The 109,664-nt window shown below is 70.2% G+C and carries 98 protein-coding genes, 1 tRNA gene and 1 pseudogene; 30 read left to right on the plus strand and 70 right to left on the minus strand.

Annotation, left to right across the window (positions count from 1 at the left end; genetic code table 11):
• Positions 1–201: 201 nt before the first annotated feature.
• The 3 genes from JFB92_RS08475 to JFB92_RS08485 are packed head-to-tail and all read left to right on the plus strand — an operon-like array spanning position 202 to position 2,478.
• Positions 202–1,575 carry a S1C family serine protease gene (locus JFB92_RS08475; RefSeq protein ID WP_199036993.1) on the plus strand — a complete coding sequence of 458 codons (1,374 nt, stop codon included), beginning with the start codon at positions 202–204 and terminating at the stop codon, positions 1,573–1,575.
• A gap of 30 nt (positions 1,576–1,605) precedes the next feature.
• Positions 1,606–2,082 (plus strand): twin-arginine translocase TatA/TatE family subunit, encoded by a 477-nt coding sequence (locus JFB92_RS08480; RefSeq protein WP_199036995.1) that lies wholly within the window; start codon positions 1,606–1,608, stop codon positions 2,080–2,082.
• A 39-nt stretch (positions 2,083–2,121) separates the two neighbouring features.
• On the plus strand, positions 2,122–2,478 hold the full coding sequence (locus JFB92_RS08485; RefSeq protein WP_199036997.1) for a VOC family protein: 357 nt from the start codon (positions 2,122–2,124) through the stop codon (positions 2,476–2,478).
• A 54-nt stretch (positions 2,479–2,532) separates the two neighbouring features.
• On the opposite strand, the gene JFB92_RS08490 is transcribed toward JFB92_RS08485, so the two are convergent.
• The 4 genes and pseudogenes from JFB92_RS08490 to JFB92_RS08505 form a co-directional block, all read right to left on the minus strand.
• Positions 2,533–3,000 (minus strand): DUF4190 domain-containing protein, encoded by a 468-nt coding sequence (locus JFB92_RS08490; RefSeq protein ID WP_199036999.1) that lies wholly within the window; start codon positions 2,998–3,000, stop codon positions 2,533–2,535.
• Positions 3,001–3,108: 108 nt separating this feature from the next.
• Positions 3,109–4,185 (minus strand): annotated as a pseudogene (locus tag JFB92_RS08495) (amidohydrolase family protein); the annotation flags it as partial.
• A gap of 5 nt (positions 4,186–4,190) precedes the next feature.
• On the minus strand, positions 4,191–5,744 hold the full coding sequence (gene ffh / locus JFB92_RS08500; RefSeq protein WP_199037008.1) for a signal recognition particle protein: 1,554 nt from the start codon (positions 5,742–5,744) through the stop codon (positions 4,191–4,193).
• Positions 5,745–5,881: 137 nt separating this feature from the next.
• Complete coding sequence (locus tag JFB92_RS08505; protein ID WP_199037010.1) at positions 5,882–7,195, minus strand: ammonium transporter; 1,314 nt, start codon at positions 7,193–7,195, stop codon at positions 5,882–5,884.
• Positions 7,196–7,676: 481 nt separating this feature from the next.
• On the opposite strand from JFB92_RS08505, the gene JFB92_RS08510 reads away from it, so the two are divergent.
• The 8 genes from JFB92_RS08510 (at position 7,677) to JFB92_RS08545 (ending at position 16,289) form a co-directional block, all read left to right on the plus strand.
• Positions 7,677–8,630 carry a carbohydrate ABC transporter permease gene (locus JFB92_RS08510; protein WP_199037012.1) on the plus strand — a complete coding sequence of 318 codons (954 nt, stop codon included), beginning with the start codon at positions 7,677–7,679 and terminating at the stop codon, positions 8,628–8,630.
• 9 nt (positions 8,631–8,639) lie between these two features.
• On the plus strand, positions 8,640–9,458 hold the full coding sequence (locus JFB92_RS08515) for a carbohydrate ABC transporter permease (RefSeq protein WP_199037014.1): 819 nt from the start codon (positions 8,640–8,642) through the stop codon (positions 9,456–9,458).
• A gap of 40 nt (positions 9,459–9,498) precedes the next feature.
• Positions 9,499–10,818, plus strand: a complete 1,320-nt coding sequence (locus JFB92_RS08520; protein WP_199037015.1) for an ABC transporter substrate-binding protein — start codon at positions 9,499–9,501, stop codon at positions 10,816–10,818.
• A 35-nt stretch (positions 10,819–10,853) separates the two neighbouring features.
• Positions 10,854–11,891 (plus strand): LacI family DNA-binding transcriptional regulator, encoded by a 1,038-nt coding sequence (locus JFB92_RS08525; protein ID WP_199037017.1) that lies wholly within the window; start codon positions 10,854–10,856, stop codon positions 11,889–11,891.
• A gap of 100 nt (positions 11,892–11,991) precedes the next feature.
• Positions 11,992–14,067, plus strand: coding sequence for an alpha-galactosidase (locus tag JFB92_RS08530; RefSeq protein ID WP_199037019.1), 2,076 nt, complete (start codon positions 11,992–11,994; stop codon positions 14,065–14,067).
• 157 nt (positions 14,068–14,224) lie between these two features.
• A complete protein-coding gene (locus JFB92_RS08535; RefSeq protein ID WP_199037021.1) occupies positions 14,225–14,845 on the plus strand; it encodes a Uma2 family endonuclease in 621 nt (206 codons plus the stop codon).
• A gap of 188 nt (positions 14,846–15,033) precedes the next feature.
• Entirely contained in the window at positions 15,034–15,417 is a 384-nt protein-coding gene (gene mscL, locus JFB92_RS08540) for a large conductance mechanosensitive channel protein MscL (RefSeq protein WP_199037023.1), read from the plus strand.
• Positions 15,418–15,533: 116 nt separating this feature from the next.
• Positions 15,534–16,289: a VOC family protein gene (locus JFB92_RS08545; RefSeq protein WP_199037025.1), complete on the plus strand. Its 756-nt coding sequence runs from the start codon at positions 15,534–15,536 to the stop codon at positions 16,287–16,289.
• Here the strand turns inward: JFB92_RS08545 and JFB92_RS08550 are convergent.
• Together JFB92_RS08550 and JFB92_RS08555 are read right to left on the minus strand one after the other, a co-directional pair.
• Entirely contained in the window at positions 16,243–18,012 is a 1,770-nt protein-coding gene (locus JFB92_RS08550) for an ABC transporter permease subunit (RefSeq protein WP_199037027.1), read from the minus strand. The two genes, JFB92_RS08545 and JFB92_RS08550, sit on opposite strands and share 47 nt — an antisense overlap.
• Position 18,013: 1 nt before the next feature.
• Positions 18,014–19,492, minus strand: a complete 1,479-nt coding sequence (locus tag JFB92_RS08555) for an ABC transporter substrate-binding protein (protein WP_199037029.1) — start codon at positions 19,490–19,492, stop codon at positions 18,014–18,016.
• Positions 19,493–19,557: 65 nt separating this feature from the next.
• Here JFB92_RS08555 and JFB92_RS08560 point away from each other — a divergent pair, with 65 nt between their 5' ends.
• The gene (locus JFB92_RS08560) at positions 19,558–20,148 is read left to right on the plus strand and encodes a GNAT family N-acetyltransferase (RefSeq protein ID WP_199037031.1); all 591 of its coding nucleotides are present in this window, start codon (positions 19,558–19,560) and stop codon (positions 20,146–20,148) included.
• 119 nt (positions 20,149–20,267) lie between these two features.
• Here JFB92_RS08560 and JFB92_RS08565 read toward each other — a convergent pair whose 3' ends face one another.
• The 4 genes from JFB92_RS08565 to JFB92_RS08580 form a co-directional block, all read right to left on the minus strand.
• On the minus strand, positions 20,268–21,317 hold the full coding sequence (locus tag JFB92_RS08565) for a glycerophosphodiester phosphodiesterase family protein (RefSeq protein ID WP_199037033.1): 1,050 nt from the start codon (positions 21,315–21,317) through the stop codon (positions 20,268–20,270).
• 180 nt (positions 21,318–21,497) lie between these two features.
• Positions 21,498–22,826, minus strand: a complete 1,329-nt coding sequence (locus tag JFB92_RS08570; RefSeq protein ID WP_199037035.1) for an ABC transporter substrate-binding protein — start codon at positions 22,824–22,826, stop codon at positions 21,498–21,500.
• Positions 22,823–22,993, minus strand: coding sequence for a hypothetical protein (locus JFB92_RS08575; RefSeq protein WP_199037037.1), 171 nt, complete (start codon positions 22,991–22,993; stop codon positions 22,823–22,825). The genes JFB92_RS08570 and JFB92_RS08575 overlap by 4 nt, the downstream gene beginning before the upstream one ends.
• Before the next feature lie 167 nt (positions 22,994–23,160).
• Positions 23,161–24,948 carry an ABC transporter ATP-binding protein gene (locus tag JFB92_RS08580; protein WP_199037039.1) on the minus strand — a complete coding sequence of 596 codons (1,788 nt, stop codon included), beginning with the start codon at positions 24,946–24,948 and terminating at the stop codon, positions 23,161–23,163.
• A 235-nt stretch (positions 24,949–25,183) separates the two neighbouring features.
• On the opposite strand from JFB92_RS08580, the gene JFB92_RS08585 reads away from it, so the two are divergent.
• The gene (locus tag JFB92_RS08585; protein ID WP_199037041.1) at positions 25,184–26,209 is read left to right on the plus strand and encodes a LacI family DNA-binding transcriptional regulator; all 1,026 of its coding nucleotides are present in this window, start codon (positions 25,184–25,186) and stop codon (positions 26,207–26,209) included.
• Between the two features lie 3 nt (positions 26,210–26,212).
• Here JFB92_RS08585 and fxlM read toward each other — a convergent pair whose 3' ends face one another.
• Positions 26,213–27,448, minus strand: coding sequence for a methyltransferase, FxLD system (fxlM, locus tag JFB92_RS08590; protein WP_199037043.1), 1,236 nt, complete (start codon positions 27,446–27,448; stop codon positions 26,213–26,215).
• Between the two features lie 147 nt (positions 27,449–27,595).
• Between fxlM and JFB92_RS08595 the strand changes: the two genes are divergently transcribed.
• Positions 27,596–27,916: a hypothetical protein gene (locus JFB92_RS08595; RefSeq protein WP_199037045.1), complete on the plus strand. Its 321-nt coding sequence runs from the start codon at positions 27,596–27,598 to the stop codon at positions 27,914–27,916.
• A 60-nt stretch (positions 27,917–27,976) separates the two neighbouring features.
• On the opposite strand, the gene JFB92_RS08600 is transcribed toward JFB92_RS08595, so the two are convergent.
• Entirely contained in the window at positions 27,977–28,756 is a 780-nt protein-coding gene (locus tag JFB92_RS08600; RefSeq protein ID WP_199037047.1) for a class I SAM-dependent methyltransferase, read from the minus strand.
• A gap of 221 nt (positions 28,757–28,977) precedes the next feature.
• Here JFB92_RS08600 and JFB92_RS08605 point away from each other — a divergent pair, with 221 nt between their 5' ends.
• Positions 28,978–29,253 carry a hypothetical protein gene (locus JFB92_RS08605; protein WP_199037049.1) on the plus strand — a complete coding sequence of 92 codons (276 nt, stop codon included), beginning with the start codon at positions 28,978–28,980 and terminating at the stop codon, positions 29,251–29,253.
• A 68-nt stretch (positions 29,254–29,321) separates the two neighbouring features.
• Here the strand turns inward: JFB92_RS08605 and JFB92_RS08610 are convergent, their stop codons facing one another.
• Positions 29,322–30,191 carry an aminoglycoside phosphotransferase family protein gene (locus tag JFB92_RS08610; protein ID WP_199037051.1) on the minus strand — a complete coding sequence of 290 codons (870 nt, stop codon included), beginning with the start codon at positions 30,189–30,191 and terminating at the stop codon, positions 29,322–29,324.
• Between the two features lie 79 nt (positions 30,192–30,270).
• Complete coding sequence (locus JFB92_RS08615; RefSeq protein WP_199037053.1) at positions 30,271–31,164, minus strand: alpha/beta fold hydrolase; 894 nt, start codon at positions 31,162–31,164, stop codon at positions 30,271–30,273.
• Between the two features lie 78 nt (positions 31,165–31,242).
• Here JFB92_RS08615 and JFB92_RS08620 point away from each other — a divergent pair, with 78 nt between their 5' ends.
• Positions 31,243–31,911 carry a TetR/AcrR family transcriptional regulator gene (locus JFB92_RS08620; protein ID WP_199037055.1) on the plus strand — a complete coding sequence of 223 codons (669 nt, stop codon included), beginning with the start codon at positions 31,243–31,245 and terminating at the stop codon, positions 31,909–31,911.
• Between the two features lie 169 nt (positions 31,912–32,080).
• Here the strand turns inward: JFB92_RS08620 and JFB92_RS08625 are convergent, their stop codons facing one another.
• The 3 genes from JFB92_RS08625 to JFB92_RS08635 form a co-directional block, all read right to left on the minus strand.
• On the minus strand, positions 32,081–32,389 hold the full coding sequence (locus JFB92_RS08625; protein WP_199037057.1) for a trypco2 family protein: 309 nt from the start codon (positions 32,387–32,389) through the stop codon (positions 32,081–32,083).
• 51 nt (positions 32,390–32,440) lie between these two features.
• Entirely contained in the window at positions 32,441–33,250 is an 810-nt protein-coding gene (locus JFB92_RS08630; RefSeq protein ID WP_199037059.1) for a class I SAM-dependent methyltransferase, read from the minus strand.
• Positions 33,251–33,408: 158 nt separating this feature from the next.
• Positions 33,409–34,026, minus strand: a complete 618-nt coding sequence (locus JFB92_RS08635) for a LysE family translocator (protein ID WP_199037061.1) — start codon at positions 34,024–34,026, stop codon at positions 33,409–33,411.
• A gap of 215 nt (positions 34,027–34,241) precedes the next feature.
• On the opposite strand from JFB92_RS08635, the gene JFB92_RS08640 reads away from it, so the two are divergent.
• Positions 34,242–35,201 carry a DMT family transporter gene (locus JFB92_RS08640; RefSeq protein ID WP_233162697.1) on the plus strand — a complete coding sequence of 320 codons (960 nt, stop codon included), beginning with the start codon at positions 34,242–34,244 and terminating at the stop codon, positions 35,199–35,201.
• Here the strand turns inward: JFB92_RS08640 and JFB92_RS08645 are convergent.
• Positions 35,198–36,382, minus strand: a complete 1,185-nt coding sequence (locus JFB92_RS08645; RefSeq protein WP_199037063.1) for an MFS transporter — start codon at positions 36,380–36,382, stop codon at positions 35,198–35,200. The genes JFB92_RS08640 and JFB92_RS08645 overlap by 4 nt on opposite strands.
• Before the next feature lie 260 nt (positions 36,383–36,642).
• Between JFB92_RS08645 and JFB92_RS08650 the strand changes: the two genes are divergently transcribed.
• Positions 36,643–37,566, plus strand: coding sequence for a cation diffusion facilitator family transporter (locus JFB92_RS08650; RefSeq protein WP_199037065.1), 924 nt, complete (start codon positions 36,643–36,645; stop codon positions 37,564–37,566).
• Positions 37,567–37,602: 36 nt separating this feature from the next.
• Here the strand turns inward: JFB92_RS08650 and JFB92_RS08655 are convergent, their stop codons facing one another.
• Entirely contained in the window at positions 37,603–37,845 is a 243-nt protein-coding gene (locus tag JFB92_RS08655; RefSeq protein ID WP_199037067.1) for a helix-turn-helix domain-containing protein, read from the minus strand.
• Positions 37,846–38,041: 196 nt separating this feature from the next.
• Entirely contained in the window at positions 38,042–38,854 is an 813-nt protein-coding gene (locus JFB92_RS08660; RefSeq protein ID WP_199037069.1) for an FHA domain-containing protein, read from the minus strand.
• A gap of 109 nt (positions 38,855–38,963) precedes the next feature.
• On the opposite strand from JFB92_RS08660, the gene JFB92_RS08665 reads away from it, so the two are divergent.
• A complete protein-coding gene (locus tag JFB92_RS08665; RefSeq protein WP_199037071.1) occupies positions 38,964–39,323 on the plus strand; it encodes a hypothetical protein in 360 nt (119 codons plus the stop codon).
• Between the two features lie 13 nt (positions 39,324–39,336).
• On the opposite strand, the gene JFB92_RS08670 is transcribed toward JFB92_RS08665, so the two are convergent.
• From JFB92_RS08670 to JFB92_RS08685, 4 genes are all read right to left on the minus strand, one after another.
• Positions 39,337–41,127 carry a serine/threonine-protein kinase gene (locus JFB92_RS08670; RefSeq protein WP_199037073.1) on the minus strand — a complete coding sequence of 597 codons (1,791 nt, stop codon included), beginning with the start codon at positions 41,125–41,127 and terminating at the stop codon, positions 39,337–39,339.
• Positions 41,128–41,206: 79 nt separating this feature from the next.
• On the minus strand, positions 41,207–43,303 hold the full coding sequence (locus JFB92_RS08675; protein ID WP_199037075.1) for an iron ABC transporter permease: 2,097 nt from the start codon (positions 43,301–43,303) through the stop codon (positions 41,207–41,209).
• Positions 43,300–44,292 carry an ABC transporter substrate-binding protein gene (locus JFB92_RS08680; protein ID WP_199037077.1) on the minus strand — a complete coding sequence of 331 codons (993 nt, stop codon included), beginning with the start codon at positions 44,290–44,292 and terminating at the stop codon, positions 43,300–43,302. The genes JFB92_RS08675 and JFB92_RS08680 overlap by 4 nt, the downstream gene beginning before the upstream one ends.
• An 8-nt stretch (positions 44,293–44,300) precedes the next feature.
• Positions 44,301–45,131, minus strand: coding sequence for an ABC transporter ATP-binding protein (locus JFB92_RS08685; protein WP_199037079.1), 831 nt, complete (start codon positions 45,129–45,131; stop codon positions 44,301–44,303).
• Positions 45,132–45,361: 230 nt separating this feature from the next.
• Between JFB92_RS08685 and JFB92_RS08690 the strand changes: the two genes are divergently transcribed.
• On the plus strand, positions 45,362–45,919 hold the full coding sequence (locus tag JFB92_RS08690; protein WP_199037081.1) for a DUF7144 family membrane protein: 558 nt from the start codon (positions 45,362–45,364) through the stop codon (positions 45,917–45,919).
• A 78-nt stretch (positions 45,920–45,997) separates the two neighbouring features.
• Here JFB92_RS08690 and JFB92_RS08695 read toward each other — a convergent pair whose 3' ends face one another.
• From JFB92_RS08695 to JFB92_RS08790, 20 genes are all read right to left on the minus strand, one after another.
• Positions 45,998–48,580: a family 78 glycoside hydrolase catalytic domain gene (locus JFB92_RS08695; protein WP_199037083.1), complete on the minus strand. Its 2,583-nt coding sequence runs from the start codon at positions 48,578–48,580 to the stop codon at positions 45,998–46,000.
• Between the two features lie 18 nt (positions 48,581–48,598).
• On the minus strand, positions 48,599–49,426 hold the full coding sequence (locus JFB92_RS08700) for a carbohydrate ABC transporter permease (protein WP_199037085.1): 828 nt from the start codon (positions 49,424–49,426) through the stop codon (positions 48,599–48,601).
• Entirely contained in the window at positions 49,423–50,322 is a 900-nt protein-coding gene (locus tag JFB92_RS08705; protein ID WP_199037087.1) for a carbohydrate ABC transporter permease, read from the minus strand. The genes JFB92_RS08700 and JFB92_RS08705 overlap by 4 nt, the downstream gene beginning before the upstream one ends.
• 59 nt (positions 50,323–50,381) lie before the next feature.
• Entirely contained in the window at positions 50,382–51,713 is a 1,332-nt protein-coding gene (locus JFB92_RS08710) for an ABC transporter substrate-binding protein (RefSeq protein WP_199037089.1), read from the minus strand.
• 80 nt (positions 51,714–51,793) lie between these two features.
• Positions 51,794–52,867: a LacI family DNA-binding transcriptional regulator gene (locus tag JFB92_RS08715; protein WP_199037091.1), complete on the minus strand. Its 1,074-nt coding sequence runs from the start codon at positions 52,865–52,867 to the stop codon at positions 51,794–51,796.
• A 134-nt stretch (positions 52,868–53,001) separates the two neighbouring features.
• Positions 53,002–53,868: a GNAT family N-acetyltransferase gene (locus JFB92_RS08720; RefSeq protein ID WP_199037093.1), complete on the minus strand. Its 867-nt coding sequence runs from the start codon at positions 53,866–53,868 to the stop codon at positions 53,002–53,004.
• 197 nt (positions 53,869–54,065) lie between these two features.
• Positions 54,066–55,445, minus strand: coding sequence for an alkaline phosphatase family protein (locus JFB92_RS08725; RefSeq protein ID WP_199037095.1), 1,380 nt, complete (start codon positions 55,443–55,445; stop codon positions 54,066–54,068).
• On the minus strand, positions 55,446–56,561 hold the full coding sequence (gene eboE / locus JFB92_RS08730; RefSeq protein ID WP_199037097.1) for a metabolite traffic protein EboE: 1,116 nt from the start codon (positions 56,559–56,561) through the stop codon (positions 55,446–55,448).
• A complete protein-coding gene (locus JFB92_RS08735) occupies positions 56,561–57,409 on the minus strand; it encodes a TatD family hydrolase (protein ID WP_199037099.1) in 849 nt (282 codons plus the stop codon). Before JFB92_RS08735 ends, eboE begins: the two co-directional genes overlap by 1 nt.
• Entirely contained in the window at positions 57,379–58,737 is a 1,359-nt protein-coding gene (locus JFB92_RS08740) for a TIM barrel protein (RefSeq protein WP_199037101.1), read from the minus strand. Before JFB92_RS08740 ends, JFB92_RS08735 begins: the two co-directional genes overlap by 31 nt.
• Positions 58,734–59,594, minus strand: coding sequence for an SCO3242 family prenyltransferase (locus JFB92_RS08745; protein WP_199037103.1), 861 nt, complete (start codon positions 59,592–59,594; stop codon positions 58,734–58,736). Before JFB92_RS08745 ends, JFB92_RS08740 begins: the two co-directional genes overlap by 4 nt.
• Positions 59,581–60,723, minus strand: a complete 1,143-nt coding sequence (locus tag JFB92_RS08750; protein WP_199037104.1) for an inositol-3-phosphate synthase — start codon at positions 60,721–60,723, stop codon at positions 59,581–59,583. Before JFB92_RS08750 ends, JFB92_RS08745 begins: the two co-directional genes overlap by 14 nt.
• 78 nt (positions 60,724–60,801) lie before the next feature.
• Positions 60,802–61,806, minus strand: coding sequence for a sugar phosphate isomerase/epimerase family protein (locus tag JFB92_RS08755; RefSeq protein ID WP_199037106.1), 1,005 nt, complete (start codon positions 61,804–61,806; stop codon positions 60,802–60,804).
• Between the two features lie 25 nt (positions 61,807–61,831).
• On the minus strand, positions 61,832–65,383 hold the full coding sequence (locus JFB92_RS08760) for a ThuA domain-containing protein (protein WP_199037108.1): 3,552 nt from the start codon (positions 65,381–65,383) through the stop codon (positions 61,832–61,834).
• A complete protein-coding gene (locus JFB92_RS08765; protein WP_199037110.1) occupies positions 65,380–66,573 on the minus strand; it encodes a Gfo/Idh/MocA family protein in 1,194 nt (397 codons plus the stop codon). Before JFB92_RS08765 ends, JFB92_RS08760 begins: the two co-directional genes overlap by 4 nt.
• A complete protein-coding gene (locus tag JFB92_RS08770) occupies positions 66,566–67,327 on the minus strand; it encodes an ABC transporter ATP-binding protein (RefSeq protein WP_199037113.1) in 762 nt (253 codons plus the stop codon). Before JFB92_RS08770 ends, JFB92_RS08765 begins: the two co-directional genes overlap by 8 nt.
• Positions 67,324–68,115, minus strand: a complete 792-nt coding sequence (locus tag JFB92_RS08775) for an ABC transporter ATP-binding protein (RefSeq protein ID WP_199037115.1) — start codon at positions 68,113–68,115, stop codon at positions 67,324–67,326. The genes JFB92_RS08770 and JFB92_RS08775 overlap by 4 nt, the downstream gene beginning before the upstream one ends.
• Positions 68,116–68,150: 35 nt before the next feature.
• Positions 68,151–69,599 (minus strand): ABC transporter substrate-binding protein, encoded by a 1,449-nt coding sequence (locus JFB92_RS08780; protein WP_199037117.1) that lies wholly within the window; start codon positions 69,597–69,599, stop codon positions 68,151–68,153.
• Between the two features lie 31 nt (positions 69,600–69,630).
• The gene (locus tag JFB92_RS08785) at positions 69,631–70,692 is read right to left on the minus strand and encodes a branched-chain amino acid ABC transporter permease (RefSeq protein WP_199037119.1); all 1,062 of its coding nucleotides are present in this window, start codon (positions 70,690–70,692) and stop codon (positions 69,631–69,633) included.
• Positions 70,689–71,696, minus strand: a complete 1,008-nt coding sequence (locus JFB92_RS08790) for a branched-chain amino acid ABC transporter permease (protein ID WP_199037121.1) — start codon at positions 71,694–71,696, stop codon at positions 70,689–70,691. The genes JFB92_RS08785 and JFB92_RS08790 overlap by 4 nt, the downstream gene beginning before the upstream one ends.
• A 431-nt stretch (positions 71,697–72,127) precedes the next feature.
• Here JFB92_RS08790 and JFB92_RS08795 point away from each other — a divergent pair, with 431 nt between their 5' ends.
• From JFB92_RS08795 to JFB92_RS08810, 4 genes are all read left to right on the plus strand, one after another.
• Positions 72,128–73,300, plus strand: coding sequence for a XylR family transcriptional regulator (locus JFB92_RS08795; RefSeq protein ID WP_199037123.1), 1,173 nt, complete (start codon positions 72,128–72,130; stop codon positions 73,298–73,300).
• Between the two features lie 175 nt (positions 73,301–73,475).
• The gene (locus JFB92_RS08800; protein WP_199037125.1) at positions 73,476–74,588 is read left to right on the plus strand and encodes a Gfo/Idh/MocA family protein; all 1,113 of its coding nucleotides are present in this window, start codon (positions 73,476–73,478) and stop codon (positions 74,586–74,588) included.
• Positions 74,585–75,463 (plus strand): sugar phosphate isomerase/epimerase family protein, encoded by an 879-nt coding sequence (locus tag JFB92_RS08805; protein ID WP_199037127.1) that lies wholly within the window; start codon positions 74,585–74,587, stop codon positions 75,461–75,463. The genes JFB92_RS08800 and JFB92_RS08805 overlap by 4 nt, the downstream gene beginning before the upstream one ends.
• Positions 75,464–75,541: 78 nt before the next feature.
• Positions 75,542–80,038, plus strand: a complete 4,497-nt coding sequence (locus tag JFB92_RS08810) for a ThuA domain-containing protein (RefSeq protein WP_199037129.1) — start codon at positions 75,542–75,544, stop codon at positions 80,036–80,038.
• 115 nt (positions 80,039–80,153) lie between these two features.
• Here JFB92_RS08810 and JFB92_RS08815 read toward each other — a convergent pair whose 3' ends face one another.
• The 15 genes from JFB92_RS08815 to hemW all read right to left on the minus strand — a co-directional run bounded on the left by JFB92_RS08815 (position 80,154) and on the right by hemW (position 93,120).
• Positions 80,154–81,305, minus strand: a complete 1,152-nt coding sequence (locus tag JFB92_RS08815; protein ID WP_199037131.1) for an SGNH/GDSL hydrolase family protein — start codon at positions 81,303–81,305, stop codon at positions 80,154–80,156.
• A gap of 10 nt (positions 81,306–81,315) precedes the next feature.
• On the minus strand, positions 81,316–81,906 hold the full coding sequence (locus JFB92_RS26540; RefSeq protein ID WP_199037133.1) for a TetR-like C-terminal domain-containing protein: 591 nt from the start codon (positions 81,904–81,906) through the stop codon (positions 81,316–81,318).
• 261 nt (positions 81,907–82,167) lie between these two features.
• A tRNA-Met gene (locus JFB92_RS08825) sits at positions 82,168–82,244 on the minus strand.
• Positions 82,245–82,397: 153 nt separating this feature from the next.
• Positions 82,398–83,294 (minus strand): GTPase Era, encoded by an 897-nt coding sequence (gene era, locus JFB92_RS08830; RefSeq protein ID WP_199037135.1) that lies wholly within the window; start codon positions 83,292–83,294, stop codon positions 82,398–82,400.
• Positions 83,287–83,625 carry a cytidine deaminase-like protein gene (locus JFB92_RS08835; protein ID WP_199037137.1) on the minus strand — a complete coding sequence of 113 codons (339 nt, stop codon included), beginning with the start codon at positions 83,623–83,625 and terminating at the stop codon, positions 83,287–83,289. The genes era and JFB92_RS08835 overlap by 8 nt, the downstream gene beginning before the upstream one ends.
• Positions 83,618–84,928, minus strand: a complete 1,311-nt coding sequence (locus JFB92_RS08840) for a hemolysin family protein (RefSeq protein ID WP_199037139.1) — start codon at positions 84,926–84,928, stop codon at positions 83,618–83,620. Before JFB92_RS08840 ends, JFB92_RS08835 begins: the two co-directional genes overlap by 8 nt.
• 6 nt (positions 84,929–84,934) lie before the next feature.
• Positions 84,935–85,414: an rRNA maturation RNase YbeY gene (gene ybeY, locus JFB92_RS08845; RefSeq protein ID WP_199037140.1), complete on the minus strand. Its 480-nt coding sequence runs from the start codon at positions 85,412–85,414 to the stop codon at positions 84,935–84,937.
• A complete protein-coding gene (locus JFB92_RS08850; RefSeq protein ID WP_199037142.1) occupies positions 85,392–86,426 on the minus strand; it encodes a PhoH family protein in 1,035 nt (344 codons plus the stop codon). The genes ybeY and JFB92_RS08850 overlap by 23 nt, the downstream gene beginning before the upstream one ends.
• Before the next feature lie 140 nt (positions 86,427–86,566).
• Positions 86,567–86,920 carry a histidine triad nucleotide-binding protein gene (locus tag JFB92_RS08855; RefSeq protein ID WP_199037144.1) on the minus strand — a complete coding sequence of 118 codons (354 nt, stop codon included), beginning with the start codon at positions 86,918–86,920 and terminating at the stop codon, positions 86,567–86,569.
• A gap of 9 nt (positions 86,921–86,929) precedes the next feature.
• Positions 86,930–87,523, minus strand: coding sequence for a TIGR03086 family metal-binding protein (locus JFB92_RS08860; protein WP_199037146.1), 594 nt, complete (start codon positions 87,521–87,523; stop codon positions 86,930–86,932).
• 87 nt (positions 87,524–87,610) lie between these two features.
• The gene (locus JFB92_RS08865) at positions 87,611–88,330 is read right to left on the minus strand and encodes a 16S rRNA (uracil(1498)-N(3))-methyltransferase (protein ID WP_199037147.1); all 720 of its coding nucleotides are present in this window, start codon (positions 88,328–88,330) and stop codon (positions 87,611–87,613) included.
• Positions 88,331–88,498: 168 nt separating this feature from the next.
• Positions 88,499–89,635 (minus strand): molecular chaperone DnaJ, encoded by a 1,137-nt coding sequence (dnaJ, locus tag JFB92_RS08870; RefSeq protein WP_199037149.1) that lies wholly within the window; start codon positions 89,633–89,635, stop codon positions 88,499–88,501.
• A gap of 22 nt (positions 89,636–89,657) precedes the next feature.
• Positions 89,658–90,674 (minus strand): heat-inducible transcriptional repressor HrcA, encoded by a 1,017-nt coding sequence (hrcA, locus tag JFB92_RS08875; RefSeq protein ID WP_199037150.1) that lies wholly within the window; start codon positions 90,672–90,674, stop codon positions 89,658–89,660.
• A gap of 89 nt (positions 90,675–90,763) precedes the next feature.
• Positions 90,764–91,894 carry a CapA family protein gene (locus JFB92_RS08880; RefSeq protein ID WP_199037152.1) on the minus strand — a complete coding sequence of 377 codons (1,131 nt, stop codon included), beginning with the start codon at positions 91,892–91,894 and terminating at the stop codon, positions 90,764–90,766.
• A gap of 50 nt (positions 91,895–91,944) precedes the next feature.
• The gene (hemW, locus tag JFB92_RS08885) at positions 91,945–93,120 is read right to left on the minus strand and encodes a radical SAM family heme chaperone HemW (RefSeq protein WP_307789069.1); all 1,176 of its coding nucleotides are present in this window, start codon (positions 93,118–93,120) and stop codon (positions 91,945–91,947) included.
• 18 nt (positions 93,121–93,138) lie between these two features.
• On the opposite strand from hemW, the gene JFB92_RS08890 reads away from it, so the two are divergent.
• From JFB92_RS08890 to JFB92_RS08905, 4 genes are all read left to right on the plus strand, one after another.
• Positions 93,139–93,897 (plus strand): enoyl-CoA hydratase-related protein, encoded by a 759-nt coding sequence (locus tag JFB92_RS08890; protein ID WP_199037154.1) that lies wholly within the window; start codon positions 93,139–93,141, stop codon positions 93,895–93,897.
• A 27-nt stretch (positions 93,898–93,924) separates the two neighbouring features.
• Positions 93,925–94,770: a hypothetical protein gene (locus JFB92_RS08895; protein ID WP_199037156.1), complete on the plus strand. Its 846-nt coding sequence runs from the start codon at positions 93,925–93,927 to the stop codon at positions 94,768–94,770.
• A 157-nt stretch (positions 94,771–94,927) separates the two neighbouring features.
• The gene (locus JFB92_RS08900; RefSeq protein ID WP_199037158.1) at positions 94,928–96,583 is read left to right on the plus strand and encodes an alkaline phosphatase D family protein; all 1,656 of its coding nucleotides are present in this window, start codon (positions 94,928–94,930) and stop codon (positions 96,581–96,583) included.
• Between the two features lie 206 nt (positions 96,584–96,789).
• Entirely contained in the window at positions 96,790–97,440 is a 651-nt protein-coding gene (locus tag JFB92_RS08905; RefSeq protein WP_199037160.1) for a hypothetical protein, read from the plus strand.
• Positions 97,441–97,491: 51 nt separating this feature from the next.
• On the opposite strand, the gene lepA is transcribed toward JFB92_RS08905, so the two are convergent.
• Positions 97,492–99,324, minus strand: a complete 1,833-nt coding sequence (lepA, locus tag JFB92_RS08910; RefSeq protein WP_199037162.1) for a translation elongation factor 4 — start codon at positions 99,322–99,324, stop codon at positions 97,492–97,494.
• Positions 99,325–99,441: 117 nt separating this feature from the next.
• Positions 99,442–100,455: a hypothetical protein gene (locus JFB92_RS08915; RefSeq protein WP_199037164.1), complete on the minus strand. Its 1,014-nt coding sequence runs from the start codon at positions 100,453–100,455 to the stop codon at positions 99,442–99,444.
• Positions 100,456–100,549: 94 nt separating this feature from the next.
• Between JFB92_RS08915 and JFB92_RS08920 the strand changes: the two genes are divergently transcribed.
• Both JFB92_RS08920 and rpsT read left to right on the plus strand, forming a co-directional pair.
• Positions 100,550–101,161, plus strand: a complete 612-nt coding sequence (locus tag JFB92_RS08920; protein ID WP_199037171.1) for a TetR/AcrR family transcriptional regulator — start codon at positions 100,550–100,552, stop codon at positions 101,159–101,161.
• 153 nt (positions 101,162–101,314) lie between these two features.
• A complete protein-coding gene (gene rpsT / locus JFB92_RS08925) occupies positions 101,315–101,581 on the plus strand; it encodes a 30S ribosomal protein S20 (RefSeq protein ID WP_199037173.1) in 267 nt (88 codons plus the stop codon).
• A gap of 58 nt (positions 101,582–101,639) precedes the next feature.
• On the opposite strand, the gene JFB92_RS08930 is transcribed toward rpsT, so the two are convergent.
• The 9 genes from JFB92_RS08930 to nadD form a co-directional block, all read right to left on the minus strand.
• Positions 101,640–101,936, minus strand: coding sequence for a hypothetical protein (locus JFB92_RS08930; protein ID WP_199037175.1), 297 nt, complete (start codon positions 101,934–101,936; stop codon positions 101,640–101,642).
• On the minus strand, positions 101,929–102,963 hold the full coding sequence (gene holA / locus JFB92_RS08935; RefSeq protein WP_199037182.1) for a DNA polymerase III subunit delta: 1,035 nt from the start codon (positions 102,961–102,963) through the stop codon (positions 101,929–101,931). Before holA ends, JFB92_RS08930 begins: the two co-directional genes overlap by 8 nt.
• 67 nt (positions 102,964–103,030) lie before the next feature.
• Positions 103,031–105,334 carry a ComEC/Rec2 family competence protein gene (locus JFB92_RS08940; protein WP_199037190.1) on the minus strand — a complete coding sequence of 768 codons (2,304 nt, stop codon included), beginning with the start codon at positions 105,332–105,334 and terminating at the stop codon, positions 103,031–103,033.
• A complete protein-coding gene (locus JFB92_RS08945) occupies positions 105,331–106,086 on the minus strand; it encodes a ComEA family DNA-binding protein (RefSeq protein WP_199037192.1) in 756 nt (251 codons plus the stop codon). Before JFB92_RS08945 ends, JFB92_RS08940 begins: the two co-directional genes overlap by 4 nt.
• 129 nt (positions 106,087–106,215) lie before the next feature.
• Positions 106,216–107,067: a DegV family protein gene (locus JFB92_RS08950; protein WP_199037194.1), complete on the minus strand. Its 852-nt coding sequence runs from the start codon at positions 107,065–107,067 to the stop codon at positions 106,216–106,218.
• A gap of 13 nt (positions 107,068–107,080) precedes the next feature.
• On the minus strand, positions 107,081–107,566 hold the full coding sequence (locus JFB92_RS08955) for a hypothetical protein (RefSeq protein ID WP_199037196.1): 486 nt from the start codon (positions 107,564–107,566) through the stop codon (positions 107,081–107,083).
• A gap of 65 nt (positions 107,567–107,631) precedes the next feature.
• The gene (locus JFB92_RS08960) at positions 107,632–108,312 is read right to left on the minus strand and encodes a histidine phosphatase family protein (RefSeq protein WP_199037198.1); all 681 of its coding nucleotides are present in this window, start codon (positions 108,310–108,312) and stop codon (positions 107,632–107,634) included.
• Positions 108,309–108,713, minus strand: coding sequence for a ribosome silencing factor (gene rsfS, locus JFB92_RS08965; RefSeq protein WP_199037204.1), 405 nt, complete (start codon positions 108,711–108,713; stop codon positions 108,309–108,311). Before rsfS ends, JFB92_RS08960 begins: the two co-directional genes overlap by 4 nt.
• Before the next feature lie 116 nt (positions 108,714–108,829).
• The gene (gene nadD, locus JFB92_RS08970; protein ID WP_199037206.1) at positions 108,830–109,438 is read right to left on the minus strand and encodes a nicotinate-nucleotide adenylyltransferase; all 609 of its coding nucleotides are present in this window, start codon (positions 109,436–109,438) and stop codon (positions 108,830–108,832) included.
• Between the last annotated feature and the right edge of the window lie 226 nt (positions 109,439–109,664).

The following is a 109,664-nucleotide window of genomic DNA, read 5'->3' on the forward strand; positions in this document are numbered from 1 at the left end:
CATAGGCGTACCGGACCATCGATTCAGCCTCCCCCCTGCCAACCTGCTACCGAGGGCTCGCCTTGGATTCCCATCCGGGGCGAGCTTTCGCTTGCGGGACCGATCCCGGAACCGTGTGCCATCCTTGCACTCGTAAGCGACAATGGGATGAATGACGTCGAACCCCTGTTCTCCACGCCGTATCCACGAGGGGACATATAGATGAGCTACGGCACCGACCGGCCCCACCCCGGCCCCGCAGCGCAGCCTGACGGCGGCCCGCAGGTTCCGGCCGGCCCGGACCCTCGGCAACCGCAGGCGCAATCGCAGCAGCAGCCGCAACCACAGGCCCAGCCGCAGCAGCCTCAGGCTCAGCCACAGCCGCAGCAGTCGGCCTGGTGGAATCCCGACGCGCCCAACGACCCTTGGCGGAACCCGGCGAGCCGCGCGATCATCGAGACCCACCCGGCGCCCGCCGCGCCCCCGGTCGAGCCCCTCCCCCAGCGCCCGGCCCCCGTCGCCCGCCCCGGGCTCGGGCTGGTCGTGGCCGTCTCGGCCATCGTCTCGCTCATCGCCGGAACCCTCGGAGCCGCGATCGGCATCTGGGCCACCCGCACCGACGGCTCCAGCGGGACCATCTCCGGCGCCTCACCGCAGGTCGAGCGCGACGCGGACTCCATAGCCGGGGTCGTGGAGGGCATCATGCCCTCGGTGGTGACCGTCCTGACCGCCGGAGGCGGGAACGGTTCGGGCTTCATCGTCAGCGAGGACGGCTACATCCTCACCAACCACCACGTCGTGGCCGCCGGGGGCTCCTCGGCAGCCGACGAGCTCCAGGTGCTGTTCAACAACGGCGAGGTCGAGACGGCCGAGGTCGTCGGCTCCGACCCCGACTCCGACGTGGGCGTCCTCAAGCTCAGCGGCGACGAGTACCCGGCGATGGTCCTGGCCGACTCCGACCAGATCGCCGTCGGCGACCCGGTGCTGGCCGTCGGCGCACCGCTCGGCCTCGCCTCGACGGTGACCGACGGCATCATCTCGGCCATCGACCGGCCCGTGCTCACCGAGAACGCGTCCGGAGAGGTCGAGTCGGTCATGGCCGCGATCCAGACCGACGCGGCGATCAACCCCGGCAACTCCGGCGGGCCGCTCACCGACATCGCCGGGCAGGTCATCGGCATCAACACCGCGATCGCCTCGACCGCGACCGACGCCGCCGAGGCAGGCAGCATCGGCATCGGCTTCGCCATCCCGATCAACCAGGCCAAACGCATCGCCGACGAGATCATCGAGACCGGGGAGGCGTCCCAGACCGTCCTCGGCGCCGAACTCGGCAGCACCCAGCTCGGCGTGGGCGTGACGATCGACACGGTCGTGCCCGACTCCCCCGCCGACGAGGCCGGCCTCGAGGACGGCGACGTGCTGACCAGTTTCGACGGCAAGACCGTGACCGACAACACTCAATTGGTCGCTCTGGTGCGCAAGCTGGCTCCGGGCACGACTGTGACCGTCGTCTACGAGCGGGACGGTCAGGAGAACAGCGCCCAGGTGACTCTGGCCGCCTCGGCGGACTTAACGGCGGGTACGCTTGGCTGAGATTTCTCAGGTCAAGTGGAGGAGGTCAGCGTGTTCGGAGGCTTGGGCGGCACCGAGTTCCTTGTCATCATCCTCATCGCGATCTTCCTGTGGGGTCCGGACAAGCTCCCTGAGGCGCTGGCGAACCTGCGGCGTTTCATCTCCAAGGCCCGCAACATGGCTTCGAACGCCGCCAGCGATCTCAGCCGCGAGATCGGCACCGAGATCAAGCCCGAGGACCTCAACCCCAAGACGTTCGTCCGAAAGCACATCCTGACCGAAGAGGACCAGGAGATGCTGACGAACCCCCTCAAGTCGACGATGAAGGATCTCGAGGACTCCACCAAGCCGATCAAGGACGACCTGGAGGAGACCACCCGCGGGGTGGACGACGCGCGCCGCACCGTCAACGGTCAGCGCAGTCGGCAGTCGGCGCGGAAGGCCGTCAGCGGCTCGTCGACGCCCAAGCGCGAGCAGGCCGAGCAGGCCAGCGAGCAGCCCGCGGGCCGCTTCGACGACGTCACCTGAGTCCCGGCGCCTGTCGGTGCCGACTGGCACACTGGCGTCATGATCGGAACTTGGCACGGGCTCATCATCGACTGCCCGAATCCGAAGGAACTGTCGGCGTTCTACCGCGAGATGCTCGGCTTCGTCGAGGTGCAGGACGACGGCGACTGGGTCGTCATCGGCGACGCCCCGGACCGGCCCGGACTCGCGTTTCAGCAGGCCGAGGACTTCACCGCCCCGACATGGCCCGACCCGGCCGTCCCACAGCAGATGCACCTGGACGTCAGAGTCGCCGACCTTGACGAGGGCGAGCGGAAGGTCCTGGAGCTGGGAGCGCGGAAACTGGAGGGCGGGACCGACTCGTTCCGGGTCTTCGCAGACCCGGTGGGGCACCCGTTCTGCCTGGTGCTGTTCTGACAGCGCGGCGGCGCGGGCTCTCCTCCCGCGCCGCCGTCCGAGTTCTCGGGCCGATCAGACCGCCGACCACATGGCGGCGCCCAGGACCACCCTCAGCAAGATCCAGAGCGCGAACCAGGCGCAGACGATGATGCCGAGCACCAGACCGGTGATCGCCATGCCCTTGCCGCCCGCCAGCCCGGCGTTGACCTTCTTCAAGGTGACCGCGCCGAAGGTGACGGCCAGGATGCCGCAGATCAGGTTGACCCACGGAATGCAGAACAAGACCACGGAGACGATTCCGAGCACCATCGAGGCGACCGCCAAACCCTGCGGCAGTCCCGGCTGGGGAATTCCCGGCTGCGGCATGCCGTAGCCCGGAGGGGGCATCTGCGGGGGCGTGCCGTACTGCTGCTGCGGCTGCTGCGGGCTGCCGTAACCGGGCTGCTGGGGGCTCGGCGGCTGCGAGCCGCCCTGTCCACCGTACGGGTCGTACTGGTAGCCACCCTGGTTCGGCTGGTCCGACGGGGGAGGATAGGACATGGGCTTCGGCCTCTCTGATTAGGGCGTACTGGGCGCGAGCGTCAACGATATACAGCCTCTGCGACTTCGGCCGCTCCAGCGTGCACATCTTAACGGGTTGCGTCCGGCCACGATCTTCCCACGAAGGACGATCAAGTTGGGTTCGCGGACGGCCTCCAGGCTCTCCCTGGGGTCGTGTTCGTAGACGACGACGTCGCCGAGGTCGTCCGGCAGGCCGAGCCAGTCCCGGGCGCGCCAGGAAGCGGCCGCCAGGACCTGTTCGGGGCTCATGCCCGCCTTCTGGTGCAGCAGGCGCATCTCCTCGGCGGCCAGGCCGTGGTCGATGCCGCCTCCGGCGTCGGTGCCGAGGTAGACCTCCACGCCCGCTTCACAGGCGGCGCGGACCACCTCGGGGAAGCCGGCCTTCAGCCGCCGCATGTGGTCGGCGTAGACCGGGAACTTGACATCGGCGCCGGCGGCGATGTCGTCGAAGGTCTCGATGTTGACCATCGTCGGCACCAGCGCGGTGCCCTGGGCGGCCATGCGGTCGAGCAGTCCGGTCGACAGGCCGGTGCCGTGCTCGATCGAGTCGGCCCCGGCCTCGACGACGCAGGCCACGGCCTCCTCGGAGAAGGTGTGGACGGCGACCTTCGCGCCCTCGGCGTGGGCCGCGGCGATGGCCGAGGCCAGCACCTCGGGTTCGAAGCTGGGCGCCAGGTCGCCGGCGGTGCGGTCGATCCAGTCGCCGACGAGCTTGACCCAGCCGTCGCCGAGCTTGGCCTGGCGCGCCAGCGCGCCCACGACCTCGTCGGGCTCGCATTCGAGGCCGATCCCGCGCAGGTACCGCTTGGAGGCGCACACGTGCTGCCCGGCGCGGATCAGCCGCGGGATGCCGTCCTCGCCGACCAATTCGGGGTACGGGTAGGGCGACCCGGCGTCGCGGATGGCCAGGACCCCGGTGTCGCGGTCGGTGAGGGCCAGCGAGCGGGCCTGGTCGAGCGAGTCGATGGCGACCGCCCCGCGCCGGATGCCGATGTGGCAGTGGGCGTCCACCAGGCCGGGCAGGGCGTAGCCGCTCGTGGCGACGGTCTCGGCGCCCGGAACATCGGTCGTCGTCAGCCGGTCGCCGTCGATGTAGAGGTCGCGAACGGTGTCGTCGGGCAGCCAGACCACTCGCAGATGAAGCGGCGGATGCGGGCCAGGCATGGAGATTACTTCTTTTTCTTCTTCTGCTGCTGCTTCATGAACTGGTCGATGTCGATGTCGGGGACGTCGCCCTGGTTCAGCTGCGAGAGGTCGGGCATCTGGCCGGGGCCGCCCTGCGACGAACCGCTGGGCAGCTGGGGCATCCCGGCCGGGCGGCCGCCGCCGCGGCGCACCACCTTCTTCTTGCCCTTCTTGCCCTTGCGCTTGATCTTGTCGGACTTGGTGGCCTTGCGGCCGCCGCCGCCCGGCAGGCCCATCGCTCCGCCCATCTGCTTCATCATCTTCTGGGCGTCCTTGAAGCGGGTGAGCAGCTGGTTGACCTCGGAGACGGTCACGCCCGAGCCGTTGGCGATGCGCAGGCGCCGCGAGCCGTTGATGACCGAGGAGTTGCGGCGCTCCTCGGGGGTCATGGAGCGGATGATCGCGGTGGTGCGGTCGATCTGCTTGTCGTCGATCGACTCGATCTGGTCCTTCATCTGGTTCATGCCCGGCATCATCTTCAGGATGTTGCCGATCGGCCCCATCTTCTTGATGGCCTGCATCTGGTCCAGGAAGTCCTCGAGCGTGAAGTCCTCGCCTTCGAGGAGCTTCTGGGTCATCTCCTCTTTCTGCTCGGACTCGAAGGCCGCCTCGGCCTGCTCGATGAGGGTGAGCATGTCGCCCATGCCGAGGATGCGCGAGGCCATCCGGTCGGGGTGGAAGACGTCGAAGTCCTCGAGTTTCTCGCCGGTGGAGGCGAACAGAATCGGCTGCCCGGTGACGTGCCGGACCGACAGCGCGGCGCCGCCGCGGGCGTCGCCGTCGAGCTTGGAGAGGACCACGCCGGTGATGCCGACGCCGTCGCGGAACGCCTCGGCGGTGTTGACCGCGTCCTGGCCGACCATGGCGTCGATGACGAAGACGACCTCATCGGGGCTGGTGGCGTCGCGGATATCGCGGGCCTGGGCCATCATCTCCTCGTCGATGCCCAGACGTCCGGCGGTGTCGATGATGACCACGTCGCGGCCGGTGCGCTTGGCCTCCTCGATGGAGTCGGAGGCGACCTTCACCGGGTCGCCGACGCCAGAGCCGGGCTCCGGCGCGTAGACGGCCACCCCGGCGCGCTCGGCGAGGATGCTCACCTGCTCGACCGCGTTGGGCCGCTGGAGGTCGGCCGCGACCAGCATCGGCTGGTGGCCCTCCCCCTTGAGGTGCTTGGCGAGCTTCCCGCCCAGGGTGGTCTTGCCGGCGCCCTGGAGGCCGGCGAGCATGATGACCGTCGGCGGCTGCTTGGCGTAGTTCAGGCGCCGGGTCTCACCGCCGAGGATCGCCACGAGCTCCTCGTTGACGATCTTGATGACCTGCTGGTCGGGGTTGAGCGCCTTGGACAGCTCGGCGCCCTTGCAGCGCTCCTTGACCTGGGCGATGAAGGTCCTGACCACTGGGAGGGCGACGTCGGCCTCGAGCAGCGCCAGGCGGATCTCGCGGGCGGTGGCGTCGATGTCGGCTTCGGTCAGGCGCCCTTTGCGGCGAATGCCCTCGAAGATTCCCGACAGTCGTTCTGACAAGGCGTCGAACACGGGCGAACCTCTCGATGGTGGTCAGTGAAGGTATCCATACGAGCTTAACGGCCGCGGCCGCCGGAGGCACACGACGGCCGCCCAGCCGTTCGGCTGGGCGGCCGCTGCGTCGCGGGGCGCTGGGCGACGCCCTTGGACTACTTGTTGGCCTCGACCGTATCCGCGGAGGTCTGGGCCGGGGCGGCGACCGCGTTGACGGCCTCGCCGTTGACCGGCAGGTCGTAGCCGGCCTCGCCGTGCTGGGCGGCGTCGATACCGGCCAGCTCGTGCTCTTCGCTGATCCGCACCCCGATGGTGAACTTCAGGATCAGGGCGATGATCAGCGCCACGATGAAGGAGTAGGCGACCACGGCCAGGACCGCGATGGTCTGGTTGGCGAGGAAGCCGAACGAGCCGCCGTAGAACAGGCCGTCCTGAGCGTCGCCCCAGGTGACCTCGGTGATCTCGGCGACGGCGAACAGGCCGACCGCGATCGAGCCCCAGATGCCGGCGACCATGTGCAGGCCGACCACGTCGAGGGAGTCGTCGTAGCCGAGCTTGTGCTTGAGGCTGATGGCGAGCGGGCAGATCACACCGGCGACGACGCCGATGGCGATCGCGCCGAGCGGGGTCACCAGGCCGGCGGCCGGGGTGATGGCGACCAGACCGGCGATGACGCCGGAGCAGGCGCCCAGGACCGAGGGCTTGATGCCGCGGATGCGGTCGATCAGGAGCCAGGCCAGGATGGCCGCTGCGGTGGCGACCTGGGTGTTGAGCAGGGCCAGGCCGGCGGCCTGGTCGGAGACGAAGGCCGAACCGGCGTTGAAGCCGAACCAGCCGAACCACAGCAGGCCCGCGCCGATCACGACCAGCGGGAGGTTGTGCGGGGCGAAGTTGCCGTCCTTCCAGCCGATGCGGCGGCCGACCACCAGCGCCAGCGCGAGGGCGGCGGCACCGGCGTTGGCGTGGACCGCGGTACCACCGGCGTAGTCCATGACACCGAGCTCGCCGATCCAGCCCGCACCCCAGACCCAGTAGGCGACCGGGGCGTAGACCAGGACGATCCAGGCGACGGAGAAGACGACCCAGGCCGAGAACTTCATGCGGTCGGCCACGGCCCCGGCGATCAGGGCCACGGTGATGATCGCGAACATCATGCCGAAGGCCGACATGGCCCCGGCCGAAACGCCGCCGTCGACGGTGCCCAGTTCGGTCACGTAGCGCAGGCCGAAGGCGCCGGAGAAGTCGGTCGGGAAGAAGTTGCCGCTGTCGTCGACGGCCATCGACTCGCCCACCAGCACCCAGACGATCGAGGTGGTGCCGATGGCGACCAGGCACTTGAGCATCATGTTGATGACGCTCGTGGCGCGCGACAGTCCTCCATAGAACAGGGCAAGGCCGGGCGTCATGAGCAGAACTAGGGCGGCTGAGATCAGGATCCAGGCGTTGTTGCCGGTATCGAGCTCGGGCATGGCCGCCTCCTCTCTCCACAGATAGGTAGTTCGGGCTTCAGGTCTGTTCCGGCTTGAGGGGAGCGACGCTGCTCGGGGGCAGGTGTCACGCGCCGGCCGCGGGGCCGTCATGGCCCGTGGCCCGCGTTGCCGCGGGTCGGCCGGCGCGTGATTCTCCTACCTACCGGAGTCATGTCAGCTTCACTGCGGCGTGTTACACGACCCGAGCCGCTGTGTTAAGAAGTTGTCGCGAAAGATTTCCAACGTGTGAACTCTCGCTCACATGCCTCAGGAATCACGCGACACCCGGTCGCGTGCGGGACCGATGGGCCTGAAGGGGCAGTCCCGGATGCATCGACGGCCTTTACTTCGGCATGACCTTGTCGTTACTTGATTGTGTCCTTGTGATCTTGATCCATCGTCTTGTGACCGATAACATCATGGAAGCCATCGTGATATGTCTATCCCCTCTCCGACTGCCGACGACGTCAGCGAAGGAATCATGAGCACTTTGCAAGAATCCGCCCGCCCCCAGCCGGGTGTTAGCGATAACAGGCCCGGTGAACGCCGCGCCCTGCACCGCCGCCGCCGGTTGCGGACCACGCTCGAGGCATACGGGCTCCTCGCCCCCAGCGTCATCGGCTTCGCCGTCTTCCTGCTGGCCCCGATCGTGATCGTGATCGCCCTGAGCTTCTACGACTGGAACTTCCTGTCCTCGCCCGAGTTCATCGGCCTCCAGAACTACCGCGACCTGGCCGACGACGACCGCGCCGTCGACGCGATCGGCAACACCTTCTACTACGTGCTGCTGAACATCCCCGCCCAGACCGTCCTGGCCCTCCTGCTGGCCCTGGCGCTGAACGCCAAGATCAAGGCCCGCAACGCCTTCCGCGTCATCTACGTCCTGCCGTGGATGGCGATGCCGGTGGCCCTCGGCGTCATCTGGCGGTGGCTGTTCGACCCGATCTACGGCGGGCTCAACACGATGCTCGGCCTGGTCGGGATCGACGGCCCCAACTGGCTCACCAGCTCCACCTGGGCGATGCCGGTCATCGCCTCGGTCAACGTCTGGCAGTTCACCGGCTACACCATGCTGTTCTTCCTGGCCGGGCTCCAGTCCATCCCGCACCAGCTCTACGAGGCCGCGGACGTCGACGGCGCCTCGAAGGCCTACCAGTTCTTCAAGATCACCCTCCCGCTGCTGCGCCCGGCCATGATGTTCGTGCTCGTCACCAGCGTCATCGGCTCGTTCCAGGTCTTCGACACCATCCACGTGATGACCGCCGGGCAGCACGAGACGGCGACCTTGAACTACGAGGTCTTCCTCCAGGCGTTCACCCACCGCAACGCCGGCTACGCCTCCACCCTCGCGGTGGTCCTGTTCGCGATCATCATGCTGATCACGCTGATCCAGGTCGCCTTCTTCCGCAAGCGCACCACCTACGACTTCAGCTAGGAGACCGTCGTGATCAAGAAGCTCTCGCTCTACCTCGTCCTCGGTTTCGGCGCGCTGGTGTCGATCGGGCCGTACCTGCTGACCCTCAACGGCTCCTTCAAGTCCCAGCGGGACATCCTGTCCAGCGACGCGTGGGCGCTGCCCTCGCCGCCGATCCTGTCGAACTTCGCCGAGGTGTGGAGCCGCTACGACTTCGCCACCTTCGTCGTCAACTCGCTGATCGTCGCCGCCGCGGTCACGATCGGGCAACTGGTGTTCTCCACCATCGCGGCCTACGCCTTCGCCCGGCTCCACTTCCCCGGCCGCGACATCCTGTTCTGGCTCTACATCGCCACGATGATGGTCCCCCAGATCGTGACCCTGGTGCCCACCTTCATCATCGTGCGCGAGCTGGGCCTGGTCGACACGCACCTCGGGCTGGTCCTGCCGTTCGTGTTCGGCTTCATGATGCCCTACAGCGTGTTCCTGGTCCGCCAGTACTTCAAGACCATCCCCGAGTCGATCGAGCAGGCCGCCCGCATCGACGGCGCCGGGACACTGACGATCCTGTGGAGGGTCGTCCTCCCGATGAGCAAGCCGATCATCGGGACGCTGGCCATCATCAGCTTCGTCAACACCTGGAACAACCTGCTGTGGCCCCTGGTCATCACCAACTCCGAGGCCACCCGCGTGGTCACCCGCGGCATCGCCCAGATGCAGGGCCAGTTCGACATCCAGTACAACCTCATCCTCGCGGCCTCGGTGATGGCACTGCTGCCGCTGGTGGCCGTCTTCCTGCTCTTCCAACGCCAGATCGTCCGCTCCATCGCCCTGAGCGGCCTGAAGTGACGACCCGGCACGACCTCTCAACTACAAGAAAGGCAATCCCATGAGAACCATGCGAACGGCGGCGGTGGCCGCCCTCGCCGCGGCGCCCCTCGCGCTCGCCGCCTGCTCGGGCGACGACGGAGACGGCGTCACCCTGCGCTACGCCTTCTGGGACGACAATCAGGTTCCCGCGATGGAGGCCATCGTCGAGGCGTTCGAGGACGCCAATCCCGACATCGACATCGAACTCGAGCAGAACGACTGGGACGCCTACTGGACCTCCCTGGACACCCAGTTCGCCGGGCAAAACGCCCCCGACGTGTTCTGGAACCACGTCTCGAAGTTCCCGACCTTCGCCGAATCCGAGGTGCTCCTGCCCATCGGCGACCGCATCGAGGAAGACGGCCTCGACACCTCGATCTACCCGGCCGAACTGTACGACTCCTGGACCTTCGACGGCGAGCAGTACGGCCTGCCCAAGGACTGGGACTCGATCGCGCTGGTCTACCGCATCGACGCGCTCGAAGCGGCCGGCATCGACCCCGCAGAGGTCGACGACCTCGAGTGGAACCCCGACGACGGCGGCACCTACGTCGAGTTCCTCCAGCGGCTGACCATCGACGAGAACGGCAACAACGCCCTCTCACCGGACTTCGACGCCGACAACGTCGCCCAGTACGGCACCGCCATGTCCTCCGGGACCGGGCAGACCGACTGGTGGAACTACGCGGTCCAGAACGGCTGCGAGATCCAGTCCGAGCCGTTCGGCCCCTACCTGATCGACGCACCCGAATGCGTCGAGGCCGTGCAGTTCACCGCCGACCTCTACAACAGGTGGGGCGTGACGGTCCCGGCCACCTCCACCAACCAGCCCGCCGGCGGGCTCGCCAACGAGTTCGTCTCCTCCGGCCAGGCCGCCACGGCCACCGACGGGTCCTGGACCCTGAGCGCCTACCGAGAGGGCCTGGAGCAGGGCACCTGGGCGGTCGGCCCGCTCCCGTCCGGTCCGGTCGGCGACGGCACCGTGATCAACGGATTGTCCAATGCGATTTACGCTGGCAGCGAGCACCCGGACGAAGCTTGGGAGTTCGTGAAGTTCCTCGGGTCCGAGGAGGCGCAGAAGATCGCCGCCGACATGGGCTCGGTCTGGCCCGGAGTCTCCTCGCTCAACCAGAACTTCACCGACTTCTGGGCCGAGGAGGGCGTGGACGTCTCGGGCTTCCAGGCCGCCGCCGAGGGTCCCAGCACCGGATACCCCCTCTCGCTTAACGACTCGGTCTACTCGCAGGTCGCCCTGGAAGAGTTCAATCAGGTGTGGCTCGGCGAGAAGGACGCCGCCTCGGCGACCGAGGAGGTGGTGGCCGAGGCCAACGCCGAATAGCGACCGAACCGACTACTAGAAGGTGACCGACTGCGATGGGCACAACGAAGAAGGCCGTGAGCATATGGGACGTGGCCAAGCACGCCGGCGTCTCGCACCAGACCGTCTCCCGCGTCGTCAACGGCTCCCCGCGAGTCGCCGCGACCACCCGCGAGAAGGTGCTGGCGGCCATCGAGGAGCTGGACTACCGGCCCAACCGGCTGGCCCGGACCCTCGCCGGCGGTGCGGCGCAGTCGGTCACCGTCCTCACCGCCGACACCTCCCTGTACGGCGCCGAGGCGTCGCTGCGCGGCATCGAGAAGGCCGCCCGCGCGGCGGGCTGGAGCGTGTCGATCTCCGTGCTCGACCCCGAGGAGACCCACTCCGACAAGGACATCATGGCGCGGCTGCCGCGCGCCGGCGAGCCGGTGATCATCATCGCCCACGACGAGCCGGGGATGCGCGCCGAGAAGGTCCTGACCGCCGTCCAGCCGCAGGCGATGATCGCCATCGGCCGCTACGCGTACGGCCAGACCGAGGACCCGCCGCTGCTGCTGGGCCTCGACGACGGCGAGGCGGGGGCCGAGGCCACCAGGTACCTGCTCGGGCTCGGGCACGAGACCGTCCACCACCTGGCGATCCCGACCTCGCTGGGCAACGCCGAGGGAGGCCGCGCCCACCGCGCCGACGGCTGGGCGCGGGCGCTCCGCGAGGCCGGGCGGCCGGTGCCGGAGATGATCCCCACCGGCTGGACCATCGCCGAGGCGTTCGAGTCGGTGCAGCCGCTGGTGCGCGACCGGTCGGTGACGGCGATCCTCTGCGGCAACGACGACCTCGCCCTGGCGACGCTGCGCGCGGCCCATCTGGCCGGGCGGCGCGTGCCGGGTGACCTGTCCATCGTGGGCTTCGACAACGCGCCGTTCGCCGAGTACACCACCCCGGCGCTCACCACGGTGAACCAGGATTTCGAGAACGTTGGCATGAGCGCCTTCGAGCTGCTGCGCCACCGCCTCGACCCGTCGATCCCCAAACCCGATCCCGCCTGGGGCCTCCCCGAACTCGTCATCCGGGAGACGTCGGGCCCTCCCGACTAGCGTCGGCCGCCGCCGACGCGAGTCACGCCCGCTCCTCCCCTCGCGGGGCGGGCGTGACTGGTGCAAGGAACCAGAAACCATCACGCTGAAAGGGGCTCGCATGCCGGCTCCCGAACCCCGACTGTGGGTCGTCGACACTCCTAACACCAGCTACGTCGTCGCGCTCGACGCCGACGACAGGCTGCACGGCCTGCATTGGGGCCCCAAACTCACCTATGAGCAGGCTTCCGAACTGGAGCTGCCGCGGACGCAGCGCCACGGGATCTTCGACGCCCAGGGCTTCCCGCTCGACTTGAACCCGGCCTCGGCGATCCGGTACGGCCAGACCGGGCTCCAGGTCCGGTTCGGTGACGGCACGCGCGAGCTCGAACTGCGCTTCACCGCGGCGAGCGAGTCCGACCGGGCCCTGGAACTGGTCTTCGTCGACTCGCACTACCCGCTGGAGGTGCGGGTCAGGTACCGGTCCCTGGACGACGGCGACGTCATCGAGCGGTCGACGGCGCTGCGCAACACCGGGGACGAGCCGATCGAGATCGTCCGCGCCGACTCCGCCACGTGGGTCCTGCCGCGCCTGGAGGACTACCGGCTGAGCCAGCTCCACGGCGAGTGGGGCTCGGAGTTCCAACTGACGCGCGGCGCCATCCCCCACGGGGAGACCCTGATCGGTTCGCGACGCGGCTTCACCGGCCACCACTCGAACCCCTGGCTGGCGATCGACGACGGCACCGCGACCGAGACGCTCGGCGCGGTGTGGTCGACGAACCTGGCCTGGAGCGGATCGTGGCGGACGACGGTGGAGCGGTACCCGAACGACCGCGTGACCGTCTCGGCCGGGTTCGGGCACGACCCGGTGACGTTCGACCTCGGAGCGGGCGAGACGCTGGAGACGCCGGTCGCCACGGGCGTCTACACCGAGGGCGGCTTCTCGGCCTCGGCGAACGCCTGGCACGACTACGCCCTCGGGCACGTCCTCCCCCACCCCGAGGAGGACCGGCCGGTCCTCTACAACTCGTGGGAGGCGACCACGTTCGACATCGATCTCCACTCCCAGATCGCGCTGGCCGAGAAGGCCGCGGACATGGGCTGCGAGCTGTTCGTCATGGACGACGCCTGGTTCGGCGCGCGGACCAGCGACCGGGCCGGGCTCGGGGACTGGTGGCCCAACCCCGACCGGTTCCCCGACGGGCTCGGCCCGCTGATCGGGCGGGTGCGCGAACTGGGGATGCGCTTCGGGATCTGGGTCGAGCCCGAGATGGTCAACCCCGACTCGGAGCTCTACCGGAAGCACCCGGACTGGGTCTACCACCGGCCGCACCGGCGCCGGACCGAGATGCGCAACCAGCTCGTGCTGAACCTGGCGCGCGAGGACGTGCGCGAGTGGATGGAGGACTGGCTCGACCGGCTGCTGACCGAGAACGACATCGACTTCGTCAAGTGGGACATGAACCGCCCGTTCACCGAGGCCGGGTGGCCGGACGAGGACGACGCCGACCGGCTGTGGATCGACCACACGCGCAACCTGTACCGGGTGATCGACGCGATCCGCGCCAAGCATCCGCGGGTGCGCATCGAGTCGTGCGCCTCGGGCGGCGGCCGGGTCGACCTCGGCATCCTCCGGCGCACCGACCAGGTGTGGACCTCGGACAACACCGACGGGATCGACCGGATCGAGATCCAGGAGGGCCTGGCGCAGGCGTACCCGGCGCGCGTCATGGGCGCTTGGGTGACCGATTCGCCGAACCCGTTCACCCGACGCGAGGTCCCGCTGGACTTCCGGTTCCACGTGGCGATGGCCGGGGTCCTGGCAGTGGGCGGCGACCTGCACGAGTGGAGCGGGGACGAACTCGCCCGGGGCAAGGAACTGGTGGACGCCTATAAGGAGGTCCGCCCGACGATCCAGCACGGTCGGCGCCACCCGCTGCGTGCGGGCGGGATCGGAGGCGTGCAGTACGTCAGGGGCGAGGAGACGGTGGTGCTGGCCTGGAGAAAGGCCCGTCGCTTCGGCAACCCCGACGCACCGGTGAAACTGCACGGCCTGGATGCGGACGCGAAGTACCGCGACGAGGCGACGGGCCGGGTCCACCACGGAGCGGTCCTGATGGCCCACGGCCTGGACCTGGGCCTGGACCCGGGTGACTACGCGAGCGGTATGGTGCGCTTGACCAGACTGTCCTGAATCCAACACTTCTAGGAGCTCTCGTCACTTTCAAGTCCCCCGATCGTTGACCATCGCGGGACGGTGGCGAGAGCTCCCATCTTGTCGGATACTGGTGGGAACCTGGCCGTCCCGGTCCATGCACAAACGAGAAGCCGGGAAAGGAGGCGAGCCCAGTATGGTAGACCTCATCGAGAGGGGAGCCGAGATGGCGACCACCGAGCTGCCGCGACCGATAACCAGCGAGAAGCCGACCGCAAGGGAGGTCTGGGAGCATCTGGAGCCGCCGACCGGATTTCGCGCAGAGCTTCTGCGAGGAGAGGTCATCTTGTCGCCCACGCCAGCCGACATCCACAACCACATCTGTTCGCGCCTGGGGCTCATGCTGGCTCAGGTCGCTCTTGAGAACGACTGGGATGTCACCAATACGCAGACCATCGTCCTTCCCAAGACGGAAGAGGGCGTAGTTCCAGACCTCATCGTCATTCCGAGCGAGTCGATGCTCACCGGAGATTGGCAGAAGGAGCCGGACGACCTGCTGCTCGTCGCCGAGATCACCTCCTCCTCCTCAAGGGACCGGGACCTCGAAGTGAAGTTGGCGAGTTACGCGGCCGCCGGCATTCCGATGTACCTGTTGGTGGACCTTTTCGACCACGACGGTTCGGTGACCCTGCACTCGCAACCAAACGAGCAGGACGGCTACTTGGAGCGGACCACTGTTCTGTTCGGAGGCAAACTCCATCTGCCGCAGCCGTTCGACATGGATATCGACACCACCAAGTTTGGCTCCAAGAAGTAGCAGAGAACCGGAGGAGCAACCACAGGCTCGGCCCGCGCCGTAGTGCGCGGGCTTCGTCCTTTGAGTCGGCGGACGCTCGGGGCCGCTGATATCGGCCGTGACGGCGGTCGCGTCGATAGGGAGACACCGGGCGGGCCGCGGGGCTCGCGACGGTTGTTCTAGAGGGCTCGGGTGGGAAACTCTTCGCCATGATCCAAGGTTTCAAAGATTTCCTGATGCGCGGCAACGTCGTCGAACTGGCGGTCGCCGTGGTGATGGGTGCGGCGTTGACGGCGCTGGTGGCCTCATTCGGGGAGGCGTTCCTCAACCCGCTGATCACTCTGGTGACCGGCGGGGCCGAGATGGGCGGCAGCTTCACCGTGAACGACGTCGAGTTCCCTTACGGCGCTTTCATCAACGGCCTGCTGGTGTTCTTCCTGACGGCGCTGGCCGTGTATTTCGTGATCGTGCTGCCGTTCAACAAGCTCCGGGAGCGGATCATGACCCCCGCCGAAGAGGAGAAGGTCGAGCGGGAGGAGCAGATCGTGCTCCTGGAGGAGATCCGCGACCTCCTGCGCCAGCGCCAGCCGTGATCGTTCCGGTCCGCGGGCGGGCGCCCGCCCGCGGACCGGGCCGAAGCACTTGCGGCCGTCATACCCTCATGGGACGGTGGGCATGAATCGCCGACCCACCATAAGGAGTTGCACCCATGCAGAACCCGATTCCGCTCGGAGCGCCGATCTGGGCCGATACCACCACCCCCGATCTGGCCTCCGACCTCGAGTTCTACAAGACCCTGTTCGGCTGGAACTCGATCGACTATGGCGAAGAGTTCGGTCACTACACCGAGTGCGCACTGGGATCCGGCGGCGACGGTTCCCGGTCGGTGGCCGGGGCCGTTCCCGGACCGGCCGAGGCCCCCGCGACCTGGACCGTCGCGTTCAACGTCGAGGACTGCGTGAACGCCGCGTCCGCCGCCGAGAAGCTCGGCGCCGCGATCGTCGACACCCCGGTCCGGGTCGGCGACGGCCTGGTGTTCGCGGGACTGAAGGACCCGGACGGCGCCTATTTCGGGCTCTATGAACCGCTGGACGAGTCCACCGGGTTCAAGGCGTACGGGGAGCCGGGCGCGGTGGCGTGGTTCGAGTACGCCTTCGACGGCGCCCCGGGCGAGGTGATGCAGTTCTACTCCGAGCTGCTGAACTGGGACCTCGATGAGCGGCCGGACCGATCCCTGTCGCTGCGGACCCGCGAGGGCGGCTGGGAGTTCGGCGGCTGCCACGCCGCCGAGGGCCCAGAGCTCGACCTCGACCCGCAATGGCTGGTGTGCTTCGGCGCCGAATCGGTGGAGCGGACCGCGGCGAGCGCCGTCGAACTGGGCGGCACCGCGATGTCCGTGCAGGATGCGGCCCCGGCTGTCATCGCCGCGCCGAGCGGGGCCCGATTCGGGCTGGTCCGGAGCTGAGCGACCTTCGGCGGACGGAGCGGCCGGGCGCGATGAGGGCCATCACCGCCAGGCTCATCGCGATCATCGCGGCGGCCGGGGCGAGAGTGGCCAGCGGGGCCCTTTCCAAGTAGGGCAGGGAGTTCGCCAGGCTCGCGCCCCATTCGGGGGACTCCGGGCCCGCCCCGAGGCCGAGGAAGCCGAGTGAGGCGATGCCCAGGGCTATGCCGGGCAGCCGCATTCCCGCGTGGCTCGCCAGCGGGCCGGCCACCAGCGGCAGGATGTGGCGCCTGAGCATCCACACGGGCCCGGCCCCGAGCGCGCGTCTCGCCTCGAGGTGTCCGGCCGCCCGCGCCTGGGCCACCAGTTCGGCGGCGTGCGCGGCCAGAGGCGGCCAGGAAACGGCGGTGATCGCCACGACCGCGCCGAGCTGGCCCCGTCCGATGGCGACGACCACCAGGATTCCGGCGATGGCCTCGGGGAACGAGTTCACCGCCTCGGCCAGCGGGTGGGCCAGGCGCGGGGCGAAGCCGAGTGCGAGGGCGACCAGGTAGGCCAGGGCGCAGGCGGCCACGGCCGCGCCGACCGTCCACAGCGCTCCGTGCCCGAGCCGGGCGAGCACGTCGCGTCCGAGCGCGTCGGTGCCGAGCGGGTGCACCCAGCTCGGTCCGGCCAGCCGCGCGCCGGTGTCGACCGTGTCGGCGGTGCGGGTCAGCCCGATGGCGACGGCGATGAGCAGCGGTCCGGCGGTGGCGGCGATCCAGGCCAGTCTGCGGCCGCGTCCGCCGGGAGCGGGCGGAGAGAAGGGGACGGCCGAGTCGGCGAGGGCCGGTCCGGACATCCGGCGCGCCGCGGCTCGGGTGGCCACGCCTCCGACGAAGCCGAGTGCGATGAGGATCGCGATGCACGCCTGGAGGAGCGGCAGGTCCTGGGCGTCGGCCGCGTCCAGGGCCGTGCGGCCGAGGCCGGGGATGGCGAAGATCGTCTCGACGGCCACGGCGGCGCCGGTGATGCTGACGGCGATGATCGCGACCTGCGGGAGAATCGGCGGCAGGGCCCGGCGCAGGAGGCCGCGCACGATCCTCGCCCGGCCGTATCCGGCCGAGCGCCACTGCCGCACCCAGTCCTCGCCCGCGCTCTGCCCGATGGCGTCGCGTCCGAGGCGGGCGAGCACGCCGCCGCCGGGCAGGCCCATCGCGAGCGCGGGCAGGACCAGGTGGGCGGGGGTGTCGAAGCCGTAGGTGGGCAGCAGCCCGAGCCAGGTGGCGAAGACGGCGATCCCGAGGGTCGCGATCAGGAACGACGGGAGGGCGACCAGTGCGGCGATCGCGACGCCGCTGGGGCGGCCGCTCTTGCCCTCGGCCGCGCGCAGCAGCGACGGGAAGCAGGCGGCCGCGGCGATCGCGACGGTGACGGCGAGCGCGGCGCCCATGACGGTCACCGAGACTCCGAGGGCGGGCAGGACGGTCTCGGCCACCGGTTCCCCGGTGATCCAAGAGGTGCCGAGGTCGCCGCGGACCAGGCCGCCGAACCAGTCGCGCAGGAGCGGGACGGGCCCGGCGTCGATGCCGATCTCGGCGCGGATCGCCTCGAGCGTCTCTGGGGTCGCCAGCCGTCCGGGGTAGCGGGCGCGCAGCACGGTCAGGGCCGGGTCGCGGTCGGCGATCCACGGCAGGAAGCCGATCGCGGCCAGGACGGCGGCCAGGATAGCCGTCCTGGCAAGGACCGCTCGCAGCGCTCGCACGTCAGTCCAGTGAGGTCTCGGCGGTGATGACCCGCAGTTCGCGCGGGTCGGCGGCGACCCCGGAGACCCGTTCGGAGACGCCGGTGATGAGGCGCTCGTGTGCGACGGGGACGACGGCGGCCGTCGCCAGGATGGCCGCTTCGGCGTCGAGGATGGCCGCGCGGCGCTCCTCGGTGTCGGTCAGGTCCGCGACGGCGCCGACGGTCTCGTCCACGGCGGAGTCGGCCAGCCGGGAGACGTTGAATCCGCCTTCGGAGGTGAAGTCGCTCTCCAGGTAGGTGTAGGCGTCGCCGGAGTCCTGCACGACCGAGCGGGACATCAGGAACGCGTCGAATTCTCCGGCGAGCATGTCCGGTTCGATGTCGGTGTAGTCGCGGACGTCGGTCTCGACTTCGAAGCCGGCGGCCTCGAGCTGCGAGGCGATGACGGTGAGCGCTTCGGGCAGTTCGGCCCGGTTGGTGTAGGAGGCCACGCGCAGCGTCTGGCCGTCCGGGGTTCCGGCCTCGGGCAGCTCGTAGTCGCGGTGGTCGGCGGCCCAGGCCATGGCGGGTCCGAACAGTCCTTCGGGGGCGTCGGCGCGGCCTTCGTAGATGTCGTCGACGATCGGGGCGGGGTCGATCGCGGCGGCCGCGGCGGCGCGCAGCCCGGTCTCGGCCAGGGGCCCGGTGTCGGTGTTGAGGTAGAGGCTGGCGGTGCGGATCGTCGGGGCGTCCTGGAGGAGCGCTTCGTCGAGCGCGGTGACCTGGGCGTAGGGGACGGCCTCGATGACGTCGGCCTCGCCGGAGCGGAGGGCGGCGACGCGGGTGGCGGCGTCGGGCACGTAGTCGGCGGCGAAGCCGTCCAGGGCGGCGGCCTCGCCCCAGTAGTCCTCGAAGCGTTCCAAGGTCGCGCCGGTGCCGGTGGACTCGGTGATCTGGAACGGGCCGGTGGCGTGGCCGACGGGGTCGATGTTGGCTCCGGAGTAGGCGTCCGGGGAGAGGATGCCGAGCTGGGGGCTGGAGAGGCGTTGTGGCAGCACGGGGTCGGGTTCGGCGGTGGCCACGGCCAGGGTGAGGTCGCCGGTGGCCTCGGCGGTTAGGCCCACGCCGTCGATGACGCGCGGGACGGCCGCGGCCGCGGCGGCGGCGTTGAGGCAGGCGGCGGCCGCCTCGGCGTCGAGGGCGGAGCCGTCGTGGAAGAGCACGCCTTCGCGGAGGGTCAGCTCCCAGGCGTTCTCTGCGCTCCGGGTCCATTCGACCGCGAGCGAGGCGACCGGCAGGGCCTGGTCGTCCAGGTCGAGGAGGGTCTCGGTGACCGACCAGCGGATCAGTTTGAAGGCGTCTTCGGAGTGGGGCGAGAGTCCGGCGTTGGGGCTGCCGGCCATGGCGATGCGGAGGCGGTCGGTCCCGTCGGACTCTGAGGAGGTGAAGCATCCGGCCAGGAGCCCGCCGAGGGCGACGGGACCGGCGGCGCTCAGGAGGGTGCGGCGATGCAGGTTCATGGAGTGGCGCTCATCTCTTATTGCGTTCTATTCCCTATTGCAAATCGTGTGCAATACTGGCACACATGTCAACGCCCGCTCTCATCGAAGACCGCCGGGGTGCACGGGATTACTCGGTGCGGCTCGCCGACGGCGAGGATCTGGACGGCGCCCGCTCGGTCATGCTCGACACCGTCTACCGGGAGTTCGGTCACGGATACCTGCCGCGCTTCCACTCCGACATCATCGACCCCGAGTCGTACTACCTCGCACCCGAGGACAACGCCCTGTTCGTCGCCGAGCACGGCGGCCGGATCGCGGCCACCGCCGGAGTCCGCTCGGCCACCCCGGCCTCGCCTCCCCACCCGACCGCGGTGGCCGAGCGCTTCGAGGAGGGCCGCACCGCCACCCTGTACCGCGTGTACGTGCTCCCCGAGCACCGGCGGCAGGGCCTGGCGACCGCCCTGGTGCGCACCTGCATGGACTTCATCGCCTCCCGCGATCGCTACACCGGCGTCTACCTGCACACCGACGCCCGCACGCCCGGAGCGGTCGAGTTCTGGGAGCGGCACGGCAAAGTGATCTTCGACGAGCGCATCGCCGTCAACGAGCAGCGGCCCGAGGCACTGGACGAGCCTTTCGAGACCGTCCACTTCGCCCTGGACCTCCCCCGCTGACGGAGTAGTCGAAGACCCCGGCCTCTCGAAGCGGCACTCGCGGTGCCGTGAGAGGCCGGGGCCTTTCGTGCCGCGGACCGCCCCGGCGGCAAGGCGGCCCTGCGGCGTTCAATCCGGAATCAACGCTTGTAGCGCGCCCACAGCGCCTTGTCGGGGTAGTCGCTGAAGACCGCGTCCACGCCCAGCGAGTAGAACAGCTCGTACTCGGCCTTGTAGTCGCCCCACTTGTCCGGGCGGTCGCCCCTGCGGAAGTCGGCCGGGAGGAACTGGTTCTCGTTGCGGAAGGTCCACACGTGGACGTCGAGCCCGCGCTCGTGGGCCCGGTCGACCACGTCGGTCGGCTCGAGCAGGTAGCCCTCGGAGTCCCTGGGCACGATCCGGTCCTTGCTCAGGCTGATCGCGTCCAGGGTCTCGCCGTACAGGTCGAGGTCGGCGTCGCTGATCCGGCCCGAGCCGCCGATGTTCAGGCCGATCGGGTTGTCGATGCGCTCGCCGATCTCGATCAGGCTCTCGTACTCGAAGGACTGGACCCACACCGGCGAGTCGGCCTGGTCGAGTCCGCGTTCGGCGAGGAGGTCGGCCAGGGCGTCCTCGATGCTGAGGCCCTGGTCCTTGTAGAAGGTGGGGTGCTTCATCTCGGGGTAGGTGATCACCTCGCGGTGGAGGGTGTCGACGTAGTCGAGGATCTCGTCGTAGGTGACCAGCTGGAGCTTGCCGTCCCAGCGGGCGCTGCGCGGGCGCAGCTCGGGCATGCGCTCCTCGGCGCGGAGCGTCTTGAGCTCGGCGAGGGTGAAGTCCTCGGCGAACCAGTCGGTGACCGGGTTCCCGTCGACGATCTTGGTGGTCTTGCGGTCGGCGAACTCTGGGTGCTCGGCGATGTCGGTGGTGCCGCTGAGCATCGGCTCGTGGCGGGAGACCAGTTCGCCGTCGGCGGTGAGCACCAGGTCGGGCTCGATGACGTCGGCGCCGAACCTGACAGCCAGGGAGTAGGCCTCCAGGGTGTGCTCTGGCAGGTACCCGCTGGCGCCGCGGTGGGCGATGACCAGCGGTTCGTCCTCGTCCGGGTGGTGGTGGGGATGAGCGGCGGCGGGTGCGGCGGCGAAGGCCAGTGCGACTCCGGCGGTTGCGATCGCGGCGAGGCCGCGCAGTATCGAGCCCTTGCGGGACATGCGCTTCTTCCTCTTCTCCGTTGTCCGGGTGGGGGACCCCCAGTCAACCGTTCGTCCCCTTCTCCGGCGCTTCCCTGCAATGAACTCAGATTGAATCCTCCAGAAAGTCACGGAGACGGCACGACACGCGAGAACGGTGGAGCCGTGTCGGCCCGGCTCCACCGTGGAAGATCGTCCGCGCTATTCGACGACGTCGATGCCCCTGTCCTTCAGGTCGTTCACGGTCCACTCCTGCATGTGCGGCAGGATGTCGGCGAACGGGAGCTCTCCGGCCATGGCCTTGCCCCACTGGTCGGCCAGTTCCTCGTACATCGAGGTCGAGTTCGGCGGGTAGGCCCAGTCGGAGGAGAAGTGGGCCGACTCCATGATCACCGGGACGGCGTCTTCGGCGTTGTCGCCGAGCAGTTCCGCGGGGACCACGTCGTCGAGGTACGGCTCGGCGTCGGCGACCGCCGGATACCAGCCGGAGCCGCTGTCGGGCCTGGCCATGGTGGCGACCGGTTCGGACTCGGTGGACAGCCAGACCGCGGCCTCGACGGCCCGGTCGGGTCGGGGGCACAGCGAGGAGACCATGAGGCCGCCGGTGTCCCCGGCCGAGATGGTGTCTCCGTTCATGATGCCGAGGTTGGGGGCGAACCTCCACTGGCCGAGCGTGGCGTCCATGTTGGCCTGGTGGCCGGCGAGCTGCCAGGTGGAGGTCTGGCGCAGGGCGATGTTCCCGGCGTCGTACTCCTGCATCATGGCCGCGTAGTCGGCGTAGGAGATCTTCTCGACCAGTTCGTCGTCGAACAGCTGCTGGACCAGGTCGGCGACGTAGCGGGCGGTGTCGGAGTCGATATCGACCCGCCAGGCGTCGCCGTCGATCCGGAACCAGCGGGCCCCGGCCTGCCAGGTCATGTTCATGAACGTCGAGGGGTCCTCGCCGGCGAAGTTGAAGACGTATCGGCCGTCCTCTTTGAGCGTCTTCCCGGCCTCGACGACCTCCTCCCAGCTGGAGGGGATCTCGATGCCGGCCTCGGTGAAGGCGGGCTCCCAAACCATGACGAAGTGGGCGTTCATCATGTTGGGCACGCCGTAGGCGATGCCGCCGATGGACAGCGACTCCAGCGCGGCCGGGTTGAACCGGTCGGCGTGGGGTTCGAGCAGCTCGCCGATGTCGACGATCTGCTCCTGGGCCAGCAGCTCGGCACCGTTGCGGTTGTCGCTCTGGAACAGCCAGGGCGCGTTGTCGGCGTCCCCGGCCTCGACGGCCTGGTTGACCTGGTTGACCATCTCGGGGGCGGGGACCTCGACATACTCGACCTGGATGTCGTCGGCGTCGTGCGCCTCGTTGAAGGCGGCGACGGACTCCTCCATGCCGGCCTTGTCGCTCCAGAGGGTGACGGTGACCGGGCCGGAGTCCCCGCCGCCGTCGTCGCCGCAGGCGGCCAGGAGCGGCGCGGCCGCGGCCCCGGTCAGACCGGCCCTGGCGAGCGTGCGCCGCCGCAGGCCACTGGTGTTCCGGTTCATCGCATTCCTCTTCTCTCAAGGGGTTTCGGGGACTCGGGGAGATCGCGCGGGTTCGCGGCACGGGAGGCCGCGGCCGCGGCGGTGGCAGCCACCCCGGCTCGCACCACCGCGACCATCGGTCCGGTCACCGCGGCCGCGGCCTCCCAGCTCATCCCGTAAGGTCGCACCGCAGCATGATACCGGTTTCTACGGCCTGCTTCGATTTCGGCTGAAACCACCGGACGACACCTCCATGCACGACCGCACAATGCAACGGGAAACGCTTGCTTACGACATGTTCGCGCAAGATCGTCCGGTGGTCAAGCCTCGAAAGTTTCGAATCCGAAACCGTTATCTACTCGGCGGTCAGCAACTGCGACGCGGCCAGGTCCCGGTACAGCTCGTCGGTCTCGATCAGCTCGGCGTGGGACCCGACGGCGCGGACCCTGCCGACATCGAACACGACGATCTGGTCGGCGCTGGTCACCGTCGAGAGCCGGTGCGCCACGACCAGGACGTTGGTCTCCTCGGCGGCGTCGAGCATGACCTGCTTGAGCGCCGCCTCGTTGGCCGCGTCGAGCTGGCTGGTGGCCTCGTCGAGCAGCAGCAGCCGCGGCCTGCGCAGCAGCGCCCGCGCGATCGCCACCCGCTGCCGCTCGCCCCCCGACAGGGTCGTCCCCCGGTAGCCGATGGTCGAGGCCAGCCCGTCGGGGAGCTTCTCGACCAGGTCGAGGAGCCTGGCGCGCTTGAGGACGTCCTCGATCTCGGACTCGGTGGCGTCCGGGGCGGCCATGATCAGGTTCTCCCTGAGCGTCCCGTCCAGGACCGGAGCGTCCTGCTCGACATAGCCGATCATGGCGCGCAGGTCGGCCAGGGGCCACTCGTCGACGTCGCGGCCGTCGATCCGGATCGTGCCGGAGGTGGCCGGGTAGAACCGCTCGATCAGCGAGAACACCGTGGTCTTGCCGGCTCCCGACGGGCCGACGAAGGCCGTCAGGCCCCGACCCGAGGAGTCGAAGGAGACCCCGTGGTGGACGTACGGCAGGTCGTCGGCGTAGCGGAAGGTCACGTCCTCGAACTCGACGCGCGCCGGGCCCTCTCCGGTCGCGGTCGTCTCGGCCGCCGGGTCCTCGGCCTCCAGGCCCGCCACGTCCTCGACCCGCTTGACCGCGGCCAGGCCGACCTGGAGCTGGGACAGCGAGGCGACCAGCCCGTTGACCGGGCCCATCATGTAGAACAGCAGCAGCAGGAAGCCAATCAGGGTGCCCACGGGCATGTCGCCGGACGCGACCCGCGCCCCACCGACGCCCAAGACCATCAGGAACGCGATATTGACCGGCAGCCAAGCCACGACCCCGGCCAGGGCCTCCCAGAGCGAGGCGGTGACACCCTTGTCGCGGGCGACTGTGGCGGCCTCGTCGAGCTTGGCGATCTCCCGTTCCTCGGCGCTGGACGCCTTGACGGTCCGGAAGGCCGAGAAGATCCGCTCCAGGAGCGAGCCCATGTCCCCCAGCGCCTTCTGGGAGTCGCGGGTGGCGTTCTCGATGCGCGGCAGGATGAACATCATCGTGACCACGACCAGGACGACCATGGCCATCGTGGTGCCGAACAGGATCAGGTCGAGCCAGGCCATGAGCGCGATGCCGCCAAGGATCATGAACGAGTCGGTGACCCCGCCGATGACGGTGGTGCTGGCGACGGTGCGCAGGAGATTGGTGTCGGAAGTCAGGCGCGAGACCAGGTCGCCGGGCCGCAGCCGGTCGACCTCGGCGACCTCGAGGCGCACGAGGGTGCCGACGACGCGCCTGCGCACGCCCAGCACGACGTCCTGCCCGGCGATCTGCATCAGGTAGGGCCCCAGGGCGCTGAGGATGCCGCCGACCACGACGACCCCGCCGAGCAGCAGGAGCGTGTCGCGCAGGGACTCGCTCGCCGAGAGGGAGTCGATGACCTCCATCGCGAGCAGGGGCTGGATCAGGCCGACGAGACCGCCGGCGAAGGACAGGGCGCCGCCGATGATCAGCAGGCGCAGGTGTTCTCTGGCGTAGGCCCACAAGCGGGTGATGGGGGCCTTGTCGGGTTTCTCGGTGGTGTCGGCGCCCGGCGGCGCGAGGGCGCCGTCGGCTGCGATGGATTCGGACATGGGTGGTTTCCTCCGCTGGGTGTTGGCGGTTGATCCTCACGCTACCCGGCGGCCCCGACTTTCGCTTCCGCCCAAGGTCGTAGGCCGCAGGTCCCGGCAGGACGCCCCCGGTCCGGCCGAGCGAAGGGGCGTCCTTTCCGTCAGTGAGGGAGCGGCACCGCCTAGTCTTGGGGCGCGGTACCGATCGACCCGAGCCGATTCACGGCTCGCGCGCTTCACCAAGAGGAGGCAGAGAGTGACCGGAAAGGTGCGCTCTGCGGTGAAGCTCGCCGTCATCGCCCGGGAGGCGGGCGTATCGGTCTCCACGGTGTCGAAGGTCGTCAACGGCCGGGCCGACGTGTCCGCCGGCACCCGCGCACGCGTCCGGGGCGTCCTGGACCGCTACGGGTACCCGCTCGACTCCTCCCCCGTCGCGTCGGCGAAGCTCGGCTCGGCGCTGCTCGACGTCATCATCCGCGAACTCGAGTCGGCCTGGTCCTCGGCGCTGCTCAGCGAGGTCGAGCGCGCCGCCGCCGACCGCGGCCTGAACATCGTCGTCTCCACCGTCCAGGCCGATCCGGTCCACCCGATCCCGCCGCGGCGCTGGCTCGACCAGGTCTCGGCGCGCGGGACCTGCGGGGTGCTCGGCATCCTGGTCGACTTCAGCGAAGCGCAGTCGGACTACCTGCGCGACGCGGCCATCCCGCGGGTGGTGGTCGACCCGTCCGCCGAGCAGGAACGGTCGGTGACCACCGTCCGGATCGACAACCGCCGCTCCCAGTACCGCCTGACGCGGCACCTGATCGAACTGGGGCACACGCGGATCGCCATGGTCGACGGCAATCGGCACACGCTGCCGGCCAGGGAGCGCCGAGAAGGGTTCGAGGCGGCGATGCGCGAGGCGCGGCTGCCGATCCGCGAAGCCTGGCGCAAGGACGGCGGCTTCGACCGCGACGACGCCCAGCGGGCGATGACCGAGCTGATGACCGGCCCCGAGCGCCCCACCGCCGTCGCCTTCGCCTCCGACAAGGGCGCACTCGGCGGCCTGGCGGCCGCACGCCTGCTCGGCCTCGACGTCCCCGGGGAGGTGTCGGTGACCGGATTCGACGATATTCCCGACGCCCGGGCCGCCATCCCCGCCCTGACCACGGTGCGCCAGCCGGTCGAGGCGATGGTGGCCGCCGCCCTGGACCGGATCGTCGACCCGCCGCCGGTCGGCCGCAGGATCATGTGCGCGGCCGAGCCGGTCTTCCGCGACAGCACCGCGCCCCCGCGCCGGTAGCCGCTACTCGACCAGGATGGCCAGGCGGCTGTGCCGCTTGGGGACGACGAACCTGCCGGCCGCGATCGGCCCCGAGTCCGGGCGGTGGGCCTCCAGCTTGAGCCGCACGTGGTCGCGGCATTCGCGGTCCCAGACCTGGATCTGCTCGGCGACCTTGTGGGCCAGCCCGTCTCCGGCCGGCCCGTGGCCGCGCACCCCGAGTTCGACCTCGCCCTTGATGTCGGCGCGGCGGCAGGCCACGTAGGCGAAGTCGCCGCCGTCGACCACGGCCGGATTGGCCCAGCGCAGCAGGAGCCGTAGCGAGCCGTGGTCGCCGAAGGGCGCGTTCATGCGCCCGTATCCGGTGAAGGCGCAGGCCAGCCACAGCGACAGCTGCGCGACGTCCGCTCCGGGGAGGACGCGCACGCCGGTCCAGACGGTGGTGCCGCGCTCGTCGAGCAGGCCGCGAGCGCCTTCGGCGGCGACCTCCCGGTCGGCGTGGAAGGTGATGATGCGGCCCTCGGCCAGCTCCACCGTCTGGGACTGGTGGGCGCCGAGCCCCCGCATGGGCATGAATCCGCAGCACACGATCGAGCTGCTGCGCATGACCCCGTCCGAGTAGTCGAAGGCGATCGAGTGCTCGGAGCTGCGGATCTGGAGCGGGGCGACCAGCCGCCCGCCGTCGGCGAGCTGCTCCCACCAGGCCGGGGGCAGGTCCCAGGTGCCGACGGTGACGATGACGCGGTCGTACGGGGCGCCGTCGGCGAAGCCGATCTCGCCGTCGCCGTGGACGACGCGGACCCGGCCGTAGCCGGTGGCCTCCAGTGCCTCGCGGGCGCGCCGGATGGAGTCGGCGTCGAGGTCGACGGTAGTGACCGCGCCGTCCTCGCCGACCAGTTCGGCCAGGAGCGCGGCGTTGTAGCCGGTGCCGGCGCCGATCTCGAGCACCCGCTGGCCGGGGCGGACGTCGAGCTGCTCGAGCATCTGGGTGACGATGGACGGCTGGGAGGCCGAGCTGATCGGATCGCCCTCGCTGTTGCGTTTGGTGACGACCACTTCGTCCTGGTAGGCGGCCTTGACCGAGACTTCGGGCACGAACCGGTGCCTGGGCACGGCGAGCACTGCCCGCTCGACTCGGCGCGACTGCAGGGCGCCGCGCTCGCGCAGTTTGGAGACCAGGGCCGTGCGGCGCCTCCACGCCTCTCCGCGCTCCGGGGCGGCGTCGGCGGGGCCACCGCTGGTGCGCGCGTGCTCACTCACATGGACAAGCCTACGTCCGGTTCGTGGCGACGTCCTCATCCAATTGAGTCACCGGTGTGTCCGCGGCGCCGCCTCGGCGGCTCGGTCGCGGCTCACCAGCCGAAGGCCCGCCAGGTCCACGAAGGCCCGAACCGGTATAAACGGCGGATGGAGCCCGAGGGTCGAGCAGAAGGCGTTGCGAAGCAACGCGAATCACCGTTCGAGGCGCTCCGGCGCCATTTCACGATGCTGGTCTTCCGCGTCCAGTCCGCCTCGGCTCTCGCCTACATGGGCGCCGCGTCGCTGGTCGGCATCGAGGCGGCGGCCCTGATCATCGGTTTCACGACCGTCCTGCCCGTGGCCGTCCCGTTCTTGGTCCTCGTCCTGGGCGGGGTCTACTTCTTCCGTGAACGGCTGCGCGCGGTCTGGACGCGCCTGCGGGGCGGCCGCAGTGAACCCGGGGCGTCCTCGGAGAACTCCGAGGACTGATTCCACCTCGCCGTGCTCCACGACCGGATCGGTCGGGCGGTTCGGTCCTGACGATCGGTCCTAGGACGCGGGCTTGAGGACCGCCAGGTACTCGTGGTGCTGCCGCAGGAGGGCGACCAGTCCCGCGTTGTCCTCGCCGAGGCCGACCTCCTTGCCTCCCGCGAGGATCCCGTCGAGGGCAAGGCCGGTGCCCTCCAGCAGCAGGCCGAGGTCCGCGGGGCTGTAGCAGCGCAGCCGCTGCGTGATCCGCCGCCGCGGTTCGGCCGTGTCCCACCAGGTGTCGACCGCTGTGGACGAGACCGGGTCGAACTGGATGCGCTGCATCAGCTCGTGGCGGTAGCCGCGCTCGGGATGGGCGCTGAGCAGCTCGGACTGTCCGTCCCAGCCGGCCCACACCAGGGGGTTGAAGACGTCGACCAGCGCGGTGCCGCCCGGAGCGAGCCACTCGGAGGCGATGCGGTTCAGGAGCCGGCGCTGATCGGCGTCGGAGCCGATGCCGAACCCGTTCCAGTAGGCCACGGCGTCGAAGCGTCCCTCGAGTTCGATCTCGTAGAAGTCGCCGCGGACGATCCGCAGGCGGTCGGTGCCGAGACGCTCGGCATGGACGGTGGCCCGCTCGGCCCGGTCGGTCAGTTCGACGCCCGTGACGGGGTGTCCGGCCTCGGCCAGTGCCGCGGAGGTATTGCCGTAGCCGCAACCGAGTTCGAGGACGCGCAGCGGCTCGGGTCCGCACAATCGCTGAAGGATTTCGACGCGTCCCCGGTCGCGCTCGCCGACGCCGGACTCGGCCTCGGCCCACCAGTGTCCTGTGCGCGAATAGAAGTCCTGGACCCACTCCATCTGGGGAGCCTATGAGAACGCCACCGGCGCAGGCAACGGCTTTTCCCCTGGATCGAGTCGCCGCGAGAGCGGCGCGCACCAATCGGTTCGGCCCTTCGATCATGAGCTTCTTTTGTTGCGACTCTTGGCTTTTCGCTGATACCATCGCTGGCGGGAGGAGGTTTCGCACAAGCGGTCTACTTATCTTCGGAGCGGTGGCCGCGAGAGACCCTGGAGGTTTCATGACCGCCAAAACATTCCTCGTTCGCGCCGGAGCCGCTGCCGCGGCCGGAGCCCTGGCGACCGTCGGCCTCGCGTCGGCGGCCTCGGCCTCCGAATCGGACGGCTGGTCCTGGCAGAGCGTCGGAACGAGCGCGAAGGACGTCTCCTCGACGAGCGTCCCGACCGCCGACAAGGACGGCTGGTCCTGGCAGAGCGTCGGTGAAGGCACCGACGGCATCCACTGGATCAGCCTCTCGACCGCCGACGACGAAACCGACGGCTGGTCCTGGCAGTAGCCGAGACAGGTAGAGGACTGCGACCCGTGGCGGGCTCCGGCCCGCCACGGGTCTTCGATCTCCCGGCCTTAGGCGGCCAAGACCCGTTCCAGGGCCGCCTCGCCGGCCCGCTTCCAGGTCGGCTTGCCGCCGAGCAGGCCCGCCTCGCCGGCCCGTCCGATGTGCAGCAGCCCGAAACTCCGCCGCAGCGCCCAGCCGCGCGCCCTCCTGACGGTGTCCTCGTCGGCCGCGTACGCGTCGAAGAACCGCTCCGCCCCGCCTTCGGGCAGCAGCAGCCAAGCCGCCGAGAGGTCGGTCGCCGGGTCGCCGGCGCACAGCTCGCCGAAATCGATCACGCCCGCCAGGGCCCCGTCCGCGCTGACCACGTTCGCCGGATGGAGGTCGCCGTGGATCCAGACCGGTGCCCGGTCCCACTCGCGAGCCGCGAGAGCGTCGTCCCAGGCCTCGCGCATTCGAGCGGCCCGTGGGTCGTTCGCCATCCCTTCGAGGTTCCGTTCCGTCTCCTCGGCGAACCGTTCGAGCGGGACGCCGCGATCCGGGTTGGCGGGAGCCTCGCTCGGCGCCTCCCGGTGCAGTGCGGCTAGGAATGCGGCGAGGATCTCCGCCGATCGGACGCCGTGGCGGACCTCCGCCCGGTCGGCGGGCTGCCCCTCGACCCAACTCGTGACGAGCCAGGCGTGGGGAAAGCGGTCCGACGGCGCCCCGAAGCGCACGGGAGCCGAGATCGGCAGGGGCAGGCGCCGAGCCAGCTCGGGGGCCCAACGCCACTCCGTTTCGAGCAGTGCCGGGCCGCGCTCGGTGCGCGGCAACCGCACCGCCAGCTCATCGCCCAGGCGCCACATCTGGTTGTCCCAACCGCCGTCCACCCGCAGCAGTGCCAACCCGGCCAGGTCGGGGTGCTGCTCCCGGAGCAGCGCCCGCACATGTTCCTCTTCCATCACGAACTCACCCAACCAGATCCGGCGGCACCAGCCGATCCGGGCACCGGCCAGGGACTGGCCGCCGCCGAAGAGACGGCTACCGGACTCGAACGGCGTCGGCGACGGCGCGGATCTCGTCGGCGTAGCGCCCCCAGATTCCCCGCGGCAGGTCGTGGCCGACGCCTGGGGTGATCACGAGCTTGGCACCGGGTATGGCCCTGGCCAGGTCGCGGGCCGCCGAGGTGCGCAGCAGCTGGTCGGAGTCGCCTTGCAGGACCACCGCCGGCACGCGGAGATCCGCGAGCCGCCCGCCGCTCCAGTGCGCGCCGAGCTGGCGTCCCATGGTCGAGTCGTCCCGCACTGGGCAGACGTCGTCCTTCTCGATGCGGGAGAGGGCCTCGGCCTCGTCGAACGGGAATCCCGGCGAGGCCAGGGCCCGGGAGATGGCCAGCGACATGGCTATGTCGCCTTCGCGCGTCTCGGGGAAGCGCAGTCGCGCCATCCGCGCGACGGACCCGAAGCGGATGTACCACAGCAGCTTCGCCCTTCCCGCGTCGCTGGAGACGGCCGCGGAGGTGGCGAGGCTGCGCACTCGTTTCGGGTGCCGAATGGCGATGCGCTGGGCGTTCAGGCCGCCGTTGGAGTGTCCGAACAGGTGCGCCGAGTCCCAGCCCATCGCGTCCATGACGGCGGTGGCGTCGTCGGTCACGTCCTCGCCGGTGTAGGCGGGCGGCCGGCGGCGGAACAGCGCGGTCACCGGGCGGGCCGCGGCGGCCGGGAAGTGCGTGGACTGGCCGGCGTCGCGGTTGTCGTAGGAGGCCACGTGGAATCCCCGGGCGATGAGCTCATCGACCAGGCCCGGGGGCCACCAGAACCTGGTCACCGAGGCGCCCTGGACCAGCAGCAGCGGCTCGCCGCCGGTGCCGCCGAGGTCGTCGAAGGCGATGCGGACGCCGCCGTTGTCGGCGTATCCGGTGGGTGAAGGGCTCATGGTTCCTCCCGAGTTCGCGAACAGTGTTCTCAAACTCTAGCGTTCGAGTACAGTGTTCGCAAACATTTGGAGGGCGAGATGACCGACGACACCACGCCGATCTGGCTGCGGCCCGAACGCGCCGCGGTCGGGCGACCGGCCGAACGCACCCGCGCCGAGATCACCGCCGCCGCCATAGCCGTCGCCGACCGGGGCGGCCCCGACGCGGTGTCGATGCGCAACATCGCCGACGAACTGGGCACCGGACCGGCGTCGCTGTACCGCTACGTCGGCGGCCGGGACGACCTGCTCGACCTGATGGTCGACGCGACCGCCGCCGAGTACCGCCTCGACCCGCCCACCGGCGACCACGTTCGCGACCTGGTGGCCGTCGCCGAACAGGCCCGGTCCATCATGCTGCGCCACCCGTGGCTGCCCGAGCTGGTCCTGACCCGACCGGTCCTCGGACCGTGCACACTCGACGTGCTCGACCACGTCCTGGAGGCCCTGGCCGATCACCCGGGCGACGGTCGCACGAAGCTGGAGATCTTCGCGCTGCTCAACGCCATTGCCGCGACATTCGCCCTCAACGAGCTCGCCGCCGGGAACCGGGCTGAACGAGCCGCCGCCTACCTGGGCCACATCGCGGCCGCAGGAGAACGCCCCCGCATCACCGCGCTCTGGGACGAGCTGACCGCCCCGAACGACGACTCGGACGACCGTCGCGCCGAACGGCTGGCCGCGCTCGTCTCCAGCCTGCTCCAATAAGCACCGGACTCCGAGGGTAGGGCCGAACCGAACCACCCGCGCCGCCACGGCACCACGCTGCCTCCATTACGAGTGCCCCGAAGCGGCCCCCTCGGACTCGACGGCGGCGGCCTCTTGTCCGTACTTTTGGGCGAAATCAACTTTGATCATTGAGCCTCACCAGCAGCGGTCAGTCCATGGGGTCGGAGGCGGACATGTTCACCGGGCGGGTGGTTCCGTTCTCCCCTTTTACCTTGGGGTGGAGGGAGAGTTTGATGCGGTGGTGGTTGGACCGGTCGTGGCCGAGTTTGCCGTCGGCGTTGAACATGTTGAGCACCGACAGACCGATGCCGCCGCCCTGGTGCTTGGTGACCTCCAGGGTCAGTTCCAGCTCGATGTCCTGGACTTCGAGGCTGATCTGGTCGTCGGCTTCGGCGATGGCCTCCTTGAGTTCTCGGCGGATCTCGGCCACGGCTTCGCTCAAGGGAATGGGGTCCATCCGCCGACACTAGCGATTCGGCGCCACCGGCGAGTCCCCTGGCGGTGTCGGTTACCCGACAATGTCGGCGACGGTGAGGAGGTGGCCGCTGGCGCCCAGGAGCGACGGCTCGCACTCGATTTCGCGCATGGCCGCGAGGTAGTGGGGGCCGAGTTCGTCGTGGTCGAGGATGTCGTCCAGTTCGGAGATGAGTCCGGCGGGGCCCTGGACCGCGTACTGGCGGACCTCGGGCATGCCGGCCCCGGCGAACTCCGCGGCGATCTCCCCCGGATGATGGAGGTAGGCGGTGGTGAACAGGCCTTGGTCGAAGTACCCGATGTCGCCCTCTTTGAGCGCGCGCAGGCTCTCGTCGGATTCGATCGGGGTGATCCCGTTGAACCTCATGTGGAGCCAGTCGGCCCATCCCGCGGCCCGGTCGATGGTCACGGCGGCGAGGACGCCTCCCTCGCGGGCGGCTCGTCGGGCCTCTCGCAGGGCCCGGACGCGGTCGTCGGGTTCGGTCAGGTGGTACAGCGGTCCCATCAGGAGCACCGCGTCGAAGGAGTCGTCGTCGCAGGGCAGGTCCCTGACGTCGCCCACGCGCGCGGTCACGCCCGGGAGTTCGGCCGCGACGGCGACCTGGCTCTCGACCGGGTCGATCAGCGTCACGCGGTGGCCGTCGGAGGCGAGCCATTCGGAGTGGATGCCGGTCGCCCCGCCGACGTCGAGGACGTCGAGGCCGTCTCCGGGGAGCGTGCGGCGCAGGAGGTCCTGCATTCTGGCGAATTCGAGCCTGCCGCGTCCGGACTTGGTCAGCCGGTCGCGCTCGCCGCCCTGTTCGTAGTACTCCTGGATCTCGAGCTCCAGCCTCCACGCGTTCATGGCGTCGATCTTCGTCGATCGGGGTGGGGCGGGGCGAGTCCTTTTCTGCGGCGGCCGGTCGGGCCTTCGCGCTCCCGCAAGCGTGTCGGGCCGCGCGGCCGGCCGCCGCTCGGACCATCTCACAGCATCGGGACCGGGGCTCGTCGCGCGGGTGGGACCTAACTGGAGGCGACCCGGAACCCGAGCGCGACCAGGACCGCGCCGGTGACGCCGTTGATCCAGGCGCGCACGCTCGGGTTGTCGAACACCTTTCGCAGCAGGCCGACGAGATTGGCCAGGGCCAGGAACCACACGCCGTTGACGGCCGCGGCGACCGCGGCCAGTCCGCCGATCTGGACGAGACCGGAGCCGCCGTCGATGAACTGCGGGACGAGGGCGGTGAAGAACACCAGGGCCTTCGGGTTGAGGACGTTGGTCAGCAGGCCGGTTCGGAACGCCTGCCAGTGGGTGATCTCGCGCGAGAGGTTGAGGCCGCCGACCGGCTTCTTGCGGTCTTTGAGCGCGCTGATGATCGATCGGACTCCAAGGTACACGAGGTAGGCGGCGCCGGCGATCTTGACGACGGTGAAGGCGAGGACGGAGGCGGCCAGGAGCGCGGCCAGCCCGAAGGAGGTGGCCACGACCCAGACGCTGATGCCGAGGGCGACGCCGAGCGCGGTCCACATCCCGGCGACCCGGCCGCCTAGCATAGTGTTCCTGGTCACCATGGCGAAGTCGGGTCCGGGGACGATGGAGGCGATCAGGATCGCCGTCGCGAACACCATCAGCGCGGTCATCGGCGTCTCCTCTCCGCGGGCGCGGGCCGCGGTCAATTCTGACACCGGCGGCCGGGCTTAGAGTGGGCGCATGCGTTCTGGACAGCTCTCCCCGCCCGCCGCTTAGCAGCGGGCCTCTCCCATCCGCGCGTGTCGGGCCGCGGCCCGGCGCGCGTCTCGGTCGTGCCCGCAGATGAGATCCACCTTTCCGAATCTCACGTGCAGGGGAACGCACCTTGTCCACCTCGATCGAAGTCATCGCGCCGGTCGGCGCCTCACGGGCCGCTCGGCGCGGCCTGGTCTTCCTCACCTACACCGGCCTGTCCTGGGGCACTACGGGCGCTGTGGCCGAACTCGTCTACCGGGCCTCGGACTTCGGTCCGATGGCCCTCTCGTTCTGGCGGCAGCTCGGCGGGCTGGTGCTGCTGCTGGCCTTCTTGGCGGTGCGGCCGCGCGCGTCGCGTCCGGTCCGGCCGCTGCGGCGACTGCGGTCGCGGCTGCCGCTGCTGCTCGGCGCCGGGGTCGGAATGGCGGTGTTCCAGGCCGCCTACTTCGTCGCCGTCGAGGCCACCGGCGTGGCGGTCGCGACGATCGTCACGCTCGGGTGCGGGCCGATCCTGACCGCCGCCGGGGCCCGGGTGCTGCTGGGCGAGCGGATCGGCCACGGCGGTCTGGCGGCCGTGGCGGGGGCGCTGTGCGGGCTGGGAATCCTGGTCGGCTGGAATGCCGAGGGCGTGGCGACCACCGCGGGGATAACGTTGTCCGTGATTTCGGCGGCAGGATACGCGACCGTCACGCTCCTGGGCCGCCTGGCCGGGCGGGGCCCGGTCGGCGAGGACCCGTTCGCGCTGACGGTCTGGTCGTTCGGGGTCGGCACGGCCGTGCTGCTGCCGCTCGCCCTGGCCGAGGGGATCGCCCCGGCCGGCGAGGGGACGGCGGCCGCGTTCGGCCTCGTGGGCTACCTGGCCGTGTTCACCACCGCGCTGGCCTATCCGCTGTACTTCGCCGGGACGGCGAGGGTACGCGCGGCCACGGCGTCGGTGATGATGCTGCTGGAGCCGGCCAGCGCGGCCGCGATCGCCGTGGGCTTCCTCGATGAGCCGCTGACGGCGGCCACCGCGCTCGGGACGCTGGTGCTGCTGGGGTCGATCGCGCTGCTGGCGGTGGCCGAGTCGCGGCGGCCGGCCCTCGGTTAGCGGCGGGCGACCAGGAGTGCGACCGGGGCCAGCAGTGCCGCCCCGATCCACAGCACGCTCGTGGTCGACACCGTGTCGACGGCCACGCCCCCGGCCCAGGACCCGATCGCGATCGAGAGGTTGAACATCATGGTGTTCAGGCTGGTCGCGATCTCGGTCCGGTCGGGGGCGGCGCGCATGTACCAGGTCTGGACGGCCGGGGAGACCAGGCCGTAGCCCAGGCCCCACAGGATCAGGACGGCCGCGGCCGAGACGGTGTCGCCGACTGTCAGCGCCATCAGGACCATCGCGGCGGCGATGGCCGCCGACAGGCCGACGAGGGTGCCGCGCAGCCGCTTCCCGATCAGGGCCCCGGCGGCGAAGGTGGCCGCCAGCGCGGCGATGCCGTAGACCATCAGCAGGCCCGAGACGCCCCCGGCGCCGATGCCGTTGCCGATCAGGATCGGCCGCAGGTAGGTGAAGGCGATGAACTGCCCGGCGACGATCAGGAAGGTCAGCAGCAGTCCGGTGCGGACCCCGGAGGATTCGCGAAGCAGCCGCGGCAGGTCGGAGAACCGCGCGCTCCCGGCGGAGGGCAGGGGTGGCACCAGGACCCAGACGGCCGCCAGGACGACCAGGGCCAGTACGCCGAGGCCGACCATGGCGGCCCGCCAGCCGAGCAGGTCGCCGACGAGGGTTCCGGCCGGGACGCCGACGACGCTGGCCGCGCCGATGCCGCCGAAGATCACCGCGGTCGCGCGCGGGACGTACCGCTCGGGCACCAGCCGCACGGCGATGCCTCCGGCGATGGACCAGAAGGCACCGATGGTCACGCCGACCAGGACGCGGGCGGCGAGCATGAGCGCGAAGTCCTCGGCGAGCGCGGCGGCGAGGTTGGCGCCCGCCACCAGGACGGCCAGGCCGAGCAGGATGCGGCGGCGGTCGGCGCGTCCGGCCAGGACGATGCTGACCGGGGCGGTGGCGGCGGCCACCAGGCCGGGGACGGTGACCATGAGCCCGGCCCGTCCGGCGCTGACGCCGAGGTCGGCGCCGATGTCGGTGAGCAGGCCCACCGGCAGCAGTTCGGCGGTGATGACGGCGAAGACGCCGAGGGCGACGGCGGCCACGGCCAGCCATTGCCGGAGGGTGGCGCGTTCGACGCCGGGGGTGGTCTCAGTGGTGCGCTGGTCAAGGGCGGTCACGACGCTAGGCCTTTCGCAGAATCGGTTCTCGGCACGACCCTCGCGGGTCTTCATATGCCGGAACCGGTCCGCCACTCGGTCCTGCGTCGGTGCCGCGGGCCAGATCCGCACAGGGGCCGCGTTCGCGGCCGGGACTTATAGTCGATCCCTTGACGGTGTGCGGGCCTCGCCGTGGCCGAGTGCGCGTAGCACTCGGGGCGCCACCGATGTGCAAGGATAACACCGCGCGCGACACCCCTACCCGAAAGGAACACGAGCCTATGTCAGCTGAGGGCGGCACCAAGGCGATCCTGGCCGCGCTGGCGGCCAACACCGGAATCGCGGTGAGCAAGTTCATAGCCGCCGGGATCACCGGCTCGGCGTCGATGCTGGCCGAAGGCGTCCACTCGGTGGCCGACGCGTCCAACCAGGCGCTGCTCCTGCTCGGCAAGAAGCGCTCTGAGCGCGAAGCGAGCCCGGCGCACCCGTTCGGATACGGCCGCGAGCGCTACATCTACGCGTTCATCGTCGCGATCGTGCTGTTCACCGTCGGCGGGCTGTACGCGATCTACGAGGGGTACCACAAGCTCTCCGACCCGCACGAGCTGTCGTCGCCGATGGTGGCGGTCGTGGTGCTGGTGATCGCGATCGTGCTCGAATCGTTCTCGCTGCGCACGGCGGTCAAGGAGTCGAACGCGGTGCGCGGCGAGCGGACGTGGGTGCAGTTCGTGCGCGGCGCGAAGTCGCCGGAGCTGCCGACGATCCTGCTGGAGGACATCGGCGCGCTGGTCGGCCTGATCGCCGCGCTGCTGGGCGTCGGGCTGTCGATCCTGACCGGGGACCCGATCTTCGACGCGATCGGCACGCTCGTGATCGGCGTGCTGCTGGTCGCCATCGCGGTCGTCCTGGCCGTGGAGATGAAGAGCCTGCTCATCGGCGAGTCGGCCTCGCTGGACAACATCGCCGCGATCGAGGCGGCGATCACCGCCGACGGCTCGATCAACCGGATCATCCACCTCAAGACCCTCCACATCGGGCCCGAGGAGATGCTGGTGGCCGCGAAGATCGCGATCGAGCGCGGCGAGACCGGGGCCGAGATCGCCGCCGAGATCGACGGGGCCGAGAGCCGCATCCGCGAGGCGGTCCCGCTGGCGATGCAGATCTACCTCGAACCGGACCTGGATCGGGTCCGTGCGGAGCGGTAGCGATGGTGCCGCCGCTGCGCGGCGGCACCTCCTCCCCTATTCGGCGCCGAGCAGTTCGAGCAGCCGCGGCACCGGCACCCGGTAGCTGTGGCCGATCCGGAGCACCTGGACGGGGAACTCCCCGTCCTTGGCCAGCCGGTAGGCCACGGTCCGTCCGATCCCGAGGATCTGCGCGGCCGTCTCGACGTTGGTCATGACTCCGAGCGCCTTGACCCGTTCGACGGTCCACACCTCGTCCTCGGCGACGTTCGAAAGCCCCGCCTTCGCATCCGGTGTCATGCGATTCCTTTCCTCATGATCCGAGCAGGCACGGGCGGCCCGCACCCGGACGTCATGGACCAGTCGACCCCATGCGGCACCCTCGTGTCCAGACCGGATCGGCCGTATTCACCCGTACGCGTGGCGGATCGGCGCCAGGCTGGGCGGGATCGGACGGCATCGGGCCCGAGCGCGGGACCCGGGCCGGCCGATGATGTCAGTCGTCGGGGAAGATCCACCGCAGGTCCGGCGGCACCAGGGTGGCCGACTCGAGCAGCTCGACGACCAGGTGGTGGTTGAGGGCGTTGCCGACCGGCTCGCCCACCTCCTCGCGGGTCAGGCCGCGCACGCCCTTGCGCGAGAGGCGGGACCGCACCCGCGTGGCGATCCGCTCCACGCGCCGGTCGCTCCAATTCCCGTCGGGTTCGACGCGGTCGAGCGCTTCGGCGGCCTCGCGCCGGGAGACCGGCTGCGGGAACTCCTCGTGCAGGAGGTAGCGCTGCGCCAGGGCCACCATCACCAGCCGCTCCTCCCCGCTGAGCGCCCAGGCCTTCTGGTTGGTGTCGGCGGTGTGCACGTCCGGGGGCCGGTAGCCGCTCTCGGGCACCACGTACAGCTCCATGAGGTGCTCGCGCCGCTGGGAGCCGCGCACGAACAGCGGCGTGTAGCCCTCGGGAAGCGCCACCGGATCGTCCTGCGGGGACACCAGCCGCGAGCCCGGCAGCCGCACCGGAGTCCTCCCGAGCGCGTCGACCCACCAGCGGCCGGTCCGGTGCGTGAGTCTGCCGTGTTCGCGGCTGACGGCGCGGTCCTTGCCGCCCAGGCAGACGTGCACCTCGTCCCGGTTCCGTCCGAACAGGATCGACCGGCCTTCCCTGGGCCCGAACGCGATGCCGCCTTCGAGGGAAAGGGCGTAGATCATCCCCGGCGGGGGCCGGTCGGGAAGGCCGGACTCGAGCCGATCGGGAACGCCGAGCGCGAGCGTCGCCAGGTCGGCAGGGAGGCTCGCTCCCTGATCAATATCGGTCACATCGACCTCCAACTGCCGCGTCCCCCCTACGTTGGCACGCCGCGGTCGGGACCCCTCCCGCCCGGGACGGACTACAACTGTATGACCTAATCAGCACAGGAGGATTCCGATGCGCCGCAGCCCGATCGCGATCGCTCTCACCGCAGCGGCCATGCTCGCTCCGGCCGCCTGCGGGCAGGGCGATGGGCTGCCGGAAGCGGACGACGGCACCGATTACGACACCTGCTTCGAGGGGACCTGCACCGTGCTGGTCACCGAAGGGGTGGAGGTCGAGATCGACGAGTCGTTCCAGGTCGGCACCGTCTCGGTCGAATCGATCAATGACGACACGGTCGACTTGGAGGCCGCCGGCGGCGGCCTGTCGTTCACGCTCGCGGTCGATACCACCGGCAACTTCCAGGGCCTCCTCATCGTCGAGGTCCTCGGCATCGAGGGAGACGAGGCCGTCCTGCGGTTCTATCCGGCCTAGCGGGTCGGCCGACTCAGCCCTCCGCGAGCGCGGCGGCGGCCGGTTCGGCAAGGTCCAGGGCCATCTCGCACAATTCCTCGTTCGGGGCGTCGCCGTAGACCAGCAGGCGGACCAGTTCGGCGGTGGTGGTGCCGTCGCCATCGGCGCTAGGGCCCTGACGGTGCACGATGCTGACCAGGCACGAGTCGTCGGTCCAGCGGTCGCGCTGGAGGTAGGCCTCGCGCCCGCCGAGCGTGATCGGCTCGCCTTCCTCGGCGGTGAGAGGGTCGCTGCGCTGGAACAGGATCCGCAGCCGGTAGTCCCTGGTGGTGCTGCCCCAGTTGCACTCCCATTCGCCGTAGTTGACGACCGGGTGGGTGGCGTCGATGCCGGGGAACAGTTCGAGCTCGTCGTTGCCGAGGAGGTCGCAGGCGCTGAGGCTGATGAGCGAAGACGGGTCGAGATCGTCTTCGCGCCTGGGGATCTGTCCCTGCTCGAGCACGTCGAGGGCGGTGCCGACGGCCAGGTCGGCCATCGCGCACAGGTCGACGTCCCGGCCTCGGTCCTGGGCGGCGTCGATCGAGATCAGGTGCCTCCCGTCGGGCAGGACCAGCTGCCGTTCGCATATCTCGGGCGCCTCCGGGTCGAGGCGGACGACGCCGACCTGCCCGATCATCTCGACCTGGCCCGAGGGCGGGTGCTGGGAGGTGCGCCAGATGTCCACCTCGACGTCCACCTCGTCCTGCCCGAGGTCGACGACCACGTCGCAGGAGTTGAATATGCCCTGGTCGGTGTCGAACCGGGCCTCGCCGTAGTCGGTGTAGTCGTCGGGGTCGAGCAGGGCGCAGGGATCGGCGGTGACCGCCTCGCCGATGAGGTCGACCTGCTGTCCGACGGTGCCGCCGTCCGCGGTGCCTTCTCCGGGGGCGCCGCCGGTGTTCCAGTAGACCAGTGCCACGGCCGCGGCCACGGCGATCGCGGCGGATCCGCCGCTCCAGGCGAGGTTGCGGCGGGTCAGCAGTGCCGCTCGCGGTTCGGAAACCGGCGTTTTGCCGAGGGTCTCGGCCGCCTCCCCGGCTCCGGGACGCCGCTTGGGGTCGAAGTCCAGCATGGACGACAGGAGCTGTTCGAGCCCCCCGGCGCGGCGGGGCGCGTCGATCTCGCGCTTGATGGTGCGGCGCAGGCGCGCGAGCTGGTTGCCCCGGCCGAACGGGGAGGCGCCCTCGATCGCCTCGAACAGGGTCGCACCCAGCGAGAACACGTCGGAGGCCTTGGTGAAGCGGCCGCCGTCGGCGACCTCAGGGGCCAGGTAGCCGGGGGTGCCGGCCAGGCGGCCGGAGACGGTGATGGTCTCGGCGTCGTAGACCAGGCGGGAGATCCCGAAGTCGGCCAGTTTGGCGCGGTCGTCGGCGGCGACGAGGATGTTGCCGGGCTTGAGGTCGCGGTGGAGGATGCCCTCGCGGTGCACCGCGGCCAGGGCGTCGGCCAGCTGCGCTGCGATCTCGGCGGCCCGGTCGGGGGCGAGGCGGCCGAGTTCGGCCAGGGTGCGTCCGCCGGGGATGTACTCCATGACCAGCCACCAGTCGTCGCCGTCGCGGATCACGTCGTGGACGGCGACGACGTTCGGGTGGTTGACCTTCGCGGCTGTGCGCGCCTCCGACCGCAGCCGCTCGGAGTCGGCGTCGTCGGCGTCGGACAGCGCGCGTTTGAGCGCGACGGTCCGGTCCAGTTCGGTGTCGGTCGCCCGCCACACCTCTCCGTGGCCGCCGGAACCGAGCCGTTCGTCCAGCCGGTAACGTCCGCCGACCTTCCTGCCTTGGCGCACCGTTGCTCCTGTCGCCGTTCTAGATCGCTCCAGTCATGGATAGCAGCCCCGAAGTTGGTCTCCGGGACCGGTCGGACGTCTACGCCGAGGCGCGGCGGGTGCGCCACAGCAGCCACACGAAGTACGGCGTGCCGATCAGCGAGCACACCAGGCCGGCCGGGATCTGGGCCGGGGCGATGACGGTGCGGCCGAGGGTGTCGGCGACGCTGACCAGCAGCGCCCCCAGCAGCATCGCCGCGGGCAGGGCCCGGGAGGCGCGGGAGCCGACCAGGGCGCGCGCCAGGTGCGGGGCGACCAGGCCGACGAACGAGACCACGCCGACCACGGCGACGGCCGCGGCGGTCAGCAGCACCCCGGCGGTCAGCAGCGACAGGCGGCTGGGCTCCAGGCGGACCCCGAGGGTGCGCGGGGTGTCGTCGTCGAGGGTGAGCAGGTCGATCTCGCGGCGGTGGGAGGCGATGAACGGCACCAGCACGACCAGCGCGACCGCCACCGGCAGCAGCCGCTCGGCGGTGCGCCCGTAGGTGGACCCGGACAGCCAGGTCATGGCCTTCGGCGTGTTCCAGGGGTCGGAGTAGATGATCAGCAGGGTGACCGCGGCCAGCGCGATGGCCGAGACGCCGATGCCGATGAGCACGATCCGGGCGGTGTCGAGCCCGCCGCGCCAGGCCAGGCCGTAGACGACGGCGAAGGCGGCCACGGCCCCGGCGGCGGCGCAGGCGGTGATCGTCCACGGCCCGGCCCCCGGCGCCCAGGTGATGAGGGCGACCGCGCCGACACCGGCCCCGCCGGTGACGCCGAGGATGCCCGGCTCGGCCAGGGGATTGCGGCACACGCCCTGGATGACCGTCCCGGCCGCGGCGAGCGCGGCCCCGGCCAGGATCGCGGCGGCCACGCGCGGATAGCGCTGGTCGATGATCCAGGTGTAGGCCCGGCCCGTGTTGCCGCCCAGCCAGTTCCAGAGGTCGCCGCCCAGCAGCATCGTGTCGCCCGAGAGCATGCCCGCGAGCAGGGCCGCGGCCAGCAGGGCGGAGAGGACGACGGTGATGAGCGCGAAGCCGGCGCGGGTGCGTCCGGCCGCGCCGTGGAGCATGGCCGGGCGTCCGGCCGTGCCCGCGTCGGTGGCGCGGCGGGCCAGCCACACCATCACCCCGGCGCCGAGGACGGTGGTGGTGACGCCGACGGGGATGATGTACCCGGCGCTGCCGCCGAGCACGGCCCGGACGGCGATGTCGGCGCCCATGAGTACGATCGCACCGCAGATGGCGCTGAAGGGCACCAGCAGCCGGTGCGGCAGCAGGTCGGGGACGCGGTTCGCGATGAGGCGGGCGATGACCGGCGCGGCCAGGCCGACGAATCCGATGGGTCCGGCCACGGACACCGCCGAGGCGGCCAGCAGCAGCGAGCAGACCACGGCGGCCAGGCGGGTGCGCCGCACGCCGATGCCGAGGCTGGCGGCGGCGTCGTCGCCCAGGCGCAGCACGTCGAGGCGGGGCCCGACGGCGACGGCGGCGACCAGGGCGGCCAGGACGATCGGCCCGGTCTGGGTCAGCGGCCCGAGGCCGGTCAGGCTCAGGCTGCCCGAGCCCCACGCGAAGAGGCTGATGGTGTTCTCCTGGAACAGCAGCAGCAGGAGCGTCACGAGGGCGTTGGCGGCCAAGGTGACCGCCGATCCGGCGAGGATGAGCCGGGTGGTCGAGGCGCCGCCCCCGGCCGAGACGGCCAGGACGAGGGCCGCGGTGGCGGCCGCGCCGACGAAGGCGACGCCGACTCCCGACAGGACCGGCAGGCTGATGCCGAAGGCGGCGACGACGGCGACGGCCAGGTAGGCGCCGCCGGTGACCGCGAGCGTGTCCGGGCTGGCCAGGGGGTTGCGGGCGATCGACTGGAGCAGTGCCCCCGAGGCGCCCAGAGCGATGCCGACCAGCGCGGCCGCGCCCAGCCGCGGCAGCCGCGAGTCGGTCAGGACGTGCAGGGTCGTCTCGTCGGCGCGGCCGGTCAGCAGCCCCAGGAGGTCGCCGGCGCCGATGGACGACGACCCCTGGGTGACGTGGAAGGCCGCCAGCGCGACCAGGAGCGCGACTGCGAGCGCGAACGCGGACGCCGCAGGCAGGAAGCGGGTCCGCGGCCGCGCCGCGGCTCCAGGCCGCGCCGGCGGGGCCTGGAGGGTGCTCAAGAGGTGTAGACCTCGGCGAGGAAGTCGAGCAGGACCTCGCTGGAGGCCGGGCCGCCGAAGGTCCAGGCGCCATCGGTCAGCTGGTAGGTGTGGCCGTCCTCGACGAACTGGAGGTTGGCCCAGATGTCGTTGGCGGGCAGGGTCTCGGTGAACGGGCCGGTGCCGTCGGCGTCGTTGTAGATCAGGCGCAGGTCGGTCTCGGCGTACTCGGACATGCCTTCGATGTCGTTCTGCCCCAGGCCCCATTGGCCGTCGGTCTCGCCGTCCCAGGCGTTGGTCAGGCCCACCGCGGTGGCGAGGTTGCCGACCAGGGAGGTGGGGCCGAACATGCGGATGGCGACCGTGCCGCCCTCTTCCCAGCCGTCGACCCACAGGTAGGGGATGTCGGCGGTGCCGGCCTCGCCGATGGCGGCGGCGACCTCGCCGATCTTGGCGTTGAACGCCTCCATGAGCTCGTCGGCCTCGTCGGTCTTGCCGAGCAGCTCGGCGATCATGTAGAGGTCCGAGCCCATGCGGGTGAGGTTGTCCTCTTCGGAGGAGCCTTCGGCGACCAGGACGGGCGCGAACTCGCTGATCGAGTCGATGAGGGCCTCGTCGTCGGACTCCATGATGACCAGGTCGGGGCTGAGCGAGGCGATCGAGTCGACCGAGGGCTCCTGGCGGGTGCCGACGTCGGTGACCGAGTCGTCGAGCGGGACGGAGGCGCCGACCCAGGTCTGGTAGCCCTCGACGTCGGCGACGCCGGCGGGCATCACCCCGAGGCTGGCGGCCATCTCGGCCTCGGCCCATTCGAGGGCGACGATGTTCGTCGCCGGAGCGTCGAGTTCGACCGTCTCGCCGGTAGCGTCGGTGACCGAGACCGGGCCGGACTCCTCGGATGGCTCGTCGCCGCCGGAGTCGGAGCCGGACTCGGTGGTGCCGCAGGCGGCCGCGGCGAGGAGGGCGGCCACCGCGGGCAGCGCGATGAGGGCACGTGGGTGGATTCGCATCGGGTTCCTTACTTGTTGGCGGCCGGCTCGGCCAGTCGCCGCCGGTTGTGGCGGCCGAGGGGCCGACAGGAGAGCAGGCCGGTTACGGGGTCGGCGTCGACTTCGATGTCGATGCCGTAAGCGGTAGTGAGGTGCTCGCCGGTGAGCACCTCGGCCGGGGTTCCGGACGCGAGGACGCGTCCTTCGCACATCAGGACCGCGCGGTCGGCGACCGCGGCGGCCTGGTCGAGGTCGTGGAGGACGACGCCGACGGCGGTGCCGTGGTCGTCGGCCAGGTCGCGAACCAGGTCGAGGATCTCGACCTGGTAGCGCAGGTCGAGGTGGTTGGTGGGCTCGTCGAGCAGGAGCACGCCGGTGTCCTGGGCCAGGCAGGAGGCCAGCCAGACGCGCTGGCGCTCGCCGCCGGAGAGGGAGTCGACGCCGCGGGAGGCCATGCCGGTGATCCCGCAGATGTCCATGGCGCGTTCGACGGCGGCCGGTCCGTCCTCGTCGCCGGCCCTCCAGCGGCCGCGGTAGGGGTGGCGGCCGTAGCCGACGACGTCGACCACGCGGACGCCGCCGGGCACGGGCCTGGACTGCGAGAGCAGGGCGACCCGGCGGGCGAAGGACTTGGGGCTGAGCGCGGCGGCGGGCACGCCGTCGTCGAGGGCGATCTCCCCGGACTCGGGGCGGTGGAGGCGGGCGAGGGCGCGCAGGACGGTGGACTTGCCGCTGCCGTTGGGGCCCAGCAGCGCGGTGACCTCGCCGGGCTCGACGGCGATGTCGGCGCCGTGCACGACGGTCTGGCCGAAGTAGGCGAGTTCGAGCGAGCGTCCGCGCAGGCCGGCATCCTGAGACATGAGGCAAGGCTAACCTACGAATCCGGAAGGCTGGAGCCCCCTGCCCGGCGGAGTCGCAGGCCACTGCGCGTTCGACTCGTAGCGCCTATTGAAGAATTCTGTTCATATAACCGGCTAAGGGGTCGAAACGGGGTTACTGTGAGGCCGTCAGTATCGCGAAGCACGTGGCGGACCTCGTGCGACCCAAGCCGAGGCCACGGCGCACGTGAGAGCCGAGGGAGGGTACCGCGATGGCCCGCAGTACGAGCCGAAACTGGGCGGTCGGGGGCACGATCTTCGCCGCCAGCATGATGATCATGGTCGGCGTGTGGCAGGTGCTCATAGGCATCGCCGCCATCGCCGAGGACACGATATTCGTAACTACGCCCGACTACATCTACCAGCTCGATCTGACCGGCTGGGGCTGGATACACCTGATCATCGGCGGCCTGGCGGTGATCACCGGCCTGTTCATCTTCGGCGCCCAGGAGTGGGCTCGATGGGTCGGCATCGCGCTGGCGATCGTGTCGGCGATCGGCCAGTTCTTCTGGATGCCCTACCAGCCGCTGTGGTCGATGGCCGTGATCGCCGTCGACGTCTTCGCGATCTGGGCACTGGCGACCGTGGGCGAAGGCATGGGCGGCGGCTTCGACGAGCGCCGCACCGAGACCGGCGAATGGTCGAGCATGGACACCCAGGACCAGCCGATGACCACCAACCCGAGCCGCACCATGGACGACGCGCAGCAGTCCGCGAGCGACGCTGCCAAGGCCGAGCACCGGATGCCGCCGGGCGCGGCACCGCAGTAGCACCGGAGCGCAACTCGGCCCCGGCTCAAACGAACCGGGGCCGACGCGCGCGGCCGGACCAGGGCCGCTCCCCCGTCCTCAGTCCTCAGACTCGGCTCGACGGGGATCCTCGATGGTCCAGACGTGTTCGCCGCTTCCGGCCTCGACCGGGTCGGCCCCTGGGAGGGTGACCAGCGCGGTCGTGTTGGGAGGCACGGTCGCGCGCACGGTGACGCGGCCGTCGCGCGCCTCCCAGCGCACCGACGCTCGGCCGTACGGCGTCTCGTGCTCCGTTGCGGCCCAGTCGAACCCGGCCAGCGGGACCGGCGCGACCGCGATCCGCCGGTAGCCCGGCTCCAACGGGGCGAGCCCGGCCACCGTGCGGTGGAGCCAGTCGGCGATGGCGCCGAAGGCGTAGTGGTTGAACGAGGTCATCTCCCCCGGGTTGATCGTGCCGTCGGCGAGCATGGAGTCCCACCGCTCCCAGATGGTCGTGGCGCCCATGGAGACCGGATACAGCCACGAGGGGCACTCGGTCTGGAGCAGCAACCGCCGCGCGGTCTCGGCGTGTCCGGAGCGCACCAGCGCGTCCTGGATCAGCGGCGTGCCGACGAACCCCGTGCCGATCCGGTGCTCGGCGCCGCGGACCAGCGCCGCCAGCCGCTCTCCGGTATTGGCGACCAGTTCCGGGTCGGTGACCAGCTCGAACATGATCGCCAGGGCGTAGGCGGTCGGCGCGTCCGACATCAGCCGCCCGGCCGGGGTGAGGTACTCGCGCGTCCAGGCCGATCGGATCTCCTCGGCCAGGGCCCGGTACCGGTCGGCGTCCTCGGCCAGGCCCAGTTCGCCGGCGGCGCGGGCGACCAGGTCGGCCGAGCGGTGAAGATAGGCGCTGGCGACCAGGTCGGGATCGGCCTTCGCTTTGCCTGGCTCGTCCGGCGGGGCGTCGGGGTCGAGCCAGTCGCCGAACTGGAACCCGCCCTCCCACAGCCGCCGCGGTCCGGCGATGGCCGCGATGTGGTCGGCCCAGGCACGCATGCTCGGGTACTGCCGCTCCAGCACGCCCCGGTCGGCGAACCGCTCGAACAGGACCGAGGGGACGACGGTGGCGGCGTCTCCCCAGGCCGCGGCCGGTTCCTTGCCCCATTCGAGCACGTTGGGCACGATGAACGGGACCGCCCCGTCCTCGGCCTGCTCGAGCGCGAGGTCCTCCAGCCACGAGGCCAGGAAGCCGTCGCAGTCGAACAGGTAGGCGGCGGTGGGCGCGAAGACCTGGATGTCGCCGGTCCATCCGAGGCGCTCGTCGCGCTGCGGGCAGTCGGTGGGGACCGACAGGAAGTTGCCCCGCATGCCCCAGACGACGTTCTCGTGGAGGCGGTTGACCGCCTCGTGGGAGGAGTCGAACCAGCCGGTGCGCTCCATGTCGGAGCCGAGGACGACGGCGGTGACGTCGGCCGGGTCGAAACGGCCCGGCCAGCCCTGGATCTCGGCGTAGCGGAAACCGTGGAAGGTGAACTCGGGCTCCCAGGTCTCGGTCCCGGCTCCGGCGAGCGTGTAGGAGTCGGCGGCCTTCGCGTGGCGCAGCGGACGGGTGCCGAGTTCGCCGTGTTCGAGGACCTCGGCGTGTCGCAGGACGACCGTGTCGCCGGCCCGGCCGGAGACGCGGATGCGGAGGCGGCCGACCAGGTTCTGTCCGAAATCGACCACGGTCCTGCCGCTGGGCGTGGTGATGACCTCCTTGACCGGGACCTCCTCTGTGGCGCGCACCGGCGGGGCGGTGCGCGCGACCGGCGTCATCGCCCGCGCCGGGTCGGGCCGGGCGTCGAGCCAGCCGGAGTCGTCGAATCCGGCCGAGGACCATCCGGGGAGTTCGCGGCGGGCGTCGTACGACTCGCCGGCGTAGATGCCGGAGGCGGTGACCGGCCCGTCCGCGGTGGCCCGCCACGCGCCGTCGCCCGTGGCTACCACTTCGGTGGTGCCGTCGCCGTATTCGAGGACGAGCTGCGCGGCGAAGCTCGGGTACTTGCCGTAGAACGGCTTGGCCTGGCCGTGGAAGCCGAACCGCTCGGTGTACCAGCCTCCGGCCAGGGCCGCGCCGAGCGCGGCCCGGCCCTGGCGCAGCAGAGCGGTCACGTCGGTCGTCTCGTGGACGAGGCGGTGCTGGTAGGCGGTCCATCCGGGCTTGAACCGCTCGTCGTCGACGGCGACGCCGCCGATCTCGACCCGGTAGAGCCCGCGCCCGGCCGTGTAGAGGGTCGCCGACTCCAGTCCGGAGCGCACCGCGAACTCGCGGCGCAGCAGGACCGGCTGCCCGACGTCGGCCGGTTCGGGGACGGTGACGAAGCGGGCGCGCCATTCGTCCTCGCCGAGGAATCCGGCCCGGATCTCCAGCGGCTCGCTCCAGTCCGAGGCGGCACCGTCGGAGCCGTGGACGCGCACGCGCAGGCTGCCTTGCTCGCGGGGCCGCAGCGACTCGAACGGCCAGGCCACCAGGGCCGATTCGCGGCCCTCGACGCGGGCGCGGGCGCTGACGCCGTCGCGGGTCCATTCGATGTCGGCGGCGGTCTGGGTCCAGTCGGCGGCGGTCGTCTCGGTCTTCCAGGACAGGCGCGGGCGCGGCGTGCCGACGTACGGGGAGTCGGCGCGGTACTCGGCGCGCACGGCGTGGACGGTCGCTTGCATTGGGTGCTCCTGGTTCGCTCAGCCCTTGACCGCGCCGGAGGTCAGTCCGGCGACGATCTGGCGGTTGAAGAAGGCGTACATGATCAGCGGCGGGACGGTGATGAGGAGGATGTCCATGAACAGCAGGTTCCACTGGGTGGTGAACTGGCTGCGGAAGTTGTAGAGGGTCAGCTGCACGGTCGCGTTCTCGTCGCCGGGCAGGAAGTACAGCGGATTCTGGAAGTCGTTGAAGACCGCCACGGCCTGCACGATGACGACGGTGACGATGACCGACCGCAGCAGCGGGAGGACCACTTGGAAGAACAGGCGGACCGGCCCGGCGCCGTCGATGATCGCCGCCTCGTCGACCTCTCTGGGAATCGTGGCGACGAAAGCCCGGAACAGCAGGACGCAGAACGACAGTCCGAAGGCGACCTCGATGAGGATCAGTCCGCCGAGCGTCGCGTACAGGCCCAGCCGCTGGAGGACCCAGATGGTCGGCACCACCGCGGGCGGGATGATCAGCCCGGCCAGCACCAGCGCGTTCAGCAGCGGCGTCCACCGGTTGGGCCGGCGCTGCATCACGTAGCCGACCATGGCGGCGAACACGACCATGATCGCGATGCTCGCTACGGTCAGGATCGTGCTGTTGACGAACGCGGTCAGCAGCATGTAGTCGCGGGCCTCGACGACCGCGACGAGGTTCTCCCAGATCGCCCACTCGGTCGGCAGCGAGAACTCCAGCAGCGCCGACTCGGCGCGGGTCTTGGAGGCGGTCAGGAAGATGAACGCGAACGGGACCAGGAAGACCACGGCCGAGACGGCGATGGCGACGATCCCTGAGAGGATTCCGCCGGGACGCTTCATCGCTCCACCTCCCGGCGGCTCAGGCCCCAGTACAGGGGCACCATGAGGGCGCTGACCAGCAGGAACAGCACCACGTTTCCGGCCGCGGACAGGCCCCAGAACCCGGCCTGGTACTGCTTGAAGATCACCGAGGCGATCACGTCGGAGGTGAAGCCGGGGCCGCCGCGCGTCATGGTCCAGATCAGGTCGAACGACCGCAGGCCGCCGATCAGCGACAGGATGATCACTGTGGACGTCGCCGGCCACAGCAGCGGGAGGATCACGTACCGCAGGTTCTGGACCCGGGTGGCTCCGTCGACGCGGGCAGCCTCGAAGTACTCCTGCGGGATCGCGACGATCCCGGCGATGTAGATGAGCGTGGCCAGTCCGACGCCCTTCCACACGTCGACCAGGGCCACCGACACCAGCGCGAGGCTCGGATCGGTCAGCCAGCCGGGCCCGGCGACGCCGAGGACCTCCAGAACCCGGTTGATCAGGCCCTCGGCGGGGTCCATGAGCACCGAGAAGGTGACGCCGACGCCGACGGTGCTGACCAGGACCGGGAAGAACACGACCGAGCGCAGGTAGCTGCGGGCGATGATCTGCGAGGTCAGGTAGACCCCGAGCAGCAGCCCGAGCACGACTTTGAGCCCGGAGGTGAGCGCGCCGTAGACGACGGTGTTGATCAGGCCCCGGAGCAGGTACGGCTCCTGGAAGAACAGCACGAAGTTCTCCAGGCCGATGAACTCCGATCCGGCGATGGACCAGCGGGTGAAGGCGAAGTAGAACGAGGCGACGGTCGGGACTACGAATAGCGTGCCGTAGACGGCCGCCGCGGGCAGGTAGAACCACATCGGATAGTGGCTCCTGGGGTCGCGCCGCCGCGTGCGCGGCGGGCGCAGGACAGTGGTGGTCATGGGATCTCCTCCGGAGTGACCGTGTCCGGCGGCGCTGCCGGACACGGTCGATCGGCCTTCTACCAGCCTTCGAGGCCGAGCTGCTGGGCCTGCTTCTTGACGTCCTCGTCGTAGAGGGCGGCGGCGTCTTCGGCCGAGCGGATGCCGGATCCGACTTCAACGGTGATCTGCTCGAGCGCCGGGCCCTTGACCGGCGACAGGAACTCCAGCGCCGGGGCGGTCAGCCCCGCGTCGAAGTATTCCTGCAACTGGGCGACGCCGGGCGGCACGTCCTCGGGGATCGTGCAGCCGTCGATGAAGTAGGGCCCGGTCACGCCGACGGCCTCGGTCTGGGCGTCGCAGCCCTCGACGCTGGCGGCGAAGGCCAGGAAGTCCTCGGCGGCCGCCTGGTCGTCGGTGGTCTGCGGCAGGTAGAGGGCACCGGGCAGCCAGGTGGTGACGCCCACGTCGTCGGGGTCCTCGCCGGGCAGGGCGAAGAACCCGATGTCGTCCAGGGCGTCGGGGTCGGTGGCCCGCAGTTCGGTGATGGCGTTGGTGAGCATCGGGTAGTGGACGCCCTCGCCTGAGGCGAGTGCGGCGAGGCCGTCGGCGTAGCTAGCCGAGGCGAAGTCCTCGTTGAGGAACCCGGCCTCGTTCACCTCCTGGAGGTGCTCGAAACCGGCCATGGCGGCCGGGGTGTCGGCGTAGTGGGCCTCGTTGGCGGTGTACCGCTCGGCGAAGTCGGGCTCAGCCGCGAGCACGTTGTAGTTGTCGGCCAGGACGAACAGCTGCGAGGTCCAGGTGCTGTCGGGACCGTAGGTCTGGATCACCGGGGCCGCGTCTCCGGCGTCGAGGATCGCCTGGTTGTTGGCCGTGAACTCGTCCCAGGTGCGCGGGACCTCCAGGCCCAGGTCCTCGTAGGCGGGCAGGTTGTAGAGGACGCCGCCGCCGACGGCGTTGCCGACCGGGACGCCGAAGACGCGGTCGTCGGAGCGGACCCCTTCCTGGAAGGTCTCGGCGACCGCGTCCATGAAGGGCTCGCCGGAGAGGTCGACGAGGTTCTGCTCGGGGGCGAGGGCCTGGAGGAGCGAGCCGGAGTTGTAGAAGAACAGGTCGGGCATGTCGCCGGTCTGGAGCCGGGTCTTGACGATGTTGTCGCCCTCGCTGCCGCCGGGGCGCAGCTCCAGGTCGATCTCGGTGTCGGGGTTGGCGGCGGTGTAGGCGTCGGCCAGCGCTTGGACCGAGTCGACGGTGGCCTCGGTGTTGTCGACGAGGATGGTGAGCGTGCCGTCGTCTCCCCCGGAGGAGCCGCACGCGGTGAGGGCCAGCGTCGCGGCCGCGGCGGCGGCCGCTCCGGCGACGCGCGCCGGGCCGGGGGGTCGGTGGATCGAGAACATGGTCGTGACCTCCATTGGTTACGCCCGACCGTTCCGATTGGAACGATTCATTCGTGAGGGATCGTGTATTCGGTTGTCTCGGTTGGCGAGTGGGTTCAGCGGTCGCCGAGCGCGCGGAGCCGGGCGCTGGTGGCGCTGGGGCGCGGCGGGCGGGTGCTGGAGCGCACGACCAGCTCGGGCTCGATGACCTCGTGCCGGGGCTCGGTGCGTCCCGCGATGCGCTCGAGCAGCAGTCGCGCCGCCAGTGCGCCCAGGCGCTCGCCGTCCTGGTTCACGGTGGTCAGCGAGATTCCGGGGTGGCCGGCGATCTCGATGTCGTCGTAGCCGACCACCGAGACGTCTCCGGTGGTCAGGCCCGCGTCGGCGACGGCTCTGAGCACGCCCAGGGCCGGTTCGTCGTGCGAGGCGAATACGGCCGTCGGGGGTTCGGGGTCGCCGAGCATCGCCAGGGCCGCCCGGTGGGCCGCCGCCTCCCCGACTCCGACGCCGACGACGCGCATGCGCGAGCCGAGCCCGGCCTCCTCCATGGCCGCGCGGTACGTCTCGAGCCGGATCACCTGCGGCACACCGGGGTCGATCACGGCCTTCTCCGGTATGGAGGTGAGGTGCGCGATGTCGCGGTGGCCCAGTTCGAGCAGGTGGCGCATCGCCAGGCGGGCTCCGGCGGCGTCGTCGTTGACGACCGTGTCGTAGCGGTCCGACGCGTCGTGGCGGCCGAGCATCACGACCGGGGTCGAGGCGGCGATCTCCTCGAGCCAGGCGGACTCGACCATCGGCGAGACCGCGATGACGCCGTCGACCTGGCGGTCCACCAGCGCCTGGATGGCGCGGTAGCCCTCCTGGTGAGTTTGGTCGGCCGGGGCGATGACCAGCTGGTACGGGGAGTCGGCGACCGCCGTGGTCGCTCCGGCGATGAGCCTGGTGAAGAACGAGTTGGCGAACTCGGGGAGCTCGATCCCCAGCGTGTAGGTGGCGCCGCGCATGCCGCGGGCCGACACGCTCGGGCGGTATCCGAGCTTCTTGATCGCGGCGTTGACGCGCTCGCGCATCGCCGGGCTGACTCCGTAGGCGTTCCGGATCACCTTGGAGACGGCCGCGCGGGAGACGCCCGCCTCGCGCGCGACGTCCTGGATGGTGACCGACCCGGCCGGAGTTCGCGATGCCGCCACTGGAACCTCCCAGTTGTGTGATGGAGATCAATCTACACAACTTGTAGACCGATCTACAAGAGGAGACCTCGGATCGATTTCAGATCGCGACCGGCTTGGTCGCGAATCAGGCGTATCGGGGCCCGCCGGCTCTGTCAGGCGTCGCGGCGCCGGTCGCGGACCTCGGGGAGCGCCTGGAAGCCGCCCGACTCGTAGGCGGGGACGGCGCCGGGGTTGGCGCTCGGGGTGCACACGAGGGCGCTGGACGATCCCAGTTCCCGGAGCGCGGACACCGCCGCGATGGTGATCGCCTTGCCGTACCCGCGGCCGCGGTGGTCCTGGTGCACGCCCATCGGCTCGATCAGGCCGGGCCTGCCCGGACCGGCCGACCACACCGTGGCCACCGCCACCGCCTCGCCCCGGTCGTCGTAGGCGGTCAGGCTCCGGGCGTCGGCGAACGGGGACCCGGAGGCCATCGCGAGCCAGCGCTCCTCGCCGAACGTCGAGCCCTTGAACGACGCCCGCAGCACGGCGGCCCACTCGCCCGCCCGCTCCGGACCGACCGCCTCGACGCGCAGTCCCGGGTCTTCCACCGGCTCGGCCAGGTCGCGGCGCAGCGGCGTCCACGGCTCGTCGGTGCCCCAGCCGTTCTCGCGGAGCAGCTCCTGGAGCAGGGCGTCTTGCGGCGCCTCGACGTTGGCCTCGCCCTCGGGCAGGACCCCGCGAGCCGGATCGACGATGTCGGCGGCCATCCGCCGCCCCAGTTCTTCGTCGCGCCTGGCGTCCGACGCGGTCGTCAACCGAATCAGGCCGGGACCGTCCAGGAGCCCGACGGCGAGGATCTCCCCGTCCCGACTCCAGGTCCGGACCGCCCGGGCCGTCGCCGCCGCGCCGAACCTCCAGTACCAGCCCAGGTCCCCCGGGTGCAACTGCATCGGCGCCCCGTTGTACTGCCACCGCCGCAACGCGTCCTCGGCCGCGCCCAGCCCGCCGACGTCCGGCTCGCCCAATATGATCGACATCCCCCGATCACACACCACCGCGACGGCGTTCCGCATCCGGTTTTCTCGCGGCACCCCGATCCGAGTCAGGGGTGACGATGGGGAAGTTCTTGTCACCGGAGTCGAGGACACCGCCGAACTTCCTGAGCACGGAGGCATCTCCGGTGCCGGACCCCGCCGGAGGCGGGCGCGGACGGCCCGGATCGTCAGCGGCTCGATCATGCCTCGGTTGAACCGAGACCCGCCATCTGGAGCAGCAGCGCCTTGACGTCGGTGGCGGCCAGTCGCTTCTCCTGGAGCGGCTCCGAGCACAGCAGCACCGGCGCGTTCGACGCGGCGGTCGGTATCACCCCGTGCGAGCCGCGGACCGCTTCGGCTCCGGCGTCGAGTCCGACCACGTTCATCCGGTACCGGAATCCGAGCCGCTTCTTGGCCAGGGCCTTCACGGCCCGGAGCTTGGCGGCGGTCGGCGCCGCCGGGTCGAAGAACAGCTCGGCGGGGTCGAAGCCGGGTTTGCGGTGGATCTCGACGTGGGTGGCGAAGTCCGGGGCGCGGGAGGCGTCCAGCCAGTAGTAGTAGGTGAACCAGGCGTCGGGGGCGGCCACCAGCACCAGTTCCCCCGAGCGCGGGTGGTCGAGCCCGTACCGCGCTTTGCCTTCGGCGTCCAGCACTTCGGCGACTCCCGGCAGCTTCGCGCACCGCTCCGCCGTTTCGGCCAGGTCGGCCCGGTCGCGCACGTACACGTGCGCCACCTGGTGGTCCGCGACCGCGAACGCCCGGGAAGTCCACGGGTCCAGGTACTCCATGCCGTCCTGGGTGTGGACGTGCAGCAGTCCGGCCTCGCGCAGCATCCGGTTGACGTGCACCGGCCGGTTCACCGCGCCGATGCCGTACTCGGACAGGGCCACGACGGTCGCGCCGCGGGCGTCGGCCGCGTCGAGGAGCGGTCCGAGCACCCGGTCGAGCGCTTCGGCGGCTTCGACGGCCTGCGGGGAGGCGGGACCGAAGCGTTGCAGGTCGTAGTCCAGGTGCGGGAGGTAGGCGAGGGTCAGGTCGGGGTCGCGGGTGTCCATCACGTGAACGGTCGCGGCGGCGATCCACGCCGAGGAGGCGATGCCCGCGCCCGGACCCCAGTAGTTGAACAGCGGGAACGGCGGCAGTTCGTCGTGGAGTTCGGGCGGGTAGGTGTAGCAGTCGGGTTCCTTGCGGCCGTCGGCGCGGTAGATCGGCCGCGGGGTGATGGTCCAGTCGACGTCGGCGCCCATCGCGTACCACCAGCAGACGTTGGCGACCGTGTACCCGGGGTGGGACCGCCTCGCCCGCTCCCAGATCTTCTCCCCGCCGACCAGGGCGTTGTGCTGGCGCCACAGCAGCGGTTCCCCCAGTTCCCGGAAGTACCACCCGTTCCCGACGACGCCGTGCTCGCTCGGCAGGGTCCCGGTCAGGAGGCTGGACTGGACGCTGCAGGTGACGGCGGGCAGCACGGTGTCGAGTCTGGCGCGGTGCCGGCAGGCGCGCCGGAGCCGCGGCATGTGCTCGAGCAGTCGCGGGGTGAGTCCGACGACGTCGAGGACGACCAGCGGTCGGGGGCGGTCCATCTATGACACTCCTAGCGTGTGCAGCTGTGCGCGGACGTAGTCCACTTCGGCGGCGATGCCGGTGACGAGTCCGGCCTCGTCGCGGGGGCGCTGCGGCTCGGGCAGGGCGTTCCAGGTGTAGGTCTCCACTTCGAGGTGGTCGCAGGACGGTTCGCCCATCAGCACCGACAGTCCTCTGCGGAGGGTTTCGGTGGTGGACCGCAGCGGCGGCAGCGGGTCGGCGTGCAGCGGGACGTGGAAATGGACGCGCCAAGGTCCCGGTGCGCCCGAGGACAGCGCTTCGGGCAGGTCGTCGAAGTAGCGGCCGCCGGCACTGCGGGTCTGATGGAGGAATCGCGGCTCGGCGTAGTCGGCGAGGGCCGCCGCGTCGTTCACCGGGTCGGACACTTCCAGGGCCGCCGAGACCTGGGCTTTGACGATCGGGACTCCGGCCGCATCGAGGCGGTCGACCACGGCGGCCGGGTCCTCCCACGCGCAGGCGAGGTGGGCGAGGTCGAGGCAGGCGCCGATCTGCTCGGTGTCGACGGCGGCGAGCTCGTCCAGCAACTGGTCGGAGGTCTCGACCACGCACCCCGGTTCGGGTTCGAGGGCCACGCGGACGCGTCCGTCGCGCCTGAGCGCGGCGGCCAGTTCGCCGAGCAGCGTTCGCGCCCGTTCGGTGTGCCGGGTGCCCCACCCCACGCGCCAACCGAAGGGCAGGGTGGAGATCGATCCGCGCTCGGCGTCGTCGGGAAGCAGGTCGCGCAGAACGGCGGTGAGGTCGAGCGTGTACTCCAATCGGGACCGCGAGGTCCAGTCGGGCCGGTAGACGCGGCGCTTGACCACGGGCGCGTGGAAGGCCCGGTAGGGGAACCCGTTGAGCGTGACCACCTCGAGCCCGCGGGCGGTGAGCTCGCCGCGCAGGCGCGTCCGCAGGCCGCGGTCCCCGGCCAGGGCGGCGGCGACCGGTGCGGCAAGCCACAGGCCCAGGCCCAGCCGGGCGGCGCCGAGACGTTCCCGGACCGGAAGCGCGAAGCGGTCGAGTTGGGCCAGGACGCCCGGGAGGTCCTCGGCCGGGTGGACGTTGGTGCAGTAGGCGAGGTGGATGGTCCGCCCGCCGGGGTGGTGGAGCCGCATCACGAGCCTCCGCGCAGGATCGAGTTCCCGGCGAAGTGGTCCCCGGCGTCGGTCGGTTCCAGGTCCAGCCGCCCCGACTGGCCGTAGAACTCGACGGGGTTGCGCCACAGCACGGTGTCGACGTCGTCGTCGCTGAACCCTGAGGCGAGCATGGCCTCCCCGGTGGCGCGGGTCAGCAGCGGGTCCGAGCGGCCCCAGTCGGCGGCCGAGTTCACCAGGATCCGTTCGATTCCGTACCGCTGCAGCAGGGCGACCATCCGCTCGGGTGACATCTTCGTCTCGGGGTAGATGGAGAAGCCCATCCAGCAGCCGGTGTCCGCCGCCAGGTCGACGGTGACCTCGTTGAGGTGGTCGAGCACCACGCGGCCGGGTTCGATCCCGGATTCGCCGACCACTTCCAGGCTCCGGCGGACGCCTTCGACCTTGTCCCGGTGCGGGGTGTGGACGAGGGCCGGGAGGTCGTGTTCGACGGCCATGGCCAGTTGGGCGGCGAAGGCTTCGTCCTCGGCGGGGGTCATCGAGTCGTAGCCGATCTCGCCGACGGCCACTACGCGATCCTTGACCAGGTAGCGCGGGATCTCGTCCAGGACGCCCAGGCAGCGCGGGTCGCCCGCCTCCTTGGGGTTCAAGGCGATCGCGCAGTGGTGGCGGATGCCGTACTGGCCGGCGCGGAACGGCTCCCAGCCGATGAGCGAGTCGAAGTAGTCGATGAACGATCCGGTGCTCGTGCGCGGCTGGCCGAGCCAGAAGGCCGGTTCCACCAGGGCCCGGACTCCGGCGCCCGACATGCGCTCGTAGTCGTCGGTGGTGCGCGAGGTCATGTGGATGTGGGGGTCGAAGATGCGCATCGGCTCAGCCTTTCCAGCAGGTCGGTCACGTCGTCGGGCAGGCCGCGTCCGGTGGCTTCGCGTTCGCGGCGCAGGCTCTCGAGCATCCGGGCCAGTTCCGCGTCGGCCCGCTCCTCGATGCCGTGCATCAGGCTCGGCGACAGGCCCATGAACACGCCCTTGAGGACGGCCTGGCGCCACTCGGGGGCGGCCAGGTGCCGGGAGTAGGGCCCGAGGGCGGCCGCCACGAGGCGGGGATCGTTGCTGCGCAGGGCGTCGTGCAGCAGGTCGAGGTGGGCGCCGGTGCCGTCGAGGCGGTGCAGCGCCTGGAGTACGGCGCGCTTCTCGTCGTTGTCGCCCCGGCGGTAGAGGTCCGGAGCCATCTGGGGCGGTGTCGAGCGGAGAAGGCGGATCCGGGCTTCGTCCGCCGCTTCCCCGCCGACGTTGCGGCGCACGGCGGGGAGGATCGCCGTGATGCGTTCGGGGTCGGCCGCGACGGTCTCGGCGGCTCGGCCCAGCCACTCGGCGGCTCGCAGTCGCTTCAGCGAGCGGGCGGCGACCTCCGGGGCGGCGTGCGAGTGGCGCGGCAGTTCGACGCCGACCAGTCCGGTGTAGCCGACCGCCCGAAGCGCGTCCATGACCGGCGGGAAGTCGATCTCGCCCTCCCCGAATTCGAGGTGCTCGTGCACGCCGCGGCGCATGTCGTCGATCTGGACGTTGACGAGGTGGGTTCCGGCGGCTCTGACGCATGCGGCGGCGTCCTGCGGTTCGACCGCCCGGCAGTGCCCGATGTCGAGCGTCAGGCCGAACCGCCGGGGCGCGCCGAGGTCGTCGCGCAGTCGGCGCCACTGGGCGATCGTGTCGACGACCATGCCCGGTTCGGGTTCGAAACCCAGGTTCATCTCGCGCCGGTCGGCGTGCGCGACCACTTCCGCGCAGCCGGAGACGAGTCGGTCCCAGGTGCCGGTGGACGGCGAGGTTCGGCCGGACCAGAACGAGACGGCCTCGGCTTCGAGGTCGACGGCGATGTCGACGGCCCGCTTGAGGAAGTCCACGCGCACGTGCCCTTCGGGGTCGACCAGGGTGGGGGCGTGCTTGCGGCGGGGGTCGAGCAGGTAGCGTGCGCCGGTCTCGACCACCACCGCCAGGCGGCGTCGCCGCAGTTCGCGGGCCACCTGCTCCACTCGGCGGTCCAGTTCCGGCGCGAACGGGTCGAGGTGCGCGTGGTCGAGCGTCAGCGCGACGCCGACGTATCCGAGTTCGGCGACGACGTCGAGCGCGTCGGTGAGGCGGTGGTTGGCGAAACCGTTGGTGCCGTAACCGAATCGCAGGCCGGTCGACTCGCTCATGTGGGTGACACCGCCTTGGCCAGCCGCCTGCCGAGCGGCGCCAGGGCCGCTACGGCGAGGCCGACGAGCGGTCGCCCGCTGCGGGACGCCAGGGCGCCTTGGAGGGTCGGCATCGAGGTGATGCCCGCCGCGACCGCCGAGCGGATCGTTCCGGCGTCGGGCCTGGCCACTGCGGCGCGCTGGGCCCGGCCGAAGTCGAACGCGTACCGGCCCGCCAGGAGCGCCGAGGCCGCGCCGGACGTTCTCGGCGTCGCCTCGGGTCGGGCGGTCGAGGCGGCGGCGATCCCGGCGGTGGCGGTCATCGTCGCCGCGGGCAGGACCGGGTCGGCCCCGGTGGTCTCGCGGCGCGACAGTTCGGTGACGGCCCAGGTGTGCGCGGCCATCACCGCGGCCGGTCGCAGCGCGCGGCGCACGCGGCCCGGAGCGGCGCCGAGCAGGACGTCCAGGCCCCGGCACAGCGCCATCCCGGCGGGGCCGGCGGCGGTGTTCTTGAGTTTGAGGTCGTAGGTCCAGACCGCCGCCGCCAGCGCGGCGGCGGTGGGAAGGACTCGGCGTCCGCCCGCCGCGGCGGCGATCGCCAGGCCGGTCGCGGTCAGGCCGCCTGCGGCGAGCAGCGCCTGCCCGGGGCCGACCCGGCCGGAGGGTATCGGCCGGGTCGGCCGCTCGACGGCGTCGAGTTCGCGGTCGGCCCAGTCGTTGGCGGCCATGCCCGCCCAGTAGAGGCACACCGAGGCCGCGGCGATACCGGCCGTGCGCCGGTTCAGGCATCCGGCGGCGGCCGCGCCCGCGACGGCGTCGCCCGGCACCGACAGCGCGCCCGGGGCACGCACCAGTTCGATGAGGTCACGCGGTCGCATCGTTCGGTCCCTCCGCCCATTCGAGCAGCGCCCGCCACTGGTCGGCCAGGGCGTGCGGGACGTCGCCGATCGGGTCCTTGAAGAAGAACGCCAGCTGCGGCAGCGGGCCGACCTCGCCGCGCTCGTGCGCGGCGGCGGTGAGGCGGGCCAGGTCGATCACCAGCGGGGCGGCCAGCGCCGAATCGCAGCCGTGCCAGGTGAACTCCATCCGCATGGGCGTGCCGAGGAACCCGCTGAAGGTGATCAGGTCCCAGGCGGTCTTGCGGTCGCCTAGGTCGGGCACGTATTCGATGCCGGTCCGTCCTTCGGGTTCGTATCCCAGGGTCTCGCGCAGCACGCGCTGCTTGCTGGCGGTCTTGGCCGCGTTGGCCTCCGGCTCGGCCAGGTTCGCGCCGTCGCCGCCGCCCAGCAGGTTGAGTCCCGACCACGACCGCACCCGCAGGTTCCGCATCGCGAACATCGGGGCGAGGACCGATTTGAGCAGCGTCTCGCCGGTCTTGCCGTCGTGGCCCGCGAACGGCGCGCCCGATCGGACCGCGAGTTCGGCCAGGGCGGGCAGGCGCGCCCCGGTCGAGGGTGTGAAGTCCACATACGAGCATCCGGCGGTGAAGGCCGCGTAGGCGTACATCGAGCTCGGCGGCAGCGGTGCGCCCTTCCGCAGCGCCGCGTCCAGTTCGCGCAGGCCGCGGTGGGCGCTCAGCGGCGCGGCCGCCGGTTCGGTGGAGGCGACGTTGACGACCACCACCCGGCGCAGGTCGTGCCGCGACCGGAAGTCCTCCAAGTCCGCGACCACTTGCCGGACCTGGTCGTGCTGGATCGGATCGCGCGGCGCCGGACGCAGGTCCGCCTCGGTCTCGTGCAGCGCTTCGGCGGTCTTCTCGACGACGTCCGTCGGCAGGACTCCCGCCTGAGCCAGCGAGAGCGAGCGCTCCATCAGGCTCGCCGTGACGCGGTCGTGCCCGCCGAAGACCAGGTCGGACATGGCGGGCAGGTCCGCGCCGCGCAGTTCGGGCAGCTCGGTGACGAGGCCGACCGGCTCGGTCGGCGCCGTCCGGGCCGACAGGGCCCCGACGATCGCGCTCACCGCCACCGATCCGCGAGCGCCGACCAGCCATACGCCGGTTCTCATGGTTCCTCCCTCTTTGGCAGGGGCAGGGAGCCCCGGCTCCGGTTCCAAGGCCGGGGCTCCCCGCGTTCTGGTGCTCCGTCAGTCGGAGCTGAAGGCCGCGTCGAACGCGGCCTCCGGCGGGTCGAACGCGAGGCGGCGGACGAACTCCAGCGCCTCGGGGGCGCCGACCAGGCGGTCCATGCCCGCGTCCTCCCACTCCACCGAGATCGGGCCGTCGTAGCCGATCGCGTTGAGCGTCCGGAAGCACCGTTCCCAGGGCACGTCGCCGTGCCCGGTGGAGACGAAGTCCCAGCCCCGGCGCGGATCGGCCCACGGCAGGTGCGAGCCGAGCCGCCCGGCGCGGCCGTCGCTGGTCTGGAGCTTGGCGTCCTTGCAGTCGACGTGGTAGATCCGGTCCCGGAAGTCGTACAGGAATCCGGCCGGATCGATGCCCTGCCAGACCATGTGCGAGGGATCCCAGTTGAGGCCGAACGCCGGGCGGCGCCCGATCGCCTCCAGGGTCGCGACGGTGGTCCAGTAGTCGTAGGCGATCTCCGAGGGGTGGACTTCGTGGGCGAAGCGCACCCCTTCTTCGTCGAAGACGTCGAGGATCGGATTCCACCGGTCGGCGAAGTCCCGGTAGCCGGCCTCGATCGTCTCGGCCGGGACCGGCGGGAACATCGCCACGTACTTCCAGTTCGCCGAACCGGTGAAGCCGATGACGGTGTCGACGCCGAGCCGCTTGGCCGCCCGGGCGGTCGCCTTCATCTCTTCGGCGGCGCGTCCGCGCACCGCCTCAGGCTCGCCGTCGCCCCACACCCGGGCGGGGAGGATGGCCTGGTGGCGGGCATCGATCGGATCGTCGCAGACCGCCTGCCCGGCCAGGTGGTTCGAGATCGCCCACACCTTCAGGTGGTGCTTCTCGAGCAGGTCGAGCCGGGACCGGACGTAGGCGTCGTCATCGGCAGCCCGCACGACGTCGAGATGGTCGCCCCAGCAGGCGATCTCGAGCCCGTCGTAGCCCCAGCCCGAGGCCAGTCGGCACACCTCCTCGAACGGCAGGTCGGCCCATTGGCCGGTGAACAGCGTGATCGGTCGAGTCATCGTTCGCTCCTTCGCATAGGGGAGGTCATCCGAAGTTCCACTGCTGGTTGGTGCCGCCGTGGCAGTTCCACACGATCGCCGCGGTGCCGTTGTCGGTCCCGGCGCCATCGACGTCCAGGCACAGCCCGGTGGCGGCGTGGGTGACGGTGCCGTCGCCGCCGAGCTCCCACTGCTGGTCCGCGCTTCCGTCGCAGTCCCAGATGGTCGCCGCGGTACCGGCTCCGGTGCCGCCGCCTTCGAGGTCCAGGCACTTGAGCGAGTCGCCGGAGTAGACCGTCAGCTCCCCCGAAGCGGTGTGCGTCCACTGTTGGTTGGAGCCGCCGTGGCAGTCCCAGATGTGGACCTCCGCGCCGTTCTGGACCGACTGGCCCGACACGTCCAGGCACCTTCCGGCGCTGGTCGACCGCAGTTCGCCGCTCTGGTCCCCGCCGGGTTCGGCGATGCCCTCGCCCTGGAACTCCATCCAGTTGACGTTCAGCAGGAAGTCGGTGCCACCGGAGGGGCTGCGGACGACGAAGTACAGCGCCGTCCCGTCCGCCGGAACGTTCTCGAGCCCGGCGGTGACGGTCGTCCAGTTCTGCCAGCCGCCGGTGCCCTCGACCGCGGCGGAGCCGACGAGCGGACCCTCCGGGTCGTTCGCGCGGATCTCGATGACCCCGCCGGTGGTGCCGGAGGCGACCCGGAGGTCGACCGCGTCGATTCCGGAGAGGTTCATCGGTTCGAACCCGAACCAGTCGCCGTCGGTGGCCCAGCCGAGGTTCTGGCCGCCGCCGGTGTCGGTGGTCGCCTCCAGCGCCACGCCGGGGTCGTCGGAGCCGACGCCGCCGGGCACGCGCCCGGTGCCGGTGTAGTACTCGGCCTCCTTGTGCTTGGTGTGGAGGACCACGGACTCCTCGGTAGTCAGCGGCTTCGCGCCGCCCGCTCCGCCGCCGTCGGTGTAGCTGACGGTCACCACGCCGAAGATGTTCGCCCCGACGTGCCCCTCGTCGCCCGGCAGCGGGAAGGACCCCTCGCAGCCGTAGTACTGCTCGTACCCGTGGGCGTGCTCGTCGTGGCCGAGCGCGGGCTGGGTGACCACGTTCTGGCAGTCGATCTGCCCGTCCTCGGGGTCGGTGACGGTGACCCGGTACGGGATCGTGTCGCCCCAGTCGAAGAACCCGCCTTCGACCGGCAACTCGATGGTCACCGTCGGCGCGGTGTTGCCCGCGACGATCTCGACGTCGGACAGCGCCGTCCTGCCGTCCTCGGCTGTGACGGTCAGCGTGGCGAGGTGATTGCCAGCTTCGGTGTAGGTGTGCTCGGCCTCGACCCCGGTGGTGTCGGCGGTGCCGTCGCCGTCGAAGTCCCACGAGTACTCCAGTGGACCGCCTTCGGGATCGGTCGATCCGGCCCCGGAGAACTGGACGGTCAGCGGCGCCGGACCCGAGGTGGTGTCGGTCTCGATCTGCGCGATCGGATCGCGGGGGCCGCTCGAGTAGTGGTCGATCCTGTAGATGCCCGAGTCGTCGTTGCCGCCGCCGAATCCGGTCCCCCAGTCGATGACGTACAGCGCACCGTCCGGGCCCCATTTGAGCTCGTGGATACGGGTGAAGTCCATGTCCTCCAGGATTCGGTCGACCGCGACGACGTCGCTGACCGACGCGTCGGGCTGGACGGCGAACATCCTGCCGTCGTTCCAGTCCCCGTAGATCGCCGTGCCGTCGAATTCGACGGGCCAGGCGCGGCTGGGATCGGACGCGGGGTCGTAGCGGTAGACCCCGCTGGTGGTCGGTCCGCCGCTGCCGCCGATCTCGGGCACGCCGGTCGAGGACTTGCCCATCCACATCTCCGATGCGATCGCGGGAGGGAGGTCGGTGACGCCGGTGTTGTTCGGGGAGTCGTTCACCGGGTTCGCGCAGTCGAATTCACCGCCGGACTGACCGGTGGCGAAGTCGTAGTCGACGTACGGCGTGTTGTCGCCGACGCAGTAGGGCCAGCCGTAGAAGCCGGGCTCGTCGACGATGTTCCACTCGACTCGGCCGTCCGGTCCGCGGTTCGGGTCGGCGGCTCCGGCGTCGGGACCGTAGTCGGCGACCATGACCTTCCCGGTCTCGGGGTCGGTCCCGATCGAGAACGGGTTGCGGAAGCCCATCGCGTAGATCTCGGGACGCGTGTTCGGAGTGCCGGGTTCGAACAGGTTGCCTGAGGGGATCGTGTAGCCGCCGTCGTCCGCGGGGTGGATCCGCAGGACCTTGCCGCCCAGGACGTTCGAGTTGGCGGAGGTGCGCTGGGAGTCGAAGTACTCCCTCCCCGGCCGCTCGTCGATGGGCGTGTAGCCGTCCGAGCCGAACGGGTTGGTGTTGTCCCCGGTCGCCAGGTACAGATTGCCGTCGGCGTCGAAGTCGAGAGCGCCTCCGGAGTGGCAGCACTCGCTGCGCTGGGTGTCGACTTCCAGGAGCGTGGACTGGCTGCCGAGGTCGAGGCTGTCGCCGTCCACGGTGAATCGGGACAGTCGGTCGATCGGCTGGTCGCCGGCCGGCGAATAGTAGAGGTACAGCCAACTGTTGCTCGCGAAGTCGGGGTCGAGCGCGAGCCCGAGCATCCCGAATTCCTGTCCGGTGTAGACATCGACGTGGCCGGCGGTCGCGGTGGATCCGTCGGGCCGGATGATGCGCACGTCGCCGCCGCGGTCGATGTAGAAGACCCGGCCGTCGTCGGCGATGTCGAGTTTCATGGGGTTGAGCGTGGACTCGTCGAGCGGCACCTTCTCGAAGTCGCCGGGCTGCGGCCCGGAGCCGCCGCAGTCGGCGTCGAGCGCGCCGGACGCGGTCTGCAGGCCACCGAGCAGGTGGTGGAGGAAGTCCGGATCGGAGTAGGACTCGATGGTGTGGCCCATGCCGGTGTACCAGGACCGGCCGCCGTCGTAGTCGTGGCACCAGGCGATGGGGTGGGACTCGCCCATGGCCCCGCCGCCCGGGTCGTAGGTGGACTCGTCCACGGAGGCGAGCACGTGCACGTCGCCGCTCGGGTCGGAGTCGAAGTTGTACCACTCGTCGTATCGACTCCACTGCGGGTCGAGATGCGCCGTCGAGGGGTGCACGGAATCCTCGACCTGGACGGTCGCGGTCTGGTTGGCCGGGTGGGATTCGAAATAGGCACCGACCAGGCCGCCGTACCAAGGCCAATCGTGCTCGGTGTCGCTGGCGGCGTGGACGCCGGCGTAACCGCCGCCGGACTGGATGTAGCGCTCGAAGGCGGCCTGCTGCTCGCCGTCGAGGACGTCGCCGGTGGTGTTCAGCCAGACGACCACGTCGTACTGGGCGAGGTTCTCGTCGGTGAACTGCGCCGAGTCCTCGGTCGCGTCGACTTCGAAGCCGTTCTCGACGGCGAGGTCTTCGATGGCGGCGATGCCGGCGGGGATGGCGCCGTGCCGGAATCCGGCGGTCTCACTGTAGACCAGGGCCTTGAACGGCCCGGACTCGTGCGCGGCGGCTTCGTCCTCGGTCACGGGCCCGGGCCCGGCCGCCACGAGCGCGCCCGCCAGCGCGGCCGTGGCCGCGCCGCCTATGGCGCGTCTGGTGGATATCGGCTGTCTCATCGGGGTCTCCCTTCATTGAGTGAAATCGGTGTGCGGTGGCGTGCCGACTCGACCGCCGCGTGGAGCACCCGCTGCGTGCGGAGGGCGTCGGCGAAGTCTGGGAGCGGCACCTGCGGTGCCCTTCCGCCGAGCACGGCGAGGATGTCGGCCGCCTGGTTGATGAAGGTGTGCTCGTAGCCGAGGCCGTGGCTGTCGGGCCACCAGGCCGCGGCGTAGGGGTGGCCGTCGCCGCCTCGAGTGACGTCGATGGTGGTCCAGCCCTGGACGGCGGGTTCGGCCTCCTTGCTGTAGAAGCCGAGCTCGTTCATCCGCTCGAAGTCGAACCGGAGGGCGCCCTTCTCGCCGTGGATCTCGAAGCGGTTGGCGTTGTGGTATCCGGTGGCCAGGCGGGTGGACTCGAAACTGGCGACGCCCCCGCCGGAGAGCCGGGCCAAGAACAGGACCGCGTCATCCACGGTGCTTCTGCCCTTCGCACCGCCGGTTCCGGCGCCGGCTCCGGCGATCTCACCGCCGGTGCCTTCGGCGAGAGCGCGCTCCTCGATGAAGGTCTGCTCGATCGCGCCTTCGACGCCGGTGATCTCCTCGCCGGTGACGAAGCGGACGGCGTCGATGATGTGGGCGCCGAGGTCGCCGTGCGCGCCGGATCCGGCGATGTCGCCTTGGAAGCGCCACACCAGCGGCGCTTCCGGCCCGGCCCAGCTTTGGAGGTAGGCGGCCCGCACGTGGTAGATGCGTCCCAGGGCGCCGGAGGCGACCAGTCGGTGCGCGAGGGCGACTGCGGGGACGCGCCGGTAGGAGTACCAGACGAAGGTCCGGCCCGGGGCGCGCTCGGCGGCCTCGGCCATGGCCTCGGCGTCGGCGAGTGTTCCGGCGAGGGGCTTCTCGCAGGCCACGTGCTTGCCCGCTTCGAGTGCGGCGATCGCCTGCTCGGCGTGGACGTGGTTGGGGGTGGCGACGTCGACCAGGTCGACCGCCGCGTCCTCGACCACTGCCCGCCAGTCGGTGGAGCCCTGCTCCCAGCCCCAGGTGCGGGCGAAGGACGCCACGGCCTCGGCGTCGCGGGCGGCGACGGCCCGCATGGCGGGGGCCGGTCCGTCCGGAAAGAAGCGGGCGACCTTGGACCAGGCGTTGGAGTGGGACCGGCCCATGAACTTCGAGCCGAGGAGCGCCACGTTGATCGGGTCATGCATCTGTCGTTCCTGCCTTCTGCGCGTCGGTCGGGGCGTCGTCGCCGGTCGCTGCGCCCACGCCCAGGTATTGCTGTTGCAGGTCGGGGCGGTCGAGCAGTTCGTCGCCCGCGAATTCGGCCTCGATGCGGCCGGAGACCATGACGAGCTGCCGGGGCGCCATCCTGACCGCGGCGCGGAGGTTCTGCTCCACGACCAGGACGGCGACGCCTTCGTCGACGAGGTGGTGCACGGCGTCGACGAGGACGTCGACGATCGCGGGGGCGAGTCCTTCGGAGGGTTCGTCCATGACGATCAGGTCGGCGTCGAGCAGCAGGGCGCGGCCGAAGGCGAGCATCTGCTGCTCGCCCCCGGAGAGGTCGCCGCCGCGGTGCCGCTTGCGTTCGGCCAGACGCGGGAAGAGCTTGTAGACGTCGGGTGCCGTCCAGCGCCGTCCGCGTCTGCTCAGCATCGCCAGGTGCTCGTCGACGGTGAGCGAGGTGAACAGCCGCCTGCCCTGCGGGACGTAGGCGATGCCGGAGCGGGCGATCTTCTCCGGCGTGCGGCCCTCGATCGGCTTGCCGTGCAGCAGCACGCGTCCGCCGGACGGCGGCAGGAATCCGACCAGCGAATCGCAGAGGGTCGTCTTGCCCATGCCGTTGCGTCCGATGACGCCGACCGCCTCGACTCCCATGCGGAGGTCCACGTCCTCCAGCACGACTGAGGCGCCGTATCCGGCCCGCAGGCCGCGGACCTCGAGCAGTGGAGCTTCGGTCATGAAGTTTCCGCCTCCGATCCGAGATAGATCTCGTGCACTCTGGGGTCGGACCGGACCGCTTCGGGGGTTCCGGCCGTCACCGTCTCGCCGTCGGCCATGACGACCACTCGGTCGGCGATCCGGAAGGCCACTTCCATGTCGTGCTCGATCAGCAGCACCGTGACCTTCTCGGGCAGCGCCTCCAGCAGGTCCACCAGGTGCTCGCGTTCGCCGCGGGAGAGCCCGGATGCCGGCTCGTCGAGCATGAGCACGTCCGGTTCGGTGGCGATCGCCATCCCCAGTTCGAGTTGTCGCTTCTGCCCGTGCGCGAGTTCCCCCGCGTCGGTCTCGATGTGGTCGCCGAGCCACACGGATTCGGCGACGCCCTCGGCCTCGGCCCGCAGGGCGCGGTCGGCCGCGGTGCGCCACGGCACCCGGTGGCGGCGGCGGTGACCGGCCAGGGCGAGGTAGATGTTGTCGGCGACGGTGAGCCCCTCGAAGGTCCGCGCCTTCTGGTAGGTCCGCGCCACCCCGAGCCGGGGCCGGCGGCGCGACGGCAGACGGGTGCAGTCGACGCCCTTGATGGCGACCGACCCTCCGGTGGGGGTGATGTCTCCGGCGATGACGTTGAACAGTGTGGTCTTGCCGGCGCCGTTCGGGCCGAGGATCGCCAGGCGTTCGCCCTGCGCGGCATCGAGGTCGATGCCGCGCAGGGCGAGGAGCCCGCCGAAGGCCACTTGGACCGAGCGCACCAGGACGACCGGGGCGGCGCCGTTCCGCCCGGGGTCCGTCGAGTGGTCATCGGTCATCGGGTTGGTCCTCTTCTCTCGGTGTCCATCGGGTCCTATTCCTGGGGGACGCCGTCGACGACCTCGATGGCGTTGCCCTCCCAGGGAAGGTCCCGCTCCTCGCAGGCCGGGAAGTCGCGCGAGGGCGCGGGCGTGTCGGGGCTGAACGTGCCTCCGAAGGACTGGTCGACCCCCGGGATGATGGCGGCGGCCTCTTGAACGACCTCGCCGTTCTCATCGACGACCAATCGGGACAGTCCGACGTCGACGATGCCGCTGCGGTTCTCGTCGAGGCTGATGTCGCCATAAGGCAGTTCGAGGGTGAGGCCGGAGAGGGACTGGTGCAGCACTTCAGGGTCGTCGAAGCCGCCCGCGGCCTCGAGTCCCCTGACGAGTGCGACGCCGGCCGAGTAGTAGCCGTAGAAGAAGCCGAACGCGGCGGCCGTCGAGGGCGGGGCCGGTTCGTTGCCGCTGACGCCGCCGGCCAGGGTCTCCCAGGTCGCGTCGGCGCTGGCCAGGTACTCCTCGATCGCGGGCGTGGTCACATCGCCCGGGAGGGTGGCGAAGCCGCCGACATAGGCGCCGGCGATGTCGGTGCCGAGGGACTGGGCCAGGTCGGGGTTGAAGAACAGGTTGCCCGCGTGCTGGTCGCCGCTGAGGTCGCCTTTGGCGTTGACGAACGCTTCGAGCGCGGCCTGGGTGCCGGTGCCGCCGACGGCCCAGAAGTAGCCGTCGACCTCGTCGGGACCGGGCAGTTGGGCGATGTAGGAGGAGTAGTCGGTGGTGCCCAGCGGGGGGAAGACGCGGGCGGTCACATTGCCGCCGACGCCGCAGAAGTCGGCGATGAAGCCCGCCGCGGAGGTGTGGCCGAAGCTGTAGTCGTCGGCGATGACCGCGACGTCGTCCCAGCCTTCCTGGTGGTGCAGGACGTCGCCGAGACCCGCGTTCCAGATCGCGCCGTCGCCGTAGAACCGGAAGTAGTTCGGCGCCTGGACCTGCAGGGTCTGCTCCTGGGAGCCGGAGATGCCCGCCAGCACGGTCAAGTCGGGGTGCTCCTTGGCGTATTCGGCGACGGCGATGCCCTCGTCGCCGGAGAGCGGCCCGATGATGACGTTGGCGCCCAACTGCTCGACGAGACGCCGGACCTCTTCGATGATGCGGTCGGGCGTGTCGTCTCCGCAGCCGACGCCGACCAGCTCGATCGGCGTCCCGTCCACTTCGGCGCCGCTGAAGCCGTCCAGCGCCGAGGTCGCCGATTCGACGGTGGCGCCGGCGTGGTTGACCATCGCCAGCGCGGTGCCGCCGACGGTGTCCTCGTGGAAGCCGCCGAAGGGGCCTTCGCATTGGCCGAGTATGCCCAGTTTCACGCCCTCGCTGGTGTCGATCGTCCCGCCGCCCTCGTCGGCGGGGAGCCCGGACGAACCTCCGTCGGAACAGCCCACCAGCGCCATCACGGCGGCGGCCAGTACGGCCGTGGTCCTTCTGGGTCTTTTCATGTTGCGCATGGGAATCTCCTTCGATTCGATATAGGAATGCTTATTTATCGATAGATTGGGCACGGTGGGACGCCCCTTCGGACCGATCGGAGGTCTCCGCGACGGGCCGACGCCGGTCCGAGAGCCGCCGCCGGAACCGGTCCGCGATGCCGGCCAGCCCCTGGGGTGAGAGCACCATGATCAGCAGCACGACCACTCCGATCACGGTGTTGAAGCGGGCCTCGGTGATGCCGATCCGGTCGACCAGCGGCAGGTCCCGCAGGTAGGTGAACATCGCGACGTAGACGAAGGCGCCGAGCCAGGCTCCTTCGAAGTACGACACGCCCCCGATCACGGCGATGATGAGCAGCACCAGGGTCGGCCCGATCCCGATCGAGGCGGGGTCGATCTGCCCGTTCCACCACACGTTCACCAGGCCGCCGAGTCCGGCGACGAACCCGCCGAGGGTGAACGCGAGGGTGCGGTGCAGCGGCACGTTGAACCCGAGCGAGGCCATGCGGACCGGGTCGTCCCGCACGCCTTGCAGGGCCAGGCCGAAGGCGGTCCGTCCGAGGGCCCGGAAGCCGATGTAGGCGAGGACCGACAGGGCCAGCGCAGTGTAGTAGAGGCTCACCGGTGCGGCCAGCTCGTCCGGCCGCTCGATGCTGGTGATGCCGCTGGGCCCGGAGATCTCGGTGACCTGGGCGAACACGAAGTACCCGATGACGGCGTACACCATGGTGAGCATCAGGTAGTACAGGCCGGTGGTGCGGCTGGCCAGCGCCCCCAGCAGGAAGGCGGCGACGGTGGTGACGATCAGCGCGAAACCGACGGCGGTCCACGGGGGCAGGCCGAGGTTCAGACCGCGTGAGCCGACCTCCAGTGCGGCGTTGCCGTACATGAACCCGGCGACGCCGAAGAACAGGAACTGGGCGAGCGAGACCATGCCGCCGTACTTGGCCAGGAACACGATGGTCGCCGCGGCCAGGCCCATCATCAGGGTCTGAGTCATGACGAAGTTGATGAAGAACGCCGAGGCCACGGTCGGCAGCGCCGCCAGGACGACCACCGCCAGCGCGAGCGAGGCCGCCCGCCAGTTCAGCATGGACGATCCGGTCCTCATGCCGGCCTCCCGTACAGTCCGTAGGGTCGGACCGCCAGCACCAGGGCGAGCAGGCCGAAGGTCAGGATGATCGCGTAGTACGAGTACTGCGTGGGCAGGTATGCGGGCGAGAACGCCACCACCGTCCCGTACAGCAGCGACCCGGCGGCCGCGCCCTTGATGGAGCCGAGCCCGCCGATGATCACCACCACCAGCGAGTTCAGGAGCCAGGAACCGTCGGTGCCCGGTGCCGCCCCTGAGAAGGAGGCGCCGAGCACGCCGCCGACGCCGGCCAGGAACGCCCCGGCGAAGAACACGACCGCGAACACGACCCGGATGTTGATCCCCAGGCCCCGCACCATCTGCCGGTCGTCCACTCCGGCACGTACGACCAGGCCCAGGCGGGTCTTGTTGAGCCACAGCCACAGCAGCACTCCGATCACCACGGCCACGCCGAGCATGAACAGGCGGGTGGTGGCGTAGCGCTGGCCGAAGATCTCTATGAAGTGCGTGACCGAGCCGGGCCAGACCATGCGCTGGGCGAGTCCGCCGAATTCGCGCAGCATCTGGTCGGCCAGCACCACGGTGATCGCCAGGGTGATGAGCGCCTGGCGCAGCTCCTGTCCTTCGTTCCACTGCAGGAAGACCTGCTGGATCACCATGCCGGCGAGGGCGGCCACCGTCGCCCCGACCAGCATGGGCACCAGCCAGTCGACCAGACTCACTTCGGACGGTTCGATGTTGCGGGTCTTGCCGAGCATGGCCTGCTGGACGCCGATCGCCACGTAGGCCGCCAGCAGGAACAGCGAGCCGTGGGCCATGTTGACCGTTCGCATCAGCCCGAAGATCAGGGTGAATCCCGAGGCGGCCACGAACAGCAGTCCGGCGAAGGTCACCGCGTCGAGCGCGGTGACCATGAACGTGCCGGGGTTGTCGAGTGCGGTTCCGGCGGGCGTATCCGCGGCGAGGAACAGCACCCAGGCCACCGCCGCCGCGGCCACGGCGGCAGTGACCAACGCAGGCAACCGTCTCCTGGTTGCGGTCATGTAGGTCCTCCGAGGGGATTTGCTGCGTCGGTGAGGAATCGTGACGCAGTCTCAGCATTGAGTGACGACAGCGTATAAACATTCGATGTATGCGGTCAAGCACTCACTTAAAACGAGTCCGGTATGTACGAATTTTGCGAGCGAACCGGTCCGCTGACTCGAATTTTCGAATGACGAAGAGCTTCGGGGCGAGCGCCATCCGGAAACCTCCGGCATCCTTTTTCCAATCATCAGATGTTTTATCGTGACACTTCCACCTCCTACCGCAACTCCTCGCCGAAGCGGACCTCGGCGACCGGGCCGGAAAGGGGTCGTCGGTCGAGGTCGACCTCCTTGGGTTGCCACCAGGCTATGGACTCACCCAGGGAGTACGCCATGCGTGATCACGCAAGGATGCTTAGATATTTCACATGTCCCCCGAGCGGACGCGCCACGTCGCGCTGCTGATCGAAACCTCGAACGCGTACGCGCGCGCCCTGCTGACGGGCGTGCACCGGTACGCCGAGGACCGGGGCGGCTGGTCGATGTACCTGGGCGAGCACAGCCGCCAGGAGACCGACTTCTCGTGGCTCGAAGGCTGGCGCGGCGACGGCGTCCTGGCGCGCATCGAGACCGAAGCGACCGCGCGGGTCGTCCAGCGGCTCGGCCTGCCGACGGTCGACCTCAGCGCGGCCCGGATCCTGCCCGACCTGCCTGGAGTCGAGACCGGCGACGACACGATCGCCCGGTGGGCGGTCGAGCACTTCGAGGAGCGGGGACTGCGGCACTTCGCCTTCTGCGGCGACCACCGCTTCGCGTGGGCCCTCAATCGGGGCACGTGGTTCGCCGAGCACGTCCGGCGGCGCGGCCTGGCGGCCCACGAGTTCCAGATGGTTCCGTCCGGCCGGCGCGCCGTCGACCGCGCCCGACTCGCCGGCTGGCTCGCCGGGCTGCCGCGACCGGTCGGAGTGCTGGCTTGCTACGACATCGCCGGGCAGGAAGTCCTGGAGGCCTGCACGATCGCCGGCCTGGCCGTGCCGGACGAGGTCGCCGTACTCGGCGTGGACAACGACGAGCTCATCGCCAACCTGACCTCTCCCCCGCTGTCCAGTATCGAGCCGGACTCCGTCCGGATGGGGCACCTGGCCGCTCGGCTCCTGGACCAGATGATGGACGGCGAGTCCATCGAATCGGGACTGCGGCTGGTCGACCCCGTCCGGATCGTGACGCGGCAGTCCTCGGACGTCCTCGCCGTCGACGACCCGCTGGTCGGAAGCGCGCTCCGGTTCATCCGGGACCGCGCCGACCAGAACCTCAAGGTGGAGGCCGTCCTGCGCGAGGTCGGACTCTCCCGGCGCGCGTTGGACGACCGCTTCGGCAAGCTGCTCGGCCGCTCCGTGCACGCTGAGATCCTGCGCGTCCGCATGGCGCGCGTCGCCGAACTGCTGTCGACGACCGACTGGACGCTGCAGCGCATCGCAGAGCGGCTCTCGTTTCCGCACTCGGAGTACATGAGCGTGGCGTTCAAGAAGTACACCGGCACCACGCCGGGGGCCTACCGGCGCACCGTCAACGGCCGCGGCGAACCGCATCCCGGAACCTGACCGGAGGCCGGTGGCCGACCGGCCCGGGAGATCGTCCACTGAGGTCTCCATCGGCGAATCCGCGTGGCACCACAACCCGGCAGCCAGGTGAAATTTCTCATCATCAATGCGTGATCACGCATGGAGAACTCCCTGTGCCCGTCCATAGCCTGGTTGCAACACAAGGAGGTCGACATTGTCTGAAAAAGTACGGGTCGCGATCGCCGGGCTCGGATTCGGAGCCGAGTTCATTCCGATCTACCAGGCGCACCCCGATGCCGAACTGGTCGCCGTGTGCCAGCGGTCGAAGGACGACCTGGACCGCGTGGCGGACTCCTTCGAGGTCCCGCGCCGGTACACCGCCTTCGACGAGATGCTGCGCGACCCCGATATCGACGCGGTCCACATCAACACCCCGATCGCCGCGCACGCCGAGCACACCATCGCCGCCCTGGAGGCCGGCAAGCACGTGGCGTGCACGGTGCCCATGGCGACGACCCTCGACGAGTGCCGGGCCATCGTCGCCGCCGTCCGCGAGTCGGGCAAGCGCTACATGATGATGGAGACCGTCGTCTACTCACGAGAGTTCCTCCACGTCCAGGACCTCGTCGCGGACGGCACGATCGGCAGGCTCCAGTTCATGCGGGGCTCGCACCACCAGGAGATGGCCGGCTGGCCAGGCTACTGGGAGGGCCTGCCGCCCATGTACTACGCCACGCACGCGGTGAGCCCGGTGCTCGCTCTGGCGAACACGCTGGCCGAGAGCGTCGTCTGCCTCGGATCCGGCCGCATCGCGCCGAACCTCGAAGCGCACTACGGATCGCCGTTCGCCGTGGAGAGCGCGCTGCTGACCCTGCGCGACACCGAAGTCGGAGCAGAGATAGCGCGCTCGCTGTTCGAGACGGCCCGCGAGTACGTCGAGAGCTTCACGGTGTTCGGCGACCGGGCCACCTTCGAGTGGGAGCAGACGCAGGGGTCGGGGCATGTCCTGCACGTCGGCGAGGCGCCGGCGCGCATCGACGTCCCCGACTTCGCCCACCGGCTGCCGAAGGAGATCGCGCGGTTCACCACTCGCGGCGTCTACGACGAGGAGAACGAGCACCTCTCGTTCGTCCAGGGGGCCGGTCACGGCGGCTCGCACCCGCACCTGGTGCACGAGTTCGTCCGGAGCATCGCCGAGGACCGCGCTCCCGCGGTCGACGAGGCGACCGCCGCGAACTGGACGTCGGTCGGGATCTGCGCCCACGAGTCCGCCATGCGCGGCGGGGCTCGGGTCGCCGTCCCGGATTACGCGGAGGTGCGGCGATGAAGCAGCGGAGGACGTACGGCGTCAACACCTGGATCTGGTGCTCGCCGCTCACCGACGAGCTCCTGGCCGAGCTCGCGCCGCGCATCGCCGAATGGGGGTTCGACGCGATCGAGCTGCCCGTGGAGGACATCGACGACTGGGATCCGAAGCGCACGGCGAGACTGCTCGACTCGCTCGGCCTGACTCCCACCCTCGTGCTGGCCATGGGCGAGGGCCGCGATCTGGTGGCGGCCGACAGCACCACGATCGACTCGACCCGCGATTACATGCGACGCGTGATCGACCTGGCGCACGCCGTCTCTGCACGGGTGGTCGCCGGCCCCGCCTACGCGTCGGTGGGCCGCACTTGGCGGATGTCGCCGACGGAGCGGCGCGGCTGCTACCTGCAGCTTCGGGACGGGCTGGCTCCGGTGGTGGAGCACGCGCGCCAGGCCGGGGCCGTCCTCGCCGTCGAGCCCCTCAACCGGTTCGAGACCAGCGTGCTCAACACCGTGGACCAAGCGCTCGAGGCCCTCGAAAGCCTGCCGCCCGAGGCTTGCGGGCTGGCTCTGGACACCTTCCACATGAACATCGAGGAGCGGGACCTGCCCGCGGCCGTCCGCCGAGCGGGTTCGAGGGTCGCGCACGTACAGGTCTGCGCCAACGACCGGGGCGCCCCCGGCGCCGACCACCTCGACTGGCGCGGCTTTCTGGCCGCGCTGGACGAGATCGGCTACGGCGGTCCGCTGAACATCGAGTCGTTCAGCGGAGACAACAAGACGATCGCCACCGCGGCGTCGATCTGGCGGCCCCTCGCAGCGGACCAAGACGCGATCGCCGTAGACGGTCTCGCGTTCCTGTCCGGGCTGGACGGAGAGGGGGCGCCGATGCGCTGACGCCGCCCCGCGGGGCGAGGTCGCGGTGCCCGGCGACGTGCCGCCACCGCATCGAAGACAAGACACTGTGAGGTGATCATGCAAAGACGCAATCGATTCACGGCAGGTGCGACGACGACGGCGGTGCTGGCTTCGGTCCTGGTCGGGGCCGCATTCGGCTCGGCGCAGGCACACCCGGGCCACGAGCACGACTTCGACGTGCTGTTCTTCCACAAGACCACGGGCTTCCGGCACGATTCGATCCCGGCGGCCATCGCCGCGGTCGAACAGATGGGGGCCGACCACGACTACTCGGTGACCGAGACGCAGGACGCCGCGGTCTTCACCGACGGCACCCTGGCGGACTACGAGGCGGTGGTGCTGTTCACCGACGGTGAAGCCACCCTGAACGCCGAGCAGCGGTCCGCGTTCGAGGACTACGTGCAGGACGGCGGCGGCGTCGTCGGACTCCACTCGGCCTCGAACATGGACAAGACCGACTGGCCCTGGTGGTCCGACCTGATGGGCGGCGCGTTCTTCAAGAGCCACCCCTCCGGGGCGGACCAGTTCCAGGAGGCCACGATCCACATCGAGGACGCGACGCACCCGTCGACGGCGGCACTGCCGGCCGAATGGGTCCGCACCGACGAGTGGTACAACTTCACCGCGAACCCGCGCCAGGACGTCCACGTCCTGGCCACCCTGGACGAGACGACCTACGACCCCGGACCCGACGCGATGGGCGAGGACCACCCGATCGCGTGGTGCTCGAACTACGACGGCGGACGCAACTGGTACTCGGCGCTCGGGCACCAGCCCGAGCACTGGGACGAGCCGTTGCTGCGCGAGCACGTCCTCGGCGGCATCCAGTGGGCCGCCGGGGCCGCCGAAGGCGACTGCGGCGAGCCGCGCGACGGCCTGCCCACCGAGGACTCCTTCGAGAAGGTCACGCTCGACGACACCACCGAGAACCCGATGGAGCTCGCGGTCGCGCCCGACGGACGGGTCTACTACGTCGAACTCGGCGGTGCGCTCAAGGTCTACGACCCCGAGTCCGGCGCCGTCACCACGGTCGCGAACATCGACGTGCACCGCGGCAACGAGAACGGGCTGCTGGGCATCGCGCTCGACCCCGACTTCGCGACGAACCAGTGGATTTACCTCTTCTACAGCGCCCCGGACGAGGAAGTGCAGCGCATCGCGCGCTTCACCGTGGACGGCGACACGCTCGACCCGGCGTCCGAGCAGATCCTGCTCGAATTCACCCACCAGCGGGAGGTGTGCTGCCACTCGGCGGGGTCGATGACCTTCGACCCGGCCGGCAACCTGCTGGCCTCCACCGGCGACGACACCGCCCACTTCGCCTCTGACGGGTTCGCGCCGATCGACGGCCGCGTCCACGATGAGCACTCCAGTGAGGACGCCACGCGCGCTTACGACGCCAGGCGCACCTCCGGCAACACCAACGACCTGCGCGGCAAGATCCTGCGGATCACTCCCGAGGACGACGGCACCTACTCCATCCCGGAGGGGAACCTGTTCCCGCCCGGGACGGAGGGCACCCGGCCGGAGATCTACACCATGGGGCACCGCAACCCGTTCCGGATCGCCGTCGACGACGAGACCGGCTGGGTCTACGCCGGCGAGGTCGGACCGGACGCCGGAAGCGACAACCCCGACCGCGGCCCGCGGGGCTACGACGAGTGGAACCAGATCCGCGAGGCGGGCAACTACGGCTGGCCGTACTGCATCGCCGACAGCCAGCCCTACCGGGAATGGGACTTCGCCACCGAGACGCCGGGCGAGCTGTTCGACTGCGAGAACGGCCCGGCCAACGACTCGCCGTTCAACACCGGCATCGACACGGTGCCGCCGACGGAGGACGCCTTCGTCTGGTACCCGTACGGCGGCTCGCCGGAGTTCCCGGAGATCCCCGAGGGCGGCGGTCGGTCCGCGTTCGCCGGCGACGTCTACAACTACGACCCGGACCTGCTGGGCGACGGCCAGTTCCCGTCGTACTACGACGAGGCCGTATTCGTCATGGAGTGGTCGCGGAACTGGATCGGGATGCTCCGCCTGGACGAGAACGGCGACTACGCAGACTTCGAGCAGTTCATGCCGAACACCTTGTTCCGCAGCCCCCACGATATGGAGTTCGGGCCGGACGGCGCGATGTACCTCATCGAGTGGGGAATCGACTTCAACTACGGCGGCGGCGGGGTGAACCCGGACTCGGGCCTGTACCGGATCAACTACACCGACGGCGCCCGCACTCCGGTCGCCGAGGCGTCCTCGGACGTCGACTCGGGCCCCGCGCCGCTGGAGGTGTCGTTCACCGGCGACACCAGCCACGACCCGGACGGCGACTCGCTGACCTACGCCTGGGACCTGGGCGACGGCACGACCTCGGACGAGATGAACCCGACGCACACCTACACCGAGCCCGGCGAATACACGGCGCGGCTGACGGTCACCGACCCCTCCGGTCGGTCCAACAGCTCGAACGTGGTGATCGTCGCCGGGAACACCCGACCCGAGGTGACCATCGACCTCCCGGCCGACGGCCAGGTCTTCTCCTGGGGCGACGAGATCCCGTATCAGATCTCGGTGAACGACGCCGAGGACGGGACCGGGGACGCGATCGACTGCGAACGGGTGACCGTCCAACAAGGACTGTACCACGACGAGGGCGGCAATGCGCACGTCCATCCCGGACAGCAGCAGATCGGGTGCGAGGGCGTGATCCTCACGCAGGCCGACGCCGAGCACGGCGACGCGGCGGACATCTCGCTCGTCGTCTCCGCAAGCTATACGGACCTCGGCGGCGAGGAGGGCGCCCCGCAGTTGACCGGTGCGGTGGCGCACTTCCTGCAACAGGAACGTAAGGAGGTGGAGCACTACGCCGACGCCTCCGGCATCGACGTGTTCCCGGCGAACGATGCCGAGACCGGCGGCGGCGACGCCATCGAAGGAAGCGGCGGCGACTGGACCTCGTACGAACCGTACAACCTCGACGGTGTCGAGGAAGTCACGCTGCGGGTCGGAAGCACCCAGGACACCACCTTCGAGCTGCGCCGCGACGCGCCCGACGGGGAACTGCTCGGCACCGGCGACATCACGGCGAGCACCGAAGTCGAACGGTCCGCAGGGCCCGACGGGTTCGGCAGTGCCGTGCCGCTGGGCGGCGACAGTTCCGTCGAGAGGGTGGACCTCCCCGAGGACGTGGTCAGCGGCGTCGAGGACTTCACGGTCTCCGTGTGGGTCGACTGGGACGGCGGACAGGACTGGGCCCGGATCTTCGACTTCGGGTCCGACACGTCGAACTACATGTTCCTCACCCCGAGCGCGGGCGGGACCGGCAACCTGCGGTACGCCATCACGACCGGGAGCAATGGAGCCGAGCAGCAGATCAACGCTCCCGGCGCGCTGCCGACGGACGGGTGGCACCACGTCGCGGTCACGCTCTCGGGGAACACCGGGACGCTGTACCTCGACGGTGAGGCGGTCGGGACCAACACCGAGATGACGCTGAGCCCGGCCGACCTCGGCCAGACCCCGAACAACTGGATCGGCCAGTCGCAGTGGCCGGATCCGCTGCTCGACGGCGCAGTCGACGACTTCAACATCTTCGATCGGGCGCTCACCGCCGAGGAGATCGGGTCGATGGTCGCCGAACCGGGCGGTTCCGTCGGCGGCGGCGACGTCGCCTGGTATCAGTTCGAGGGGACCGGCGGCGATGCCGTCGATTCCTCCGGGCAGGGCAACGACGGCACGATCGTCCTCTCGGACGGGGCCGTCACTTGGCAGACGGTGACAGTGGACCTGGCTCCCACCCAGGGGTCGTTCCCGCTCTACCTGGTCTTCCCGGACGGCGCCGTCCGCATGAACTGGATGCAGTTCACGGCGGCGGACCCGGTCGACCCGGGTGAGTCGGGGATCTTGACGGGTGTGGGCTCGGGTCGGTGCCTGGATGTGCCGGATCAGTTGACCGAGAACGGCACACCGGTGCAGATCTGGGACTGCTGGGACGGTCCGAACCAGCAGTGGACCTACACCGACGCCGGTGAGCTGACGGTCTACTCCGGGGACTCGCGCAAGTGCCTGGACGCCGAGGGCGCCGGTACGACGAATGGGACGGCGGTGATCATCTGGGACTGCCACGGCGGGTCGAACCAGCAATGGAACGTGAACGCCGACGGCTCGATCACCGGTGTCGGTTCGGGGCTGTGCCTGGACGTGTCCGGTGCCTCGACGGCCAACGGCGCTCAGGTCCATCTCTGGACCTGCCACGGCGGCGACAACCAGAAGTGGACGGGGATCGCGGCGGACCCGGTCGATACGGCGTCCTGCACCGAGCCCGACCAGCGTTCCACCGTGGTCGTCGGCGACGTCGACACCGAGGTCGAGAACTACTCGCTCCCTGACGGGTGCACGGTCAACGACCTCGTGCTCGACGAGCAGGAGTGGGATTCTCGACGAGAGTTCAGGGAGCACGTCCGCACGGTGGTCAGGCAGCTGATCTTCGACGGGGTCCTCACCAACCAGGAGGGACGCGACATCCGACACGCCGCACGGGAGGCCGACTGGCAGAACTGATCCGGTCGTCATCAGGCGACCGACATCGATGAATGCGGGGCACCGCCGTCTCGGCGGTGCCCCGCACTGCTGCGCCGCTCAGAACTGGAATCGAGCGCGGCACCTCTCAGCGGCTTCACGCGGTGGCGAACGGGCCTCCGGTCTCGAAGGCGAGCTGGGCGAAGCGCGTGCCGATCAGTTCGTGCGCGTCGGTGTCCGGGTGCAGCGCGTCAGGAAGCGGAATCTCATGGGAGTCGGCCTCGCTGTAGAGGGCCGTGCCGTCGAGATAGTGGAGGTTCGGATCCTCCCGGCGTTCGACGATCCCGGCGAGGGCGTCGCGGATCACCGTGAGGGTGAGGCGCCCCAGTTCCGTGTCGCCGGGCTGCCCGGCGGCGGCGAATCGCACCTGCCCGGCGGCGAAGCCCTGGGGATCGAACATGCCGGGCCCCGGCGTGTGCTCGTGGATGCCGCAGTGGATCGGCGAGACGAGGACCAGCGGCGTCTCGGGATGCCCGTCGCGGATCGTGTCGAGAAATCCATGCACCGCAGGGACGAACGTCCGCAGCCGCATCGCGTCCGAGTTGACCACGTTGATCCCGAGCTTGACGCTGATCAGGTCGGCGGCGGTGTCGCGCATGACGCGCGCTGCGAACGGGTCGACGAGGGCGCTGCCTCCGAATCCGAGGTTGCGCAGGTCGACGCCGGCCATCCGGGCGGCCACGGCCGGCCAGGTTCGCGCCGGCGTCGCGGCATTGGAGCCCTGGCTGATCGAGCTGCCATGGTGAAGCCAACGGCGTCCGTTCCGGGGCGCGGGCGCGACCCGGGCGTCGGTGCGGAGCTCGACGAGCTCGACCGCCTCGTTGTGCGGCAGCCACAGTTCGACGAGCTTCTCCCCGGCGCCTAGCCCGGTGAAGCGCGTGGCATGCGGCTCGCCCGGCACGAATGCCGTCTCGCCGGTCCCCAGATCCGTCTCGTACGCATCGCCGCCGGTGAGCGGATCGCTCGCGAGGAGTCGGTGATCGACGACCAGGTCGACGCCGCCCCGGGGGCGGTCGAGCCCGCGATAGGCGAGGCGGGCGGGTCGGGTGACGAGCTCGACGTCCTGCGCTTCGGTGACCACAGCCACCCGCACCCCGGAGGGCTGCGCCTCCATCGCCGGCAACCGCTCATCGGGGCACTGGGCGGCGACCCAGGCGGGCAGCCGATGCGGCCGCAGCCCGCGAGCGGTCGGCTCGAGGTACTCGCAACCGTGCACCAGCTCGGGTGTGAGTGGCGTGCGAACGGCCATGGGATCTCCTTCATCTCTCCGTGTTCTCATCCGCCGCGGCCGGCCAGGAGCGCAGCAGCGAGTCGAGCGCTTCCAGCGCCCGCGCCCAGGAGCGGTCCGGTTCCGGACCGCTGTGGTCGAAGCTCCCCACCGACTCGAGATTGATGAATCCGTTGATCACGCTGCCGACCAGTCGGATCGCGTGGACGTGCTCCTCCTCGGGCAGTGCGTAGCCGCGCAGGACGGCGCGGTTCAGCGCCACGACGGTGCGCGCCGCATCCGAACCGGCCACGGACGCTCCGACTCGGCGCTGGAGCGACTGCCATCGGCCCGGCGACGCTGCGGCGAAGGATCGATGCGCGTCCGCGAGTCCGCGCAACGCGGCCGCGCCGGACAGTCCCGCTGTCGCGAGCGATATCCGCTCGCCGAGATCGCGCAGCGCCGACTCCGAGATCCCGTCGCGCAGTGCCGCGAGGTCCCTGACATGCGAGTAGAGGCTCGGCGCCCGAACGTCGAGTGCGCGCGCTACAGCCGATAGCGAGACGGCATCGAACCCGACGTCGTCAGCGAGCGCGACGGCGGCCTGGACGACGTCAGCGGCAGTGAGGTTGGATCGAGGCACACTCCGATTCTATAGCCTGTAGCTAAAACCCTATACCCCGTAGGAATCAATTGAGACGTTCGGCTCACATCGCGGACGGCACGGCCCTGGGCGACCAGGCGTTCGCCGACGCCGAAGCGGTCTTCACTCTGGATCTCTCGCCGTCGTCGGAATTCCCGGCAGCGCCGGGTGATCATGGTCCATCCGAGTAACGAGCAAGCAGGGGGAACAGAAAAACCCGGTCCCCTCATTCGAGGAAACCGGGTTTCACCTGGTATTTCTTGGTAGCGGGAGCAGGATTTGAACCTACGACCTCCAGGTTATGAGCCTGGCGAGCTACCGAGCTGCTCTATCCCGCGTCGGTAATAACAAGCGTACATGATCCCGGAAACGGACTGCAAGCGAGGGTTCGGTGAGGGCGGTCACCACGCAGGAGTGCGCATACCGTACGCACAGCGGTCGGATACCGGCGGCGGTGTTCGACGCCGGTATCCGGTGGTGCGGAAGGATCCTCAGAAGCCGAGCCGTTCGAGCATCTTCGGGTCCCGCTGCCAGTCCTTGGCGACCCTGACGTGCAGGTCGAGGTAGACGCGGCTGTCGAGGAGCTGGGCGATGCCCTTGCGGGCCTTGGTGCCCACCCGCTTGAGGCGCTCGCCGCCCTTGCCGATGACGATGCCCTTCTGGCTCTGGCGCTCGACGTAGATCTCGGCCCAGATCTTCTTGCGCGGCCCGCCCTCGCTCATCTCGTCCTCGATGTCCTCGATGACCACGGCCAGGGAGTGCGGCAGCTCGTCGCGCACGCCCTCCAGGGCGGCCTCGCGGATGAGCTCGGCCACCATGACCCGCTCGGGCTCCTCGGTGATCATCCCGTCCGGGTACAGCCGCGGAGACTCCGGCAGATGGCCCGAGAGGACGTCGACGAGCGTCTCCAGGTTCTCGCCGGTCTTGGCCGAGACGGGCACGATGTCGGCGAAGTCGGCCAGATTCGAGACGTTCGTCAAGTGCCGCAGCAGGGCGTCCTTGCCGACCAGGTCGATCTTGGTCACCACGGCCACGACCTTCGCGCGCAGTTCCTTGATCTCCTGGGCGATGAACCGGTCTCCGGGGCCGGGCTTCTCGTTGGCCGGCAGGCACAGGCCGATCACGTCGACCTCCGACCAGGTCGAGCGCACCAGGTCGTTGAGGCGCTCGCCCAGCAGCGTGCGCGGCCGGTGCAGCCCGGGCGTGTCCACCAGGATCAGCTGCGACTCGGGGCGGTGCAGGATGGCGCGGACGACGTGCCGGGTCGTCTGCGGGCGCTTGGAGGTGATCGCGATCTTCTGGCCCATGATCGCGTTCGTCAACGTCGACTTGCCCGCGTTCGGACGGCCCACGAAGCAGGCGAAACCGGCCCTGAAGTCCTCAGGCAACGCGGGTCACCGCCTTGCGAACGACCGCGTACACGACCACGTCGCCGGCGATCTCGCGCGCGGCCTTGACGCCGTCCTCGTCGCCTTCGGCGTTGAAGATCACCGCCGCCTCGAGCGTCTCGGCCCCCGCCGCGAACGCCTGGGCCACCGCCGCCTGGAGCGCGGTGAGCCGCAGCGACGGCAGGTCGACCCCGGCCGAGGCGTAGGTGCGGCCGATGCCGTCGCGGACGGCGGCGCCGGAGGTCTGCCGAACGCGGCCGGCGGCCCCGCGCGCCAGCGTCACGAGCTTGGCGTCCTCGGGGTCGAGGTCGTCCACGGTGGTCTCAGACATTGATCCTGTGCCTCTCGTCGTTCTGGGATCGGGCTTCGGGCGCGGGCACGTCGTCGGCCTCGGGCAGCCGCGCGACCCGGACGGTCTCGATGCGGTTGCGCCGGCCAACGGTACCCTCGGCGGTCAGCTCCAGCCCGGCCAGGACCGCCCGGTCCCCGGCGAGGGGAACCTTGCCCAGCTCGTGGGCCAGCAGCCCGGCCACGGTGTCGACGTCGACCTCGGGCAGCTCGACCTCGAACAGCTCGGCCAGGTCGTCGATGCCCAGGCGGGCGGTGACGCGCGCGGTGCGGTCGTCGAGCCAGGCGACCGGCGGCAGCTCGTTGTCGTACTCGTCGGTGATCTCGCCGACGATCTCCTCGAGGATGTCCTCGATGGTGATCAGGCCCGCGGTGCCGCCGTACTCGTCGACGACCATGGCGATGTGGATGCGCGCGGTCTGCATCTCCCGCAGCAGGTCGTCGACCGGCTTGGAGTCGGGGACGAACGAGACCGACCGCATCACCTCGGAGACGGCCGAGTCGAGCCCGTTCAGCCGCGCGAGATCCTTCAGGTATGCCACGCCGCGCACGTCGTCGAGGTCCTCCCCCACCACCGGGATCCGCGAGAACCCCGACCTCAGCGCCACTTCCTTGGCCTCGGCGGCGCTCACGTCGGCGGAGACCCACATCATCGCGGTGCGCGGCACCATCACCTCGCGGGCGACGGTCTCGCCGAGGGCGAAGACCGACTCGATCATGTCGCGCTCGTCGTGGTCGACCGTGCCCGATGCCTCGGCGGCGTCGACCAGTTCCTGGATCTCGATCTGCGAGGTCGCGAACGGGCCCTCGCGGAAGCCTCGCCCCGGGGTCACGGCGTTGCCGACCAGGATGAGCACCCGCGCCAGCGGCCCGAGCGCGGTGCCCAGGAGCCGGACCGGTCCAGCCGCGGCCAGGGCGATCGGGTAGGCGTGCTGGCGGCCGACCGTGCGCGGCCCGACCCCCACGACCACGAACGACACCACCGTCATCAGCACGGCGGTGACGCCCACGGCCCACCAGGAGTCCCAGGTCTCGTAGGCGACCGCGGCCGTCAGCGCGATCGCGGCGGCCTCGCACGCGACGCGCAGCAGGATCAGCAGGTTCAGGTGCTTGGGCAGGTCATCGGTGATGCGGACCAGGGCGGGGGCGCCGCGGCGCCGCTGCTCGGCCAGCTCGGCCGAGCGGGCCGGCGAGATCTCGTTCAGGGCCGAGTCCACCATGGCCGCCAGTCCGGCGACGAAGATGAGGGCTATCGCCGGGGCCAGTAGCGTGTAGAGCGCGCCCATCCGGACCTAACTCTCTGCGCTCTGCGCGGCCCGGCGTTTGACCCGCCACGCGTCCAAGAGGCGATTCTGCAGGCCGAACATCTCCTTGGCCTGCTCGGGTTCGGCGTGGTCGTAGCCGAGGATGTGGAGCACCCCGTGGACGGTGAGCATGTGCAGCTCGTCGGCGGCGGAGTGCCCCGCTTCCTTGGCCTGGTCGGCGGCCACGTCCGGAGACAGGACGATGTCGCCGAGGACCGGCGTGCCCGGCTCGATCGAGTCGGGCCGGGCGGGCATGGCGTCGTCCATGGGGAAGGACAGGACGTCGGTGGGGCCGGTGCCGCCCATCCAGCGGCGGTTGAGCTCGGTCATGTGATCGAGGTCGACCACGAGGATCGACAGCTCCGCGAGCGGGTTGACGCCCATCTCGCCGAGTGCGAACCGGGCGGCGTCGACGACACCGCCCTCGTCCACCTCGTGGCCGGACTCATTGACGATCTCGATGCCCACTGTTCCCCTTATGCCCCTTCCGGGAGTTCTCGCGCTTGGCGTCCCACCGCTCGTAGGCGGTCACGATATCGCTGACCAGCTGGTGCCTGACGACGTCCTGCGCCGACAGCGAGGCGAAGTACACGTCCTCGACGCCGTGGAGGATGTCGCGCACGGCGCGGAGTCCGGAGGCCGTCCCGCCTGGGAGATCGACCTGCGTCACGTCTCCGGTGACCACCATCTTCGAACCGAACCCGAGCCTGGTCAAGAACATCTTCATCTGCTCGGCAGTGGTGTTCTGCGCCTCGTCCAAGATGATGAACGCGTCGTTGATCGTGCGACCCCTCATAAAGGCCAGGGGGGCCACTTCGATGGTGCCGGCCTCCATGAGTTTGGGGATGGAGCCGGGGTCGACCATGTCGTGGAGGGCGTCGTAGAGCGGGCGCAGGTACGGGTCGATCTTCTCGCCCAGGGTTCCCGGGAGGAAGCCGAGCTTCTCGCCGGCCTCGACGGCCGGGCGGGTCAGGATGATCCGGTTGACCTCCTTGGCCTGGAGGGCCTGGACGGCCTTGGCCATGGCCAGGTAGGTCTTGCCGGTGCCGGCCGGGCCGATGCCGAAGACGATGGTGTGCTTGTCGATGGCCTCGACGTAGTGCTTCTGCCCGAGGGTCTTGGGCCGGATCGTCTTGCCGCGCCTGGAGACGATGTTGTGGGTGAGCACGTCGACCGGCCGCTCGGAAGGCGCGGACTGGAGCATGTCCTCGGTGCGTCGGATGATGTCGGGATCGACGTTCTCGCCGTTCTCGATCAAGGCGAGCAGCTCCTTCAAGAGTCGTTCGGTGGCGTGCGCCTTGCCGTTGACGCCGGTGATGGTGATCGTGTCCCCGCGCACGTGGACGTCAACGCCCGGGTTGCGGCGCTCGATGTACCGAAGGTTCTCGTCGGCGCGACCGAGGAGGGCCATGAGCGCCCGCTGGTCGGCGACGGTGATCGTCGAGGTGATCTGGCCGGTTTGCGTAGAGCGGTCGGTCATAGGCTTCGCCCGCGAGGGCTGTTCGCCACCTGCTTCCCAAAAGGAGGTCGGCGACGGTCCGTCCCGTCGCCTGCTGTCCTCCAATGGTAAGTCCCGGCGACGACACTCGACAATGAGAAAACCCGCGCCGCCCGGAGGTTTCACACCGCGAGCATCGGTCCGAGCGGTTTGCCCCCGAACACGTGCAGATGGACGTGGAAGACCTCCTGGCCGGCGTTGCGGCCGGAGTTGGCCAGCAGCCGCCAGCCGTCCTCGGACACGCCGTCGTCGTCGGCGACGTCCGCGGCGGCGGCCAGCAGCTCGCCGGCCAGGGCCGGGTCGGAGCGGGACAGTTCGGCCACGTTCGCGTAGTGGTCCTTGGGAATGACCATCACATGCGTGGGCGCCTTCGGGTTGATGTCGCGGAAGGCCAGCACCCGCTCGGTCTCGCGGACCTTCGTGGAGGGCAGTTCGCCGGCGACGATCTTGCAGAAGACGCAGTCCTGATCAGTCATTCGGCGATTCTACGAGCCCGGGCTCCAGGCGGGGTCGCGGCCGGTGATCGCGATCAGGCGGTCCTGCGGATCGGCCCCGTCGGGGACCGGGACGACCGGGGCGTACACGCCTTCTCGGGCGGCCTGGTCGTCGGCGTCCTGGCCGTCGAAGGCCAGGAGGGTCTCGATCACCTCCGGCGGGAGGCGGTAGGGCAGGCCGGCGGCGCGGGCGAGGTCCCAGCCGTGGATCGCGACTTCGTTGAGCGCCACCAGGCCCATGACCTCGGCCGGGAGGGTCACGCCGCCGGCGGTGGTCTCGCCCTTCCACGCCTCGGGGTCGCACCATGCCTCGGCCAGGAGCGCCAGGCGGGAGGGCAGCAGGGTCCGCCATTCGGGGTCGACGACGGGCGAGGGTGCCTGCGGCGGGTTGTCGGTGTGGGGTCCGCGCTGCTTCTTGGCGGCGCTGGTGAAGACCCAGGACAGCCCGAGCGCGTGGTTGAGCAGCGCGCCGAGAGTGTAGTCGTCGCAGGGGGTGGGTCCGGAGAGCTGGTCGTCGCGGATGCCGTCCAGCAGGTCCGCGACCTGGTCGGCCACGGGGCCGAGGTCGATCGGGGCGTCGTTCATCGAGTTCCTCCTCGCAGAGCGGTTGGCTTCGTCAGGTAGTGACGAGGCGGGAGCCCGGGATTCATCGGCGCGGGCCGAGGAGGCCCGCTACCAGCGGCCGAGCCGGGCTTGGAGGACGGCGAGCGCGGCGGGTCCGGCGGTGGAGGTGCGGAGGACGGTCGGGCCCAGTCGGACCGGGTCGGCGCCGAGTGCGGCCAGTTCGTCGGGGGAGACGCCGCCTTCGGGTCCGACGACGAGGGCGATCTCGCCGGTCTCGGCCAGGGCGACTTCGGAGATCGGCAGTTCGGCCTCTTCGTGGAGGACCAGGACCTGGGCGGCTCGGCTCAGGCGCTGGGCGAGTTGTTTGGTGGTGTGCAGCTCGGCCAGGCGGGGCAGGCGGGCGCGTCGGGCCTGCTTGGCCGCTTCGCGGGCGGTGGCGACCCATTTGCCGCGGGCCTTGTCGCCGCGGGGGCCCTTCCATTGGGTGATGGATCGTGAAGCGGCCCAGGGGATGACTTCGTCGACGCCGATCTCGGTGAGCATCTGCACGGCCAGTTCGCCGCGGTCGCCCTTGGGCAGGGCCTGGGCGACGGTGAGCTTCGGGTCGGGGGCGGGTTCGCTGGAGCGTTCGAGGATTTCGAGGCGCAGGAGCCCGCGATCGGTGGCCGTGACTCGGGCGCGCGCGGTCCCGCCGTCGCCGTCCGAGAGGGTCAGGGTCTCGCCGGGCCGGAGGCGCTGCACGTCGGCGGCGTGGTGCCCCTCGGGCCCGTCGAGGATGAAGTCGTCACCGTCAGGCAGCTTCTTGATCAGAAACACCGGATCAGTCACCTGTGTCGCTCCCCGTTTCGGATCTGATTCGGGATTATGGTTAGTTTTCCCCGCGCTTACGGGGATGAGCCCGCGTCTCGCATTCGGCTAAAAAAGCCGGATCCGTGTTCCCCGCGGCAGCGGGGTTGGGCCGGCCCCGGCGATGCCGGGGCCACTTTTCACTGCGGCTTAGGCGTGACCGTTGAAAGCGTCCCTCATCCTCGAAAAAAACCCACTCCCGGACTTGATCTCGCGTATCTCCTCGTCGCGTATGCTCGCGAGCTTGCGGAGCAGGTCCTCCTGCTCGGTGTCGATCTTGGTGGGGGTGCGCACGTCCAGTTCCACGTACAGGTCGCCGCGCGCGCCGCCGCCGCGGAGCTTCGGGACGCCCTGGCCGCGCACCTTCTTGACCGTGCCGGGCTGGGTACCCGGCGCGACGTCGATCTCGACCTGGTCGTCGAGGGTGTGCACGTTCAGTTTGGTGCCCAGGGCGGCCTGGGTCATCGGCACGCGGACGCGGCAGTGCAGGTCCGAGCCCTCGCGGGTGAAGACCTCGTGGGGCTTCTCGTGGACCTCGACGTAGAGGTCTCCGGCCGGTCCGCCGCCGGGGCCGACCTCGCCTTCGCTGGAGAGGCGGATGCGCATGCCGTCCTCGACCCCGGCCGGGACCTTGACGGTGATGCGGCGCCGCGAGCGCACCCGGCCCTCGCCGCCGCATTTGCGGCACGGGTCGGTAATGATCGTGCCGTAGCCCGAGCAGGCCGAGCAGGGGCGGGCGGTGCGGACCTGGCCGAGGATGGTGCGCTGCACTACCTGGACTTCTCCGGAGCCGCCGCAGGTGGTGCACGACTGGGGTGTGGTGTCGCCGTCGGTTCCGGCGCCCTCGCACTCATCGCAGAGGATGGCGGTGTCGACCGTCAGGGTCGATTCGGTGCCGAAGGCCACTTCTTCGAGGTCGAGGTCGAGGCGCAGGAGCGCGTCGGCGCCGGGGCGGCGGCGCGAGCGCGGTCCGCGTCGGCCGAAGCCGCCCATGGAGCCGCCGAAGAAGGCGTCCATGATGTCCTCGAAGCCCATGAACGGGCCCGCGGCGCCCGGGCCCGCGGAGGAGCGGTCGTACGGGTCGCCTCCGGCGTCGACGATCGCGCGTTTCTGCGGGTCCATCAGCACCTCGAAGGCGGCGTTGATGTCCTGGAGCTTCTCCTCGGCGTCGGGCTCGTCGCTGACGTCGGGGTGGTACTTGCGCGCCAGTTTGCGGTACGCCTTCTTGAGCTCGTCCTCGGTGGCGTTCTTGTCGACCCCGAGGATGCCGTAGTAGTCCTTAGCCACGTGCGCTCTCATAGTCCCTTTATCAGCGGTTCTGTTCCAAAATTTCTGAGACGTAGCGGGCCACGGCGCGGACGGCCGCGATGGTGCCCGGGTAGTCCATGCGGGTCGGCCCCAGCACGCCCATGTGCCCGACCACCGAGCCGGGCCCGTATCCGGCCGAGACAACGGAGGTCTCGCGGAAGTCGTCGAGTTCGTTCTCGTCGCCGATGCGGACGGTCAACAGCGCCCCGGAGTCGGTGCGGCCCAGCAGTTGCATGAGCACGACCTCTTCTTCGAGGGCTTCCATGATCGACCGCAGGGAGCCGGCGAAGTAGGCCTGGTGGCGGGCGAGGTTGGCCGCTCCGGCGACGGCGATGCGCTCGTCGGGGCGGGCCACGACGGTGTCGAGCAGGACGCGGGTCAGTTCGGCCATGGCGGTCTCGAGCTCGGGCCGGGCCTGGGCGACCAAGCCGCCGATGATGCGGGTGGCGTCGACCAGGGGCTTGTCGGTGAGCTGCTCGTTGATGAGTTTGCGCAGTTCGAGGATGTCGTCCTCGCTGAGCTCCACGGAGAGTTCGAACTGGCGCTGTTCGACCCGGCCGGTGTCGGTGATCATGACCAGCATGAGTCGCCGGTGGCCGAGCGAGACCAGTTCGAGGTGCCGCACCGAGGAGCGGTTCAGGCTCGGGTACTGGACGACGGCGACCTGGTGGGTGAGTTGCGAGAGCAGTCTCACGGTCCGGGTTACCACGTCGTCGAGGTCGATGGCCTCGGCCAGGAAGCGGTGGACGGCGCGCCGCTCGGCGGCCGAGAGCGGTTTGATCTTGCCGAGCCGGTCGACGAACAGGCGGTAGCCCTTGTCGGTGGGGATGCGTCCGGCGGAGGTGTGGGGTTGGTGGATGTATCCGGCCTCTTCGAGGTAGGACATGTCGTTGCGGACGGTGGCGGCCGAGACGCCGAGCGCGTGGCGCTGCGCGACCGTCTTGGATCCGACCGGTTCCTGGGTGGCGACGTAGTCCTCGACGATGGCACGCAGCACTTCGAGTTTGCGATCGTCCATCGCGGCCACGTCCCTTCGTTCGTTCGCCTTCATTCGACCGGACTCAAGTTTGGCACTCCCGGCCCGCGAGTGCCAGTCTACGGGGAGCCTCAGACGCCTGGGAGTTCGAGGACGCCGTCCTCGCCGACGGTGACTCCCGCGTCGCCGAAGTCGGCGGCGAGCTCGTTGAGCGATTCGATCGCCGCGCCTTCGGCGTCCAGCTCAGGGTACCCGCGATCGTCCATGCGGCTGGGGACGATCCTTCCGGCGGCGAGGCTGCCGTCCTCGTTGAAGTCGACCTTGAGGATGCCGGAGTCGCCGAGGTGGCCGTCGCGGGCGAACAGGTTCTGGCCGCCGCCGAAGTTGCCGAGGCTGTAGGCGATGAGCTTGCCGTTGTAGAGCTCCATGCCGCGCAGGACGTGGGGTCCGTGGCCGACGACGAGGTCGGCGCCGGCGTCGACGCAGGTGTGGCCGAAGGCGCGGGTGTCGCCGCGGTTCTCGCCGAGGTAGTTCTCGACCCCTTCGGGGACGTGCCGGTGGTCGGTGCCCTCGGCGCCGAGGTGGGCGGTGGCGACGACCAGGTCGGCGGAGGACTTGGCCTCGTCGACGAGCGCGGCGACGGCGTCGAGGTCGCGCACGTCGGTGTAGAAGGTGTAGGGGGCGAAGCCGACTACGGCGACGGTCAGGCCCTGGGCTTCGACGGTGACGATCTCGTCTTTCATGCCGGCCAGTTCCATGCCGGCGCCGGTGACGGCCTCCTGGGTCTCGGCGGCGCCGTCGGGGCCGGCGTCCCAGCCGTGGTTGTTGGCGAGGTTGAGCACGTCGAACCCGGCCGAGGCGAAGACCTCGGCGTATTCGCCGGGGAGCCGGAAGTAGGTGCACTGTCCGCCGCCGCACTTGTCGAACTCGAGGGTCGACAGGGCGCCTTCCATGTTGGCGATGACGACGTCGCCGGTGAGCTCGTCGGTCACGCCGTCGAAGAAGCTCGCGCCTTCGTCGGAGGCCGTCTGGTTCGGGTAGGAGCCGGGGAAGGTGTCGCCGACGTGGGTGATGCTGATCTGCTTCGGCGGTTCGGGCGAGGGCGATTCGGAGGGGCTCTCCTCGGCCGCGCCCTGGCCTCCGTCGTCGGCGATCGGAGGCTCGGCCTCGCCGCAGGCGGCCATGGTGGTGACGCCGGCGAGCGCTCCGGTGAGGAGGCCGCGGCGGGCCAGGCGCGTGGACGGTCGGTGCGGGTGTCGCATGGGTGTGGGCTCCGGGAGTCGCTGAAGGGGATTCGTTGTGGGCCGGCCGGTCAGGCGGTGAGGTCTCTCACAACGGCGTCGGCCAGGAGACGGCCGCGGAGGGTGAGGCGGAGTCGTCCGCGCTCGATCGCGGCCAGCCCGTCGGCGACAACCTGCTCGGCGGCGGTCTTGCCGTTGGTACGGAGCAACGATACCGGTAGTCCGCTGGAGAGGCGAGTCAGCAGCATCACACGCTCAAGGTACTGCTCGTCGGCGGTGAGGACCTCGTGTCCGGCGACCGGCAGATCCTCGGCGAGGGCCGCGGCGTAGGTGGAGGGGTGCTTGTGGTTCCACCAGCGCAGACCGGGCAGGTGGGAGTGGGCGCCGGGTCCGGCGCCCCACCAGTGGCCTCCGGTCCAGTACAGGAGGTTGTGGCGGCAGCGCGCTTCGGGCGATGTGGCCCAGTTCGACACCTCGTACCAGGAGAATCCCGCTTCGGAAAGGGTGTGCTCGGCGGCCAGGTAGCGGTCGGCGGCCACGTCGTCGGAGGGGTGCGGGACCTGTCCGGAGCGGATGCGGCGGGCCAGTTGGGTGCCGTCCTCGACGATGAGCGCGTAGGCGGAGACGTGGTCGACCCCGGAGGCGACGGCGGCGGCCAGGCTGGCGGCGAAGTCGTCGGCGGTCTCGCCCGGGGTGCCGTAGATGAGGTCGAGGCTGACGTGCTCGAAGCCGGCCTTGCGGGCGTGCTCGACGGCGTCGAGGGCCTTGGTCGGGGAATGCTCGCGGTCGAGGACGCGCAGGACGTGCTCGGCGGTCGACTGCATGCCGATCGAGAGCCGGTTGAAGCCGCCGTCGTGCAGTTCGGCGAGGTAGTCGGCGTCGACCGATTCGGGATTGGCCTCGGTGGTGACTTCGGCGTCGGGGGCCAACCCGAAGTGGATATCGATGTCCGCGAGGATCGAGCTCAGGTCCGCGGCCGACAGGAGCGTGGGGGTGCCGCCGCCGAAGAAGACCGTGTCGACCCGCGGCACCGGATCGAACCGCGCGGCCGCGGCGCGGATCTCGGCGCGCACGATGCCCGCGTACGTCTCCCGGGAAACGCCCGCCCCCAGTTCGGAGGCGGTATAGGTGTTGAAGTCGCAGTAGCCGCAGCGCGAGACGCAGAAGGGCACGTGGACGTACACCCCGAACCCGCTCCGACCGGTGTCGGGGGATTTCGCGGCGGCGGCTATGGCTTCGGCGGACACACCAACTACGGTACTGGCGTGAATAGCAACGACGCACTCACCGATTACCGGGTCGAGGCCGGGGTGGCCACCGTCGCCCTCGACGACCCGAAACGCCGCAACGCCCTGTCCACGAGACTCATCGGCGAACTGCGGAAGTCCCTGGCCCGGGCCGTGGCCGATCCGGCCGTGCGGGTGATCGTCCTCGACCACGCCGGCCCGGTCTTCTGCGCCGGTGCCGACCTGCGCGAGTCCGCCGCCGCCACCAGGACCGAGGACCTGCCGGCCGCACATCTGGCCGAGCTGCTGGCCGACATGTGCGAGGCGCCGAAGCCGATCGTCGCCCACGTCCGGGGCCCGGCTCGCGGCGGCGGCATGGGCCTGATCGCGGCGGCCGACCACACCGTCTGCGGCCCCGGCGCCCGCATGGCCTTCAGCGAGGTCAAGCTCGGCGTCGTACCGGCCGTCATCGCGCCGGTCGTGGCCCGCAAGCTCAGTCCGGGCCTGCTGCGGGAGCTGTTTCTGACCGGCCGGGACTTCGACGGGGAGCAGGCCGCGGCCTGGGGCCTGGTCTCGGACTGGAACGGTCGGGGCACCGGCCTGCGAGGAGTCCTCGAAGGACTCAAGGCCGGCGGCCCCGGCGCTCAGGCCGGCATCAAGGTCCTCACCGGCGACCCCGATCTGCGCCGCAAGCTCCGCGAGGCCGCCGCCCTCACGGCCGAGTACTTCTTCTCCGAAGAGGGACGGGAAGGGGTCCGATCGTTCCTTGAGAAGGATTCACCTTCCTGGGTACATTAGATCGCTACCGACCTGATCGGAGACAAGGTGCGATCGATTCGAATCCTGCTCGCCGCCGCACTCGCGGCCAGTGTGGCCACCGGATGCAGCGACGAGATCCGCGAGGCGCTCGCGCCCGAGCCGACCGGCTGCTACTTCGGGACCGGTTCCGAACCGCTCCACCTGACCTCGGAGCAGACCTTCCACGCGGCCACCATCGCCGCGGTCGGCCACCGCGACGGCATGAACGAGCGGGCCGTGGCCGTCGCGATCGCCACCTCCTTTCAGGAGTCGGGCCTGGCCAACATCGACTACGGCGACCGCGACTCGCTGGGGCTGTTCCAGCAACGGCCCAGCGTCGGCTGGGGCTCCGAGGAGGAGATCCTCGACCCGGTCTACGCCTCGTTCAAGTTCTACGAGAAGCTGCGCCGCATCGACGGCTGGGAGGACATGGCCATCGGCGACGCCGCCCAGGAGGTGCAGATCAGCGCCTACCCCGACGAGTACCACAAGTGGGAGGACGACGCCTTCGCCGTCGCCGCGGCCTTCGCCGGAGGACAGGAGGCCGGAGTCAGGTGCATGGTCACCGAGGACCGGGAGCGCTCGTCCGAGGCCGCGACACTGACCGAGACCTACGAATACGAGTGGGGCGCAGCGGTGTCCGCCGTGGACGGGCAGACGGTCACGATCGAGGCCGCCGACGCGGCCGCCGGATGGCACCGCGCCTCGTGGGCGGTCGCCAAGTCCCTGGAATGGGACTTCGCCTCGGTCGAGTACGCCGGCCAGGTGTGGGAGCCCGGCGACGAGACCTGGTCGGAGGTGGACGGCGAGACGGTCGAGGCCGCCGTGACCGACGAGTCGACTGTGGTCATAACACTGAACGGCGGTGCGTAGAGCACCGGCGCCTTTCGGGGCAGTAAACCACCCCTGGTCGTGATTTGTCCTATTCGACGGCGGTTCACCCCACCGCTATCCGACCGTCGTGACCGATGCAACTTCGCTTGCTGGGCTGAGGGAGTCAACCCGCTCTCTCCCCGCAAGCGAGGTCTCCATGCAGCTTTCCCGTCGAATCCTGCTCGCCTCCTCGGCGGCGACGGCCGCGGTCACCATCCCCGCGGCCGCCCGGGCCCAGGAAAACCGCCACCGCCCCCTCCGGAAGGACCCGTTCCGACTCGGCGTCGCCTCCGGAGACCCGACCCCCGACGGCGCGGTGCTGTGGACGCGCCTGGCGCCCGAGCCGCTGGCCGAGGACGGCATGGGCGGCATGCCAAACCGGGACTACACGGTGCGGTGGGAGGTCGCGGCCGACGACCGCTTCCGCCGCCGCGTCGCCTCCGGCTGGGACCAGGCCAGGGCCCGCTGGGGACACAGCCTCCACATCGAGCTGACCGGGCTGGAGCCCGGCAGGGAGTACTTCTTCCGGTTCAAGGTCGGACAGTGGATCTCGCCGACCGGCAGGACCCGCACCGCCCCCGCGGCCGACGCGATGCCCGAGCAGTTCCGCATGGCCTTCGCCTCCTGCTCGCAATACGAGCACGGCTACTTCACCGCCTACCGGCACCTGGCCGAGTCGCAACCGGACCTCGTCCTCCACCTCGGCGACTACCAGTACGAGCACCGCAAGGACACCTACGTCGCCCCCGGCGGCAACGTCCGCGACCACGACGGCCCAGAGACGGTCACCCTCGCGAACTACCGGCAGCGGTACGCCCAGTACAAGAGCGACCCCGACCTCCAGGCCGCGCACGCGGCCGCGCCGTGGCTGGTGGTCTGGGACGACCACGAGGTCGACAACAACTGGGCCGACGAGGTCCCGGAGGAGGGAGCCGACGTCCCCGCGGGCGAGGCGTTCCTGGCCCGCCGGGAGGCGGCGTTCCAGGCGTTCTGGGAGAACATGCCGCTGCGGCGCTCGTCGATCCCGAACGGCATCGACATGCAGATCTACCGCCGCATCGAATGGGGCCGACTGGCGCGCTTCCACATGATGGACACGCGGCAGTTCCGCGACGACCAGGCGTGCGGGGACGGATTCAGGCAGGACTGCTCCGCCGCCTGGGACGAAGAGCGCTCGATCACCGGTCAGGCGCAGGAGGCGTGGCTGCTCGACGGCTTCCAGTCCTCGAACGCCCGCTGGGACCTGCTGGGCCAGCAGGTGTTCTTCGCCCAGCGAGACGGCGACGAAGGTCCGGGCAAGTACACCAGCATGGACGCCTGGGACGGCTACGTCGCGTCGCGGAACCGCATCGTGCAGGGCATGCTCGACCACCAGGTCCGCAACCCGGTGGTGCTCACCGGAGACGTGCACCGGCACTGGGCCTCGGAGATCCTGGCCGACTTCGACGACCCCGACTCGACGCCGGTGGGCGTGGAGCTGGTGACCAGCTCGATCAGCTCGGGCGGCGACGGTTACGACGAGATCCCGGAGAACAGCAGCTACCTGGAGATCAACCCGCACATCAAGTTCCGCAACACGCTGCGGGGTTTCGTGCAGACCACGATCACTCCCGACCAGTTGGAAGTGGACTTCCAGGTGGTGCCGACGGTCAGCGAGCAGGGCGCGGCGCTCTACACGCGCCGCTCCTACAGCGTGGCCGACGGCGAGCACCGCCTCAATCAGACCTACGACCAGCCGGTGCCGGAGGCGCAGATCCTCTCCGAATCCGAAGAGCCGCGCGTCGACGTCGAGCACGCCGACGACCGCTTGTAAGCCTCGCACCGGAACGGGCGGCCCCGGAGTCCCGCACTGCTCCGGGGCCGCCCCACTCCCCCGCGAGCCGGCGCCGCATGCCGCGCAATTGCCGTCAGAAGCGGTTAAATTCCAGGTAAAGCCGCAATTCCGGGTAGGTCGAGAGTAGATCGGCATCGGTATGGTGATTACCGAATGCATTCCTCTAGTCCCTCGGAGGTACCGAAGTGACCTATCCACCTCAACCGCCCGGTCCGGGAACGGGAGCACCCGGTCAGGGCCCGGGGCCGCACTCGCCCGGTGCGGCCGATCCGCTCACCCATTGGGGCGTCAAGCCCGACCCCGGCCGCCCCCAGAAGGTCAACTGGCTGACCCAGGCGCTGTGGGCCTACATGGCCGCCTCGGTCCTCATGCTCCTGTTCGCGATCGTCGCCGTCGCCGCCGCTCCGTTGTGGATGGCCACCGGCTACATCGTGACCTCGGGCATCGTCGGCCTGGTCTTCTACAGCCTCTCGATCGCCATCGTCTGGTTCATCGTCAAGGAGAAACTGGGGGTCTTCGGCGCCGCCGACCCGCGCACGCCGCTGCTGATCGGCTTCGGCATCCTCGGGTTCTTCTCGCTCTTCGGCTTCTTCGGAGGCTGGGGACTGGGCTGGTACGCCGCGCTCGGTTCGCTGCTGGGCCTGGTCCGGCTCGCGGCCGTCGGCGCGGCGTTCGCCCTGGTGTTCCAGCCCGAAGTGCACCAGTGGCTTCTGTCCAAGCCCGGCAACCGGCCCAACCGCCCGCCGACGCCGCCGCAGGGCACGCCCGGCTACCCGCCGACCCAGCCACCGCCCGGGGGCCAGGGGCAGCCGCCGCAGCGGCCTCCGCAGCCCTGAGAGCGGACGGGGGCGGGCGCCGGAGTTCCGGCGCCCGCCCCCGTCCGCTGTTCAGTCCTCGTCGGTCCTGAGCGCGGCGATGAAGGCCTCCTGCGGGACGTCGACACGGCCGACGGTCTTCATCCGCTTCTTGCCCTCCTTCTGCTTCTCCAGCAGCTTCCGCTTGCGGGAGATGTCGCCGCCGTAGCACTTGGCGAGCACGTCCTTGCGCATCGCGCGGATGTTCTCGCGGGCGATGATGCGCGAGCCGATCGCGGCCTGGATCGGGACCTCGAACTGCTGGCGCGGGATCAGCTTCTTCAGCCGCTCGGCGAGCCTGACGCCGTAGCTGTAGGCCTGGTCGCGGTGCACGATGGCCGCGAAGGCGTCGACCCGCTCGCCCTGGAGCAGGATGTCGACCTTGACCAGGGCCGCCTCCTGGGAGCCCTCGATCTCGTAGTCGAGCGAGGCGTAGCCCTTGGTGCGGCTCTTGAGCTGGTCGAAGAAGTCGAACACGATCTCGGCCAGCGGCAGGGTGTAGCGGATCTCGACCCGCTCGGTCGAGAGGTAGTCCATGCCCTCCTGGACGCCGCGCCGCGACTGGCACAGCTCCATGACCGGCCCGATGTAGTCGGTCGGGGTCAGCACGGTCGCCTTGACCACCGGCTCGGTGATGCTCGAGATCTTGCCCTCGGGGAACTCCGAGGGGTTGGTGACCTCGACTTCCTCGCCGTCCTCCATGGTCACCTGGTAGACCACGTTCGGGGCGGTCGAGATCAGGTCGAGGCCGGACTCGCGCTCGAGGCGCTCGCGGATGATCTCCAAGTGCAGCAGGCCCAGGAAGCCGACGCGGAACCCGAACCCGAGCGCCGCGGAGGTCTCGGGCTCGAACTGGAGGGCTGCGTCGTTGAGCTGGAGCTTGTCGAGCGCCTCGCGCAGGTTCCCGTAGTCGGAGCCGTCGATCGGGTAGAGGCCGGAGAAGACCATCGGCTTGGCCTCGGTGTAGCCGGGCAGGGCCGAGGCCGCGGGTTTGCGCTCGTGGGTGACGGTGTCGCCGACCTTCGACTGGCGCACGTCCTTGACGCCGGTGATGAGGTAGCCGACCTCGCCGACGCCCAGTCCCTTGGAGGCGATCGGCTCGGGGCTGATGACGCCGATCTCGAGCAGTTCGTGGTCGGCGCGGGTGGACATCATGCGGATGCGGTCTCGGGCGCGGAGCTGGCCGTCGATGACGCGGATGTAGGTGACCACGCCCCGGTAGGTGTCGTAGACCGAGTCGAAGATCATCGCCCGGGCCGGGGCGTCGGAGTCTCCGGTGGGGGGCGGGACCTGCTCGACGGTCGAGTCGAGGAGTTCGGCGACGCCCTCGCCGGTCTTACCGGAGACGCGGAAGACGTCCTCGGGTTCGCAGCCGATGAGCCCGGCCAGTTCCTCGGCGTAGCGGTCGGGGTCGGCGGAGGGGAGGTCGATCTTGTTGAGCACGGGGATGATCGTGAGGTCGTTGCCCATGGCCAGGTAGAGGTTGGCCAGCGTCTGGGCCTCGATGCCCTGGGCGGCGTCGACCAGGAGGATCGCCCCCTCGCACGCGGCGAGGGAGCGGGAGACCTCGTAGGTGAAGTCGACGTGTCCGGGGGTGTCGATCATGTTGAGGACGAACTGCCCGCCCTCGGCGCCGCCGGAGCGGGCCTTCCATGGCATGCGGACGGCCTGCGACTTGACGGTGATGCCGCGCTCCCGCTCGATGTCCATGCGGTCGAGGTACTGCTCGCGCATCTTGCGGGCGTCGACGACCTCGGTGATCTGGAGCATCCGGTCGGCCAGGGTCGACTTCCCGTGGTCGATGTGCGCGATGATGCAGAAGTTCCGGATCGCCTCGGCGGCGGTCGAACCTGGCGCGTTCGTCACGTTGGTCTTCCTGTCTCGTGTCCTTGGCTGAGTCCTGGCCCGCCGACCCCTTCGCCGAAGTGTGCTGGGCGAAACGGCGGCGAGCCGTCAGTGATGGGCGAGACAATTCTGCCTTACTCAGACTTCGGCCGTAACCGGCTCCTTCTCCACTGTGCCGACCGTCCCCGCGCGTCGCCGCACGGCACCGAGGAAGAACAGGACGATCCCGGCCGCCAGCCAGCTGGCGAGCACGATGAGCGCGGTGTCGGCGCCGTTGCCGTCGAAGAACGCCAGGGACTTCAGCGCGGTCGCTCCGGCGCCGGGCGTGAAGTACTGGCCCACTTCGCCCCACGGTGCGGGCAGCAGCTCGGGGGCGCTGGTCAGGCCCGACAGCGGGTTGCCGACGAGCATGATGGCGACCGCGCCGAGGATCAGCCCGGCCCGCCCGAGGAGTTTGTTGAGGCCGAGCACGGCCCAGGCCGCGGCATAGAGGGTGAGCGAGATCGCCCCGGTGACGGCCCAGTAGTCGCCCTCGATGGATCCGAGCAGGTAGACCAGGATCGCGGCGATGGTCGCGCCGACGGCGGGCGGGGCGAGGACGGCGGCGAGCGCTTGGCGGCCGCTGCCGCGGACGGCGCTGGAGATGAACGCGGCGATGATCAGGCCGCCGGCGGCCATCGGCAGGGCCGAGGCGGCCAGGCCGATGCCGTTGGGGTCGTCCTCGGGCAGGGCGACCACGTCCTCGACTTCGACCGGGACGTCCTGGCCGGCGGCGATCTGCTCGGCGATGCCGGTGACCAGTCGCGCGACGGTCGGCGACGCGGCCGAGGCGGTGTAGAGGTCGACCCCGTCGGGGGCGATCGCGAAGGCGGCGTAGACCTCGCGCTGCTCGATCATGTCGCGGGCCCGGTCCGGGTCGGCGGCCTCGGTGACGTCGAAGCCGTCGGGTTCGGCGGCTTCGAGCTGCTCGGACACCTGGGCGGCGACCTCGGGCGGTCCGACCACGGCGATCGGGACTTCGTTGGGCCCGACGTCGGCCGAGGGCCAGGCGAAGGCGAGCGTGACCGTGCCGACGATGAGGGCGAGGCCGACGATGACGCCGACGATCTTCGGTGCGGGGGTGGTCGCGGCGGTCTGGGTCTCAGATTCCATGATGGCTTCCAATCATCCCTTAAGATACCGTGAGTATCTTATTGATGATCCAGTTGTATCATAAGATACGGACAGTATCTAGAGGGGGGCGGTCATGACGGCGGACACACCGACCAGGCGCCGCGGCAAGGCACTCGAACAGGCCATCTACCAGGCCGTATGGGACGAGCTGCAAGAAGTCGGATTCCCGAAACTCACCATGGAGGGAATCGCCCGCCGTGCCGGGACCAGCAAGCCCGTCCTCTACCGCCGCTGGCCGAACCGGAAGTCCCTGATGATCGCCACCATCCACCACTTCCTGCCGGGCCTGCGGTCGCTGCCGGACGGCGGGAGCCTGCGCGCGGACGCGCTCGCCGTGCTGCGCATTCTGCGCGAGCGCCTGCTCGATGTCGGCCGCGCCACGATCCTCGGCATCCTGATGGAGTCCGCCGACGACCCCCGCGGGGACGACGAGCTGCTCTCAGCGCTCGTCGACTACCTGAAGGAGTTCATGGAGAAGTCGGTCTTCCTGCGTGCGGTCGAGCGCGGCGAGATCGTCCCCGAGCAGGTCACCGGGCGGCTTTTGACGCTGCCGCTCGACCTGGCCCGGATCGAGTTCTTCATCACCGGCGACCTCCCCGAACGGTCCCTGGAGGAGATCGTCGACGTGGCGTTCCTCCCGGCGCTGGGGCTACGCCCGCCGCACGGGACCCGGACGGCCGGATGAGCCCGTCTCGACCAGGTGTAACCTGGCTCGCGGTCGGGATGCCAGGCCGCTTGCGATGCTCGGCTCCTGGTAATGTTGACGATCGCGCGGAGCGCGCCCTGCGCCCGACGCGGTTTGTAAGGAACCAAGTAATCACGAACTGAGGCTTCACGCGTGGCGAACATCAAGTCCAAGGAAAAGCGCAACCGGCAGAATGAGAAGCGCCGGATGCGCAACAAGTCCGTGAAGTCGTCGCTGAAGACCGCCGTCCGGAAGTTCCGTGAGTCGGCGGCCTCCGGCGACGTCACCGGTGCCGAGACCCACCTGCGTGCCGCCAGCCGCGAGCTGGACAAGGCCGTTTCCAAGGGTGTCATCCACAAGAACCAGGCCGCCCAGCGCAAGTCCAAGCTGGCCGCCGCCTACAACAAGCTGGCCGCCTGAGGCGGGCCACCAGCGCGCAAGCTTCGAAGGCTCCGAAGGGCTCGGCCCTCCGGAGCCTTTAGCGTGCCCTCGAAGTCGGTTCCGTGAGCCGTAACTTGGTTCTCCGGCCCGCCCGGTCGACCGCCCCGGCGATGACATCGTTGGCCTTCACCATCGCGGCCACCGCCAGCGGCAGGACCGGGACGACCCACCACGAGACCAGTTCGGTGAGCGCCATGAGCAGCCCGAGCGCGATCGATCCCTCGAAGAGGACCACGCACCACGGGTGCGAGAGGTAGATGTGCCGCAGCCCGAGCGCGCGCGCGTACCAGGGCCTGCTGGGACGCGAGACGCGCCCGTGCCTGTACTCAGACACGCCCACCCGTCTCCCCACCCGCAGCGCCGAGCTGGACCGGGGGCTGCGATTCGCCCGCCCCGCTCAAACGGGTGATCTGCAGGACCGCGTGCTCCAGCGCCCACGCCCGGTCGTCGGCGCCTCCCTTGACCTCGGCGTTGAGCCTCGCGCACACCCGCATCGCCTCGGCCAGGCCGTCGGCCGTCCAGCTCCTGGCCTGCCTGCGGGCCTTGTCGATCTGCCATGGTGCCATGCCGAGCTGCCCGGCCAGCTGCTGCGCCCCGCCCCGCTCGCCGGCCACTCGCGAGAGGTTGCGGACGGCCATGGCCAGGGCGTCGGCGATCGGCACCGGGTCGACCCCGATCTGCATCGCCCACCGCAGCAAGCCGAGCGCCTCCCCGGCCCGGCCGGCGACGGCCGCATCGGCGACGCTGAACCCGGTCACCTCGGCCCGGCCCGAGTAGTAGCGCGCGACGCTCTCGGCGGTGATGTTCCCCTCGGTGTCGGCCACCAGCTGCGAACAGGCCGAGGCCAGCTCGCGCAGGTCCGAACCGACGGCCTGGATGATGGTCTCGGCGATCTCGGCTGAGGCCGAGCGCGGCGAGGCCCCGGCGGCGCGCAGCTCGCCGCGCACGAACGCCACCCGGTCGGGCTGCCGCTTGATCTTGGACGCCCGCACCACCTCCACGTCGCGCTTCTTGAGCCCCTCGGACAGCGCCTTGCCCTTGTTGGCGCCCGCGTGCAGGACGGCGAGGTAGATGCCGGGGGCGGGCCGGTCGGCGTAGTCCAGGAGCGCGGCGATGGTCTCCTTGTCGGCGTCCTGGGCGCTCTCGACGACAGCGACCACGGCCCCGCCGAACAGGGTGGGGCTGACCAGGGCCGACAGGCCCCCCCCGGTGAGCTCGGAGCCGGTGATCCGGTTGACGACCGGATCGGGTTCGGCATCGGCCAATTCGGCCTTGACCGCCGCGAGGTAGTCGGCGGCGGCCCGCTCGGCGAGGAACTCGTCGTCGCCGAGCACCAGTCGGATGGATTGGAGTGCAGCCACGGCTACATCCTTCCACGTCCGGCTCGCCCCTCCCAAGTTCCGCCCCACTCGCGCGAGTGACTCGTCCCTACGTGCTCGTCCTCACCGTCAGTCGGCCGCCCTCGCGGGCGACGGTGACGTCGCCGGACAGGTCGGTGCGGAAGACCTGGCTCCCGGAGTGTTCGAGCAGCGCCAGCGGGCCTGGATCGGGGTGCCCGTAGTCGTTGTCGGCGCCGACCCCGACCAGGGCCACGACCGGGTCTGTCCGCTCGAGGAACTCCGGGACCTGGAAGGCCGAGCCGTGGTGGGGGACCTTGAGGACGTCCACATCGAGGTTCGCCCCGGACTCCAGCAGGCGCGCCTGGGCCTCGACCTCGATGTCGCCGGTCAGCAGGACGCTGGTCCCGGCCACGTCGGCGCGCACGGCCACCGAGTTGTTGTTCGGGTCGGACCTGGTGCCCTCCATGAGGTTCGGGAGCGGCCACAGCACCTCCAGCGAGGTCGCTCCGAACCGGTGGACCCGCCCGGGTTCGGGTTCGAGGAACGGCAGGTCGCCCGCGCGCTCAACGACCAGGTCGTGCCCGTACGTCGCCTCGCCGGGCGGCGGGGCGAGGATCGCGTCGACCTCGCGGCCGCCGACCACGCCGCCGATGCCGGCGCTGTGGTCGATGTGGAAGTGGGACAGGACCAGCAGCGCGATCCGGTCCACTCCGAGGCCGTCGAGGCACTCGTCGACGGCGGCCGGTTCGGGCCCGGTGTCGACCACGACGACCCCGTCCCCGGCAGGCAGCACGATCGTGTCGCCTTGGCCCACATCGCACATCGTGACCACCCACCCGGAGGGCGGGCCGGTCGCCAGGCACGAGGGCACGGCTCCCAGGGCGGCCGCGGCTCCGATCGCCAGCAGCGGACGGCGAAGTCGCCGCACGTGGAGGAGTCCGACTAGGACCGCCAGGATCGCCGCCGCGAGCAGGGACCACCACAGCCCGGTCGGCCACGGCAGCGTCCCGCCCGGGACGTCCGCGCCGGTCTCGGCCAGCCACACCAGCCACCTGGCAGGGATCGCCGCCAGCTTGGCGCACCACTCCCCCGCGGACGTCCAGGCCGCCGCGACCGCCGCGGTGAGCACCGACAGCACCACCACCGGTGCCGCCACCAACGCGGCCAAGAGGTTCACCGGAATCGAGACCAGACTGACCTCGCCGGCCCAGGCTACCAGCAGTGGCGTGACGGCCACCTGGGTCGCGGCCGGGATGGTCGCGGCCAGCGCTACCGGCAGCGGCCAACCTCGGTGCTCGAGCGGTCGGGCCCACCGGAACGCCAACAGCAGCAGCCCGGCGCACGCGGCGACCGAGAGCGCGAAACCCGGCTGCGCGGCCAGGTCGGGATCGGCCAGGACCAGCACCAGGACCGCCGTCGCCAGCGCCGGCAGGGCCGCCCTGGGGCGCCCGGCGGCCAGGGCCAGCAGCATCATCCCGGCCATGACCGCCGCCCGCAGCACGCTCGGCTGCGGGCCGACCACGACCACGATCCCGGCCACCGCCGCCGCGCCGATCGCGACCCGAACGCCGGGCCCCGCCCGGAGTGCCGTCGCGACGCCCAGGACCGTCCCCACCACCAGTCCGACGTGGTAGCCGGAGACGACCACCAGGTGCACCAGCCCGGTGGAGCGGAAGTCGGACTCCAGCGTCGGGTCCATCCCGGAGGTGTCACCGACCGCGAGTGCCGGTATCAGCCCCGATTCGGGTTGCGGCACAGCCGAGGCGGCCAGGGCCGCGCGCTCGCGGACGTGGGCGGCGAACCGGTGCGGCGCCGATGGCGGTCCCTGGAACTCCGGCGGGCTCCGGGCACTGAAGATCGCGGCGGTCAACCGGCCCGGATCGGCCTCGCGGACCGTCCCCTCCACCGTGATCGCCTGCCCGGCGACGGCCCGGTCCCATTCGTCGCCGCTGGCGACCAGCAGCACCCGCCAGTTCCCGCTCAGCGAGGCGGTATCGGTGGTGAAGGACCGCAGCCTCGCAGCGGCGGTATGGACGCCGGGGCTGCGCGCCGAGGGCCGCGGCGCGGCGTCGAGCACGATCTCGGCCTCGCCGCCGGCCCCGGACTCGACCAGCTCGGCCAAGTGAGCGTCGTCGCGGACCACGACATGGACCGCGGTCGCGCCGGAGGCCAGCATGGCGCCGAACGCGATCGTCGCCGCGGCGGCCGCCGCGCCGCGTCTCCGCTTGAGGGCCAGCACGGTCAGCACCGCGGCCCCGCCGGCGACCGCCAGGCTCACCCGGGCGCCGCCGTAGAGCCCGGCCAGCGCCGCTCCCCAGGCGCCGATCGCCGCCAGCGGCAGCCGCAGGTCCCGACGCACGACCGCGGCCGGTTCGCCATGCCGGTCCTTCACAACACGACCTGGTCTTCGAGCTGCTCAAGCAGGCTCGCCCCGATGCCGCGGACCTCTGCCAACTCCTCCAACGACTGGAAGCTGCCGTTGGACTCCCGGTAGGAGACGATCCGCTCGGCCAGGACCGGGCCGATCCCCGGCAGCGACGTGAGCGTCTGGGCGTCGGCGGCGTTGATGTTGACCAGGCCGCCCGCGGAACCTGCGGCTCCGGGCGCGGCCTGCTCGTCGCCGGCGTCCGGCACGGCCACCAGGTCACCGTCGGCGACCTCGCGCGCCAGGTTGAGAAAGCCCGGGTCGGCGCCGTCGACGAGCCCTCCGGCGGCCTCGATGGCGTCGGCGACGCGCTCGCCCTGCTCGAGCTCGACGATGCCGGGACGCTCCACCGCACCGGCCACCGAGACCACGATCGTCTCCGCTGGCGTCTCGGCCGAAGCGGTGGGATCGACCGAGGCGGTCGCGGCCGGCTCGGAGCGCGGCCAGGACAGGAACGTGGCGAACAGTCCCGCCGCGGCGACTGCGACGGCGACCGCGGCCAGCACCCAGCGGTTGGCACCGGAGAGCCCGAATCGGGCCTGGAACCGCTCTAGCCGCTCGGACAGGCCCTGCCGCGCCGTCGCGCGCGACAGCGGTTCGTCGGCCTCGCCGCTGGCGACGTCGACGGTCTCCTCGCAGCGGGCGCGGTCGGTCTTGTCGAGTTCGAGTCGGAGCCTCGCGGCCAGGGCTTCGGGTTCGGGCGGATCTTCGCGAGTCATGCCCGGTTCAACGATCACCGGTGACGGCCGTGATCCGGGAAATTTCGAGCCTGTGGATAACCGGATCAACGCTGTGGATAAGCCGAATCAGTGTGGACGATCCCCGAAGGAGCCGCCATAATAGCCCGCTCAAGCCAGTCGGCGGGTGATCACGCCGACCAGGCCGGGCCCGACATGGGCCCCGATCGCCGCGCCGACCTCCGCGAGGTCCATCCGGCGCAGGCGGTCGCCGAACTTCTCCCGCAGCCAGTCGGCGAGCGCCTCGGCGCGACGCGGGTCGCCCAGGTGGTGGACGGTCATTTCGACCGGCCCGGTCCCGGCGTCGCCGACGGCCAGCGAGGCGAGGCGCTGGAGGCCGCGGGTGGGCGTGCGGACCTTCTCGACCATCTCGATGCGGCCGTCGGCCACACCCAGGATCGGCTTGACCGACAACGCGGTGCCCATCAGTGCCTTGGCGGTGCTGATGCGACCGCCGCGCCGCAGATGTTCGAGGGTGTCGACGTAGAAGTAGGTGGTCGTGCGGCCGATGACCTCTCTGGCGGCGGCGGCCGCCTCCAGCACGTCGGCGTCCTTGTCGGCGGCGTCTGCGGCGGACAGGGCCGGATATCCGACGCCCATACCGGCCCCGAGCGAGTCGACCACGGCCACCCGCCCGCCGAACCGCGCCGCCGCGGCCTCGGCGGCCGCCACGGTGCCGGACAGCCGCCCGGAGAGGTGCACGGAGACGACTCCCGAGGCCCCGCCGTCCAGCAGTCGCTGGTAGGTCTCGCGCAGCAGCTCGGGCGAGAGCCCCGAGGTGGTCACCCTCGTCTTGGGTTCACGCAGGGCCCTGAGGATCCGCTCGGCGTCGATGTCCTCGCCCTCGCGGTGCTCCTCGCCGCCGACGAGCACCGGAATGCCGAGCACCGTGAGGTTGGGGCGCTCGGCTCGTAGGTACTCGGGCAGGGCCGAGGTGGAATCGGTAACGACAGCGACGGTCACCCGCCCACATTACCTAATCGGCCGACTCGGCCTCCTCGACCACGAACGGGGTCCCCTGCTGGCAGAAGGACATCATTCCCGAATCGGTATAACCCGAGAGCGTGACCTCGGCCCCGGCGTACACGACCGATTTGTCGTACTCCCCGAAAATGCCGTAGACGGTGCCCTCGTGCTCCAGGATCAGGCAGCCCGCCTCGACCCCGGATTCGACGGTGCCGGTGATGGTCATCGAGGAACTGGATCCGGGCTTGTCGGTCGATCCGGCCGAGGGGTCGAGATAGGGGGTGGTCTCCTCAGGCATCGGTGTGTCCTCCTCTGGGGCGGTGGTCTCCGCTGTCGGAGTCTCCGACGGTTCGCTGGAGGACGTCCCCGTGGGTGAGCCCACGGTGTCCTCCTCGGCCGGTTCCTCCTGGGAACCGCAGGCGGCAAGGGCGGCGGCGATGATCATCACGCCGAGCAGCCTCGTGAGCTGTCTGATGCGGGTCTTCGGTGTATCCATGCCGGTTTGACGTCTCACATCCGGGCGCGGTTGCGCGTGATTGTCTGGTCTGCCGCTGCGCCGATCTACGGCTTCGCGGCCGCCGCCGAAGGCGCCCCCGACTGCTGGACGCGTCCGAGGGGGGACGATCCGATCGTATAGGGCGGCTCGACTCCGAGGTTGTAGCCGAACATGCGCCAGCGACCGGACTTCATTCTGCGCAGGTCGGCCCAGTGGACGTTGTCCAAACCGGTGAGGCTGCTGGTGGCGTCCTGGTCCCAACCGAGCACCCCGCCGACGATCTGCCGGGCCGAACCGCCGTGGCAGGCGATGATCGCCGTGCCGTCGGTCTCGGCCTCGAGCAGGTCGCGGACGGCCTCGCCGGTGCGGCGTTTGAGGTCGTTCCAGTTCTCGATCTCGGGGTTGAGGAGTGGCTGCTGGGTCCGCCAGCGGTGGTGGTCGTCGGGGAACTGCTCGGCGATCTCCTTCATGTCCAGGCCCTCCCAGGGGCCGTAGGCGCGCTCGCGGAGCCGCTTGTCGAGCTCTATCTCGACGCCGGTGATCTCGGAGATGGGCTTGGCGGTGTCGACCGCCCGACGCAGGTCCGAGGAGATGATCCGGACAGGCTCATAGGCGGCCAGAGCCGCGGCAGCGGCGGCGGTCTGGGCGCGCCCGGTCTCGTCGAGGTCGATATCGGTCGAGCCCTGGATCTTGCCGGTGATGTTCCAGACGGTCTGGCCGTGACGGAGCACGATAAGGCGGTTCAACGCTGCTCCTCCGTGCCGGCCTCGCCGCCCTCGGCCGGCCCACCGTCCTCGAACGGGATCTCCGGGCAGTCCTTCCAGAGCCCGTCGAGCCCGAAGTACTGGCGGGCTTCCTCGTGGAATACGTGGACGACGACCTCTCCGTAGTCGAGCAGCACCCAGGACTCGCCGCCCTTGCCCTCGCGGCGGAGCGGTTTGGTGTCCAGCGTCTTGATCAGCCGCTCTTCGACCGCGTCGACGATCGCCTTGACCTGCCGCTCATTCGAGGCCGACACGATCACGAACACGTCGGTGAGTGCGATCTTGTCGGTGACATCCCGAAGATTGATGTCGTGGGCCTTCTTGTCGGCTGCCGCTCGGGCTGCGGCGAACCCCAGGGTCTTGGCGGACTCAGTTGCGGTCACGTACTCCCCTTACGACGAGAAACCTGCCGGCCGAGCCGGCTTACCGCTCTAGTCTGACACGAACCTACGACTCGCAGCCGCCGCGATTGGGGAGGTCGGGCCTCGAACACGTCTGTTCAGTCCGAATAGAGCCGCTGGGCCAGGATGTACTCCTCGACCGGAGCCGGAACCAGATAGCGAACCGGTTCTCCGGAGCCGACTCTGCGGCGGCAATCGCTTGAGGATATGTCTACGCCGGGCATGTCGACGAACTGAACCCGAACTCCGCTGGAGGTCCGCGCATCACGACGCGAATGCCCGGGCCGATTGAGAGCGACGAACTCCACCGCCGCGCCGAGCTCATCGACACGATGCCAGGTGTGGAGCTTCTCAAGCGAATCGGCACCGAAGATGAAATACGACTCGACCGCCCGGTCGTACTCGGCCTTCACATCTGCAACGGTGTCGATCGCGTAAGTGAACCCGTCCCGATCGATATCGCAGGTGCTGACCCGAAACCGAGGATCCGCGGCGACGGCCAGGCGCGTCATGGCCAGCCGGGAGGCGGCATCGGTTACGGAGAGGTGATTCTTCTGCCAAGGGTCACCGGTGGGCACGAACACGACCTCATCGAGTCCGACCTGAAAAGCGGCCTCACTGGCCGCCACAAGGTGTCCCAGATGAGGAGGGTCGAACGTCCCACCGAATATCCCGACTCGCACAGGCGCCCCCGAATCCACAACCACAAATCCTAATCTCAACAGGCGCCGAGCCAACAGATGCCCGGTATTGTGCCGTCGGTGGCCTCGGGTAGGTATGCCGGTGCCGGTCCGTGCTGGTGGGGCTGATGTTGCGGGCACGCAAACGAGTGAGGGGCCGGTCAGTGTGCCGTTCCCGGCAGACTGACCAGCCCCTCACTGCTGTTCTCTACGTTTAATGTTTGGCGGTGTCCTGCTCTCCCACACCCTCGCG

It is taken from the genome of Glycomyces salinus (assembly GCF_016428645.1).
Taxonomy (GTDB): Bacteria; Actinomycetota; Actinomycetes; order Mycobacteriales; family Micromonosporaceae; genus Glycomyces; species Glycomyces salinus.

What these genes read in the sequence shown, in the direction of transcription:
- JFB92_RS08475 (WP_199036993.1), top strand. Translation starts at nt 202, where the DNA reads ATGAGCTACGGCACCGACCGGCCCCACCCCGGCCCCGCAGCGCAGCCT.
- JFB92_RS08485 (WP_199036997.1), top strand. Translation starts at nt 2,122, where the DNA reads ATGATCGGAACTTGGCACGGGCTCATCATCGACTGCCCGAATCCGAAG.
- JFB92_RS08490 (WP_199036999.1), bottom strand. Translation starts at nt 3,000, where the DNA reads ATGTCCTATCCTCCCCCGTCGGACCAGCCGAACCAGGGTGGCTACCAG.
- JFB92_RS08505 (WP_199037010.1), bottom strand. Translation starts at nt 7,195, where the DNA reads ATGCCCGAGCTCGATACCGGCAACAACGCCTGGATCCTGATCTCAGCC.
- JFB92_RS08510 (WP_199037012.1), top strand. Translation starts at nt 7,677, where the DNA reads ATGAGCACTTTGCAAGAATCCGCCCGCCCCCAGCCGGGTGTTAGCGAT.
- JFB92_RS08520 (WP_199037015.1), top strand. Translation starts at nt 9,499, where the DNA reads ATGAGAACCATGCGAACGGCGGCGGTGGCCGCCCTCGCCGCGGCGCCC.
- JFB92_RS08525 (WP_199037017.1), top strand. Translation starts at nt 10,854, where the DNA reads ATGGGCACAACGAAGAAGGCCGTGAGCATATGGGACGTGGCCAAGCAC.
- JFB92_RS08530 (WP_199037019.1), top strand. Translation starts at nt 11,992, where the DNA reads ATGCCGGCTCCCGAACCCCGACTGTGGGTCGTCGACACTCCTAACACC.
- JFB92_RS08535 (WP_199037021.1), top strand. Translation starts at nt 14,225, where the DNA reads ATGGTAGACCTCATCGAGAGGGGAGCCGAGATGGCGACCACCGAGCTG.
- mscL (WP_199037023.1), top strand. Translation starts at nt 15,034, where the DNA reads ATGATCCAAGGTTTCAAAGATTTCCTGATGCGCGGCAACGTCGTCGAA.
- JFB92_RS08545 (WP_199037025.1), top strand. Translation starts at nt 15,534, where the DNA reads ATGCAGAACCCGATTCCGCTCGGAGCGCCGATCTGGGCCGATACCACC.
- JFB92_RS08555 (WP_199037029.1), bottom strand. Translation starts at nt 19,492, where the DNA reads ATGAACCTGCATCGCCGCACCCTCCTGAGCGCCGCCGGTCCCGTCGCC.
- JFB92_RS08560 (WP_199037031.1), top strand. Translation starts at nt 19,558, where the DNA reads ATGTCAACGCCCGCTCTCATCGAAGACCGCCGGGGTGCACGGGATTAC.
- JFB92_RS08565 (WP_199037033.1), bottom strand. Translation starts at nt 21,317, where the DNA reads ATGTCCCGCAAGGGCTCGATACTGCGCGGCCTCGCCGCGATCGCAACC.
- JFB92_RS08570 (WP_199037035.1), bottom strand. Translation starts at nt 22,826, where the DNA reads ATGAACCGGAACACCAGTGGCCTGCGGCGGCGCACGCTCGCCAGGGCC.
- JFB92_RS08580 (WP_199037039.1), bottom strand. Translation starts at nt 24,948, where the DNA reads ATGTCCGAATCCATCGCAGCCGACGGCGCCCTCGCGCCGCCGGGCGCC.
- JFB92_RS08595 (WP_199037045.1), top strand. Translation starts at nt 27,596, where the DNA reads ATGGAGCCCGAGGGTCGAGCAGAAGGCGTTGCGAAGCAACGCGAATCA.
- JFB92_RS08600 (WP_199037047.1), bottom strand. Translation starts at nt 28,756, where the DNA reads ATGGAGTGGGTCCAGGACTTCTATTCGCGCACAGGACACTGGTGGGCC.
- JFB92_RS08605 (WP_199037049.1), top strand. Translation starts at nt 28,978, where the DNA reads ATGACCGCCAAAACATTCCTCGTTCGCGCCGGAGCCGCTGCCGCGGCC.
- JFB92_RS08610 (WP_199037051.1), bottom strand. Translation starts at nt 30,191, where the DNA reads ATGGAAGAGGAACATGTGCGGGCGCTGCTCCGGGAGCAGCACCCCGAC.
- JFB92_RS08615 (WP_199037053.1), bottom strand. Translation starts at nt 31,164, where the DNA reads ATGAGCCCTTCACCCACCGGATACGCCGACAACGGCGGCGTCCGCATC.
- JFB92_RS08620 (WP_199037055.1), top strand. Translation starts at nt 31,243, where the DNA reads ATGACCGACGACACCACGCCGATCTGGCTGCGGCCCGAACGCGCCGCG.
- JFB92_RS08625 (WP_199037057.1), bottom strand. Translation starts at nt 32,389, where the DNA reads ATGGACCCCATTCCCTTGAGCGAAGCCGTGGCCGAGATCCGCCGAGAA.
- JFB92_RS08630 (WP_199037059.1), bottom strand. Translation starts at nt 33,250, where the DNA reads ATGAACGCGTGGAGGCTGGAGCTCGAGATCCAGGAGTACTACGAACAG.
- JFB92_RS08635 (WP_199037061.1), bottom strand. Translation starts at nt 34,026, where the DNA reads ATGACCGCGCTGATGGTGTTCGCGACGGCGATCCTGATCGCCTCCATC.
- JFB92_RS08650 (WP_199037065.1), top strand. Translation starts at nt 36,643, where the DNA reads ATGTCAGCTGAGGGCGGCACCAAGGCGATCCTGGCCGCGCTGGCGGCC.
- JFB92_RS08655 (WP_199037067.1), bottom strand. Translation starts at nt 37,845, where the DNA reads ATGACACCGGATGCGAAGGCGGGGCTTTCGAACGTCGCCGAGGACGAG.
- JFB92_RS08665 (WP_199037071.1), top strand. Translation starts at nt 38,964, where the DNA reads ATGCGCCGCAGCCCGATCGCGATCGCTCTCACCGCAGCGGCCATGCTC.
- JFB92_RS08680 (WP_199037077.1), bottom strand. Translation starts at nt 44,292, where the DNA reads ATGCGAATCCACCCACGTGCCCTCATCGCGCTGCCCGCGGTGGCCGCC.
- JFB92_RS08685 (WP_199037079.1), bottom strand. Translation starts at nt 45,131, where the DNA reads ATGTCTCAGGATGCCGGCCTGCGCGGACGCTCGCTCGAACTCGCCTAC.
- JFB92_RS08690 (WP_199037081.1), top strand. Translation starts at nt 45,362, where the DNA reads ATGGCCCGCAGTACGAGCCGAAACTGGGCGGTCGGGGGCACGATCTTC.
- JFB92_RS08695 (WP_199037083.1), bottom strand. Translation starts at nt 48,580, where the DNA reads ATGCAAGCGACCGTCCACGCCGTGCGCGCCGAGTACCGCGCCGACTCC.
- JFB92_RS08700 (WP_199037085.1), bottom strand. Translation starts at nt 49,426, where the DNA reads ATGAAGCGTCCCGGCGGAATCCTCTCAGGGATCGTCGCCATCGCCGTC.
- JFB92_RS08705 (WP_199037087.1), bottom strand. Translation starts at nt 50,322, where the DNA reads ATGACCACCACTGTCCTGCGCCCGCCGCGCACGCGGCGGCGCGACCCC.
- JFB92_RS08710 (WP_199037089.1), bottom strand. Translation starts at nt 51,713, where the DNA reads ATGGAGGTCACGACCATGTTCTCGATCCACCGACCCCCCGGCCCGGCG.
- JFB92_RS08720 (WP_199037093.1), bottom strand. Translation starts at nt 53,868, where the DNA reads ATGTCGATCATATTGGGCGAGCCGGACGTCGGCGGGCTGGGCGCGGCC.
- JFB92_RS08725 (WP_199037095.1), bottom strand. Translation starts at nt 55,445, where the DNA reads ATGGACCGCCCCCGACCGCTGGTCGTCCTCGACGTCGTCGGACTCACC.
- eboE (WP_199037097.1), bottom strand. Translation starts at nt 56,561, where the DNA reads ATGCGGCTCCACCACCCCGGCGGGCGGACCATCCACCTCGCCTACTGC.
- JFB92_RS08735 (WP_199037099.1), bottom strand. Translation starts at nt 57,409, where the DNA reads ATGCGCATCTTCGACCCCCACATCCACATGACCTCGCGCACCACCGAC.
- JFB92_RS08740 (WP_199037101.1), bottom strand. Translation starts at nt 58,737, where the DNA reads ATGAGCGAGTCGACCGGCCTGCGATTCGGTTACGGCACCAACGGTTTC.
- JFB92_RS08745 (WP_199037103.1), bottom strand. Translation starts at nt 59,594, where the DNA reads ATGCGACCGCGTGACCTCATCGAACTGGTGCGTGCCCCGGGCGCGCTG.
- JFB92_RS08750 (WP_199037104.1), bottom strand. Translation starts at nt 60,723, where the DNA reads ATGAGAACCGGCGTATGGCTGGTCGGCGCTCGCGGATCGGTGGCGGTG.
- JFB92_RS08755 (WP_199037106.1), bottom strand. Translation starts at nt 61,806, where the DNA reads ATGACTCGACCGATCACGCTGTTCACCGGCCAATGGGCCGACCTGCCG.
- JFB92_RS08760 (WP_199037108.1), bottom strand. Translation starts at nt 65,383, where the DNA reads ATGAGACAGCCGATATCCACCAGACGCGCCATAGGCGGCGCGGCCACG.
- JFB92_RS08765 (WP_199037110.1), bottom strand. Translation starts at nt 66,573, where the DNA reads ATGCATGACCCGATCAACGTGGCGCTCCTCGGCTCGAAGTTCATGGGC.
- JFB92_RS08770 (WP_199037113.1), bottom strand. Translation starts at nt 67,327, where the DNA reads ATGACCGAAGCTCCACTGCTCGAGGTCCGCGGCCTGCGGGCCGGATAC.
- JFB92_RS08775 (WP_199037115.1), bottom strand. Translation starts at nt 68,115, where the DNA reads ATGACCGATGACCACTCGACGGACCCCGGGCGGAACGGCGCCGCCCCG.
- JFB92_RS08780 (WP_199037117.1), bottom strand. Translation starts at nt 69,599, where the DNA reads ATGCGCAACATGAAAAGACCCAGAAGGACCACGGCCGTACTGGCCGCC.
- JFB92_RS08785 (WP_199037119.1), bottom strand. Translation starts at nt 70,692, where the DNA reads ATGAGGACCGGATCGTCCATGCTGAACTGGCGGGCGGCCTCGCTCGCG.
- JFB92_RS08795 (WP_199037123.1), top strand. Translation starts at nt 72,128, where the DNA reads ATGTCCCCCGAGCGGACGCGCCACGTCGCGCTGCTGATCGAAACCTCG.
- JFB92_RS08805 (WP_199037127.1), top strand. Translation starts at nt 74,585, where the DNA reads ATGAAGCAGCGGAGGACGTACGGCGTCAACACCTGGATCTGGTGCTCG.
- JFB92_RS08810 (WP_199037129.1), top strand. Translation starts at nt 75,542, where the DNA reads ATGCAAAGACGCAATCGATTCACGGCAGGTGCGACGACGACGGCGGTG.
- JFB92_RS08815 (WP_199037131.1), bottom strand. Translation starts at nt 81,305, where the DNA reads ATGGCCGTTCGCACGCCACTCACACCCGAGCTGGTGCACGGTTGCGAG.
- JFB92_RS08835 (WP_199037137.1), bottom strand. Translation starts at nt 83,625, where the DNA reads ATGTCTGAGACCACCGTGGACGACCTCGACCCCGAGGACGCCAAGCTC.
- JFB92_RS08840 (WP_199037139.1), bottom strand. Translation starts at nt 84,928, where the DNA reads ATGGGCGCGCTCTACACGCTACTGGCCCCGGCGATAGCCCTCATCTTC.
- JFB92_RS08850 (WP_199037142.1), bottom strand. Translation starts at nt 86,426, where the DNA reads ATGACCGACCGCTCTACGCAAACCGGCCAGATCACCTCGACGATCACC.
- JFB92_RS08855 (WP_199037144.1), bottom strand. Translation starts at nt 86,920, where the DNA reads ATGACTGATCAGGACTGCGTCTTCTGCAAGATCGTCGCCGGCGAACTG.
- JFB92_RS08860 (WP_199037146.1), bottom strand. Translation starts at nt 87,523, where the DNA reads ATGAACGACGCCCCGATCGACCTCGGCCCCGTGGCCGACCAGGTCGCG.
- hrcA (WP_199037150.1), bottom strand. Translation starts at nt 90,674, where the DNA reads ATGGACGATCGCAAACTCGAAGTGCTGCGTGCCATCGTCGAGGACTAC.
- JFB92_RS08880 (WP_199037152.1), bottom strand. Translation starts at nt 91,894, where the DNA reads ATGCGACACCCGCACCGACCGTCCACGCGCCTGGCCCGCCGCGGCCTC.
- JFB92_RS08900 (WP_199037158.1), top strand. Translation starts at nt 94,928, where the DNA reads ATGCAGCTTTCCCGTCGAATCCTGCTCGCCTCCTCGGCGGCGACGGCC.
- JFB92_RS08915 (WP_199037164.1), bottom strand. Translation starts at nt 100,455, where the DNA reads ATGGAATCTGAGACCCAGACCGCCGCGACCACCCCCGCACCGAAGATC.
- JFB92_RS08920 (WP_199037171.1), top strand. Translation starts at nt 100,550, where the DNA reads ATGACGGCGGACACACCGACCAGGCGCCGCGGCAAGGCACTCGAACAG.
- JFB92_RS08945 (WP_199037192.1), bottom strand. Translation starts at nt 106,086, where the DNA reads ATGACTCGCGAAGATCCGCCCGAACCCGAAGCCCTGGCCGCGAGGCTC.
- JFB92_RS08955 (WP_199037196.1), bottom strand. Translation starts at nt 107,566, where the DNA reads ATGGATACACCGAAGACCCGCATCAGACAGCTCACGAGGCTGCTCGGC.